Genomic DNA, 112,793 nt, shown 5'->3' with positions numbered 1-112,793 from the left:
CTCCTAGCGGTGGAATGAAAAGGTGATGTTGTAGTCGCGAGCGATCTGACGAATCCGCTTGGGATGCAGGCGCAGATCATGGGCCGCCATCTGCGGAGTCCATCCGCGCGCGGCCATCGCCTCGATTCGTGCGGCCAGCGGTGGCAACAGCCGGGTAGGCGTCGGCTCGTCTTCGAAAGAGTCGAAAGGCATGGTCTCTGGCTGGGGTGCTTCCTCCAGTTCGATGGGCTCGGCCGGCGATACCTCCACGATCTGAGCGACTGGCATCGACGGCACCTGGTCCATGCCCAGGGCTTGCTGTGCCAGGCGCGCCTCGACACGCAGAAGCGTGGTGCTGATCAGTTGAGCGGCGCGTGAGTGCATATCAGTGTCCCTCCACGGTGATCCGCCAACGGCTGTCGCGGCTGCCTTCGCGCACGTTGTCGATGCACTCGACGCGCACGGCGGCGTCCGGGTACAGCTTCTGAGCCAGGCGGCGGGCGCACTGCTCGCGGTTCCAGGTGCAACTGGCCGACTTCCCTTTGCTGGTGGCGGTGTAGCCATCGCCACTCCGGCGCATGTTGAAGTCGGTGAACAGCGCGCCAGTGGTGCCTGGCTTCGTGTTAGTAGTCATCACTTGGCCTCCCGTAGGTCGCGGACGGCTTCCAGGACCGTTACCACCGGGTCCAGGTACTCGCCAGTGATGGCGACCACCACCAGCTCGTTGCCGTTATCTAGCGTCAGGTGCATGACGTCGAAGCAGTCGGCATCGAGCTGCTCGGCCTCGTCGATCATCTGGCGGACGCTCTTGTCCAGGTTCATGTCATCGAGCAGCGGAACGCGCCCCATGTCACACCCCCAGCGCCCGCACACCGGGCGCATCTTGAGTGGAAAGGTGGCGGATGTAGCTGGCGATGGCGCCGAGATTGGCGCGAGGCTCAGCCTCCTGGCGGATGCCCGGAACGCGCCAGGCGAGCCCGGCGACGGGATCGGCGGTGAGGTCGATCACCCGGCGCAGTTCAGCAGGATCCCCTTCGGCGATGGCGAAGTAGCCATCACCAGGGTGCTGGTCGTGCAGCTCGATCAGGCCGTCCAGGCGGCATGCAGCGAAGGTCTTGGTCATGATCAGTTGCCCTCCAGGAGGAAGGTCTGATGCGGGAGCTGGGCCGGAGACTTCCGCCGAGGGCGCTGAGTGACTGGCTCCGCCGCAGCTTTAGGCATGACCAGCTGCCCAGGGCGTACCACCGTCAGCTCGGCGCGAGGCGATTCCCCAACGATGTACTTGAAGTCGCCATCGGAGTAGTCCTGTTGCACCTTGGCCGCCCGGCTCATGATGTCGATGACCTTGAGCGCATCCCCTTGGGGCAGCAGGTAGCACTCATAATTCACGGTGACTACGCAAAGCTGTTGCTTGCTGTTGCGTGCGGCCATCTCACACCCCCGCCATGTCGAGGCTGATTTGTTCGTACTGGTCGCTGTCGCCGACACGCTCATAAAGGCGGATGTAGGACTTGGAGCCGACCGCCTGGCAGGCTTCGCCAATGGCCTTCATAGCGCGTTGCCAGCGCTCATCCGGGATGTCCAGGCGGCGCAGCGCCAGGACGCGGGCAGTGCGGATTTCGCCGTTGGTGTCGGTGCGGAAGGCATTGCTGACCAGCGTCACCACTTCGGGGCGCGCGCCCTGGGTCCAGTCGCGCAGGCACTCGTCAATCAGCACGCGGGCCGCTTCGATGCGCTCGTCGAACTGGATGGTTTCCTGGATGGCCTTTTTGATCATGTAGCGGCCGTCAAAGCTCAACAGCGACACGTTGCCCTTTTTGCCGCCACGCTTGACGCCGTACTGCTCGACGGACAGGTCGACAAAGGCTTCGATGTCGCCGAAGGCGGAAGCCTTGAAGCGGGACAGCTCTTCCTGGACGGCCTTGGCCTTGCCCACCAGTTCCATCACCAACTGGTCGCGGGCGAGGTCAACGGGCTTGATCAGGACTTCCGCCACCAGACGCTTCTGGGCGTCCATGCGATAGCCTTCGGGGATGGTTACTTGGTTCATGTGTTGGCTCCTGGATCAGAAGAAAGTCAGGTCAGCGCGAGCGCTGGGGCTTTTGGGGCTGCTGTAGTCGAGGTAGCTGATGGGCTCGGACCAGGTCACCTCCACGCCCTGGAACCGCGCGACATAGCGGGTACTGCCGGCCGTGGCATGGCGCTGGTAGCCGACCAGGAGGTGCAGCGACTCCAGGCGGCGGCCGTCTTCGGGACTGAGCGTCAGCCGGTTGTTGCTCGGGTCGATGCGGTGCAGGCGGATGCCCATGCGCTGCAGGGTCCGCGTGGCGTCGTTGAAGGTGTGCAGGCTCACGGCCAGCTCAGGCGTCAAGAACTTCAAGCGCGATTCGGTTTTCATGGCCTTGTTCCTCGCGGTTCACGGTGGCGGTGTGGGGGTTGCGCGGGCAGGCGCGGCACGCCTTCCAGCAGCGCATGGCGACAGGGTTGTTCAGCGGCGCGGGCCGCTGCAGGTATTCACTGCACTGGGTAGAGGTCACCAGCTCGCCCTGGGCCGGGCACTCGATGCGGCTGAGCGCTTCCAGGACACGGCGCTCGACGCGGATGGTCGAGGGCGACGGGTAGCGGTTCGCCAGGATGGTGCTGACGGTGGAACGGCTCATGCCGATGGCCTGACCGGCCTTGGTCTGGCTGCTGCGCGCGACTTCCGCCGCCAGCAGCTGAACGAATACGGGCGGGTGCTCGCCCCAGGCGGACAGGTCGATCTGATTCATCCGCGCACCTCCCCGGTGGTGGCCAGGAGGGCCTGGATGGCATTGATGGCCACCGCCTTGTCGGCATCAGACGCAGGCATGGCGCGCATCGCCGCTTCCATGTTGCGCAGCTCATCGGCGGAGCTGGCACCCACCATTGCGGACAGCGCTGCGCGCAGCGTGGCCATCTGGCTGGCAAGGGTATTGCGCTCCGACTCCAGGCGCTCGACCTCGATGCGCGCCCAGGTCAGTTCCTGGCATTCCGGCTGCGCCGTAGCCTCGCCCGACACCCACACCACCTTGTCCAGGTTCGGGTCGTACACCTGGCGATTCTCGGACCGCTGCACCATTGGCGGACGCGGCCCGGTATAGCGCTTGGGCGTGAGGATGTAGTGGCGCCCGTCACGCTCCAGGTATCCGGCGCTCTTGAGGTCGCGGAAGTAGCGTTCGACGCTAGACGGCAGCACTTTGGCGCCGGTGGCGGCGACCTGGGCGGCGATCTGCTCGGACGTGGCGCGACCGAGGATCCGCAAGGTTCGCCACATGGCCTCGGCAACGTAGCCCTTGCGGGTCGGGTTGCCCTTGGCGTCCAGGTTCGGGGCCTCGACACCATTGTCACGGGCCAGGCGATACACCACCTCTTCATTTCTGGCGAAAGCGCGCACAGGCTCGATGTGGCCAGCCTTGCGCAGACCGGCCAGGTAGGTGACGACAGCGCCGTCGTCCTGGCCCGACTTTCGGGCGATCTGGTACGCGGTGAACTCGGCGCGGTGGGCGCGGATGGCCTCCCACATGTGCTGGCGAGGGAGCTTGCCGCCGATCATGGACAGGTGAGCCTGGCGTTGGCGCTTCATTTCGAAGTCCTCGGGCTCGGCGCCACACCGGTATACAGCTCCAGGCCCAGGCGCTTGAAGTCGGCCTGATCCAGTTTGACCATACCGTGAACGGCGGCAGACTCTGCGAGCATTTCCAGGTTGACGGAGACACGGCGCACCGAGCCTAGGGATTTGGTCACCAGATGCGACAGCAGGTCGTCGGCGATCTGGACGCCTGGGCTGTAGACCGGCGCGAGGTTGCGGGCGTCGTCCAGGGTCACCGGCTGGGCAGGAATCCAGCTCAGCACGCGGCCGTGGAAGCGCTCGAACTTCTTCAGCTTGGTCGGCAACATTTCCTCGCCGATCAGCATGATCGCGGCCTGGCTGGACTCGTACAGGTCGCGGACCAGCTCGACGCAACCCGAAGCCACCAGGTGGTCCATCTCGTCGATGATCAGCGGGCGGCCGCTGCCAGCCAGTTCTTCGGCGATCTGGTCGGCCATTTCCGGGATGGTGCCGCTCGGCTTGATACCCATTTCCCCCAGGATGGCCTTGAGGGTGTGCTTGCGGGTCCAGAGGCTTTTGGCCTGCACGTAGTAGGCGCGACGGCGGTTCGCTACCCAGGCGGCGGAAACGCTCTTGCCGAAGCCGCTGGGGCCGTAGAAGCACACCAGGCCCGGCAGGGTTGCGGTGCGCGACAGGGCCTTCTCCAGGGCGATGTCACAGAGCGCGATGTTGGCGATATCGGCCATGCCGGTGGAGGTGGGAATGTTCTGCTGGATGGTCATGAATACAGCTCCTTTCATGCTTGCCGCTGTTGGGCAGCGAACTCTTTCGATTTGGGGTAAACCTCGAACCACTGGGCGGCTTCCGGCTCGATGGGCTGGCCGGAGCGTTGGCGTTCAGCCAGTTCGCACCATTGGCGGTAACGCTGGGCGGGTACTGTCGGCAGGGTGAAGACCTGGGCGGACGCTGCCGGGGCTGCGGTGGCGACGGTGACTGGCTCGTCGATCCGCTCCGCCTGTACTTCGAATGTCGCGGCGGACCGCGAACGGAGTTGCTCGGGGGTGATGGTTCCGAGGCCGGGAATGGTCAGCGGGGCGTCCATTTCCAGGGCGTAACCGCCTTGACGCTCGGCGCGGATCTCGTCCAGGTGCGCAATGGCGCGTTTCTCGCGGGCATCGGCCCGCTTCTCGCGGGCGCGCTCGATGTAGGACGCCGGCATGTAGTCGCGGCTGTTGCCACCCAGCTCGGCGGTGCAGAGGAAACGGCCTTCACCGTCGTACACCCACACCTTGCTGGCGTCGTGGATGTCGTAGGCGACCGCCAGCTGCTCGCCGTGGAACTCTTCCAGCTCGCGGGCGAAGTAGCGGTTGCCGATGAACTCCAGTTCGCAGCGGCGGACGGTGCGCAGCACCTGGGGCCGGAACAGCGGGCGGGCTTCGTCGTCGGTAACGCGCATCGGGCTGAAACCCTCCGCTTCGTGCAGCGCCCAGGCTTCGTTCGGGGTCATGTGACGGCGGCGACCGGTGTTCGGGTCGGTGATGCGCGGCAGGCTGCTGTGCGGGCGGTCGTTGTACTCGGCAATCTGCTGTTCGCAGAACGCGACAAAAGATTCCCAAGACATCAGCGGCATGGTGCCGCCCTTGGCGATGGCCCGGCGCGTCAGCTTGAAGGTGGCCAGCTTGGCCTGGCGGTCCATGTCGGCGCCGATGTAGCCGGGCAGTTCCTTGGCGGCCCGAATCCACAGGCTCTGGTGGACGCGCTCAATCACGCCCCGCGCCTGGCTGTTGTAGGGCAGGCTGTTCTTCATATCGATGCCCAGGCGGCCCATAAGGCCGACCGCCTCGTCGCGCATCATGTGGTTGACGTAGCCCGAGCCGTTGTCCACGTAGAAGATGGCCGGGACGCCGCCCTTGATGCAGGCGTCACGTAGGGCATCGACCACCACCAGGGCCGACTCGGCCAGGCCGGTGGACCAGCCCGGAATTCGACGGGTACGGATGTCGATGATGGTGGTGATTTCCGGCCGGAAGGGCCGGCCGTGCATCGGGTGCTGGACCTCGGCGTCGAACGTGTGGCCGTCGCAGGAATAGACGTCGGTCGGCAGCAGCTTGGTGAAGTCGCGGCGAATGAACGGGCGCAGCGCCTTGATTTCATGCTCACCCATGCGCCCGACCTCGCGGCTGACGTTGCCCACCTTGCGCAGGAACGCATAGACCTGGTCCAGGCTGGGCATTTGCCCCTGCCAGTGCTTCTCCAGTAGTGCATGGGCAGCGCGGGCGCTGCGCTTCTCCGGCCCTTGGTAGATCGTCATGAAGGCAGGCGCCCAGTCGGGAACGCTCATGTCCGGGCGGCGGACCTTCGGCACCAGGGCGCCACGCTCGGCCTGATCCAGGAAGCGCTCCAGGCTGCGCACGCTCGGCAGGCCATCCGCGCTCGGGCGGCCGCGAGGATCGCGGGCCATCTTGAGCATGGCGAGCAGCTGCGGCTCGACCTGGCCGAGGCGCGCCATGTCCAGCATCAGGGTGATGGAGCGCTTCCGGCTGTAGCCGGTGCGGGCCATCATCAGGTCTAGGGCGTGCAGCACCCCCTGGCGGGCATCGGCGACCAGTTGCTGGCGGTTGGTTTCGACCAGGGCCAGCTGCGTCTCCTGGCGGACCGCCTTGGTGGCCACCTCGCCCAGGGCGGCGTTCAGCAGTGCGGCGCGGGTTTCCTTCGGCAGGGCCGAAACGTGGTACTCATATCCACCACCGCGCCCGGAGTGCTTCTGCTTCTTCCAGCCTTCCCTTTCTGCCAGCTTTCGGATACCTCGATCAGTAGTCGGCAGCCCTGGAAGCCCGGCCAGCTTTGTAGGCATGAACCACTCACTCATGGTCGCCTCCAGTAGTCTCATGGCGGGCGATCAGGGCGTTACCGAGGGCGAGCGCAGCAGTTTCCAGCCATTCGGCTGCAATCTGTCTGCTGCCGTTGAAGACTGAAGCGAGGTCGCCATCGACCGAGTTGAAGAACTCGGTGGCATGGCGGAGATCGTCGAGAAGCGGGCGATGTATAGCGTCAAGCTGTGCTTGCCCGAGCGCAATGGATTCAATACTGTCAGCCGTTTTGGAGGGCGCAGGCATGATCAGCGAAGAAGAGTTTCGCGAATTGCAGGAAGAACTGGACGATCTGACAGAGGCGTTCGGCCGGCTTGAGGAAATGAACGAGGCATTATCTGAAGTGGTGTTCGCACTGCTGCAATCCACATCGATCAGGCCGAGACTTTTTTCCCGACTCATTGATCACACCCTCGACAAATGGCTGATTCTTCGTCGTGACTTGGGTTCCCCCTCCGCAAAGCTCTTGCAGCGCGTGCGAGACGACGTTCTCTCCAAACCGCCTGAGGGGACGCTGGATTTTCCTTCAGCCAGGCCGCGACCTCTGCTGCGAGCGGTTCCCGCACCACGTCGGAAAGATTCGGCTCACGGGCCGGACGGTTCTGGAGAAGACGTTCAGCGTGAGCCTCGGCCTGGCGATACTCCTCAGCCTGCGCCAGGGCCAACTCCTCACGAACCCAGCGACGAACAACGTCCCGAATTGGACGAGTAATAAGCTTGATCATCAGACGCCTCCCATAAGTCGCTTGAGTTCACGTGCCTGCCGGCTCGCTTCCTCGCGGGTCCGCTCAAGGCGACCCAGTTCGGCGAGCAGTGCATCGCGGCCGTAAGCCACGCGGCCGCCACGCACATCGACCAGCCAGTTGGTCAGCAGATGGCTCGCGCAGACGTCCTCCAGGAGGGCGGCTCGGTAGAAAGGCAAGTTGTGATCAGCTCGGGCGGGACTCGACCAGGCGTCGAGCATGTTCTTGCTCACGTCATCGCCGGACAGGCGCGACATGCGGGCGGCGACCTCGTAACGGTCAAGGTCGCAAGCCTTCAGAATTTCGCTGACCAGTTCGCTGACCTGGGCGGCGTAGTTGCACTCACCAGGTATAGCGCGGGCCGGCTGCGGAACATCGAAGATGTCCAGCGTTCGATCGTCTTTGCGGCGGGCCATGTTCAAGCCCTCGCTTCGTCTTTACGCTGCGCTATAGGAGCGTATCTGGTATTTTTTGCATAACTTTCATAAGCCAGCAGCGTCTCTGAGCGATTCGGACGCTGCCGCTTCGGGTTGTCCTCGTCAATCCAGCGTTCGGGCCAGAGCTTCACAGGGCTCAGGTCCAGCGCGGCGGCGAGTGCACGCTCTACGCGGGGATAGGGAATCTCTTTCGCGACGCGAACTGCCCTGGAGCTAACACCCAGTTGGCGGGCTATTGCCGCGGTGGAAGAACCACGGATGCGCAGCTGGTACTTGATCCACTCCCAGCGCATCACCGGGTCTTTCGGGATGGTGGCTATGTTCATCTCAATCATTCCATCTTGGCGGGTGGAAGGCTGTTATCTAACTGCCTGTTGGGGATAAACATAACACATCTGATTGGCTGATCAAGACGGAACAGTAAAGTTCCGCCTTTTGATTTACATATCAATCAAGTGGAATCGGCTTTTTTATCGTGAAATCAGACACTTACGGAAAGGCGGAACAAGATCAATCAGATAAGTCAGCTGTTCCGACTTTCACGCAGGAGGTCGGAACGCGCATCGCGGAGGTGGCTAGGCTGCTTGGTAGCCGGCGAGCATTGGCGAAGCAGGTCGGCATCCACGAGACCCAGCTTTACAGATATATCAAGGGGATCAACGCCGCCGCTCCTGAACTCCTTTCGGCCATAGCCAAGGCTGGTCGTGTGAGTCTGGATTGGCTTATCAATGGGGAAGAGGTGGTTGCTACGCCTGTCGAAGGCGCGAAGAGCGTTGAGGGCGAGTATGTATACATACCCCTCTATGACGGCCAGGTGAGCGCAGGGCATGGTTCCTGGACCGACGGCGCCACCGTGCTTGTGAATCTGGCATTCACCCGGTACAGCCTGCGAAAAAAGGGCTTGGACCCCTCCAGTATCTCAGCGATCCGCATTGGCGGTGACTCTATGGAGCCTCTGCTGTGCGATGGCGATACAGTGCTTGTGGATCACACCAAGTCAACGGTCCAAGACGCGGCAGTCTACGTCGTTCGCCTGGATGACCATCTCTATGCAAAGCGCCTGCAAAGGCGCTTTGATGGGTCGGTGTCGATCATCAGTGAAAACAAGGCCTATACCGAAATGATCGTCCCAAAGGCAAAGCTGTCGGACCTGGAGATCATCGGAAGGGTTGTATGGGCTAGTCGCTGGATGGTTTAGCGCTCATTCTGTGCCAATTAACGATCAATATTTTGCAGTCCTTGCTCAATCCTGATCGATTTTTTCCAAACTGTCCCACAGCGCCTGTCCGGCTGGAGCCCTAGTGCTATAGGGGCTCTGGCCTATCCCTCCCTCTTTTGGCATGTGTCAAAACAGTCACCTCCCCACAGCTCAGGGTCGATTCATTCGCCACTGAGCCGCAGGAAGATTGCCCCGCCGACACCACCACCTTGCCTTGTCTACTGGCTGGTGAACCTACCTACGCAATGCAGTTCGCCACTGCGGGCAAGTCGCGCAGTTATAACCCGCTGGATGGCACCAAGCCTGCTGCCAATACGGGTATCCGCTGGTATTCGAAAGTAGCTCCGGATGGTGGAAACGAAGCCGCTTCGGTCAATGCCGAGTACGGCTCCGCAACAGGGTTTGCGGGTGGCAATTCGAATGCGACGGCGGCGACGGTTTTCTATTACGAGGTCAATAGTCAGGGTAAGTCCGTCAGCTTGTCTGATGCGGTTTACCTGCGTTCGACCATCGCAAAAATTTCTGAAAGATAAGGGCGGTCGTGAAGATGAAAAAGTTACGCGCGGCTCTTGCTGTAGTTACTTTATCTGCTCAATGGGGAGTAGGTATGGCTGATAATATTTCGCAGTCTCCGTTAGTGCTCTCGGAGAGTGTTCAGTCAAATATTATTTTGACGCTGGATGATTCGGGGAGTATGCAGTCTGGATATGCTCCTGATACAATTTCTGGTTCGTATTTGACTAGAAGGATGAGGTCATCGACATATAACCCTATTTATTATGACCCCAAGGTTACATATAAGGTTCCGGTCAATGTTGGTTTGGATGGAAATATATCCCCGAACCCTTATGTTACAAGCATAAGCCATGCGCCTAGTAATGGATTCCATACAGCGGTTGATGATAGTGTGGATCTGACAAGTAACTATCGATATACCCGGGAATATGACATTACCAAAACTTCGGGGTGGGCTACTCTTTCGAGTAATCCAGTGAGTGACTTTGGTAGTTTTCAGTGGTCAGTGAATGTTTCGGGGCTTCCGGTAGGAACAACATCTGGAGTTTTAATTGGCGGTAATAATAGTACCCAGGGTAGTTATGCTTATAAAATAAAAAGAACTGGTAATTCGACATGTACTGTCGATATTGCTACATGGAATACTTCGGCTGTATCTTCTTGCACGCTGGCGAATGGGCAGACATATAGTTTGAAGCTGACGTCAACGCCGAGTCGGATTGGGGTCGGAGTTCCTGCCTATTATTATGTCTATGATGAAAGCCTGTTGGGATGCTCTTTGTCTGCAAATAAGGTAAATGATGATGTCTGCTACAGGTTGGTCTTTGTTAGCAGTACGTCAGGGGTTGTTCGAGATGATGACCCTGCATCAGGGAAGGATGAGCGACAAAATTTTGCAGTCTGGTATTCGTTTTATAGAACTCGCTCTCTAACAGCTATTAGTGGTGCTAATCTGGCTTTTAGTGGTCTGCCGGAAACGGTTAGGGTTGCATGGCAGTCTCTTAATGTGTGCCAAGGTATAGGATATGATGATAATGATTGTAAGAATAATTACATAAGACGGTTTTCAGGGCGGCATCGTGGTAATTTTTTTAATTGGCTAACTAATCTTTTCTTTTATGGTACTACGCCATTGCCTGCAGCCATGATGCAGGCGGGGGAGTATCTGAAGGGAAGCGATCCCTGGGCATATGATCCAAACCCCATGAACGCCGCAGGGGTCACCAGAGCAACCATTCAGAATCCGGTTTATTCATGCCGACCCAGCTACCATATTCTGATGACTGATGGCATTTGGAACGATCTTCCTCTTAATGTGCCCAACCTTGGCGATCACTCTGCATTAGCATTGCCGGATGGCGTTCAATACAACCATAAGAGCCCATTCTATGATGCAACGATCAAGACTCTCGCCGATCTGGCGTTCTACTATTGGGCTACCGATGCCAGGCCTACGCTCGAAAATAATGTAAAACCAATAATAGTTGCCCCCAATAGCAACCAGGCAACCCAGTATTGGGATCCGCGAAATGATCCTGCTACTTGGCAGCATATGGTGACATTTACCATTGGTCTTGGCCTGAGCACATCTCTGAGCAGGGCGAACATACCTTGGGCAGGTGATACCTATGCCGGGCCTGGATATGCCGGCCTGGCCAATGGAACCTTGAATTGGCCTCCTGCCTCTGCTGGTAGCAACGATAACGTCTACGATCTCTGGCACGCGGCGATCAACTCCCGCGGCCAGTTCTTCAGCGCGGATAGCCCGGACGCGATCGTCAATGCGTTCTCCAGGATCATCAACCTGATCGGTGACAGAACAAGCACATCTTCCAGGCCGGCGGTGAAGTCTGCGGTCGGTAATGTGGAGGCCTATCGAGCGCAGTTCAGCAGCGATGACTGGAGCGGTGACCTCATACGCACCGATGACAGTGGCGGAACCACCTGGAGTGCCAAGACGCGTCTGGCTGCGCTGCCATTTGCGAACAGAAAGATAAAGATATACAGCGCAACGGACTCCACCCATCTGCAGAGCTTCAACTGGGACAACCTGAGCGATGCGCAGAAGGCACTGTTCAATCGCAACCCGGACAGCAATAGCAGTGCAGACAGCAACGGTAACTATCGTGTCGACTTCATAAGGGGCGACCGCTCCAGGGAGGGCACGGCCGTTGGCTCCTTGCGCAAGCGCGGCTCGGTACTGGGCGATATCGTCAACTCATCGCCGCTGCTGGTTGGCCCGCCTGCCTACTGGGCCTCGTTCGCCAACTCCATCGAGGGGGACGATTCGGACTACGCCGCGTTCAAGTCTGCGCACGCCGGGCGCAGCAGCATGGTCTACGTGGGGGCGAACGACGGCATGTTGCACGCCTTCGATGCGGAGAGCGGAGACGAGAAGTTCGCCTTCATTCCCAGCGCCGTCATCGAGAATCTGTATCTGCTCACCGGGCAAAGCTATACCGGGAGCGCCCACCGTTATTACGTCGACGGCTCGCCGGTCAGCGCCGATGTGTATTTTGGCGGCGCGTGGCATACGGTCCTGATCGGAACCCTGGGCGGGGGCGGGAAGTCGATCTTTGCCCTGGATATCACCGACCCCAACAACATCAAGCTCCTCTGGGAGAAGAGCTACAGCGTCGGGGACGCAAACCTTTCGGCACTGGGGTACACCTTCCCCAAACCCTATATCGCCCGGCTCTACTCCGGCCAGTGGGCTGTCATCACCGGTAATGGCTACTCCGGCACCAATAGCGGCCAGGCCGCGCTGATGGTTCTGGATGTACAGACTGGCGATGTTCTGAAGAAGCTGGTCGCGCAGGGAGATGCGTCGCGGGCGAACGGTCTTTCGAGCGTGGTGGTATCGGACTACAACAGCGACGGTGTTGCCGAGTACGCCTATGCGGGCGATCTCCAGGGCAACCTGTGGCGCTTCGATCTGCTCCCCGGCAGCGTTCACAGCAGCACCGCGAGTGACCCCTTCAAGCGCGGTGCCGGTGGCATCGCGGACAGTGCGTCGTACCTCAACGACTTCACCGTCGCCTATGGCGGGCACCCGCTCTATACGGCCAAGGACCGCCGTGCCGGCGCAGCCTCCACCGCGCAACCGATAACGGCACCGCCATCGTTGGTGCGCCACCCGACCGGCTTGGGCTACCTGGTGATTTTCGGAACCGGAAAGTACTACGAGACCGGGGACTCTCAGGCCGACACCACCAGGGCCATGAGCCTGTATGGCATCTGGGACCGGCAAACCAAGGGCCAGTCGACCACCGCACACAGCCCGGCACTGAGCCGCAGCGACCTGGTGTTGCAGGAGTTCAGCACGCCGGACAGCAATCCATTCACCTCCATTTCGGCGATACGCACGCTGTCGCGCAATGCCGTGTCCTGGTATCGGGACAATGCCACCGCTACTGAAGACAGCGATGTGAATGCCTGGGGCTGGGTGCTGGACCTTGCGGTCAATGACAGTTACAGCGGCGAGATGATGGTGCAGCCGCTGATACCCCGCGGCTCTACGCTGCTGGTCGATTCGATGATTCCCAGCGATGACCCGTGCTCGGGTGGCTCCACCAACTGGCTGCTGGGCATCGACCCGTACACCGGCGGGGCGACCACCTACAACGTCTTCGACCTCAACCGCAACGGCATCATCGACAGTTCCGACTCCGCTAACGGTTCGGTCGTTGCCGGCTTCATCGCGGGTACCGGCACCTCCGGCGGCAGCAATACCGCCGGTGGAGAGATGCGCTCAGGGGACATCAACTCGAAATCCGATCGGATGCACTACAGCTCCGGCCCGGACTTCACTGGCCGCCAGTCCTGGCGTGTGATTCCGGAGGTGGAGTGATGGACGGCTCATCACGGGGCTTCACGCTGATCGAGATGATGGTGGTGGTGGCGATCATTGGGATTCTCGCCGCCATCGCCTACCCCAGCTACACACGGTACGTCCTGCGCTCGAACCGGACCGAAGGGCAGGCGCTGCTCTCGGATGCCGCCGCGCGGGAGGAACGCTACTTCGCCCAGAACAACAGCTACATCACCGCAAGCGGCGATGTCGCCAAACTGGGGTTGGCAGGGAACATGTCGCGGACTGGCAAGTACTCACTCGCCATCGCAGCGGGGGCTGCGGCGGATGGCGGGTACAAGCTGACGGTAGCGCCGCAGGGGGCGCAGGCCCAGGACACGGATTGCGGCAGCCTGACCCTGACGGCCACTGGCGAGAGGGGCGCCGGGGGGGATGTGGATGACTGCTGGAAATAGCGGGGACGGCCGGTAGCCGTATAACTGCCCGCCAAACGTCATCGAAAGCCGCCTCCTCGACAGGAGGCGGCTTTTTGCATTGCTGCCGTCGCTACTACGTCGGGGTTCTATCCACCCACTTCGGTGCCGCCAGCGGCTTCCAGCCTGCCAATGCGTCGATCAGCTCTGCCGGGGTGGCGGCGCGCTGGAGCATTTCACGGTGCTGCGAACGAACGAAGCGCTCCTGCACGAGGTGGTCGAGGAAGGTCAGCAGCGGGTCGAAGAAGCCGTTCACTTCCAGCAGCCCCAGGGGCTTGCCGTGGTAGCCAAGCTGGCCCCAGGTCCAGACCTCGAACAGTTCCTCCAGCGTACCCAGGCCGCCGGGCAGGGCGATGAAGGCATCGCTCAGTTCGGCCATGCGCGCCTTGCGTGCGTGCATGCCATCCACCACTTCGAGGCGTGTCAGGCCCTTGTGGCCGATTTCCGCCTCTTTCAGGCTCTGCGGGATAATGCCGATGACTTCTCCGCCCGCCGCCAGCGCAGCGTCGGCCACCATGCCCATCAGACCGACCGCACCGCCCCCGTAGACCAGGCGGATACCACGTTCGGCCAGATGGCGGCCAAGGGCTTCGGCGGTTTCCTGGTAGATCGGTGAGGCGCCGGGGCTGGCGCCGCAGAATACGCAGATGGAACGCAAGGACATGGAACACTCCCACTCTCGTCGAGGTCGTCAGGGTAGCGGCTGCGGCGGGAGTGACCAAGACTTGCGTAGCGATTTCAGTCGTGCTGGAACGCTCCGCCGGATGCGGCGAGGGCGTAGTCGGCGAGCAGACTTTGTAACAGGGAATATGGATTCAAGGCTCGGGCTCCGCTAGGGACGGGGTGTGGCGTCTATGCTAGTCGGGGTGCGCTGTTCTGCCTCGTTGATGAAATGGATCGGCTTGATAGACATTTCGAGGCTTGCGCCGTGGCCAACCGCCAGTGCGCCGTTGACCTGGATCAGGGGAACTCCACCGCCCATCGGGCAGTCTCCCCTTCAGGATTCACCGCCCAACCTGCCTAGGAGGCTTGTATGTTCCGTAAACTCGCTGCTGTATCCCTGCTTGGCCTGTTCAGTGCCCCGCTGCTGGCCGCCGAATGCTCCGTGGATATCCAGGGCAACGATCAGATGCAGTTCAGCACCAACGCGATCACCGTCGACAAGAGCTGCAAGACCTTCACCGTAAACCTGGCCCACCCGGGCAGCCTGCCGAAGAACGTAATGGGCCATAACTGGGTGCTGACCACCGCCGCCGACATGCAGGGCGTGGCCACCGACGGCATGTCCGCTGGCCTGGACAAGAACTACCTGAAGGACGGCGACACCCGTGTCATCGCCCACACCAAGGTTATCGGTGCCGGCGAGAAAGACTCCGTGACCTTCGACGTCTCCAAGCTCAAGGAAGGCGAGCAGTACATGTTCTTCTGCTCGTTCCCGGGCCACTCGGCCATGATGAAGGGCACCCTGACCCTGAAGTGATCGCGAGCAAATACTTGCGAAACGAAAAGCCCGACTTGAAGTCGGGCTTTTTATTTTCTGAAACAACGCTACGGTGTCCGTGGTTGAAAACGTAACGGGGGACTCATGTACCACGGTGAACGCTTCAATGCCTGGACGCACCTGTTCGGCGCTGTGCTGGCGCTGGTCGGGGGGATCTGGCTGCTGGTCGCCACCAGCCTGCTGGGGGAGCCGCTGCGCATCATCAGCGTGGCGGTCTACGGCACGACTCTGTTGCTGCTCTACAGCATTTCCACGCTTTACCACAGCGCGCGCGGGCGGGCGAAAGTCATCCTGCGCAAGCTCGACCATCTATCCATCTACCTGCTGATTGCGGGCAGCTACACACCGTTCTGCCTGGTGACGCTCAAGGGGCCGTGGGGCTGGACGTTGTTCGGCATCGTCTGGTCGATGGCGGTGATCGGCATGCTGCAGGAGATCAAGCCGCGCTCCGAGGCGCGGGTGCTGTCGATCATCATCTACGCGGTGATGGGCTGGATTGTGCTGATCGCCGTCGGCCCGCTGTACCGTGCGCTGGGCGGCGCCGGTTTCGCCTGGCTGGTGGGTGGCGGCGCGTTCTACACCATCGGCATCATCTTCTTCGCCTACGACAGCCGCTTCCGCCACTGGCATGGCATCTGGCATCTGTTCGTGATCGCCGGCAGCCTGCTGCACTTCATCGCCATCTGGCGCTACGTCATTCCGCAGCATTGAGCCGGGCGGCGCGGGCTTCTCCCGCGCCGCCAGGTGCTTACGGCGCGGTGGGCAGTGCGCGCTTGTGGCGGGTCTTCTCGAAGGTGCGGACGATGATGTCGAAGGCTTCCTGGCCCACATCCTGGCCGTGCAGGAAGGCGTCGATTTCCTTGTAGGTCACGCCGTGGGAATGCTCGTCCGGCTTGCCCGGCGCGAGGTCTTCGAGGTCGGCGGTCGGTACTTTTTCCACCAGATGCTCCGGTGCGCCGAGGGTGCGGGCAATGGTGCGCACCTGGTTCTTCACCAGGCCGGTGAGCGGGGCGAGGTCGCAGGCGCCGTCGCCGAACTTGGTGAAGAAGCCCATCACTGCTTCGGCGGCATGGTCGGTGCCTACCACCAGGCCCTGACGCGCGTTGGCGATGGTGTACTGGGCGACCATGCGGATGCGTGCCTTGGTGTTGCCCAGGGCGAAGTCGCGGGTCGCCGGCGCGAGACCCTCCAGCGCACGGGTTTCCGCCGCCAAGGCCTGTACCGAGGGGCCGATGTTCACGGTGTGGCGCTCGTCCGGCGCGATGGCATCCACCGAGTCCTGGGCATCCTGCTCGTCGCCCTGAACGTTGTACGGCAGGCGCACGGCGAGGAAGCGGTAGTCCTGGTTGCCGGTCTCGGCGCGCAGGGCTTCCACCGCGCGCTGGCAGAGCATGCCGGCGGTGAGCGAGTCGACACCTCCGCTGATGCCCAGCACCAGGGTCTTCATGCCCGCACCGGTCAGGCAGTTCTGGATGAAGCGGATACGCCGCTGGATCTCGGCCTGGACGTCTTCCGGGCCGTTGAACGGCGGCTGGACGTTCAATTCGGTCGCGATGGCTTGCTGGATGGCTTTCATGGAAATACCTCGATCCGGACGGTGACAGGTCATTGCCTGTCGGAATGCAGGAAAAATACCAGCGACTGCCGCGCTGGGTCGATGGTCAATTGTGCCGCTCAGGTGGCATCCAGGCTCGCCTCGATCCATTCGACGAAGGCGCGCACCTTGGGCACCGCCGCGGCGTGCTCGGAGTAGGCCAGGTAGTAGCCGCTGCGACTCGCCAGCCCGTGCTCCCAGGCGATCACCAGCTTGCCCTCGGCCAGTTCTTCCTCCACCAGAAAGCGCGGCAGCAACGCAACGCCGCAGCCGGCCTGTGCGGCGCGGATGCACATGTAGAAGGTGTCAAAACGCGGGCCGTGATAGCTGTGTTCGCTGCGCTTGCCCAGGCTCTGGAACCATTCGTGCCAGGCTTCGGGGCGTGTGGCGTTCTGCAGTAGGACCAGTTCGGCCAGTTGCGTCGGGTCATGCAGCGGTGTAGCCGGAAGAACCGCCGGCGAGCAGACCGGCACCATCTGCTCGCCGAACAGGTGCACGCACTCCGCGCCCGGCAGGGTTCCCGTGCCGAAGAAAAAAGCGATGTCGCAACGAGACTGCAGGAGGTCGCCTGGCTCCAACTCCTGGCGAAGGTCCAGGTGGATATTCGGGTGGCGGTGACGCCAGCCGTTCAGGCGCGGGATCAGCCAGCGCGCGCCGAAGGTCGGCGGCGTCGCCACGCGCAGCACTTCGGTCTCGCCGCCGTAGGAGAGCAGGTAGTGGGTGGACATTTCCACCTGGGTGAGGATCTTGCGTACTTCGGCCAGATACAGCTCGCCTGCCGGCGTCAGTTGCAGGCGCCGCCGCACGCGCCGGAACAGCAGGTGCTGGAGCATTTCTTCCAGTTGCGCCACCTGCTTGCTGACGGCGCTCTGGGTCAGGCTCAGCTCTTCGGAGGCGCGGGTGAAACTCAGGTGCCGCGCCACCGCTTCGAAGCATTGCAGGGCGGTCATGGACGGCAGGTGGCGTTTGCTCAGCATGGCGGGCAGTTCATGAATTTACGGAATGATGTGCATAGGAAACGTCGTTTGTTGTGGCTCGGCAAGCCGTTTATTACTGCTGGCATTCCAATGGGTTATCGCAATGAAACAGGAGTCCGCATGATTTCCGCACTGCTCGAATCCCTCGGCGTCGACGCCAGTCTGTATGCGAACGGCGATCACGTCATCCATACGCCCATCGACGGCAGCCGCCTGGGGGCGGTGCGCCTGGAAAGCGCCGCCGAGGTGGAGCAGAAGATCGGCCGCGCCGCCCATGCCTTCGACGCCTGGCGCAAGGTACCGGCGCCGCGCCGTGGCGAACTGGTGCGGCTGTTCGGCGAAGAGCTGCGCGCGAGCAAGGCGGCTCTGGGCGAACTGGTGTCCTGGGAGGCCGGCAAGATCACCCAGGAAGGCCAGGGCGAAGTGCAGGAAATGATCGACATCTGCGATTTCGCCGTCGGCCTGTCGCGCCAGCTCTACGGCCTGACCATCGCCTCCGAGCGCCCCGGCCACCATATGCGCGAGACCTGGCACCCGCTGGGTGTGGTCGGGGTGATCAGTGCCTTCAACTTCCCGGTTGCAGTGTGGTCGTGGAACACCGCGCTGGCGCTGGTGTGCGGTAACGCGGTGGTGTGGAAACCGTCGGAGAAGACCCCGCTCACCGCGCTGGCCTGCCAGGCGTTGTTCGAGCGCGCGTTGAAGAAGTTCGGCGATGCGCCGGAGTACCTGAGCCAGGTGGTGATCGGAGATCGCGTCGCTGGCGAAGCGCTGGTGGACGACGTGCGCGTCGCCCTGGTCAGCGCCACCGGCAGCACCCGCATGGGTCGCGAAGTCGGCCCCCGCGTTGCGGCGCGTTTTGCCCGCAGCATTCTCGAACTGGGCGGCAACAACGCGATGATCCTGGCGCCCAGCGCCGACCTGGACATGGCCGTGCGCGCCGTGCTGTTCAGCGCCGTCGGCACCGCCGGCCAGCGCTGCACCACGCTGCGCCGGCTGATCGCCCATGAGTCGGTGAAGGACGAATTCGTCAGCCGCCTGAAGACCGCCTATTCCAAGGTGCGCATCGGACATCCGCTGGAAGGCAACCTGGTCGGCCCGCTGATCGACGAGCGCAGCTTCCTGGCCATGCAGGGCGCGCTGGAGCAGGCGCGTGGCGAAGGCGGCGTGGTGTTCGGCGGCGAGCGGCAACTGGCCGAGCGCTATCCGAATGCCTACTACGTGTCGCCCGCCATCGTGGAGATGCCGGAGCAGAGCGCCGTGGTGTGCAGCGAGACGTTCGCGCCGATCCTCTACGTGATCCCCTACCAGCGCTTCGATGACGCGGTGGCGTTGAACAACGCAGTTCCCCAGGGGCTCTCGTCGTGCATCTTCACCACCGACCTGCGCGAGGCGGAAGCCTTCATCTCGGCGGTTGGCAGCGACTGCGGCATCGCCAACGTCAACATCGGCCCGAGTGGCGCGGAAATTGGCGGTGCCTTCGGCGGTGAAAAGGAAACCGGCGGCGGTCGCGAATCTGGCTCCGACGCCTGGAAGGGCTATATGCGCCGGCAGACCAACACCGTGAACTACTCACGGGAACTGCCGCTGGCCCAGGGCATAGTCTTCGACTGATGCCGCAAGCGCCGGCTCCTCGAGAGGGCCGGCGCCGCAACACGCTTCGCCTGCCATTCACAAGATTCACCGATAAGGATCGCTGGATGTCGCTTCGCCAAGAGTGCCTGTGGGAACGCCTGACCCCCGAACGCCCGGAAGCTCCGGCGCTGCGAGGGGAACGCAAGGTTGACGTGTGTGTCATCGGCGCCGGTATTACCGGCCTGTCTGCCGCGCTGCACCTGCTGGAAAAGGACCGGACGGTCTGTGTCCTGGAAGCGCATGCCACCGGTCACGGCGGCTCCGGGCGCAATGTCGGCCTGGTCAACGCCGGCTTGTGGATTCCGCCGGACGAGATCGAGGCGGGTCTGGGCGCCGAGGTGGGCGAGCGGGTCAACCGCATGCTCGGCAATGCGCCGTCGCTGGTGTTCTCACTGATCGACCGCTACGCCATCGATTGCCAGGCGCGCCGCGAAGGCACCTTGCATATGGCTCACAATGCCCGTGGCCTGGCCGACCTGCGCAGCCGCTGCGAGCAATGGGGGCGCCGAGGCGCGCCGGTGGAATTGCTGACCGGCGCGGCCTGCGAACAGGCTTGTGGAACCGACAAGATTGCTGGCGCGCTGCTCGACCGCCGTGCCGGCACGCTCAATCCGATGGCCTATGTCAGCGGTCTGGCCCGCTCGGTGGTCGGGCTTGGTGGCGAGCTGTACCACCACTCCCCGGTGGTCGGCCTGGTGCGCGTGGGCAATGCCTGGAACGTGATCACCGAAGGCGGCGTCGTGGTCGCCGAGCAAGTGGTGATCGCCTCCAGTGCATACACCGAGGGCGAGTGGACCGAACTGCGCCGCACCTTCTTCCCCGGTTACTACTACCAGGTCGCCTCGCGTCCGCTGGAGGGCGCCGAAGCTGCGCGCATCCTGCCCGGCGGCCAGGGCTCCTGGGACACCCGGCAGGTGCTCAGCAGCATCCGCCGCGATGCCGACGGGCGCCTGCTGCTCGGCAGCCTCGGCAAGGGCACGGGCAAGCCGGCATGGTTCCTCAAGAGCTGGGCGGACCGGATCCAGCAGCACTACTTCCCGAAGCTGGGCAAGGTGGATTGGGAATTCACCTGGACCGGCTGCATCGACTTCACGCCCGACCACCTCATGCGCTTGTTCGAGCCCGCGCCGGGGCTGGTCGCCATGAGCGGTTACAACGGCCGCGGCGTCACCACCGGTACGGTGGTCGGCAAAGCCTTCGCCGACTTCCTGCTGGGCGGCGACGTCAGCGTCCTTCCGATGCCGTTGCGGCCGATGGAAGAGGTCTCGGCGGCCGGTTTGCGCAGTTGTCTGTATGAGGCCGGATTTTCCCTCTATCACGCGGGGCAGTGCCTGCGGGTCGTGATCTGAAGTCGGCGATTCGCTGGCGGGAACCTCCCGCCACGTCTCCCCCAACGCCCGCTGCACTTTGGTCTAGCCTCTTATGGTGCGTTACCCCGATGGGTCTGCACCGCGGATGTGCACTTCGGTGACAGCGAAGGTTACGGATGGGGTTGCGCCTGTGTTGGCTGGAGCTGTCGGCCCACGGGATGGATGGTTGCACCCTTGGTAAGGTCGGGTTGCACCTGTTTTGCCCGGCGGGTTGCACGTGTCTGGCGCTGATGTCTGCCAGCTCCGGCTGGTTTTGCGGTAGGACTTGGTTAATAACAAAAACGAATGGCACGCGGCTTGCTGTCGATAAATCGCTGAATCGCTAAAACGAGAAATCGCCAACACGTACGCCATTACAAAAACCCTCAGGAGCAAAACTCCATGTCGCAGAAGATTTTCAGAAAAGGCTTTCTGGCCCTGGCGGTAACCACCGCGCTGGGCATGTCTTCCCTTGTTGAGGCAGATGTCGTTATCGGGGTCGCAGGACCGCATACCGGGGCCAACGCCTCGTTCGGCGAGCAGTACTGGCGCGGGGCATCCCAGGCTGCCGAGGACATCAACGCCGCCGGCGGTATCAATGGCGAGAAGATCAAGCTGGTGAAGGCGGACGACGCCTGCGAACCCAAGCAGGCCGTCGCGGTGGCCAACCGCCTGGTCGACCAGGACAAGGCCGTGGGCGTGGTCGGCCACTTCTGCTCTTCCTCCACCATCCCCGCATCCGAGGTGTACGACGAGGCTGGCATCATCGCCATCACCCCCGGCTCGACCAACCCGCAAGTGACCGAGCGCGGTCTTTCCGGCATGTTCCGCATGTGCGGTCGCGACGACCAGCAGGGCGTGGTGGCTGGCGACTACATTGTCGACGTGCTGAAGGCCAAGAAAGTCGCCGTCATCCATGACAAGGACACCTACGGCCAGGGTCTGGCCGATGCAACCAGGGCGCAGTTGAACAAGCGCGGCGTGAAGGAGGTGCTGTACGAGGGCCTGACCCGCGGCGAGAAGGACTTCAACGCCCTGGTCACCAAGATCCGCGCCTCGGGCGCCGAGGTCGTCTACTTCGGCGGCCTGCATCCGGAGGCCGGTCCGCTGGTCCGGCAGATGCGCGAGCAGGGCCTGACCGCCACCTTCATGTCCGACGACGGCATCGTCACCGACGAGCTGGTCACCACCGCCGGCGGCCCGCAGTACGTCAAGGGAGTGCTGATGACCTTCGGCGCCGACCCGCGCCTGATCCCGGACGGCAAGGCCGTGGTGGAGAAATTCCGCGCCGGCGGCTTCGAGCCCGAAGGCTACACCCTGTACGCCTACGCCTCGGTGCAGGCCCTGGCGGCGGCCTTCAACGGCGCCGGCAAGACCGACCCGGCGAAAGCCTCCGAGTGGCTGAAGTCGCACCCGGTCCAGACCGTCATGGGCAAGAAGGAGTGGGACAAGAAGGGCGACCTGAAAGTCTCCGACTACGTGGTCTACGAGTGGGACGACAAGGGCAAGTACCACCAGCTCGACGCGTTCAAGAAGTAGCCGCCTGTTGGCGATCTGCAGCGCGGCGGCAGCACTGCGCTGGAAGTGGTTTCGAGGGGCTCGTTTAGCGTTTGTAAACTCCGCCTTCTCACCCGCTTCCGCCTTGTGCCGCTCCAGCCAGCAAGATCGTAGACAGGCGCGAGTCACGCCTGACCTGCCGGCGCCGCTACCCGCGGCGCCGGCTTTCCCGCAGGTCGACGGAACGCGCGTAGCTGGTCACGAGCCGGTGGGTGCGCGAGCCGTCAGCCTTTCCTGCCCTGCTTGCGCGAGTACTCAATCGTGGATGGTATCTTCCTTCAGCAAATGATCAACGGGCTGACCCTGGGGTCGGTCTACGGTCTGATCGCCATCGGCTATACGATGGTTTACGGCATCATCGGCATGATCAACTTCGCCCACGGCGAGGTGTACATGATCTCCGCCTACCTCTCCGCCGTGGCCCTGGCCCTGCTGGCCTTCTTCGGCCTGCAGTCGTTCCCGCTGCTGATCCTCGGCACCCTGGTCTTCACCATCTTCGTCACCGGCGTGTACGGCTGGGTGATCGAACGCATCGCCTACAAACCGCTGCGCAACTCCACGCGGCTGGCGCCGCTGATCTCTGCCATCGGCATGTCGCTGATCCTGCAGAACTACGTGCAACTGGCCCAGGGCCCGCGCCAGCAAGGCGTGCCGACCCTGCTCGACGGTGCCTTCAAGTTCCATATCGGCGAAGGCTTCGTGCAGCTCACCTACACCAAGGTGTTCATCCTCATCGCCGCCTTCGTCGGCATGGCGGTGCTGACCTATGTGATCCAGTACACCAAGCTCGGGCGCATGTGCCGCGCGACCCAGCAGGATCGCAAGATGGCGTCGATCCTGGGCATCAACACCGACCGGGTGATCTCCTACGTGTTCGTCATCGGCGCCGCGATGGCTGCGCTGGCCGGCGTGCTGATCACCATGAACTACGGCACCTTCGACTTCTATGCCGGCTTCATCATCGGCATCAAGGCGTTCACCGCCGCAGTGCTCGGCGGTATCGGCTCGCTGCCCGGAGCGATGCTCGGCGGGCTGATCCTCGGGGTGGCCGAGGCGCAGTTCTCCGGCATGGTGAATACCGACTTCAAGGACGTATTCGCCTTCTCGCTGCTGGTGGCCATCCTGATCTTCCGACCACAAGGGCTCCTGGGGCGTCCCCAGGTATCGAAGGTGTGAGCATGATGTCCGCGACCCAGACCTCCGCCGCGGCGAAGACCGCGCGCATCGATATCAAGAAGAGCCTGGTCGACACCGTGCTCGCCGGCCTGATCGCCCTGGTGGTGTTCGGGCCCATCGTCGGCGTGGTGCTCGATGGCTACAGCTTCAACCTGCAACCTGTGCGTCTGGCCTGGATGGTCGGCGCAGTGATGCTCGGCCGCCTGCTGCTCAGCCTGTTCCTGCAGACCCCGGCCGGCGCGCGCATCATGGACCGCTTCGAAAGCTCGGACTCGGGCATCACGGTGCTGCCGCCGGGCTACAAGACGCGCCTGCGCTGGATCATTCCGCTGGTGATCGTCGCCGCGGTGATCTTCCCGTTCTTCGCCAGCAAGTACCTGCTCACCGTGATCATCCTCGGCCTGATCTACGTGCTGCTGGGGCTGGGCCTGAACATCGTGGTCGGTCTCGCCGGCCTGCTGGACCTCGGCTACGTGGCCTTCTACGCCATCGGCGCCTACGGCCTCGCGCTGGGCTACCAGTACCTCGGCCTGGGCTTCTGGACGGTTCTGCCGCTGGCCGCCATCACTGCCGCGCTGGCTGGTGCGCTTCTGGGGTTCCCGGTACTGCGCATGCACGGCGATTACCTGGCCATCGTGACGCTCGGTTTCGGCGAGATCATTCGGCTGATCCTCAACAACTGGTTGTCCTTCACTGGCGGCCCCAACGGTATGCCCGTGCCCTCGCCGACATTCTTCGGCCTGGAATTCGGTCGCCGGGCGAAGGAGGGAGGCACACCGATCCATGAGTTCCTCGGCGTGGACTACAACCAGAACTTCAAATTCCTGTTCATTTACGTGGTGCTGTTCGTGGTGGTGATGCTGGTGCTGTACATCAAGCACCGGCTGACTCGCATGCCCGTGGGGCGCGCCTGGGAAGCGCTGCGCGAGGACGAGATCGCCTGCCGCGCAATGGGCCTGAACCACGTACTGGTGAAGCTCTCCGCGTTCATGCTCGGCGCCTCCACCGCGGGGCTGGCCGGGGTGTTCTTCGCCAGCTACCAGGGCTTCGTCAACCCGTCGTCGTTCACCTTCTTCGAGTCGGCCCTGATTCTCGCCATCGTCGTGCTCGGCGGCATGGGCTCGACGGTCGGCGTGGTGATCGCCGCCTTCGTTCTCACCGTGGCGCCGGAGCTGCTGCGCAGCTTCGCCGACTACCGTGTGTTGCTGTTCGGCATCCTCATGGTGCTGATGATGATCTGGCGACCGCGCGGGCTGATCCGCATCAGCCGCTCGGGCTTCGCCGTACGCAAGGGGGTGGCGCCATGAGCGAGCGGACTTCCGACAAGATCCTCAGCGTCGAGCACCTGATGATGCACTTCGGCGGCATCAAGGCGCTCAACGACGTCAACCTCGATGTGGAGCGCGGCTCCATCACCGCACTGATCGGCCCCAACGGCGCCGGCAAGACCACGGTGTTCAACTGCCTGACCGGTTTCTACAAGGCCACCGGCGGCAACATCCTGCTCAACACCCAGGGGGCGTGCACCGACGTCATCAAGGTCCTCGGCCAGCCGTTCCAGGCCGCAGACTTCGTCAGCCCGGCGCAGTTCGGCAATCGTCTCTACTACAAGATGTTCGGCGGTACTCACCTGGTGAACCGCGCGGGCCTGGCGCGCACCTTCCAGAACATCCGGCTGTTCCGCGAGATGTCGGTGGTGGAGAACCTGCTGGTGGCCCAGCACATGTTCGTCAACCGCAATCTCCTCGCCGGTATCCTCAATACCCCCGGTTACCGCCGCGCGGAAAGCGAAGCGCTGGACCACGCCTTCTACTGGCTGGAGGTGGTGGACCTGGTGGACTGCGCCAACCGCCTGGCCGGCGAGATGTCCTACGGCCAGCAGCGCCGCCTGGAAATCGCCCGTGCCATGTGCACCCGACCGGAGATCATCTGCCTGGACGAGCCCGCCGCCGGCCTCAACCCGGCCGAGACCCAGGCGCTGTCGCGGATCATCCGCTTCCTGCGCGATCACCACGGCATCACCGTGCTGCTGATCGAGCACGACATGGGCATGGTGATGAACATCTCCGACCACATCATCGTGCTCGACCACGGCGACGTGATCGCCAGGGGTGGCCCGGCGGATATCCGCAACAACGAGAAAGTGATCGCCGCCTATCTCGGCGCAGACGAAGAGGAGCTGGCATGACGGCGCCGATGTTGGAATTCCGTGATGTGGATGTGTTCTACGGGCCGATCCAGGCACTGAAGAAAGTCTCTCTGACCGTCAACGAAGGGGAAACCGTGGCGCTGATTGGCGCCAACGGCGCGGGTAAGTCCACCCTGCTGATGTCGATTTTCGGCCAGCCGCGCGCGGCCTCGGGCGCGATCCTTTTCAAGGGGCAGGACATTCGGCAAAAGTCCGCGCACTACGTGGCCTCCAACGGCATCGCGCAGTCGCCGGAAGGGCGCCGGGTATTCCCCGACATGACCGTGGAAGAGAACCTGCTGATGGGCACCATCCCCGTCGGCATGGAGCACGCCCAGGAAGACATGCAGCTCATGTTCGAACTCTTCCCGCGCCTCAAGGAGCGGCGCAACCAGCGCGCCATGACCATGTCCGGCGGTGAGCAGCAGATGCTCGCCATCGCCCGTGCGCTGATGAGCCGGCCCAAGTTGCTGCTGCTCGACGAACCCTCGCTGGGCCTCGCGCCCATCGTGGTCAAGCAGATATTCCAGACCTTGCGCGAATTGGCCAGGAGCGGGATGACACTGTTCCTCGTGGAGCAGAACGCCAACCACGCGCTCAAGCTCTCCGACCGCGGCTACGTGATGGTCAACGGCGAGATCCGCCTGAGTGGTAGCGGCGCGGAGCTGCTGGGCAACCAGGAGGTGCGCAACGCCTATCTCGGCGGGCACTGACGCCATCCTCGTTCGCAGGGGCGGGCTTGGTCCGCGATGGTCCCGCGCTGTGGATCATCGCGGGTGGAACCTGCTCCTGCGGATCACCCACCGCATTCCCGACGAGGGGCTTTCATGCACGACCTCCGCTTCCTCACCAATGCCGATGTTGCCGAGCGCCTGGCCTATCCCCAGTTGATCGAGGCCCTGCGCGCAGGTCTCGCCCACCCCTGCGAGGCGCCGGTGCGCGGCTGCCATGCGCTGCCGGAAAACGCCTCGCTGCTGACCATGCCGGTCTGGCGGCCGGGGCAGGACATTGGCGTCAAGCTGGTCACCGTATTTCCCGGCAACGGTGCGCGAGACCTGCCGGCGGTGGCCGCGCTGTTCTGCCTGTTCGACGGCACGCATGGCCGCCCGCTGGCCATGCTCGAAGCGTCGGAGCTTACCGCCCGGCGCACCGCCTGCACTTCCGCGTTGGCGGCCGACTACCTCGCTCGCCGAGATGCGCGCCGGTTGCTGATCGTCGGCAGCGGTACGCTGGCGCCGCACATGGTGCGCGCGCACTGCTCGGTGCGCGAGTACGAGGACATTGCCCTCTGGGGACGCAACCCGCAAAAGGTCGGCGCGCTGGTCGAACGTCTCCAGGCGGAGGGTTATCCGGTACACGCCTGTGCCGACCTGCCTGGCAGCGTCGCGGCCGCCGATACCATCAGTTGCGTGACCACCTCCCGCGAGCCCATCGTGCTAGGCCGGTGGCTGCGTTCGGGATGCCACCTCGACCTGGTTGGCGCCTTCCTGCCGAGCATGCGCGAGACCGACAACGAAGCCGTGCGCCGTGCCCGCATCGTGGTCGATACCCGAGAGGGTGCCCTGGAGGAGGCCGGCGACCTGCTCATCCCCATGCGCGAGGGCGTGATCGACGAAAGCGCCATCCACAGCCAGATCTCCGACCTGCTGCAAGGTCGTGGCGCGCGCACGGACGACTCCGAGATCACCCTGTTCAAATCCGTGGGTTATGCACTGGAAGATCTCATCGCGGCACGCTTGCTGGTGCAGTGAGGTTGTCCAGAAAAACTGTGGGCCGGCTTGTGGATAACATGCGGACGGATCGCTGCGTCCCGCGCGCGCAGCCGTCTCTGCAGGCGCGGCGATTCTTTGTGCAGTGGCGCTGAAAGCCTGTATGGATGCACAGATGCGGCGTTGCCGAAAAGTTCCGCTGCGCTGCGTTTTTTCCACGCCAACTGTTGGAAGACTTGTGGATAACCTTGGGAAGAACTCTTCCGGCGCAGAGCCTGTGCGGCCTCCGGCGTGGCGTTCGAAAAACGTCCAGTGCAATTGTGCCCTTGCGTTTGCCCACAGAATCCGTGGAGCAGGCTGTGGACAAGGTGGGTGCAAGTCTCGGCGAACGCTCTGCCATGCGGCTTTGCGTGAGCTGTGCGGGTTTTATCCAGCTCCGCTGTAGCGCAACGAGGTGCCGGCAGGCTGTTATCCTGCCAGGACCGACAAAAACGCGCCCGCCACGAATCGCCGGCATCGACCGACGGCAGCGGCGCCCACCAAGAGGACCACGCGATGACTTCCACCCTGTTCATTACCGGCGCCACCTCCGGCTTCGGCGAAGCCTGCGCGCGGCGTTTCGCCCGGGACGGCTGGTCGCTGGTGATCACTGGCCGTCGTGAAGAGCGCCTGAACGCACTGGCCCGCGAGCTCTCGGCGCAGACCGACGTGCTGCCTTTGGTACTGGACGTGCGTGACCGTGCGGCGATGACCGCGGCGGTGGATAGCCTGCCGGAGAGGTTCGCCAGGCTGCGCGGCCTGATCAACAACGCCGGCCTGGCCTTGGGCACTGACCCTGCGCAGGAGTGCGAGCTGGATGACTGGGACACGATGGTCGACACCAACATCAAGGGCCTGATGTACACCACCCGCCTGCTGTTGCCTCGCCTGATCGCCTACGGGCCGGGCGCAAGCATCCTCAACGTCGGCTCGGTCGCCGGCCGCTGGCCCTATCCGGGCGGCCATGTGTATGGCGCGACCAAGGCGTTCGTCGAGCAGTTCTCGCTGAACCTGCGCTGCGACCTGCAGGGTACCGGCGTGCGGGTGAGCAACCTGGAGCCGGGCATGTGCGAGAGCGAGTTCTCCCTGGTGCGCTTCGGCGGTGATCAGGCGAAGTACGACAAGACTTACGCCGGTGCGGAGCCCATCCAGTCGGTGGACATCGCCGAGACCATCCACTGGATCATGAACCAGCCGCCACACATCAATATCAATACCCTGGAACTCATGCCGGTGAGTCAGGCGTGGGCCGGCTTCGCGGTACATCGCAAGGGCTGACTCGCGGCCCGCGCGCAGGGCGGAAAACCGTTCCCGGTTTTCCGCCTGAACGTCCCTGTGCGCGTTATCATGCGTCGCCTCCTCCCGCCACAAGAGCCTTCCGATGAGCAAACCGGGCCAACGCGTGCTGGCTGAACTGCGCAAGATGATCGCCTCCGGCGAACTGGCCGCCGGCGAACGAATCGTCGAGATTCCTACCGCCGAACGCCTGCAGGTCTCGCGCATGCCGGTACGCATGGCATTGCGCACGCTGGAGCAGGAAGGCTTGCTGATCAAGGCCGGCAGCCGTGGCTACACGGTGCGCGAAGTCACCGAACAGGACATCTCCGGCGCGGTGGAAGTGCGTGGCGTGCTGGAAGGACTGGCCGCCCGCCAGGCCGCCGAGCGGGGCCTTTCAGAGGAAACACGGGCGCTGTTGCAGACCTGCCTGGACGAAGGTGATCGCATCTTCGACAAGGGCCATGTGCTGCCCGAGGACCTGGAGGCGTACCACAGCCTCAACATGCGCTTTCACCAGGCGATCATCGAAGCCAGCGGCAATCGCGCCATCGCCGAGGCACTGGCGCGCAACGACCACCTGCCATTCGCCTCAGTCAGCTCTCTGGCGGTGGACCGCGACAATCTCAAGCGCGAGTACCAGCGCTTCAACTTCGCCCACCAGCAGCACCACGCCGCCTACGATGCCCTGATCAATGGCCAGGGTGCGCGGGCGGAGGCGATCATGCGCGAACACGCCAACGCCACCCTGCGCTATGCCGAATACTTCAATCCTCGGCGCGAGGGCGTGGCGGTGCTGAAGAAGCCCACGGCGACGGAAGGCGGGCGGCCGTAGCAACTGCCATCCCGGCGGCGTCTGCACCCGAGGGGGCGATCGTCCCGGCATATTCGCGGGACGGAGGCACGATAGCCATCAACGCGGCCAGGCCACGCTCGGCTCTGCCTGCGGCTACTTTCCATTCCGGCAGGCGATGCCTTCGTAACCGCGCGCGGGGCGAATAGCCGCCCGCGGTAGTGCGCCGCTGGCACCTACAGATCGAGTACCAGGCGCGGGCTGCGCGAGCGCGAGCAGCAGGGCGTGAACTGGTCGTTGGCGGCCTGTTCGTCTTCGGTCAGGTACTGGTCCCGGTGCTCCGGCACGCCGTCCAGCACGCGAGTCAGGCAGGTGCCGCAGATGCCCTGCTCGCAGGCCACCTGCACCTCCACGCCAACGCCGCGCAGCGCGTCCACCACGCTCTGCCCATCCTCCACGCGCACCACCTGGCCGCTGCTCGCCAACTGCACCTCGAAGGCTTCGCCGGCGACATCCGGCTCGGCGCCGAAATGCTCGTGGTGCAGGCGCGATTCATCCCAGCCCAGGGCGCGGGCGCTGTCCAGCACGTGCGCCATGAAACCGGCCGGGCCGCAGGTGTAGAGCTGCGCATCGGCAGCCTGGGCCGCCAGCAGCGCCGCCATGTCCAGGCGTCGCGCCGGGTCGCCGTCATCGAAATGACAATGCACGCGGGTGGCGAACTTGCACTGCGCCAGGTGCTCGACGAACGCAGCCTGAGCAGCCGAGCGGGCGCAATAGTGCAGTTCGAATTCGGCGCCCTGGCTGGCCAGGTGTTCGGCCATGCTCAACAGCGGTGTGATGCCAATGCCGCCGGCCAGCAGCAGGCGCCGGCCGGTGCCCTCGGCGAGAGGGAAGAGGTTGCGCGGCGGGCCGATGCGCAGCGCCTGGCCGGCGGCCAGCTCGTGCACCGCGAGCGAGCCGCCGCGTGAGTCGGCGCAGCGCAGCACGGCGATGCGGTAGCGGTGGGTTTCGTCCGGCGCGTTGAACAGCGAGTACTGGCGCACCAGCCCGTTGGGCAGGTGCAGGTCGATGTGCGAACCGGCGCTGAAGGCGGGCAGGGGGCCGGCGTCGGCGCGGGCCAGTTCGAGGCTGAGGATGTCCGGGGTTTCCCGCGTGAGGCGGGTGATGACGACGTCTAGCACGGCGGTGTTCTCGCGGCTGGCCGGCCTCGCGGGCCGGCGCTGGAAGAGGGAGTCAGGCGCTGGCGATGAGCGCGTCGGCTGACTGTTGCTCGGCTTCGCAGAGGCGTTCGAGGATGCGCCGCGACTGCACGCCGCCGGCATCGATGTTCAGCTTCAGCAGTTGCCGCTGCGGGTGCAGCAGCAGGTTCTGCTGCTGCCGTTCGAGCATCTCCAGGTCTTCGCCGAAAATCTTTCCCTGCCCCTCGCGAATGGTCGCGGTGAGTGCCGCGTCCTGCGGTTGGAAGTTGCGCGCCATGCCCCAGAAGTACCAGATCGAGGTCTCGGTCTCCGGAGTGATGAAGTCGACCACGATGCTCGATGCCTTGTGCTGCGCCGGCGCGTGGTAGCCGCCGTGACCGGCGTGGGCCACGCCCACTTCGATCAGCACGTGGCTGGGTGGGGTGAAGCGGCAGATCTGCCAGCGGTCCACCGGCACGTCGTCGGCCAGGCCGTTGCCGCGCAGGGCCATGCGCCAGAACGGTGGGGCCATGACGTTCTCCATGTGCCGCTCGGTGATCACCTCGTCGCCTTCCACGCGGGTCTTGGGCGCCGCCTCGTCGATCTCCTTCTGGCCGATGCTGCTGGCGTGCACGTAGGTCTCGTGAGTGAGGTCCATGAGGTTGTCGATCATCAGCCGATAGTCGCACTGGATGTGGTACAGGCCGCCGCCGTAGGCCCAGTCCGGGTTGTCAGCCCATTCCAGATGGTGGATCAGCGCCGGGTCGGCCTCGGCGGCGTTGCCCGGCCAGACCCAGATGAAGCCGTAGCGTTCTTCCACGGCGAACTTGCGGATCGCCGGGAAGCCACGCACACGCTGGCCAGGCATGGATTCCGTGTGCCCCGAGCAGCCCATCGCCAGGCCGTGGTAGCCGCAGATCAGCTTGCCGTCCTCGACGAAGCCCAGCGACAGCGGTGCACCACGGTGCGGGCAGAAGTCTTCCAGCGCCGCCACGCGGCCCTCGGCGCCACGGTAGAAGACCATCTTCTCGCCGCACACCTGCCGCCCCAGGGGTTTTTCGGCGATCTCGTCGGGCGTGCAGGCAACGTACCAGGCGTTCTTCGGAAACATGGGGCGATCCTCATCTTTTGGTTTTTATTGGATCCAATGGTTTGCTTTGAGGCAAACACCTGTCAACCCGAAGAGGGGCGGGTGCTCGAAAAATAATCAGTTCGATGATCGCACGAATTCACCGGAAAGCCTGTAAGTGCCGGCGTAGAAGGGGCGCGGCTCGTGCGTTGCCTGGGGCAGGGCTGGAGCAGCAAGGCCTTATGCGTAACTTGGGATCCAATCGGGCTTGTTTTCGGGATCCACTGCTGCCAGGGTGTGCGCCATCAAGCCTCCACAACAAGAAAAAGAGGAATCTGCCATGCCGGGCCTGCCTTGCCTGCGTTGTGTCTTCCACCGTATCTCCCTCGCGGAGGTACGCCCATGAATCGCGATCTGCGCGGCGCCCTGGAGCAAGGGGCGATGAACCGCTTCCAGTGGACTGCCATCGGCATCTGCATCGTGCTCAACATGATCGATGGCTTCGACGTGCTGGTGATGGCCTTCACCGCCGCATCGGTCTCCGCCGAATGGGGGCTTAACGGCGCCCAGGTCGGCCTGTTGCTCAGCGCCGGGCTGTTCGGCATGGCGGCCGGATCGCTGTTCATCGCCCCGCGCGCCGACCAGTTCGGCCGTCGTCCGCTGATCCTCTTCTGCCTGCTGCTGTGCGGTGTCGGCATGCTGCTCTCGGCCCTGAGCCAGACGCCGATGCAGCTCGCGATACTGCGTGGCCTCACCGGCCTGGGCATCGGCGGCATTCTCGCCAGCAGCAACGTGATCTCCGCCGAGTACGCCAACAAGCGCTGGCGGCCCCTTGCAGTGAGCCTGCAATCCACCGGCTACGCCCTGGGCGCTACCTTTGGCGGGTTGCTGGCGGTGTGGTTGATCGGCCATTGGGGCTGGCGTTCGGTGTTCCTCGCCGGCGGCCTGATTTCCCTGGCGGCTATCCCGCTGGTGCTGGCGGGCTTGCCCGAATCCCTCGACTTCCTGCTGGCGCGCCGTCCGGCCAATGCCCTGGCGCGGGTCAACGCACTGGCCGGGCGACTGGGCCTGGCGAGCCTGGACTCGCTGCCCGAAGCCCGTGCCCGCGAGCAGGGCGGGGTGGCGATGCTGCAATTGCTGGCGCCCGAGCTGCGCCGTCCGACCCTGCTGATCTGGCTGCTGTTCTTCCTCGCCATGTTCGGCTTCTACTTCATCATGAGCTGGACGCCGAAGCTGCTGGTGGCCGCCGGCCTGACCGCGCAGCAAGGCATCACTGGCGGCGTGCTGCTGAGCATCGGCGGGATATTCGGCGCGGCGCTGGTTGGTGCGCTGTCGGCTCGGCTGCCGCTGGCGCGGGTACTGCAGGGCTTCATGCTGGTCACCGCCGCGCTGCTGGTGCTGTTCCTCGCTTCGGCCACTTCGCTGGCGGCTGCGCTTGGCCTGGGGCTGCTCATCGGTCTGTTCGCCAATGGCTGCATCGCCGGGCTCTACGCGCTGTCGCCGCTGGTCTACCCGGCCGGCGTGCGGGCCACCGGCGTGGGCTGGGCGATCGGTGTCGGTCGCCTGGGCGCGATTCTCTCGCCGACCGTCGCCGGGCTGCTGCTCGACGAGGGCTGGCAGCCGCTGCACCTGTACGGGCTGTTCGCCGTGGTCTTCGTGCTGGCCGCCGGGGTGCTGCTGGGGCTGCGCCCCGTGGCCCGATCCGCCGAGCCGCTGGCGGCACACTGAGGGTGCGTCAATGCTGACCGTCGATGATCGCCTCGGCGATGGTGTTGCGGAACCAGTCCAGCGCCGCCGAGTGCTCGCTGCTGGCGCGCCAGTGCAGGGATACTTCGAACGGCGGTACTGCGAAGGGCAGTTCGAGCATCTTCAGCCCGCCTTCTGTGACGAACATGCGGGCGATCTGCGCCGGCAGGATGGTCAGCAGGTCTGTGCCGGGAATGATTTTCGGCAATACCGAGAAGTGCGGAACGCGCAGGGCGATGCGGCGCTCCAGCTTCATCGCCTGGAGCACGTCCTCGGCGATCCCGTGGCCGGAGGTGCGGGTCACCACCACGTGGCGTTCGCCAAGATAGCTGGCGAGGTCCAGGCGGTCTGCGATACGCGGGTGGTCGGCGCTCAGCAGGCAGACGTAGCGTTCCTCGATCAGCACCTGGCTACGGCTGCCGGCCACCGCCTGGCGGCAGATGGCAGTGTCGACCTTGCCGCTGGCCAGCCAGTCCCCGACCTGGTCCACCTGCAGCGCCAGCACTTCCACCTCGGCCAACGGCGCCTCGCGGTTCAGCCGCGCCAGGATCAGCGGCAGGAAGCCCAGCTCGCCAAGATCGGAGAGGGCGATGCGGAAGCGCCTTTCGGTGGTTGCCGGGTCGAACTGGCGGGTGCTCTGCACGGCGCCCTCGATGCGCGTCAGTGCCTCGCGCAGGGTGCCGTACAACTGCTCGGCGACGAAGGTTGGCTGGATGCCGTCGCGGCTGCGGCTGAACAGCGGGTCGTCGAACAGTTCGCGCAAGCGGGCCAGGGCGTAGCTCACCGAGGGCTGGGTGACGAACAGGCGTTCGGCGGCGACGGTCACGCTGCCGGCCTCGTAGAGGGTGACGAAGGTGCGGATCAGGTTGAGGTCGGTCTGGGCCATGATATCCACATAGATGGTTTTTATTTTAGATAGAAAGACTATCGATTTGATCGATTATCAGGCCGCTGCGAGAGTAGCGCAAACCCTAAGAACGAGCCTGAAGGGCCAGTATGAAAACCGTCCATAACGCCTCCTACGACATTCTTCGCCGCCACGGCCTGACCACGATCTTCGGCAACCCCGGCTCCAACGAGCTGCCGTTCCTCAAGGATTTTCCCGAGGATTTCCGTTACATCCTCGGCCTGCACGAGGGCGCGGTGGTCGGCATGGCCGATGGCTTCGCCCTGGCCAGCGGCAAGCCCGCCTTCGTCAACCTGCACGCCGCGGCCGGCACCGGCAACGGTATGGGCGCGCTGACCAACGCCTGGTACAGCCATAGCCCGCTGGTGATCAGCGCCGGCCAACAGGTGCGCTCGATGATCGGCGTCGAGGCCATGCTGGCCAACGTCGATGCGGCGCAACTGCCCAAGCCGCTGGTGAAGTGGAGCGCCGAGCCGGCCTGTGCCCAGGACGTGCCGCGCGCGCTGAGCCAGGCGATCCACATGGCCAGCCTGGCGCCCAAGGCCCCGGTGTATCTGTCGATTCCCTATGACGATTGGGCACAACCGGCGCCGGTCGGTGTCGAGCATCTGGCCGCGCGCAGCGTTGTCAGCGCCGGGTTGCCCTCGGCGGCGCAGTTGAGCGAGCTGGCCGAGCGTCTGTCGCGGGCGAGCAATCCGGTGCTGGTGCTTGGCCCGGATGTCGATGGCGCCAATGCCAACGAGCTGGCCGTGCAACTGGCGGAGAAGCTGCGGATGCCGGCCTGGGTCGCGCCGTCGGCCTCGCGCTGCCCGTTCCCGACGCGCCACCGCTGCTTCCGTGGCGTGTTGCCGGCGGCGATCTCCGGCATCTCCAGGCTGCTCGACGGGCACGACCTGATTCTGGTGGTGGGCGCCCCGGTGTTCCGCTATCACCAGTTCGCTCCGGGCGACTACCTGCCCGCTGGCGCCGCGCTGGTGCACCTGACCTGCGATCCGGGCGAGGCCGCGCGCGCGCCGATGGGCGATGCGCTGGTCGGTGACATCCATCTCACCCTCGAAGCCCTGCTGGAGTCGGTGCGTACCAGCCAGCGCCCGCTGCCCGAAGCGCTGCCGCGCCCGGCGCCACGTGCCGCCGAGGAGGGCCCGCTGCACCCGGAAACGGTGTTCGATGTGATCGACGAGCTGGCGCCGGAGGATGCCATTTTCGTCAAGGAATCCACTTCCACGGTCAGCGCCTTCTGGCAGCGCGTGGAGATGCGCCAGCCGGGCAGCTACTTCTTCCCGGCGGCCGGCGGCCTGGGATTCGGCCTGCCGGCGGCGGTCGGCGTGCAACTGGCGCAGCCGCAGCGGCGGGTCATCGGGATTATCGGCGATGGCTCGGCGAACTACGGCATCACCGCCCTCTGGACCGCCGCGCAATACCGCGTGCCGGCGGTGTTCATCATCCTCAAGAACGGCACCTACGGCGCGCTGCGCTGGTTCGCCGGGGTGCTCGATGTCCCCGACGCTCCGGGCCTGGATGTGCCGGGCCTGGATTTCTGCCAGATCGGCCGTGGCTACGGCGTGCGCTCGGTGCAGGCTGCCGACGCCGCGACCCTGCGCGAGGAACTGGCCCGTGCCCTGGCCGGCGACGAGCCGGTGCTGATCGAGGTTCCCACCCTGACCATCGAACCCTGAGGCGTGCGCGCCCTGCCTGGGGCGCTTTTCATGACCGACAAAAATAACAAGAGGTGGCTATGCACAAGACGACAGTTGCGGCGGTGATCGACTCCGCCCAATTCAACCGCACCCACTGGCTGATCCTCGCCTGGGGTTGCTTCATCATGCTGTTCGACGGCTACGACATGGTGGTGTACGGCTCGGTGGTGCCGCGGCTGATGCACGAATGGCAACTCAGCCCGGTAGAGGCCGGCACGCTGGGCAGTTGCGCGCTGTTCGGCATGCTCTTCGGCGGGACGCTGCTGGCGCCGCTGGCCGACCGTTTCGGCCGGCGCCGCCTGGTGATCCTCATGACCCTGCTGGCGAGCCTCGCCGCGTTCCTCACCGGCCATGCGCGCACGCCGGTGGAACTGGGCGCCTGCCGTTTCGTCACCGGCCTGGCGCTGGGCGCACTGGTGCCCAGCGCGGTGAACCTGATCAGCGAGTTCGCCCCGGCCGGGCGTCGCGCCACGCTGATCACGGTGATGTCCAGCTTCTACTCGGTGGGTGCGGTGCTGTCGGCGCTGGTCGGTATCGCGTTGATCCCGCAGTGGGGCTGGCAGTCAGTGTTCTATGTGGCGGTGCTGCCGGTGCTGGCCGTGCCGCTGATGCTGCGCTATCTGCCGGAGTCGGCGGCCTTCCTCGAACTGAAGGGACGTCGCGCTGAGCTCGATGTGCTGTTGGCGAAGGTCGACCCGGCCTACCGTCCCGGCACCGAGCTGGTGCTCGCAAGCCCGGATGCCGACGCTGAAAAGGCGCGCCTGCCGCAACTGTTCGGCTCCGGCCAGGCGCTGGGCACCTTGCTGCTGTGGGTGGGCTTCGCCATGTGCATGCTGATGAGCTACGGCCTCAACACCTGGCTGCCGAAGCTGATGGCCAACGGCGGCTATCCGCTTACGTCCAGCCTGGTGTTCCTGGTCACCCTGAACGTTGGCGCGACAATTGGCGCGCTGTTCGGTGGCTGGCTCGCCGACCGCCTGGGCACCCAGCGCACGCTGGTGCTGTTCTTCGCACTGGCAGCGGCTTCGCTGGCGGCCCTGGGCATCAACCCTGGCCCGTGGCTGCTCAACACGCTGCTGGTGATCGCCGGCGCCACCACCATCGGCACCCTGGCGGTGATCCACGCCTACGCCGCGCAGTTCTACCCGACCCACGTGCGCTCCACCGGTGTCGGCTGGGCCGCCGGTATCGGTCGGCTTGGCGCCATCGCCGGTCCCATGCTCGGCGGCAGCCTGCTCGCCCTGGAGCTGCCGTTCCAGGAGAACTTCCTCGCCTTCGCACTGCCCGGCGTGTTGGGTGCGCTGGCCATCGGTTTCATCCGCGTGCGACCGCGCGAGTCCGCCGGCGTCTTCGTCGCCCGCGAAAAATCCGTTTGAAAGGAGAACGTCCATGACCGCTTCGACCTACACCGATTTCCACCTGCAACCCCTGGCCGGCGAATGGCGTACCGGCAGCACCGGCAAATCGCTGCGCGACTGCAACCCGTATGACGGCAGCCTGCTGGTGGAGATTCCCCAGGCCAGCCGCGACGATCTCGACGCTGCCTATCGCAAGGCCGCCGAGGTGCAGCCGGCCTGGGCCGCACTGCCGCCGGCGGAACGCTCCGCGCTGCTGCACCGCGTGGTGGCGGTGTTCGACAAGCGCCGCGAGGAGATCATCGACTGGATCATCCGCGAGTCCGGCAGCACCCGCCTGAAGGCCACGCTGGAGTGGGGCGCGGCGCGCGCCATCACGCTGGAGGCGGCGTCGTTCCCCAGTCGTGTGCATGGGCGCATCGTCGACTCCAACATCCCCGGCAAGGAAAGCCGCGTGTACCGCAGCGCCATCGGGGTGGTGGGTGTCATCAGCCCGTGGAACTTCCCTCTGCACCTGACTCAGCGCTCGCTGGCTCCGGCTCTGGCGCTGGGCAACGCGGTGGTGGTCAAGCCGGCCAGCGACACGCCGGTGTGCGGCGGCCTGCTGCTGGCGCGGCTGTTCGAGGAAGCCGGGCTGCCGGCCGGCGTACTCAGCGTGGTGGTTGGCGCGGGCAGCGAGATCGGCGATGCGTTCGTCGAGCATCCGGTGCCGGGGCTGGTGACCTTCACCGGGTCGACGCCAGTGGGGCGCAACATCGGGCGCATCGCCAGCGGCGGCGCGCACCTCAAGCATGTGGCGCTGGAGCTGGGGGGCAACAGTCCGTTCGTGGTGCTGGACGACGCCGACCTCGAACAGGCGGTGAGCGCGGCGGTGTTCGGCAAGTTCCTGCACCAGGGACAGATCTGCATGGCGATCAACCGCATCATCGTCGCCGACTCGCTGTACGACGCCTTCGCCGAGCGCTTCGTCGAGCGGGTGAAGCAGGTGAAGGTCGGTGACCCGCAACTGGCGGAGACGGCGGTTGGCCCGATCATCAATGCGCGCCAGCTCGAAGGCTTGCTGGAGAAGGTGGCCCTGGCGCGCCGCGAAGGCGCCAGGCCGCTGTACGAAGGTGGTGTGCAGGGCCAGTTGCTGGCGCCGCACGTATATGGCGAGGTCGGTCCGGACATGGAGATCGCCCGTGACGAAATCTTCGGCCCGCTGATCGGCCTGCTGCGCGCCCGCGACGAGGAGCATGCGCTGGAGCTGGCCAATGCCAGCGAGTATGGCCTGGCCAGCGCCGTGTTCACCCGTGACCTCGACCGTGGCGTGCGCTTTGCCCGCCGCATCCACGCGGGCATGACCCACGTGAACGACATCCCGGTCAACGACGAGGCCAACGCGCCATTCGGTGGCGAGAAGAACTCCGGTCTTGGCCGCTTCAACGGCGACTGGGCGATCGACGAGTTCACCCGCGACCACTGGGTGAGCGTGCAGCGGGAGGCGCGTCACTACCCGTTCTGAATGCCTGACCGGTAACACCGCAAATCCAGCCCAGGGCGTGTCCATGCGGACGCGCTCCGGGTCGCTGCACCCCTGAAAAAACGGAGAACAATAACAATGATCAGCCGTCATACCCGCGTATTGCCGTCCCTTGCCTGCGCGACCCTGCCGCTCCTGGCCTGCACCTGCGCCCAGGCCGCCGAGGAGGGTGGCTTCTTCGAGGACTCGCGCACCGACCTGGTGCTGCGCAACTACGCCTTCAACCGCGATTTCCGCGACCACAGCGCCGGCAAGAGCCTGGTCAACGAGTGGGCGCAAGGCTTCATTCTCAAATTCACGTCCGGCTATACCCGTGGCCCGCTGGGCTTCGGTGTCGATGCCCTGGGCCTGTACGGCGTGAAGCTGAACAGCAGCCGTGACCAGAGCGGTTCCGAACTGCTGCCGGTCCACGACGACGGCAAGGCCGCCGACGAATATGGCCGCGTGGCGGTGGCGGCGAAGCTGCGGCTGTCGGCCAGCGAGCTGAAGGTCGGCGAGATGCTCCCGGATATCCCGGTGTTGCGTTATGACGATGGCCGCCTGCTGCCGCAGACCTTCCGCGGCGCCGCGCTGGTGTCGCGCGAGTGGGAGGGCGTGAGTCTGTACGGCGGGCGTTACGACCAGGTCAGCCTGCGCAACTCGGCGGACCTGCAGGATTTGTCGTCCTGGTCGGCGCCGACGGCGAAGTCCGATGCCTTCAACTATGCCGGCGCGGAGTACCGCTTCAACGACCAACGCACCCTGGTCGGCGCCTGGTATGCGCAACTGGAGGACATCTACACCCAGCGCTACTTCAACCTGCTGCACAAGCAGCCGGTTGGCGACTGGGTGCTGGGCGCCAACCTCGGCCTGTTCTTCGACCGCGACGATGGCCGTGCCCTGGCCGGCGAGATCGACAGCCACACCGCCTATGCGCTGCTCTCGGCCAATCGCGGCGGCCACACGGTTTACCTCGGCCTGCAGAAGGTCGGCGGCACCGGCATGTGGCAGTCGGTCTACGGCAGCAGTGGACGGACGATGGGCAACGATATGTTCAACGGCAACTTCACCAACGAGGACGAACGCTCGTGGCAGGCGCGCTACGACTACGACTTCGCCGCCGTGGGCGTGCCGGGCCTGGTGAGCATGGTGCGCTACGGCAAGGGCGATAACGCCACGACCAGGGCTGGCAGCGGCGGCAAGGAATGGGAGCGCGACGTAGAGCTGGGCTACACGGTGCAGAGCGGGGTGCTGAAGAAGCTCAACGTGAGGGTCAACCACGCCAGCAACCGTCGCAGTTTCAACAGCGATTTCGATCAGACCCGGCTGATCTTCAATTACCCGATCTCGCTCTGATGGCGCAGGCTGGCGAGCGGTGCGTCTCGCCAGCCTGGTGATGGCGGCTCAGCCCGCCAGCAGCCACGCGCCGGCGCCCGCCGACGCCAACCCGGCGCAGCGTACCAGGGGCGCCGCGGCCTGCGGCAGCAGGCGCACGATGCCGTAGCCCGCCGCATGCAGCGCGGCGGTGGCGGCGACGAATCCCGCTGCATACAGCCACGGGCTGCTCAGCTCCGGCAGTTCCAGCCCATGCGCCACGCCGTGGGCGAGGGCGAATGCGGCGGTGGCGAGCATCGCCAGCGCCAGCGGCGGACGCACCGCCAGCGCCACGCACAGGCCCAGCGCCAGGACGGAGGCGGCGATGCCGGTTTCCATGAACGGCATCTCCAGCCCTTCGAAGCCCAGCAGTCCGCCGATCAGCATGGTGAGAACGAAGGTGCAGGGCAGCGCCAGCCGTGCCGCGCCCTGTTGCTGCGCGGCCCAGAGACCGACGGCGAACATTGCCAGCAGGTGGTCGAGGCCGGTGACGGGGTGGGCGAGGCCGGCGATCAGGCCGTGGTCGCCGTGCCCGGGGTGGGCGAAGGCGATTGCCGGGGTGAGCGACAGTGCGAGGGCGTAGAGGCTTTTGCGCAGGGACATGGGAACTCCTGGGTCGATTGTCCGTGGCCCGCGGGTGCGGGCGATGCGTGCGTTTCAGGCTGCCGTCAACAGGCCCTGGCGCTCGATGAAGGCGATGATCTGGTCGAGGCCCTGGCCGGTCTTCTGGTTGCTGAACACGAACGGCTTGTCACCACGCATGCGCGTGGCGTCCTGGTCCATCACTTCCAGCGAGGCACCCACCAGCGGCGCGAGGTCGATTTTGTTGATCACCAGCAGGTCGGACTTGCAGATGCCCGGCCCACCCTTGCGCGGGATCTTGTCGCCGGCGGAAACGTCGATCACGTAGAGCGTCAGGTCCGATAGTTCGGGGCTGAAGGTGGCCGACAGATTGTCGCCGCCGGACTCCACCAGGATCAGGTCGAGACCGGGAAAGCGGCGGTTGAGCTGGTCCACGGCTTCGAGGTTGATCGAGGCGTCCTCGCGGATCGCGGTATGCGGGCAGCCGCCGGTTTCCACGCCGATGATCCGCTCCGGCTCCAGGGCTTCGTTGCGCACCAGGAACTGCGCGTCCTCCTGGGTGTAGATGTCGTTGGTGACCACGGCGATGTTGTAGCGCTGGCGCAGGGCGCGGCACAGCGCCAGGGTCAGGGCTGTCTTGCCGGAGCCGACCGGGCCGCCGATGCCGACGCGCAGGGGTTGAGAGTTCATGAGGCAGTTCTCCTAGGAACGGAACAGACGGCTGTATTGGGTTTCGTGGTTCATGCTGGCGAGCGCCAGGCCGAATGGCGCACCGCCGGGCGTGTCGTTGGTGAGGGCTGCGCGGCAGGCGCGGTCGAGATCGGGGAGCAGGCGCGAGGTGAGTTTCTGCGCCGCCAGTTGGCCGAGCGGCAGGGTCTTCATCAGCACTGCCAACTGGTTTTCCAGCCAGCTCCACAGCCAGGCGCCCAGTGCCTGCTCGGGGGAAAGCCCCCAGGCGCGGGCGGCCAGTGCCCAGGCGGCGGCGAAGGACGGCTCGGCCTGCTCGGCGAGCCAGTGCTGGGCGGCACCGTCCAACTCCGGCAGAGCTTCCAGCAATTGCCCGAGGGAGAAGCCCATCTGCCGGTTTTCCAGGCCCAGCTCACGGGTCTCGCGGCTGGCTCGGTGGCGCTCGGCGGCGTCCGCCAGGGCGCTCCAGTCACCGGCCTGGGCGGCGCGCAACAGTTCAGCCAGCAGCGGCCCTTCGAAGCGCGCGAGGTTCAGTTGCAGTTGGTCGGCGAGCCAGGCATGTGCGCTCTCGGCGTCCGTCACCTGGCCCTGGTCGATGGCGCTCTCCAGGCCCTGGGAATAGCTGTAGCCACCAATCGGCAACTGCGGACTGGCCAGACGCAGCAGCGCCCAGACGCTCACCGACGCACTCCGAACTGGTGCAGCTTCGGCGCGTAGTTGAACTCTTCCTCACCGTGGTGCGAATGGTGATGCCCGCCGCCGTAGGCGCCGTGTTCCGGCTGGAAGGGCGCCTCGACGGCCTCCACCGTGGCGCCGAGCTGGTCGAGCATGGCCTTGAGCACGTAGTCGTCGAGCAGGCGCAGCCAGCCGTCGCCGACCTGCAGGGCGACATGCCGGTTGCCCAGGTGGTAGGCCGCGCGATTCAGCTCGCGGGCGTTGGCGCAGGTGACGTGCAGCAGGCGCTCCGCCGCCGCCGCGACGCGCACCACGCGGCCGTCGTTGGCCAGCAGGAAATCACCATCGGCCAGCGGTGGCTGCCCGCGTTCCAGGAACAGGCCGACGTCTTCCCCCTCCGTGCTGAAGCAGCGCAGGCGACTCTTGCTGCGCGCCTCGTAGTTCAGGCGCAGTTCGACGTTCCAGTGCGCGCGGGGTTCGATTCGTTGGTGGATGACCAGCATGGCGGCGTCCGGCAGTAGCGATGGCCGAGCTACAGCAAGGGCCTTGCCAGCGTGGGTTGGTGCCAGCGCTGGCGCGGTCTGGAGAGATTGTCCGAACGATCAGGAATGATGTGGGCGCGCAACGATGGTGCGCACGAAAACGGTGCGCACCAATGCGGGGCGCGGCGTGCAGCTCTGGATGACGCGGCGCGCCGCGATACCCGGCAATGGTGTGCGGCGAGGGAGCGTCGAGCGTGTTTGCGGGGGCTGCGACTTCAGGGCCGCGAGCCGATGCCTGTCCAGTGCTTGGCGCCGATCATGATGAAGCGCAGTTGCTGGGTGACCTTGGCTTCGGGCGTCAGGTGCGCCGGCAGTGATTCGGCGGGCGGGTCGATCAGTTCGGGGAGAGTGGCGAATACCGTCTTCACCACCAGGTCGGCGATCACGTCGAGGTCCTGGGGTTGCAGGTGCGGCAGCTTGTTCAGCAACGCGAGGTCGGCGGCGAGGTCGTCGGTGATGCGCTGGCGCAGCTCGCCGACGGCCTGGCGGATCGGCAGCGAGCCGCCGTACTGCTCGCGGGCGAGGAACAGGAACTGGGTGCGATTGGCGGTTACCGCATCGAGGAAGATGCGCACCGAAGCTTCGATCACCCCGCCCAGCTCGAATTCATTGCGGCGCACCGCGCGCAGGGTCTGGCGAAAAGTCTCGTCGACATCGGCGACCAGGGCCAGGCCCAGTTGGTCCATGTCGGCGAAATGCCGGTAGAACCCGGCGGGCACGATGCCGGCTGTCTTCGCCACTTCCCGCAGGCTCAGGCTGCCGAAGCCACGGCCACTGTCCATCAGGCTGCGCGCCGCATCCATCAGGGCCTGGCGGGTCTGTTGTTTCTGTTCGGCGCGGGGAGTGGACATACGGCTATCCATGACGAAGGCGCAGGCACTCTAGCAAATGCCGGTCGGTGGGGGGGAAGTTCCGACTCATTCAGTGAACGAGTGTTGACTGAAAAGGTCTGGGCGTGAGATTTTAGTGAACATCTGTTTACTGTTCGGTTCCGCTCATGCCGCTTCTTCCGTTTTCCGCCTTGCGCCTGTTTAGCCCGCTGCTGGCGCCCGTGCGTGCCCTGGTGCGTGGCGACTGGCTGCGCGAGGCGGACGCCGATGCCGTGCTAGGCACGCTGCACCGTGGATGGGCGCTCAATCGCGTGTTCGCCCGTGTCGAGGCTCGCGACTGGGTCGCCGACGATATGCTCGAACTGCGCCTGCTACCCAACGCCAACTGGCGCGGTGCGCGGGCTGGGCAACACGTGCAGCTCTACATCGAGCGCGACGGTGTGCGCTGCAGCCGCAGCTACAGTCTGACGCGCATCGCCGCCGACGGTTGTCTGGAGTTTGCGGTGAAGCTGCAGCCGGGTGGCCGGGTTTCGCCGTATCTGCTGCACCGGCTGTGCGTGGGCGATCTGCTCGAACTGGGCGTCGTGGATGGCGATCTGCATTGGCCGGGGGATGAGCGCGGTGTGCTCCTGCTGGCTGCCGGCAGCGGCCTGACGCCTTTGCTCGGCCTTTTGCGTGATGCGCTGGCACGCGGCTACGGCGCTCCGGTTACGCTGCTGCACTATGTGCGCGAGCGTGGCCAGCGGGCTTTCGTCGAGGCGCTGGAGGCGCTCGCCCGGCAGTATCCGAATCTGCAATTGCGTTGGGCGATCAGCGGCGAGGCGCCAGCCGAGGGCGAGCTGCGCGGGCGCTTCCGCGGCGAGCATGTACAAGGCTTCGCGGGCCGCCATGTGCTGGCCTGCGGGCCCGGCGGTTTCGTGGAGAGCGTTCGTGGCGTGCTTGGCGAATCCAGCCCGAGCCTGCAGGTCGAGAGCTTCAGTCCGCCCGCCTGGAACGACGGCGAGCCCGCTCAGGCGGTGAGCCTGCGCTTTTCCCGAGCGGCGCTGGAAACCACCGGCGATAGCCGTCGCAGCCTGCTGGAGCAGGCCGAGGCCGCGGGCCTGCGACCTGCCCACGGCTGTCGCCAGGGTGTCTGCGCCAGTTGTACCTGCACCCTGATCAGCGGATGCGTGCGCGACCTGCGCAGCGGCGAGCTGTTCAGCGAACCCGGCCAACCGATCCGCCTTTGCGTCAGCGCTCCCCAGAGCGACCTGGCCATTGATCTCTGAAGGTTTCTCATGCGCGACGACCGCGAACTCAATTCCGCCGAACTGGCGGCCTTCGGTGCCGAACTGGATGCTTTGCGCCAGCGGACCCTGCACGATATGGGCGACGCCGATGCCCGCTATATCCGCCGCATTCGCACGGCGGTGCGCTTCTGTTGCTGGAGTGGCCGTGCGCCGCCGATATCAGCCTGGGTAATCCCGACTGGGCCGCCGGCAAGACGCGCTCGCCGCTCTCCGGCAAGAATCAGTTCGCCAGCCTTGAGAAAGTCGAGTTCCGCCTGGCGCCGCTGCCCTTGTTATGGCGGACGGTGAGCATTCCGCAGATCATCCTGACTCGCCCGAGCGCCAATCTGCTGCGCCTGGCCGATGGCCGCGCGACCTGGAGTTTCGGCCTGCCGAAGAATGAGGACCAGGCCGATGTGCAACCGTCGGCATGGACGCTGGATATCGGTGAGATCGGCTTCGACAAAGGCAGTGTGTGGTTTGACGACCAGCGCCTGAAGACCCGTCTGGAGCTGCAGGTGGACCCGCTGGGCAAGCCGGTACCCTTCGGCCAGTTGGCCGGCAAGGCGCTGGCTGGCGCACAGACGGCCGATACCCAGGACTACGTGTTCGGCTGGAAGCTCAAGGGCGAGTTCAAGGGCCTGCCGCTCAATGGCTCCGGCAAGGTTGGCGGCATGCTGGCATTGCAGGATGCCGCCAAGCCGTTTCCGATACAGGCGGATGTTTCCGCCGGCAGCACGCGCGCCAGCGTGGTCGGCACTCTGGTCGACCCGTTGAACCTCGGCTCGCTGGACCTGCGCCTGAAGCTGGCTGGCAGCAGCATGGCCAATCTGTTCCCGCTCACCGGCGTGACCCTGCCGGATACCCCCGCCTACGAGACCGATGGGCGCCTGAAGGCCGAACTGCACGACCCGGCGGGGGCGCAGTTCCACTATGAAAATTTCAACGGCAAGGTCGGCGAAAGCGACCTCCACGGCGACCTGCTGTTCGTCAATCGGCAGCCTCGGCCAAAACTGTCCGGCAAGCTGCGTTCGGACCAGTTGCGCATGGCCGATCTCGGCCCGCTGATCGGTGCCGACTCGAACAAGGACAAGCAGGCGCGCGGCCAGACCGCCCGCCAGCCGGCGGACAAGGTACTGCCGGTGGAGGAGTTTCGCACCGAGCGCTGGCGTGCGATGGATGCCGATGTGGAGTTCACCGGCAAGCGCATCGTACACAGCGACAAGCTGCCGATAAGCGACCTCTATACGCACCTGGTGCTCAACGACGGAATGCTTACCCTGGAACCGCTGCGTTTCGGCGTCGCCGGGGGCGCGCTGGATTCCCACATCCGCCTGGATGGCGGCAAGACGCCGATGCAGAGCCGCATCGACCTGACAGCGCGCCGCTTCAAGCTCAAGCAACTGTTCCCCAGCTTCGCGCCGATGCAAACCAGCCTGGGCGAGCTCAATGGCGACGCGGCGCTCAGCGGCACCGGCAACTCGGTGGCAAGCATCCTCGGCAGCGCCAATGGCCAGCTAAAACTGCTGATCAATGACGGGCGGATCAGCAAGGGACTGATGGAGATCGCCGGTCTGAACGTCGGCAACTATGTGGTTGCCAAGTTGTTCGGCGACGACGACGTGCAGATCAACTGCGCCGCGGCCGATGTCGGCATTGCCAAGGGGCTGGCGCAGCCGCGGGTGTTCGTCTTCGATACCGAGAATGCCATCATCAATGTGCAGGGCACTGCCAACTTCGCCACAGAGAAGCTGGACCTGGACGTGATTCCCGAGAGCAAGGGTATGCGCATCTTCTCGCTGCGTTCGCCGCTCTACGTCGAGGGCACGTTCAAGAATCCCCGCGCCGGCGTACATGCGGCACCGCTGGCGCTGCGTGGTGCGGGTATGGTGGCGCTGGGTGTGGCGGTGGCGCCGGCTGCCGCGCTGCTGGCGCTGGTTGCGCCCAGCCAGCAGGATGACAACCAGTGCGGCCCGCTGTTGCAGCAAATGAGGCAGCCGGCGAAAGTGCCGATGCCCGCCGGGCGTCAGTAGATCGGGACGTAGAGGTCGACTTCCGAGTCCGGGCGCTCTGGGCCGAGGAAACGTTCGGTGTAGTGCTCGAGGTCGATGCCCTTGCGTGGCGAGAGCCCTGCGCGGGCGAGGAGGTTGTAGTAGATCTCCTGGAAGCTGTCGGCGATGGTGGTCACCGGACCGACGTGGGTGAAGACCGCGTATTTCTGCGCCGGCACCTCGAACTTCAGCATGCCGTCGGGCACCACGGCATCGTCCGTCACCGGCAGGGCGGCGATGTAGTGGAACTCGCCGCCGGGCAACTGGGTGCATACGCCATAGGCGGTCCTGTCTGCGGGATTGGCGCTGATCTCATGCTCGCGCGGCAGGAAGCGCTGCCAGAGCTGGCCGATGCTGTCGTCGGGTGCGCTGCCCCGATAGTCCATGCCCACCACGCTGAAGGCGGGCAACTCGATGATCCTGTGTTTCATGGTGTGCGGCTCCGTGCTGACAGATCGCATGATAGACCGTGGCGCATCCGCCGGAATATTCCGCGCATGGCCGATCCACCCTGTGTAGACCTTCGGGCAGGGAGATCGTGTTGCCTCGTCGGAGACAAGAGCCTGTATGACCCGGCCGAAAGCGCAAGGGCATAGGTGGGGCGCAAGGACGAACCAGTCGAAGCGCTGCGCTGAACCGGGTGGCCCTCGCCCCGTCGGGAGAGGGCCGTCGGCTCAGGGCTGGTAGTCGCGCTCGTGGCGATCCAGTTCGGAACAGGTCATGAAGCCGGAACCGTCGACCTGGCCGCTACCATCGAAGCTGACGTAGAACGGCTGCTGCTGGCCATCCTTGCTGAGGATGTAGCTGTTGCAACTGCCGGGCTTCATCAGGCGCTTCTGTGTGGATGACGGCGAGCCACCGATGCGCAATACCTGCTCCTTCGTCATGCCTTTCTCGACATTGCGAACCAGCGGTTCGTCGCGGAAGGTGATGTAGTTGACCGGGTTCTGCACCTTGGTGGAGGCACAGCCCGCCAGCGTGGCCAGCACCAGCAGCGTCAGCAGTGATCGTTTGTCCATGATGATCTCCTTGGATTGGCAACGGCTTGCACAACTTGGAGCCAGGTGGACGGCAGCGCGTTCAAGAAATCTGCGCGGGCCGCTTACTGTGTGTCTTTCAGGGCCTGGTCCAGGCGCTGCTGGTTCTGTACGTTGGCCTGGTCGATCTGCTGCTTGAGCTGTTGCATCTGCTGCTGTGCCTGTTCTGCCTGTTTGGCCTGCAGACTGGCGGTGGCGGCGGTCTCGCCCAGGCCGCAGGCGGTGAGCAGGGAGGTCAGGGTGATGAGCGCGGGCAGGCGGGACATGGTGGTTTCCGGCGTGAAGAGATGATTCTCAACGCTAGCGCATGGCGAGGCGGCCGTCAGTGAGGTCGGCCGCAGCTCGCGCAGGAGCGATCAACCGTAGCGCTTCTTCGCCTCGATGGCCAGGCCGCTGCCGATGCCGCCGAAGCGGTCGCCGTCGACATGGCGGGCGTTGGGCAGCATCGCCGCAACGCTCTGGCGCAGTGCGGGCACGCCGCTCGATCCGCCGGTGAAGAACACCGTGTCGACCCGCGCCGGGTCCACGTCGGCGGAGTTGAGCAGTTCGCCGATGCTGCCGCGCACGCGCTCCAGCAGCGGGGCTATGGCGCCTTCGAACAGCTCGCGGCTCAGCTCGGCGACCAGGCCGGCTTCGATGCGCGCAAGGTCGATGTCGCGGCGCTGGCTGTCGGAAAGCTCGATCTTGCTGGCTTCCACCTGCATCGCCAACCAGTGCCCGGCGCGCTGTTCGATCAGCTTGAACAGGCGATCGATGCCGGTGGCGTCGACGATGTCGTAGCGCATGTTCTGCAATGCCAGTTGCGACTTCTGCGCGTACACCGCGTTGATGGTGTGCCAGGTGGCGAGGTTGAGGTGGTAGCTGGTGGGCATGAAGGCATCGCTCTTCATCCGGCTGCCATAGCCGAACAGCGGCATCACGCCCTGGATGCTGAGCTGCTTGTCGAAGTCGGTACCGCCGATGTGCACGCCACCGGTGGCGAGGATGTCGTCCTGGCGTTCGGCGACTTCGCGGCGCTCCGGCGACAGGCGTACCAGCGAGAAGTCCGAGGTGCCGCCGCCGATGTCGACGATCAGCACCAGTTCCTCGAGCTCGACGCCACGCTCGTAGTCGAACGCCGCGGCCAGTGGCTCGTACTGGAAGGATACGTCCTTGAAGCCGAGCTTGCGGGCTACCGCGACCAGGGTGTCCTGGGCCTCCTGATCGGCCTTGGGATCATCGTCGACGAAGAACACCGGACGGCCCAGCACCACGGCGTCGAACTCGCGCCCGGCGGTGTATTCGGCGCGCTTCTTCAGTTCGCCGATGAACAGGCCGAGCAGGTCCTTGAACGGCATCGCACTGCCCAGCACGGTAGTTTCGCTCTTGAGCAGCGAGGAACCCAGCAGGCTTTTCAGCGAGCGCATCAGGCGGCCCTCGTAGCCTTCCAGGTATTCGTGCAGGGCCAGGCGGCCATACACCGGGCGGCGCTCCTCGACATTGAAGAAGATCACCGAAGGCAGGGTGATCTTGTCGTCTTCCAGAACGATCAGCGGTTCGCTGTCCGGCCGCCACCAGCCGACGGTGGAGTTGGAGGTGCCGAAGTCGATGCCCAGGGCCTGGGCCGCAGAGGTCTGGAACATGGTGTGCGATGTCCGGAGAAAAAACGGCCGCGCAGTTTACGCGAGCGCGCGTGGAAAGCCAGGGTATCTGTCGGGAAGCGGTGGTGGCAAAGAGGACTTGGGGAGTAGCTTGTAGTTTTGCTACATTGTCTTCCTGTAGTTTTCCTACAAGAGTTTTTGCCCACTGATTTCGTTCTCCCACCCCGTACAAGCAGTTGGATTCCCACCATGCACAGAGCCTCCTTCCACGAATTGCGCAAGGATTTCCGCGCCCTTCTGACGTCTTCCTCCTGCTACCACACCGCTTCGGTGTTCGATCCGATGTCGGCGCGCATCGCCGCGGATCTGGGTTTCGAGGTTGGAATCCTGGGCGGTTCTGTAGCTTCACTACAAGTTTTGGCCGCCCCTGATTTCGCCCTGATCACGTTGAGCGAGTTCGTCGAACAGGCCTCCCGCATCGGCCGTGTCGCCCGCCTGCCGGTGATCGCCGACGCCGATCACGGCTACGGCAACGCGCTGAACACCATGCGCACGGTGGTGGAACTCGAACGTGCCGGCGTGGCTGCGCTGACCATCGAGGATACGCTGCTGCCCGCGCAGTTCGGCCGCAAGTCGACGGACCTGATAACGGTGGAAGAGGGTGTCGGCAAGATTCGCGCGGCCATCGAGGCGCGTGTCGACGAGGAAATGGCGATCATCGCCCGTACCAACGCCGAAGTGCTGGAAGTGGATGATGTGATCCGCCGTACCCTGGCCTACCAGGCCGCTGGCGCCGACGGCATCTGCATGGTCGGCATCCGCGACTTCGACCACCTGGAGCAGATCGCCCGTCACCTGAGCGTGCCGCTGATGCTGGTGTCCTACGGCAACCCGCAACTGCGTGACGACCATCGCCTGGCGCGCCTGGGCGTGCGCATCGTGGTGGATGGCCACGCCGCGTACTTCGCGGCGATCAAGGCAACCTACGACTGCCTGCGCGAACAACGCGGCGTCGATGCCTCAGACCTGACCGCGTCGGAGTTGGCGAAGAAGTACACCCTGCCCGAGGAGTATCAGATCTGGGCGCGGGAATACATGGAAGTCAAAGAGTAGTGTCGCTGCCGGGCATCAGCCCTGGGGCAGGTGCTCCAGCAGGTATTCGATCTGCGCGTTGAAGGGATAGAGCAGGGTGGCCCCATCCGGGCGCTCTGACTTGCGCAGGTACGACCAGCGCGACAGCAACGTATCGCGAGACTCTCCGGCGGGCAGGGCGGTGTACCGCTTCTCCACGTTCGCCTGCAACTGCGCGATGCGCTCGACATCTTCCGCGTAGCCACCACCCCGCAGCTTGTTGTTGGCCTGCCGTGCTTCCAGCAGTGCCAGTGCGCGCAGATCGTCGGCGAGGCTCGGAGCCACTGGTGCGCCTTCGTCGGCAACGATGAATTTGTCGAACAGGCCCGCCACCTCGGCGGTTTGCGCCACCGCGGTCTTCAGGTCCACGCCGTGCTGCGAGTAGGCGGCACGCACTTGCTCCAGCGCTTGCTGATAGAGATGCCACATGTCTTTCAGGACTGTGGAGTTCTTCTGCGCATCCAGGTTCTTTTCGAATGCCGCGCCCAGCTTGTCCAGGCGTTGCAGGAAGCGTTCGTCGCCGGTTGCGCTGTAGAGCAGCAGGTAGCGTTCGATGTCCTGTAGCTGGGGGTTGGCGGTTTCGGCGTTGACGACGGTCGGCAGCAGGCTGGAGGCCAGGAGACCGGCGAAAATCAAAGAGGCGAAGCGCATGGAGTTTTCCTGGGCAAGAAGTTTCCCCGCCATTCTCGATGTTGATCGTCGATATTGAAGTCAGACGATTCGGAATTTATGCGCACCCTTTGCGGTGATCGGCTCGTACGTCGTCAGACCGTGCTTGCATTCGGGGCCCGTGTCCTCCATATCTTCCAGGGAGTCACAAGCATTCGGCAGGAGGTCGTCATGGCCAGCGGTTGGGCGAACGACGGAGCGGTTCAGGAACAGATCGACAGCACCGTCGAGGATGCCATCGCGCGGGCGCGCAGCCAGTTGCCCAAGGGTGAGAGCCTGGCCCGCTGCGAAGAGTGCGATGCGCCGATTCCCGAGGCGCGGCGCAAGGCCATTCCCGGCGTGCGCCTGTGCGTGAACTGCCAGGCCGAGCATGACAAGGAGCAGGCAGCCTATGCCGGCTACAACCGCCGGGGCAGCAAGGACAGCCAGTTGCGCTGAGCAATGCTGGCGACACGCATCAGTACGGCGCCTTCCGGCGCCGTTTCCGTTTCCCGCCATCAGGCCTGCTTCGGGCTCTCTCCGTAAGCGTTGGCGCCGCTCTCGCTATCCAAGCATAACAGATAAAGCAGGTAGAAATTTGCCAGCGGCACAAGCGCGATCAGGAAGAACCAGCCGCTCTTGCCGATATCGTGCAGGCGGCGAACTCCCACTCCCAGGCTCGGCATGAGGACGGCCAGCGTGTAGATGTAGACGACGGGAATCAGCTTCGGGGCGATCGCGCCGAGCATCATGATAATCGCCAGGCTGATCAACGCGTTGACCAGGGTGTACATCCAGTACTCCTTGCGGCGCGCCCGGCCGTTGAAGTCGAAATAGTGCTGTTTCAAGCACTTCAAATACCATTCCATGAATTGAAACCTGTATTGGGTTGCGGGCCGCGCCCCGCAATCGAGAGTCGAGGAATTCGCTCGGTAAGCGACGGAATTCGCGGTGGTTCCGGCGCTGCGCAATGTAGCGAGGGGGGCTCAATCTGGATGTAGGAATGGTGCTGGTTGGGGGGCGGAATCGGCTGGCATTCGCGGGCGGTTGTCGGATTATGGAGAAGTATTCGAAGTAAGCCAGGGCGGGTGCCTGTCAGATACAAAAAGCCGCCGCGATCAATTCGCGGCGGCTTCGTCATTGCGGTGTCAGAAGTTGACTTTCAGACCCAGCGTAACCGCCTGGTCGCGGTAGCCGTTGTCGCCGTACTGTTTGCCGACTTCACCCCAGACGTTGACCCGGCTGTTCACCTTGCTGGTGGCGCCGAGCTTCACTTCGAAGATGTCGCTGGCTCCGTCCATCTCGAACCTGGTGCTGCCCATCTTCGCGCCGAAGTCCTTGGAGTTGTGGATCCAGTTGGTTTCCACGTAAGGCTCCACGCCATAGGTGTTGGCGAAGCCGCCGGCTTCATTGCTGCGCACCGCGGCGCGGGCGCCCAGGCGGGTCATGATGTTGCCGTCGCCCTTGCCGGTGACCCTGGTGCCGTTGGTTTCGCGATGGCTGTCGGCCTTCACGCCCATGTACACCACCTGCGCCTGCGGCTGCACGTAGTAGCTGGCGCTCTGGGTCTTCGCCACTTCGAAGGTCTTGCCGGCTTCGACCGAGGCGGTGATGCCCTTGAGGTCGTAGCTTTCCTTGGCCAACTGGTCGCCTTTCACGTCGGCGTCGAAGTCGTTGTAGAGAACCCAACTGTCGACGTACGCGCCGTTCTCGTCATCCTTGTTCTCGTACCAGGTGCCGTAGACGCCCAGGCTGTAGCCGTCGATCTCGCCGCGGGAGCGGTAGCCGGTGATGCGCGACTTGGTGGTGGAGTTGCCGTTGGCATAGCCGGCCATCACGCCGAACACCCAGTCCCCGTTGTCGGTTTCCTTGCGGTAGAGGTCGCTGCCCAATTGCACGACGTAGCGGTTGGACTCGGTCTTCAGTTGCCCGGTGCTGTCTTCCCAGCGGGTGGAACCGTCGACGTTGCGCATCCACAGCATGGAGGTGACTTCCTTGCCGGTGTCCGGGTCCATGTAGGTCAGGTTGCCGGTGCGGTCATGCAGGCGGTGCAGGAACATGGTGTTGGCTGCCGCCATGTTGGCGGTGTAGCTGCCACCCTCGGGCTGGCGCACACGGTCGCGGTCGCTCGGCTTCGGCGGTACCGGAACCGGATCTGTCGGGCCCGGATCGATCGGATCGGGATCCTCTGGATTCGGGCCGGGCGGGTCGACGGGGTCCGGGTCAGGATCGGTCGGCTTGTAGGAGGTAAGGTACCAGTCGCTGTCCGCGCCGTTGGAGCCGACGAAGCTGCCGCCGCGACGCAGTACGTATTCGTAGCCACCTTCGGTCACCCGGTCGGACTTGAACGTGCCCGCCGAGGTGCCGCCGACGGTGATCATCTGGATGCCTTCCAGGGTCTCTTCGCCCGGCCCGGTGGTGTTGTTCACGGTGACGCGGGTTTCGCCCGAGGTGCTGCCGGCGATTTCCAGTCGGTCGGTTTCGGAGTCGTCGTAGCCCAGGTAGGTGTTCATCACCAGATGGCCGCCGCCGGTGAAATCGCCGTCCACCTTCAGGGTCTTGTAGGTGTAGGTGCCGTGTTCGTCGTGGCGGTCGTAGATCAGTTGCGCGCTGTCGGTGAGGTTCAGGTTGGTCAGGTTTGAGTTGCCGGTCATGAGCCACTGGCTGCTCGCGCCATCCATCGCCAGGTTGATTACGCCGTCGGTGGCGGTGCTGGTCGTGCCGTTGAGGTAAGAACCGGCGGCCATCTTGAGGTCGATGACGCCGGACTTGTCAGCGTACAGGGACATGCCCTTGCGATTCTGAAGGTCCGTGTTCGCACTGCTGTCCAGGTGATACACGGAGGCAGTGTCGGACATGATGAAGGAGTCGTCCCCGGACGCGTAGAGCGCGCGGTTGCCATCGGTCACGGTGACGCTGGTGTCGCCCAGCAGGTGCACCTGGCCGCCACGGTCGCCGTTCTTGTCCGCGGCGGTCTGGGCATAGATGCCGTAGGCGTTGGCCTGCTCGGTTGTGATGCTGGTGTCGCCAAGACGGATCACGCCGCCACGGTTCGCATAGACCGCATGCGCGGCGCTGCCCTTGGAGATGATGGTACTGCCATCACCGAGGATCACTTCGGCGTTGCCCCAGTAAGTGCTGGAGCTCAGCGAACGGTTCCCGGCATAGACCGCGTAGCCCGTGCCATCCAGCGCGTTGCTGCCATAGCCGTTGGTGGTGATCTGTGCGCCCTTGCCCAGTTCGATGATGTTCGTGCCGCCGTTCTTGGAGGTATTGGCGCGCACGCCCATGCCGGAACCTTCGGCGATGATGATCGCGCCATCGCCGACCCGCACTTCCGAGTTCTGCGCGTTCTCGGTCACGTTGATGCCGTCGGCGGAGCTGCCCTTGGTGAGGATGTACAGCTTCTCGATGGTGATCTTGCTGGCGCCGTTATTGGCCTGGATGGCGTCCGACTTGCCGGACGCGGTGGTGATCGACACGTCCTTGAGGGTGTACTTCGAGCTGTTGCCGTAGATGCCGAAGCCGGTCGGCGTGAACGATTGGTCCTCGCCGGTGGTGTCGATGACGATTTTATCGAATGCCGATGGATCGCTGGGGGCCCAGTAGAGACTGGTCGAGCAGTTGAGTGTCGTGCCGTTGACCGAGCAACTGCCCATCGCCGCCGCGCCGCCCGAATGGGCGAGCATACTGGCGGCCAAGGCGATATGGGCGGCCAACAGAGTTTTCTTGAAGCGCATTGCAACCTCCTTGCCTCCGCCGCTGCAAAGCGATGCGGGGCGGTGTTCCCAGCGCCTGGAGCCGTTCTTGGCTGATGATCGGAAGAGCTGGCTTCCGAGTCGGTTCCCGCTTGCGCTGGGTGATGGCGCCTGATGGATCAGGCTGTGGGATGGCGCGGCTGAGAGCGTCCGAGCCGCGCCCGATCCGCTGCTGCGAGGGGCGTGCTGGATCAGTGGGATCATTGTTCAGCTGCGGTTCAGCTAGCCGAATAAGACGTGTCTTAATCGAACGAATTCGAGACTTGGAACGAGGGAAAAGATGATTTAAGTCAATGAGATATCTGGGCCGGGCATTGCGCGCCGGCCCAGTTGCGGGCTCAGAAGAGGAAGTAGCGCTGCGCCATTGGCAGTACTTCCGCCGGTTCGCACCACAGCAGTTGGCCGTCGGCACGGACCTGGTAGTTCTGCGGATCCACTTCGATGTGCGGCAGGTAGGCGTTGTGGATCAGATCGGTCTTGCGCAGGTCGCGGCAGCCTCTCACCACGCCGATGGCCTTGCGCAGGCCAAGCCCCTGGGGCACGCCGAGGTCGAATGCGGCCTGGCTTATGAAGGTCAGGCTGGTGGCGTGGCGGCTGCCCGCGTAGCTCGCGAACATTGGCCGGTAGTGCACCGGCTGCGGCGTCGGGATCGAGGCGTTGGCATCGCCCATCAGGCTCGCGGCGATGGCTCCGCCCTTGAGGATCAGGCTCGGCTTCACGCCGAAGAAGGCGGGGCGCCAGAGCACCAGGTCGGCCAGCTTGCCGACTTCTATGGAGCCGACTTCATGGGCCACGCCGTGGGTGATCGCCGGGTTGATGGTGTACTTGGCGATGTACCGCCTGGCGCGGAAATTGTCGTTGCGCGCACCGTCGCCGTCGAGCGCGCCGCGTTGCCTTTTCATCTTGTCGGCGGTTTGCCAGGTGCGTGTGATCACCTCGCCGACACGTCCCATCGCCTGACTGTCGGAACTGATCATGCTGAAGGCGCCGAGGTCGTGGAGGATGTCCTCGGCGGCGATGGTCTCGCGGCGGATGCGCGACTCGGCGAAGGCCACGTCCTCGGCGATACTTGGGTCCAGGTGGTGGCAGACCATCAGCATGTCCAGGTGTTCGTCGATGGTATTGCGGGTGAACGGCCGGGTCGGGTTGGTCGAGCTGGGCAGCACGTTGGCGAAGCCGCAGGCGCGGATGATGTCCGGCGCGTGGCCGCCGCCAGCACCTTCGGTGTGGTAGGTGTGGATGGTGCGGCCCTTGAAGGCGGCCAGGGTGGTTTCGACGAAGCCGGACTCATTGAGGGTGTCGGTGTGGATCGCCACTTGCACGTCGAGGCGGTCGGCCACGGACAGGCAGTTGTCGATGGCCGCCGGAGTGGTGCCCCAATCCTCGTGCAGCTTCAGACCGATGGCGCCGGCGCGCACCTGTTCTTCCAGCGGCAGCGGCAGGCTGGCGTTGCCCTTGCCGGTGAAGCCGATGTTCATCGGGAAGGCATCGGCGGCCTGGAGCATGCGCGCCATGTGCCACGGGCCGGAGGTACAGGTGGTGGCGTTGGTGCCGGTGGCCGGCCCCGTACCGCCGCCGATCATGGTGGTCACGCCGCTCATCAGCGCTTCTTCGATCTGCTGCGGGCAGATGAAGTGGATGTGCGTATCGATGCCGCCGGCGGTGAGGATCATGCCTTCACCGGCGATCACCTCGGTGCTGGCGCCCAGGGCGATGGTCACGCCGGGCTGTATGTCCGGATTGCCGGCCTTGCCGATGGCGGCAATGCGGCCGTTCTTCAGGCCGACGTCGGCCTTCACGATGCCCCAGTGGTCGAGGATCAGCGCGTTGGTGATCACCGTGTCGACGACTTCGGCGGCGCACAACTGGCCCTGGCCCATGCCGTCGCGGATGACCTTGCCGCCGCCGAACTTCACTTCCTCGCCATAGACGGTGAAGTCCTGTTCCACCTCTATCCACAGGCCGGTATCGGCCAGGCGCACGCGGTCGCCAACGGTGGGGCCGAACATGTCGGCGTAGGCTTGTCTGCTGATCTTCATCCAGCTCTCCTTGGCTGTTTTTCTGCGGGCGCTCAGAGGCTGCCCATCACCCGTCCGGCGAATCCGAATACCCGCCGCTCACCAGCCAGCTCCACCAGTTCCACCTCGCGGCTCTGCCCCGGCTCGAAGCGCACCGCGGTACCTGCCGGGATGTTCAGGCGCATGCCGCGCGCGGCGTCGCGGTCGAAGCGCAGCGCGTCGTTGGTCTCGAAGAAGTGGTAGTGCGAGCCGACCTGGATCGGCCGGTCGCCGCTGTTGGCCACCGTCAGGGTGAGCGTGCGGCGGTTGGCGTTGAGCTCGATCTTGCCAGGCTGGATGTCGTATTCGCCGGGGATCATGGGGCGCTCCTGTGGTCGAGGATCAACTGCATGAAAGTCAGGTCCAGCCAGCGGCCGAACTTCTGCCCGACCTGTGGCATTTGCCCGGTGGTGATGAAGCCCAGGCGTTCGTGCAGGCGGATAGACGCCGCGTTGCCGCTCTCGATGGCGGCCACCATCACGTGCAGGCCCTGAGTCCGGGCACGCTCGATCAGGGCCTGCATCAGCAGCGGGCCAAGGCCCTTGCCGCGCTGGTCGGCGCGCACATAGACGGAGTGCTCGACCGTCCCGCGAAAGCCGTCGAAGGCGCGCCACGGGCCGTAGCTCGAATAGCCGACCACTTCGCCTGCATCTTCGGCCACCAGTACCGGAAAGCCCTGCTGCGCGCGCAGTTCGAGCCAGGCGCGGCGGTTCTCCAGGTCGATGGCGGTGTCGTTCCAGATGGCGGTGGTGTTGAGCACAGCGTCGTTGTAGATATCGCGCAGGCTGCCGAGGTCGGCTTGGCTGGCGTCGCGGATGTGCATGTCTGTTCCTCTGTGTCGGAAGTCGCCCAGGGCCCCTGGCGAGCATAGTGCGCGCGCGGGGTGCCGGGCATGCGATCAGGCGATGGGCTGGTGCACGGTGACCAGCTTGGTTCCATCGGGGAAGGTTGCTTCCACCTGGATCTCCGGGATCATCTCCGGCACGCCTTCCATCACCTGTTCGCGGCGCAGCAGCGTGGTGCCGTAGTGCATCAGTTCGGCGACCGTCTGGCCGTCGCGCGCACCTTCGAGCAGGGCGGCGGAAATCAGCGCCACGGCTTCCGGGTAATTCAGTTGCAGGCCACGGGCGAGGCGGCGCTCGGCGACCAGGCCGGCGGTGAAGATCAGCATCTTGTCCTTCTCGCGAGGGGTCAGGTCCATTTCAGTTGGCCTCCATTTCAGGTGCTCCAGATTCGGGGAGGAACGGCCTCGCGGCCGAGCAGCGCGGGCCGCAGCCGGCGCCAGAGTTCGACGAGCCAGGCGCGGGCATCCAGTGCCTCGTCGGCGAGGCAGCGGGCGACCACCAGGCCGGGCAGTTGGGTGAGATTGCCGCGTCCGCGGCATGACAATGCGCGGCATTCTTCCAGTAACGCGGCGTCGATCTGTCCGCTGGCGATGAGCGTAGCCATCACCGGATGGCCGGCGAGGCCGATGGGCGAGTCGAGCAGGCCGTCGCCACCGATCACTCGCTGACGCTCGTGCCACAAGCGGCGGCCGTCGAGGCGGATGTCCAGGGCGGCGGCGAAATGGCCATCGTCGAAGCGCTCGGCGCTGGCCGGGCGGCCGAGGGCGACGATGTCCCAGTAGAACAGCCGGGCATCTTCCGCGAGGTCGATGCGTGTGCTCAGTTCTGCCTGGGCGCCGGAGAACACAATGGTTTCCTGGGGCAGCCATTCCAGCGTGGCGCCGGGTGCAACGGTGATCGACAAGTCCTGCCGTGCCGCGCTCGCCGCGCAATACCATTTCGCCGCGCCGGGGCTGGTGAGCTGTGCCCAACTGTCGGTATCGGCGTGTATGCGCAGTTGCAGCGTATCTCCTCCGGCGATGCCGCCGGGCGGGTGTACCACGATGTGCTGGCAGACTTCCGGGCCTTCCGCATACAGGTGCTTCTGTACCCGCAGCGGGCCGAGGTGGCGCCGCGTAATCGGCCGCGTGCTCTGGCCGGCGCGGGCATAGGCCAGTTCCAGCTCGGCGTGCCAGGCGGGGTGGAAGAGAGGAGCCAGTGCGTTCATGGACGGTGTCGAGGCAAAGGATGCACACGACAGAGCAATAGCCGTGCCGGCTGCGCCAGGATAGTGCGCGGCCTGCCTGCCAGGTTCTGCCGGCAAGGCGCGGGGAGGCTTCGAGGCGAAGGGGCGATTGTCCGATCGGTCAGCTATGGGCGCGGTTGCGGTGCGTCGGCTGTGCGAATGCACTAAAGATGTGCGCTGGATGCGCAGGATTCGAGGTCAGCCGCAGGATGGGCGGCGCATGGGCCCGATACCTGATCGCTCATCCTGCCGTTCGTTGCTCCTGCGGGAGCAGAATCTCAGCCCAGTTGCTTGCGCATGTACACCCGGCGGAAGCCGTTCTCCTGGCGTCGCGCGTACTCGCGGTAGCCGATCCTTGCGTACAGCTCGATGTTTTCGATCATCCGCTCGTTGGTGTAGAGGTACAGCGACTGGTAACCCTGGCGGCTGGCTTCCTCTTCGGCGCGTACCAGCAGCAGGCGACCGATGCCCTGGCCCGCACACTCAGGCAGCACGGCGATGTTGTCGAGCAGGAAGCCTTCATCGGTCTGGCGGGTGACCAGCAGACCCACGGGTTGCCCGCCCAGCTCGGCGATCAGCACCTGGTTGGTGGCGATCACTGTGTGGTAGTCCTCCAGCATCGGGCCGGGCTTGCGACCGATCAGCGGAATCCATTGGGCATAGGCCGCTGCCACGCAGACGGCGGCGAAGCCTGCATCAGCATCGACGGCCTGGCGCAGGGTGATGGACATGATGAGCTCCAGCGCAGATGACGAATCTCGCAGCTTGCCATCGACCACCCGCTGCCGCCAGTGACAGGCTGTCTCGGGGCGCCGCGCCGGGCGTTCAGATCGCCACCAGGCCGCGCACGCCCTCGGCCTCCATGTTCGCGCCGCGTCCTTGCTGGACGATTTCGCCACGGGACATGACCAGGTACTGGTCGGCCAGTTCTGCGGCGAAGTCGTAGAACTGCTCCACCAGCAGGATCGCCATGTCGCCGCGCTGGGCGAGCTTTTTGATGACCGCGCCGATCTCCTTGATCACCGATGGCTGGATGCCCTCGGTCGGCTCGTCGAGGATCAGCAGGCGCGGCCGGCTGGCCAGGGCGCGGCCAATGGCCAGTTGTTGCTGCTGGCCGCCGGAAAGGTCACCGCCACGCCGCTGTTTCATCTCGCGCAGTACCGGAAACAGCTCATAGATGTGTTCCGGCACTGCCTTGGCTTCGCCAGCGCTGAAGCGCGAAAGCCCCATCAGCAGGTTTTCCTCCACTGTCAGGCGCGCAAAGATCTCCCGCCCCTGGGGCACGTAGGCGATGCCGGCATGCACGCGCTGGTGCGGCTTGAAGCTGGTAATCGGCTTGCCCTCCCAGCTCACCTTGCCCTCCCTGGCTGGCACCAGGCCCATCAGGCAGCGCAGCAGGGTGGTCTTGCCCACGCCGTTGCGCCCGAGCAGGCAGGTGACTTCGCCGATCTTCGCGTCGAACGACAGACCACGGAGGATGTGGCTGCCGCCGTAGTATTGGTGCAGTTTGTCGACTTGCAGCATGGGCGTTTCCCTTGTGGAGATCCTTGATAGGCCGTGTACGGCTGCCGTGCAGCCAGAGCTGTTGGGTATCGCTTCGCTCCACGCCAACCTACGCCGTGCCTCCCGGCGAAATGCGTTCGCGCAGCGATACCCATTCGGCCGATTCAGAACTAGCGGCCGAGATAGACTTCTATGACCTGCTCGTTCGCCTGCACGTCCTCCAGCGAACCTTCCGCCAGCACATGCCCCTGGTGCAGCACACTGACGTGGTCGGCGATGCTGCCGACGAAGCCCATGTCGTGCTCCACCACCATCAGCGAATGCGTGCCGGCCAGAGACTTGAACAGCTCGGCGGTGAACTCGGTCTCGGCATCGGTCATCCCCGCCACCGGCTCGTCGAGCAGCAGCAGCCGCGGCTCCTGCACCAGCAGCATGCCGATTTCCAGGAATTGCTTCTGGCCGTGGGAGAGCAACCCGGCGGGGCGGTTGCGTGACTCGCGCAGGCGGATGGTGGTGAGTACTTCCTCGATGCGATCCTTCTGTTCGCCGGAGAGTTTTGCCCTGAGGCTGGCCCACACCGATTTGTCGGTTTTCTGCGCCAGCTCCAGGTTCTCGAATACCGAGAGCGCTTCGAACACCGTGGGTTTCTGGAACTTGCGGCCAATGCCGGCCTGGGCGATTTCCACCTCGCTCATGCGAGTGAGGTCGAGGGTTTCGCCGAAATACGCCTTGCCGCTGTCGGGGCGGGTCTTGCCGGTGATCACGTCCATCAGCGTGGTCTTGCCTGCGCCGTTGGGGCCGATGATGCAGCGCAGTTCACCGACGCCGATGTACAGCGTCAGGTCGCGCAGGGCGCGGAAGCCGTCGAAGCTGACGTTGATGTCTTCCAGGGTGAGGATGGTGCCGTGGCGCACGTCCAGCATGCCGCTGGCGCTCGAACCGATGCCAATGGCATCGCGGCTGGCGCCGGGATCGCGGTTGGGGTCGTAGGCCGGTTCCAGCATCAGGTGGGGGACCGCTCTCATTGCTCTTTCTCCCGCTTGACCAAGCCCAGGATGCCGCGTGGCAGATACAGGGTGACGACGATGAACAGCGCGCCGAGGAAGAACAGCCAGTACTCGGGGAAGGCCACGGTGAACCAACTCTTCGCGCCATTCACCACGCCGGCACCGAGCAACGGGCCGATCAGCGTGCCGCGTCCGCCGAGGGCGACCCATACGGCCGCCTCGATGGAGTTGGTCGGCGACATTTCACTGGGGTTGATGATGCCCACCAACGGCACGAACAGCGCGCCGGCCAGACCGCAGATCACCGCCGAGAGCGTCCATACGAACAGCTTGTAGCCGCGCGGGTCGTAGCCGCAGAACATCAGGCGGTTCTCCGCGTCGCGCAGGGCGGTGAGTACCCGGCCGAACTTGCTGCGCGCGATGGCGAAACCGACGGCCAGGCTCGCCACCAGCAGCACCACGATGGCGATGAACAGCGCCGCGCGGGTACCCGGAGCGGTGATGGAAAAGCCGAGAATGCTGCGGAAGTTGGTGAAGCCGTTGTTGCCGCCGAAGCCGGTCTCGTTGCGGAAGAACAGCAGCATGCCGGCGAAGGTCAGTGCCTGGGTCATGATCGAGAAGTACACACCCTTGATCCGCGAGCGGAAGGCGAAGAAGCCGAATACCAGCGCCAGCAGCCCCGGTGCGAGCACCACCAGGCACAGCGCCCAGAGGAAGTGCTGGGTGCCGGCCCAGTACCAGGGCAGCTCGGTCCAGGAGAGGAATGTCATGAATGCCGGCAGGCCCTCGCCGGCTGCTTCGCGCATCAGGTACATGCCCATCGCATAGCCGCCCAGGGCGAAGAACAGTCCGTGGCCGAGGGACAGCAGCCCGGCGTAGCCCCAGACCAGGTCCAGGGCGAGGGCGACAATGGCGTAGCAGAGGATCTTGCCGGTGAGCGTCAGGCCGTAGGCGGACAGGTGCAGCGCGTTGCTATCCGGCAGCAGGTGCAGTAGCGGCAGGATCAGCAGCGCGATGAGCGCGGCGCCGACGATACCAGCGGTGAGTTTCGGGCCGGCTTTCTGCGCGGCCGTCACGGTGAGTGGCTGGTTCAATCGATGACCCTCCCTTTCAGAGCGAAGAGCCCCTGCGGACGTTTCTGGATGAACAGGATGATCAGCGCGAGGATCAGGATCTTGCCCAGTACCGCGCCGATCTGCGGTTCGAGGATCTTGTTCGCCACGCCCAGGCCGAAGGCGGCGAATACGCTGCCGGCAAGCTGGCCGACCCCGCCGAGCACCACCACCAGGAAGGAGTCGATGATGTAGCTCTGGCCCAGGTCAGGCCCGACGTTGCCGACCTGCGACAGCGCCACTCCGCCCAGGCCGGCGATGCCCGAGCCGAGGCCGAAGGCGAGCATGTCCACGCGGCCGGTGGGCACGCCGCAGCAGGCGGCCATGTTGCGGTTCTGGGTGACGGCGCGGACGTTCAGGCCCAGCCGCGTGCGGTTGAGCAGCAGCCAGGTGAGGGCCAGCACGAACAGCGCGAAACCGATGATGACGATGCGGTTCCACGGCAGTACGAGGTTGGGCAGCACCTGGATGCCGCCGGACAGCCAGGCCGGGTTGGCGACCTCGACGTTCTGCGCGCCGAACAGCACGCGCACCAGTTGGATCAGCACCAGGCTGATGCCCCAGGTGGCGAGCAGGGTTTCCAGGGGGCGGCCATAGAGGTGGCGGATCACCGTGCGCTCCAGCGCCATGCCGATGCAAGCGGTGACCAGGAAGGCTACCGGCAGCGCCAGCAGCGGATACAGCTCCAGCACGTCGGGAGCAAGGCGCTGGCAGAGCAACTGCACGACGTAGGTGGAATAGGCGCCGATCATCAGCATTTCGCCGTGGGCCATGTTGATCACCCCTAGCAGGCCATAGGTGATCGCCAGGCCGAGAGCCGCCAGCAGCAGAATCGAGCCCAGCGACAGGCCGCTGAAGGCTTGGCCGAACAGGTCGCCCATCAGCAGCCGGCGCTTCACCTGGCCGAGGCTGGTGGCTGCGGCGGTACGCACGGCAGCGTCTGCCTCCACCGCTGGGTCGAGCAGGTTTTCCAGGCGCGTGCGTGCCTGTGGGTCGCCCGATTCGCCCAGCAGGCGCACGGCGGACAGACGTAGCGCAGGGTCGGGGTCAGCCAGTTGCAGGTTGGCCAGGGCGAGTTGCAGGGCGGCTATCACGTCGCCGTCGGTTTCTTCGTTGAGTCGGTATTCGAGCAATGTGCGCTGCGCCGGGCGGGCACTCTTCTGCAATTGACGCGCGGCGTCGAGGCGAGTCCGGGCGCTCTCGGCAACCAGTTGGTGGCTGGCCAGGGCGGTATTGAGCAGGCCGCGCAGGCGATTGTTCAGGCGCAGCTTGTCAGGCTCGCCAACGGGCGCGGCGCTGCCTTCGGCGGAGTGGTATTGCTGGTCGTCACCGAGGAGGAACGCGTGGTTCTGGGTATCCACGGCGAGGCGACCGGACTGGATTGCGTCGAGCAGCGGCAGGCGCTCGGCGTCGGGTACGGCGGCCCATTGTTCGAGCAGCTTCGCACGCTCGTCATTGTCGGCGCTGGCGAAGTCCTGCGCGGGGCCGGCGAAAGCCAGTTGTGGCAGCAGCGTGGCCAGCAGAAGCGCGCAGAGGCGCAGGCGATGGAGCAAGGCAGTGGGCATTGGCAGTTCCCGGTACGCTGGAGACTCGGACCTACCCTCCGCCCGAAGGAAGAGGGTGGGTTGGGGCGCGGGTGCTACGAGAGCACTGGATCAGTTGCTGCGCACCGCGTAATCCGGCTTCTTGTCGTTGCCCGGAATGAACGGGCTCCAGGGCTGGGCGCGGATCGGTTCCGGGGTTTTCCAGACCACGTTGAACTGACCGTTATCTTCGATCTCGCCGATCATCACTGGCTTGTGCAGGTGGTGATTGGTCTTGTCCATCGTCAGGGTGAAGCCCGACGGTGCCTTGAAGGTCTGTCCGCCCATCGCTTCCCGGACCTTGTCGACATCGGTGGTGCCGGCCTTCTGTACGGCCTGCGCCCACATGTGGATGCCGACGTAGGTGGCTTCCATCGGGTCGTTGGTCACGGCGGTGCTGTAGTTCGGCAGGTTCTTGGCTTTGGCGTATGCCTTCCAGTCGGCGACGAACTTGCTGTTCTCCGGGTTCTTCACCGACTCGAAGTAGTTCCACGCGGCGAGGTTGCCCACCAGCGGCTTGGTGTCGATGCCGCGCAGTTCTTCTTCGCCCACCGAGAAGGCCACCACCGGCACCTCGGTGGCTTCCAGCCCCTGGTTGGCCAGCTCCTTGTAGAACGGCACGTTGGAGTCGCCGTTGACGGTGGAGATCACCGCGGTCTTGCCGCCAGCGGAGAACTTCTTGATGTCGGCGACGATGGTTTGATAGTCGCTGTGGCCGAACGGTGTGTAGACCTCCTGGATGTCCTTGTCGTCCACGCCCTTGCTGTGCAGGAAGGCGCGCAGGATCTTGTTGGTGGTGCGCGGGTAGACGTAGTCGGTGCCCAGCAGGAAGAAGCGCTTGGCGCCGCCGCCGTCCTCGCTCATCAGGTATTCCACCGCCGGAATGGCCTGCTGGTTTGGGGCTGCGCCGGTGTAGAAGACGTTCGGCGACATTTCCTCGCCCTCGTACTGCACCGGGTAGAACAGCAGGCCATTGAGCTCCTCGAACACTGGCAGCACGGACTTGCGCGAAACGCTGGTCCAGCAGCCGAACACCACTGCGACCTTGTCCTGGGTCAGGAGCTGGCGTGCCTTCTCGGCGAACAACGGCCAGTTGGATGCGGGGTCGACTACGACCGCTTCGAGCTTCTTGCCGTTCACTCCGCCCTTGGCGTTGATTTCGTCGATGGTCATCAGCGCCATGTCCTTGAGCGACGTCTCGGAGATCGCCATGGTGCCTGACAGCGAATGCAGGATGCCGACCTTGATGGTCTCGGCGGCCTGGGAGCTGAACGGGAACAGACCGGTGAGCAGCAGGGCGCTCATGGCCAGCGTACTTTTCAACAGCGGACGGCGTTTCATCGCGGCAGCCTCCTTGGCTATCCAGGGGAGGGGAGCTGCCGGTGACGGCAGCTTCCCCGCAAAGGGGTGACCCGGTGCGGGTCGAAGCTGCCATCGCAGCATCCGTGCCAAACAGGCAAAAGCCTTGGCGCAGATGGGCTGGGCGCGATTTTCTGCCGTAATGGCGAGGTTTTTCAGTGCGCAGCTTTGGTGCGCCGGACGCGCTTTGGCGTCCGACGCTCCCAAATGGGGCGCGTCAGGTGGCGGGAATGAAGTAGCCGCGCACGCCGGTCATGATGATCTGTGCGGCGAGGGCGCAGACGAACAGGCCCATCAACCGGCTGACGATCTGCAGGCCCTGGTCGCCGAGGATCTTCTCGATCCTGTCGGAGAGATAGAGCGTGATGCCCAGGGTAAGACAGGCGAGGAAGATCGCTGCCAGTGCGAGCAGCTTGTGTTCCCAGTCCTGGTTGACGCCCATCACCAGCAGCGCACCGATAGTGCCGGGACCGACGGTGATGGGGATGGTGAGCGGGACGATGGTGACGTCCTGCTGCACGTTGTCCGCCTGCACCGCGGAGCGCCCCTGGGCCATGCCGAGGGCGGAGATGAACAGCACCGAGCCCGCGCCGATACGGAAGGCGTCGGCGGTGATGCCGAACAGGGTGAAGATGTAGCGTCCGAACAGGTACAGCAGCACGCTGGCGATCAGCGCCGCCAGGGCCACGCGCCAGGCCATGTGCTTGCGGTCGCGCGGGCCGAAGCCGCGGCTCAGGCTGATGAAGCAGGAGAGCACGAAGAAGGGGCTGTAGAGCACCAGCATCTTCAGGTACACGCTGAACATCACTTGCATGGGGGCGACTCGTCCGGGTTGAGAATGCCTGCGCACCGTTGCGCGGGTTGCCAAAGCATAGCGGCTGGGGCCGCGGGCGGCATTGCTGCGGGGCAAAAGCCAGAGGGCGTTCGTGTCAGTGCGCGGTATCGGAGTCGATGGGAGTGTTCCCGGAATATCGGACCAGGGCCGGATGCTCAGGCGCTTCGAACTTGAAGGTGACAGTGCCTTCAAGGAACTCGTCCGGGCAGTCCGTCACCTTGGAGACGCAGTACCGCAGATTGTATTTACGGAGGGGTTCCTGGATGTATGGAGGAATTTGCTCCGAACAGTCGCTGCTGATGAGGAGCCTAACGTTGTATTGCGCCTGGAGCAGTTGGGTCCGCCAGTAGCTGCTCTGGCTGATCTCGATCATAACGTCGTCGATGTGCTCGGCATGCTTGTCTGCGTTCACGGCAAGGGTACGGCTCTGTCGCTTCATCAATGATCAGGAAGGCAGCGCGTCGCTCTGCTGGCGCAGGCGGCGATCCCGCTCGCCGACCCAGTAGCTCACCAGTTCGCGCAGTTGCGACAGTTCCACCGGCTTGGCCATGTGGCCGTCCATGCCGACCAGGCGCGCGCGTTCCTTGTGCTCGCTGAGGATGTGCGCGGTGAGCGCAACCACCGGCGTGTGCGGGCGCTGCTCGTTGGCTTCCCAGGCGCGCAGGCGCTCGGTGGCGGAGAAGCCGTCGAGCACCGGCATCTCGCAGTCCATCAGCACCAGGTCGTACTGGGTGGACTTCATCGCGGCCAAGGCTTCCTCGCCGTTGCTGGCGGTGTCGGGCTGCAGGTTGAGCTTGCTCAGCATGCCGCGGATGACCTTGGTTGAGATGCTGTTGTCCTCGGCCACGAGGATGCGGAAGTCGCTCGGCGGCACCACGGCGGGCACGGGCTCGCTGCTGGCATGCAGGTAGTTCGTCACGCCGCTGGGGCCGCGTTGCGCCAGTTCTTCGGCGAGGGTCGCCTTGAGCGTGTAGCCGGCCACCGGCTTGGCCAGGATGCGCTTGATCCCGGCGTTGCGGGCGATGATCTTGCTCGGGGCGTTGCTGATGCCGGTGAGCATGATCAGCAGGATGTCGTGGTTGAGGTTGGGGTCTTCCTTGATCTTGGTCGCCAGTTGCATGCCGGTCATGCCGGGCATGTCCTGGTCGAGCAGCACCACGTCGAAGTACTCGCGCAGGTGAGCCTTGGTGCGCAGTTGGGCCAGCGCTTCCTTGCCGGAGGATACCGCGCTGACGTTCATGCCCCAGGCACTGCACTGCTGTACCACGACCTTGCGGCAGGTCTGGTTGTCGTCCACGACCAGAATGCGCGCGCCCTGCAGCGGGCTGTCGAGGTCGGCTGCAGGTTGTTCCAGTTGCTGCGGATCGAGCGGCAGGCTGAGCCAGAGCAGATTGCCCGTGCCGTCGGGGCCTTCTCCGGTTTCGATGCCGAAGTCACCGGACATCAGGCGGATCAGTTGGCGGGCGATGATCAGGCCCAGGCGGCTGCTCAGGCGAGTGGCGGAGAGGAAGTCGCGGCTGTGCAGCTCTGCGGTGAGCAGGGCCTGGCGGTCCTCGTTGGCCAGCGGCCGGCCGCTGTCCTGCACGGCGATGCGCAGGCGCGGGCCTTCGGGCTGCTCGTCGAGCGCGACCACCAGCAGGATCTCGCCTTCGTCGGTCTGCTTGAAGGCGTTGTCCAGCAGGCTCAACACGGCCTGACGCAGGCGTGTCGGGTCGCCGCTGACGATGCGCGGGACCTGGGGCTGGGTGAAGCTGATCAGTTCGACCTTCTGTTGCTCGGCCTTGGCGCGGAAGATCGCCAGGCAGTCTTCTATCAGCGCACCAAGGTCGAATTGCACCTCGTCCAGCTCGATCTGCCCGGATTCCAGCTTTGAAATGTCGAGAATCTCGTTGATCAGGGAAAGCAGTTCGTTGCCGGCGCTGTGGATGGTCTGCACGTAGTCGCGTTGCTTGGCCGACAGCGGCGTGCCGAGGAGCAGTTCGGTCATGCCCAGTACGCCATTCATGGGCGTGCGGATCTCGTGGCTGATCTTGGCCAGGAAATCGCCCTTGGCCTTGATCTCGGCGACAGTGGCCGCGCGCTGGCGGCTGGCGGCGAACTGGTCGTTCTGGATCTTCCGCTGGCGCTCGGCGAGTGCAAGGCTGAGGAGGAAACCGACCATCGCGCTGAGCCCGAGAAGCCCGCTGCCCAGCCATTCGGCACGGGTCGGCAGGTAGCCCAGCAGCGACGGCAGGCTCAGGCACCAGATCAGCACGAAGATCCCCATGCCCACTGCAAACAGGCGTGCCGGCTGGTAGGCGTGCGTCCAGTAGTAGATCGCTACGCAAAGCATGCCCAGGCTTACCAGCGTGATGAGGCCGTAGACCAGGTCGCTGACGGGGAACGCGAGCAGGATGTTGAGCAGAACGCCCAGCACCAGCAGGCCGGCGGTGCCGCCCAGCAGCAGACGCTTGAGCGGCAGGCGCGGGGAGATGTCGCGGAAGAAGCTGGCGGTGTAGCCCAGCGAGCAGAACAGCGTCAGCACCAGGCTGAGCTGGGCGGTGCGTGGCTGCCAGACCTGGTGCGCGCCGAACCACGGACTCAGCAGGCCGAACAGGGTGAGGCAGGCCAGCAGCAGGCTGGCGTGCACGCCTGCGAGCCACAGGCCGGTGGCTACACGGGTGTAGACGAAACGCACGAGGTTGTAGGCCAGCAGCATGGCGAGGCAGCCGATCAGCACGCCGAAGTGCAGCGGTCGCTGGTCGGCGCTGGGCTGGCCGACCTCCTCGATACTGATGTTCGGGCGCAATGGCTGGCTGGAGGCCAGGCGCAGGTAGAGATCGAGCGGTTCGGCGCTGATGCGCAGCGGCAGGACGATATCGCTGCTCAGCAGCGGTCGCTGCATCGGTGAGAGGTTGCCGGCGCTCTTCTGCTCCAGGACCTTCTGGCCCTGGACGATGAAGAGCTCGAAGTTGTCCAGGCTCGGGGCGAAGAGGCGCAACTGCTGCGGGGTGTCGCTGGCAGGCAGGCTGCGATGCAACCAGGTCGCGCCGAGACCAGCGGGCGCATGCAGGTCGTTTATGTCGACTGAGCTGAAGAGGGTGCGGTAGCGCGGGGAGATGATGTCCTGCAGTTGCAGGCGCGCTTCGCTGTCGTGGAGCTGCGACCAGCCGGAAGCCTGGCTTGCCGCGAAGGCCGGAACACAGACCAGAGCGGCCAGCAGCAAGCTGACGAGAAGTCCTGTGGCATTCCAGAGCCGGCGCACGGCGAAGTCCCTTCGGTAGTGAGTGGGCGGATTATAGCCAAGTGCGCAAGAGGCCGTAATCCATACGGGCACGCGGGGACTCCCGGCCGGAGACGTTCCGATGGAACGCCTCCGGCGACGGCGCATCAGTCCTCGCCGCGCTCGCGGGCAATGGCGCGGTAGCCGATGTCCTTGCGGTAGAAGCAACCGTTCCAGCGGATCTTCTCCGCCAGGCGGTAGGCCTGCTGCTGGGCCGAGGATACGCTCGGGCCGATGGCTGTGGCGCACAGCACGCGGCCGCCGCTGGTGACGACCTGGCCGTCTTTCATCGCGGTGCCGGCGTGGAAGACCTTGCCGTCGAGCCTGGCGGCCTCATTCAGGCCCTCGATGACGTCACCCTTGGCGTAGTCGCCCGGGTAGCCGCCAGCGGCGAGCACCACGCCTACGGTCGGGCGCGGGTCCCAGGTCGCTTCGACCTTGTCCAGGGCCTTGGCCAGGGCGGCCTCGACCAGCAGGACCAGGGAGCTTTCCAGGCGGACCATGATCGGCTGGGTTTCCGGGTCGCCGAAGCGGCAGTTGAACTCGATGACCTTCGGCGCGCCGCTCTTGTCGATCATCAGGCCGGCGTAGAGGAAGCCGGTGTAGACGTTGCCTTCCTCGGCCATGCCGCGCACGGTCGGGTAGATCACCTCGTCCATCACGCGCTTGTGCACGTCCGGAGTCACCACCGGAGCTGGCGAGTAGGCGCCCATGCCGCCGGTATTCGGGCCGGTATCGCCGTCGCCGACGCGCTTGTGGTCCTGGCTGGTGGCCATCGGCAGCACGTTCTGGCCGTCGACCATGACGATGAAGCTGGCTTCCTCGCCGTCGAGGAACTCTTCGATCACGACGCGCGAACCGGCGTCACCGAAGGCGTTGCCGGCGAGCATGTCGCGCACGGCGTCTTCGGCTTCGGCCAGGGTCATGGCGACGATCACCCCCTTGCCCGCGGCCAGGCCGTCGGCCTTGATCACGATGGGGGCGCCTTTCTCTTTCAGGTAGGCCAGCGCCGGCTCGACTTCGGTGAAGTTCCGGTAGTCGGCGGTGGGGATCTTGTGGCGCGCCAGGAAATCCTTGGTGAAGGCCTTGGAACCTTCAAGCTGGGCGGCACCGGCGGTGGGGCCGAAGATATCCAGGCCGCGCGAGCGGAACAGGTCGACCACGCCTTTCACCAGCGGGGCCTCGGGGCCGACGATGGTCAGTTGCACGTTCTTGGCGGCGAAGTCGGCCAGTTGCTCCAGAGCCAGCACGTCGATGTCGACGTTCTCGCACTTGGCTTCGGTGGCGGTGCCGGCGTTGCCCGGAGCGACGAAGACCTTCTGCACGCGCGAATCCTGCGCGACCTTCCAGGCCAGCGCGTGCTCGCGACCGCCGCTACCGATGATGAGTACGTTCATTGGAGTTCTCCTGAACAGTTCCGGCTTGGCCGGATTGTTGGGTATCGCTTCGCTCCACCCAACCTACGAATTCTCACGACCAGTCCGCTCTTCACGACCGATCTCAAGGGGCGCGATGAAGCGGGTAGATGCAAGGCGCCCGAGCGTTCACCAAGCGGAGTTGCCTACTGGCAATGAGCATTGGGGAACGTTCGGGCAACGCAGCAGATGCCTGCTTCAGTGCGTCCGATCCACCTTAATGGCGGAAGTGGCGCATGCCGGTGAACACCATGGCAATACCGGCCTCGTCGGCAGCGGCGATCACTTCGTTGTCGCGCATCGAACCGCCCGGCTGGATCACAGCGGTGATACCGGCCTTGGCGGCGTTGTCGATGCCGTCGCGGAACGGGAAGAACGCGTCGGAAGCCATGACCGCGCCTTTCACTTCCAGGCCGGCGTGCTCGGCCTTGATGGCGGCGATACGGGCGGAGTTCACACGGCTCATCTGGCCGGCACCGACACCGACGGTCTGGCGGTTCCTGGCGTAGACGATGGCGTTGGACTTGACGAACTTGGCCACTTTCCAGGCGAAGATCAGGTCGTGGATTTCCTGCTCGCTCGGGGCGCGCTGGGTAACGATCTTCAGGTCATCGGCGGTGATCATGCCGATATCGCGGCTCTGTACCAGCAGGCCGCCGTTGACGCGCTTGAAGTCCCAGCCCGGTTGACGCTCGGCCGGCCATTCGCCGCATTCCAGCAGGCGCACGTTGGCCTTGGCGGCGACGACGGCGCGGGCGGCTTCGGAGACTTTCGGGGCGATGATCACTTCGACGAACTGGCGCTCGACGATGGCTTGCGCGGTATCGCCATCCAGCTCGCGGTTGAAGGCGATGATGCCGCCGAAGGCCGATTCGGTATCGGTGGCATAGGCCAGGTCATAGGCCTTGCGGATGCCGTCTTCGCTCACGGCCACGCCACACGGGTTGGCGTGCTTGACGATGACGCAGGCCGGCTTGACGAAGCTTTTCACGCATTCCAGCGCGGCGTCGGTGTCGGCCACGTTATTGAACGACAGTTCCTTGCCTTGCAGCTGCACGGCGGTGGATACGCTGGCCTCGCCACCTTCGACATAGAACGCCGCGCTCTGGTGCGGGTTCTCGCCGTAGCGCATGTCCTGGGCCTTGATGAACTGGCTGTTGAAAGTGCGCGGGAACTGCAGGCGGTTGTCGGTGGACAGGGTTTCGGCGTTCTGGTCGATGGTGCCCAGGTAGTTGGCGATCATGCCGTCGTAGGCGGAGGTGTGCTCGAACGCCTTGAGGGCCAGGTTGAAGCGCTGGGCATAGGTCAGGCCGCCTGCCTTCAGGGCCTCGACGACGCTGCTGTAGTCGCTGGCGTTGACCACGATGGCGACGTCCTTGTGGTTCTTCGCAGCGCTGCGAACCATGGTCGGCCCGCCGATATCGATGTTCTCGATGGCCTCAGGCAAGGTGCAGCCCGGCTTGGCGACGGTGGCGGCGAAGGGGTAGAGGTTGACCGCGACCAGGTCGATCGGCTTGATGCCGTGCTCTTCCATGACTGCGCCATCGATGTCGCGACGGCCGAGGATGCCGCCGTGGACTTTCGGGTGCAGTGTCTTCACCCGGCCATCCATCATTTCCGGGAAGCCGGTGTAATCGGCCACTTCCACGGCGGCGATGTCGTTGTCCTTGAGCAGCTTGTAGGTGCCGCCGGTGGAGAGGATCTCCACGCCAAGGGCAGCCAGCTCACGGGCGAAATCGACAACGCCGGTCTTGTCGGAAACGCTGATCAGCGCACGGCGGATGGGCAGGCGGGTGGTTTGGTCGGTCATAACGGATTCCACAAAGGCTACGGGCTTCGGCGTGCCAGGCGGCGCCTGTGCGACCGAACGGTCGCGGCCCGCCGCCTGTCGCCGTGGTCAGAGAAGGTCGTACTGCTTGAGTTTCTTGCGCAGGGTTCCGCGATTGAGCCCCAGCAGTTCGGAGGCTTTGGTCTGGTTACCCTTCACATGATTCATGACGGTTTCCAGCAGCGGCGCTTCGACTTCGCAAAGCACCATGTTGTACACGTCCGTGACCGGCTGCCCTTCGAGATGGGCGAAATAGTTGTGCAGGGCCTTTTCCACGCTGTCGCGGAGGGTCTGGCCCTCCTGCGTCGGAGTGGTCAGGTGCTGCTTCAGGTTGGTGTTGTCGCTCACGGGTGTCATTCCACTCACTAATGTCTCGGTCATCGTTGTCATGCGGCCACCCCTTCTCCGTTATTGTGGCGCTCGGCGAAGAACTGCCTGACGCTGGCGCTCTGTGCATCCGTGTCCTGCAAACGATTGAACTGGGCGCGGAACTCCGCCGCGCCCGGCAGGGTTGCGAGGTACCAGCCCACATGCTTGCGGGCAATTCGCACACCCAGCTCTTCCCCATAAAACGCATGCAATGCAGCGAGGTGTTCGAGCAGGATGCTCTCCACCTCCTGCAGGGACGGCGCCGGCAATATCTCGCCGGTGCTCAGGTAATGATCGATTTCGCGGAAGATCCAGGGCCTGCCCTGGGCGGCGCGACCGATCAGCAGGGCATCCACCCCTGTCTGCTCGAACACCTGCCGCGCCTTCTGTGGCGAATCGATATCACCGTTGGCGAAGACCGGAATGGAAACCGCCTGCTTGATCGTAGCGATGGTTTCGTACTCCGCTTCACCGGTGTAGAGGTCGGCACGGGTCCTGCCGTGTACCGCCAGCGCCTGGATGCCCGACTGCTCGGCGATCCGCGCCACCATCACGCCATTCCTGTTCGACCGGTCCCAACCGGTACGAATCTTCAGGGTGACTGGAACCTCTACTGCCGCGACTACCGCTTCGAGGATGTCGGCTACCAGCCTTTCATCCTTCAACAGCGCGGAACCCGCGGCCTTGTTGCAAACCTTCTTTGCCGGGCAGCCCATGTTGATGTCGATGATCTGCGCACCGAGCTCCACATTGCGCTGGGCAGCCTCCGCAAGCATCTGCGGGTCCCCTCCGGCGATCTGCACCGAACGTGGCTGATCCTCGCCGTCGTGCACCATGCGCAGGCGCGACTTGCGGCTGTTCCACAGGCGGACATCGCTGGTGACCATCTCCGAAACCACCATGCCAGCGCCGAGGCGGCGGCAAAGCTGGCGGAACGGGCGATCGGTGACACCGGCCATAGGCGCCAGGATCAATCGGTTGGGCAGTGTGTAAGAGCCGATGCGTACCACCGACTTGGGCTTCCCTGTTCGTGGGGCGGGGACACCGAGGCGCTGCGCGCTGAACGACTCGCGGGAGCGTTTCGGGCCTGCCACCGGTGCTAGCAAAAAAGGGAGGGCATGATACCCGCTCTCGATGACCGGATAAAGGCGATTTTGGATAAATTCTGAGCAGCTAAAGGCTTATCGCTCAGAGTAGAAAGACGAGTGGAACTGGCGCCTGGCTGTGTTCTGGACTACTCATCGGATCATTCCGGAGAGTGGAAGCTCAGGCTGTAGTTCACGGCTTTCGGGCCTGGGTCGAGGATGTCCAGGGAGATATGGATCGGCGTCTGCGGCGGCATTTCGCTCTGCCCGGCCAGTTCTCCCGAAAGGTATTCGCTGGGCTTGAAGCGGCGGCTGGCGATCAGTTGGCCATTCAGGTCGGCGAAGCGCATTTCCAGCAGCGGGAAGGGCTGGGAGAAGTTCGCGCGGTTGTAGATGATGGCGTCGACGACCAGTGCGCCGCTGAACTCCGGGTGGCTGCGCACCACCAGGTTGCTGCTGCGGATCTGCTCCACATCGACCTTGGATGGCAGGGTGCAGCCCAGTTCCGGGCACAATTGGGCGAACCATGGGCGGTACTGGTCCTGGCGGGCCAGTTCCTCGAAGTGATAGGCGATGTATTGCGCGGCCAGTCCGGCAAGGCCTAGCACTACCAGCAGCAGCCAGAACAGGCGGCGGCCCCAGCGGCTCTTGGGCTTCTGCCAGTCCAGTTGCAGCGGTTCGTCGCTGAGGTCATGCAGCCCATCGTCGCGCAGCGCCGGTTCGGCGCGGCGGTCGGTGGTCTGGTCGACGCTGTCGTCGTGCTCGTCGTCGGCGCCTTCGATCTCTTCGTCGCGGCGTGCGCTGAAGGTCGGCAGGCGTTCGTCGTCTTCATCGGTGGCGCTGGCAGCGATGGTTGGCGGCTTGCTTTCCGGTTCGGCTGTGACGGCCTGTACGACGGCTGGCGCTTCTTCGGTGGGCAGTTGGCCGAGACTGGGCTCCTGGCGGGTGGTGCGGGTGTCCTTGTTCTGTTCTTCCTGCAGCAAGGCTTCGGCCCAGCGCTCGTCATGCGGATCGCGCTTGTCGTCCTGGCGGACGAGCAGCGCTTCGCTAGGCGCGGGGGCGCGGTCGATGCTGAGGAATTCCTGGGACAGCTCGAACTCGTCCAGCTTGGCCAGTTCTTCATCCAGGTTGAGGCTGTCCAGATCCAGGTCGTCATGGATCCACAGCGTCTCGTCCTTAGTCCTGGCCGCGGCAGGTTCGGCCCTGGCGGGTTCGCCCGGAGCTTTGGCGGGCTCGGGCGCGGCGGTGTCGCTGGAGGGACGCGCCGCGTGGGGCGCAAGGGGCCAGCCAAGTGTCGCCGTGCCGGGGGCGGTCGGCGCACCCGGTTCGGGCGATAGAGCGGCAAAGGCGGGAGCTGGCTTCGACGCGCCCGGCTCCACGGCCGGTGCCGGCGCGCTGGGCGTTACCGGCGGGGCCGCTGGCTTGATCACTTCCGTGGCGGCAGCCTGTAGCGGAGCTGCCGGAGCTGCCGGAGCTGCCGGAGCTGCCGGAGCTGCCGGAGCTGCCGGAGCTGCCGGAGCTGCCGGAGCTGCCGGAGCTGCCGGAGCTGCGGTGGGGCGCTCGCCGTAGATGTTCTGCGGCGCGTTGAACACCTTCAGGCAGGTTCCGCAACGCACAGCACCGTTGGCCGCACCCAATTGCGCCTGGCTGACGCGGAATCGGGTCTGGCAATGGGGGCACTGTGTGATGAAGCTCTCGCTCATGCGGCGGTCCGGCGAAAAATCAGGCGGTTAGTCTAACTCAAGCCCTGAACGGCGGGCAGTCAGCGGCGGCGGCCGCTGATGCGGATCCAGCCGTCGCGCTCGGCGGTCGGGTCGAGATCGAAGGCATCGGCATAGGCAGCGCGGACTTCCTCGGCCTGTTCGGCGAGGATGCCCGACAGGGCCAGCAGGCCGCCCGGCTTGACCAGGGTGGTGAGTTGTTCTGCCAGTGAGACCAGCGGACCGGCCAGAATGTTCGCCACCAACACGTCCGCCGGCTCTTTCGGCAGATCGGCGGGCAGGTAGACCGGGAAGCTTGCCGGGTCGATGCCGTTGCGCGAGGCGTTGTCGCGGGAGGCCTCCAGCGCCTGCGGATCGATGTCGGTGCCGACGGCTCGCCCGGCACCCAACAGCAGCGAGGCGATGGCCAGGATGCCCGAGCCGCAGCCGAAGTCGAGGACATACTGGCCGTCCAGAGCTTGTCCGTCGAGCCATTCCAGGCACAGTGCGGTGGTCGGGTGGGTGCCGGTGCCAAAGGCCAGGCCCGGATCGAGCAGCAGGTTCACCGCATCAGGCTCGGGGGCGTCGTGCCAACTGGGGACGATCCACAGGCGGCGGCCGAAGCGCATGGGCTGGAAATTGTCCATCCAACTGCGCTCCCAGTCCTGGTCTTCGATGCGCTCGATCTGGTGCTGCGGCAGGTCGCCGCCGGTCAGCAGGGTCAGGTGGGCGACCAGCGCGGTCTCGTCGGTATCGGCTTCGAACAGGGCGAGCAGGTGGGTATGGCTCCACAGCGGGGTGGTGCCGAGGTCGGGTTCGAAGATCGGCTGGTCTTCGGCGTCCATGAAAGTCACCGAAACGGCGCCGACCTCCAGCAGAGCATCTTCGTAGGTTTCCGCCTGTTCCGGGGTGATGGCGAGTCGAACTTGGAGCCAGGGCATGGGGCGGTACCTCGATGGTGCTGGAAAAGACAACGGGCCGCCTGGGCAGCCCGCAGATAAAGGCGGCAAGCTTACTGCACGGCACTGTGCCGCACCAGCGTGCCACAACGCACAAGGGCCGCCCGGAGGCGGCCCTTGTGGTGGAGCGACCCGGCCTCGGACAGGCTCAGTGCTTGTCCATGCCCAGCTTCTTCTCCAGGTAGTGGATGTTCACGCCACCCTTGCAGAACTCCTTGTCCCGGACCAGATCCTTGTGCAGCTCGGTATTGGTCTTGATGCCATCGACGATCAGCTCGTCCAGGGCATTGCGCATGCGCGCCAGGGCTTCGTCGCGGTCCTTGCCGTAGGTGATGATCTTGCCTACCAGCGAGTCGTAGTTAGGCGGAACCGCGTAACCGCTGTACAGGTGAGAATCGACGCGAACGCCGTTGCCGCCCGGAGCGTGGAAGTGCTTCACCTTGCCCGGGCTGGGCATGAAGGTCTTCGGGTCTTCGGCGTTGATCCGGCATTCCAGCGCATGGCCACGGATGACCACGTCTTCCTGCTTGATCGACAGCTTGTTGCCCGAGGCGATGCTGAGCATCTCCTTGACGATATCCACGCCGGTAACCATCTCCGACACCGGATGCTCAACCTGTACGCGGGTGTTCATCTCGATGAAGTAGAAGCGGCCGTTTTCATAGAGGAACTCGAAAGTACCAGCGCCACGGTAGCCGATTTCAACGCAGGCCTGGACACAGCGGGCCAGCACTTCTGCGCGGGCCTTCTCGTCGATGCCCGGAGCTGGCGCTTCTTCCAGTACCTTCTGATGGCGGCGCTGCAGGGAGCAGTCGCGGTCACCCAGGTGGATGGCGTTGCCCTGGCCGTCGGAGAGGACCTGTACTTCCACGTGACGCGGGTTGGTCAGGAATTTCTCCAGGTAGACCATCGAGTTGCCGAAAGCGGCGCCTGCTTCGGTGCGGGTCAGCTTGGCGGACTTGATCAGGTCTTCCTCGTGGTGAACCACGCGCATGCCGCGACCACCGCCGCCGCCGGCGGCCTTGATGATCACCGGGTAACCCACTTCGCGAGCGATCGCCAGCGCGGTTTCCTCGTCTTCCGGCAGCGGGCCGTCGGAGCCCGGCACGGTCGGAACGCCGGCTTTCTTCATGGCGTCCTTGGCGGACACCTTGTCACCCATCAGGCGTATGACGTCGGCGCTCGGGCCGATGAAGGTGAAGCCCGAGCGCTCGACCTGTTCGGCGAAGTCGGCGTTTTCGGCGAGGAAGCCGTAGCCGGGGTGGATACCCACGGCGCCGGTTACCTCGGCCGCGGCGATGATCGCCGGGATGTGCAGGTAGGACTGCGCGGCAGGTGCCGGACCGATGCAGACCGCTTCGTCGGCCAGCGACAGGTGCATCAGTTCACGGTCGGCGGTCGAGTGCACGGCCACCGTCTTGATGCCCAGCTCCTTGCACGCGCGCAGGATGCGCAGTGCGATTTCGCCGCGGTTGGCGATCAGTACTTTTTCCAACATCGCAGGCTCCCCGCGGATTAAACGATGGTGAACAGGGGCTGGTCGAACTCGACCGGCTGGCCGTTCTCCACCAGGATCTGCTCGATCACGCCGCTGGTTTCCGCTTCGATGTGGTTCATCATCTTCATGGCTTCGACGATGCACAGGATGTCGCCTTTCTTCACGCTCTGGCCGACTTCGACGAAATTGGCAGAGGTTGGCGAAGCGGCGCGATAGAAGGTGCCGACCATCGGCGAGCTGACGACCTTGCCGTTGAGCTTCGGTGCAGCGGGGGCGGCTTCGGCGGCCGGAGCGGCGGCAGCGGCGACCGGAGCCGGGGCGGCAGCCGGGGCAGCGTAGGCAGGGGCGGCATAAACCGGCGCAGCGGCGGTCTTGCTGTGACGGCTGATACGTACGGACTCTTCGCCCTCTTTGATTTCCAGCTCGTCGATGCCGGATTCTTCGAGCAGTTCGATCAGTTTCTTGACTTTACGGATGTCCATCAGTGTTCGCACTCCCAGGTGAGGTCACGGGCGTTCAAGTTGTTCAAGGGCGGATTCCAGGGCCAGGCGGTAGCCTGTGGCTCCCAGACCGCAGATCACCCCTACCGCTACGTCGGAGAAGTAGGAGTGATGCCGGAAAGGTTCACGTTTGTGCACGTTGGAAAGGTGCACTTCGATGAATGGGATGCTCACTGCGAGCAATGCGTCACGTAGGGCGACACTTGTATGCGTGAACGCGGCCGGATTGATGAGGATGAAGTCCACACCCTCGCTGCGCGCGGCGTGAATCCGGTCGATCAGTTCGTATTCGGCATTGCTTTGCAGGTGCATCAGGTGGTGGCCGGCCTCGCGGGCGCGGCGCTCCAGATCCTGGTTGATCTGCTCGAGGGTGACGGAGCCGTACTTGTCGGGCTCGCGAGTGCCCAGCAGGTTGAGGTTGGGCCCGTGCAGTACCAGTAAGGTCGCCATCTGGAAGCTGTTGTCCTTTTTCTTGGCGGGAAAAGATAGGGCGGGACTATGCCGGAAAGCCGGCGTGACTGTCCAGTCATGCTGGTTTTGCGGTAGATGTCTGCATGTTGCCGACCGATTACGGCAAAAGCGTTGCAGTCAAACTGTGATCCATGCCCGATTGCAGGCATTCGAGAGCGGCGGGGAGGGCAGGACTTGCCCGCAGTGCTCAAGGGAGGGATGCCCGATCTGCCTGTGGCAAACGGGCATCCGCGCCGCTTTCATCGTGCTCGGGCCGACGAACAGCGCATCGTCAGGAGCGCGAACCGGCCTGTTTCAGGCGTTCGGCCAGGGTGGCGGAGTCTGTTTCGCCGATGATGCGCAGGTCGCTCCATTCGTCGCCTTTTGGCGAGAAGAACAGCAGCGCGGGTGGGCCGAACAGGTTGTAGCGGTCGAGCAGTGCGCGCTGTTCCTCGGTGCTGGCGGTCATGTCGAAACGCAGCAGGACGAAGCCGGGCAATTGCGCCTGGACTTCCGGCGTTGGCAGCACCTGGCGTTCGATGATCTTGCAACTGATGCACCAGTCGGCATACCAGTCCAGCAGCACCGGCCGCCCGGCGGCCTGGGCGCTGGCCAGGGCGGCATTGAGCTGCGCAGGCGTGGTGATGTTCTGCCAGTCGCCGGGGGTCGTGGTCGGCGGGCCGGCATGCAGGCCCGGGCTGCTGCGGCCCAGTGGGTGCATCGGGTCGGATTCGCCGCGCAGCGCGCCGGTCCAGGCAGCCACCGCGTAGACCAGGAACATCAGGCCGATCAACTGGCCGGCGCGTTGCAGCGTCCTCTTCGGCCCCAGTTCGAGCGTGCCCAGCGCGAGGGCGACGCCACCGGCCAGGGTACCCCAGAGGGTCAGCGCCACCGGGCCTGCGACCAGGCGCTCGAGCATCCAGATCGCCACCGCTAGCAGCATCACGCCGAAGACGTTGCGCACGCCATTCATCCATGCGCCGCTCTTGGGCAGCAGCGCCCCGCCGCCGACGGCGAAGATCACCAGCGGCGTACCCATGCCCAGACCCAGGGAGAACAGCAGCATGCCGCCGCCGGCCGCATCGCCGGTGCTGCTGATATAGAGCAGCAGTCCGGCCAGCGGGGCGGTGACACAGGGCGATACCAGCAGGCTGGACAGCACGCCGAGTGTGGCCGCGCCGGCGATGGAACCACCGCGGGTATTGTTGGCCATGTTGTCCAGGCGCTCGCGGATGAAGGCCGGCAGGCGCATTTCGAACATGCCGAACATGGCGATGGCGAAGACCACGAAGAACGTGGCGAAGGGGATCAGTACCCAGGGCGATTGCAGCATTGCCTGCAGGTTCAGCTTGGCGCCGAACAATCCCATCAGCGTGCCGAGCACTGCGTAGCACAGCGCCATCGGCAGCACGTAGGCCAGCGACAGGGTCAGGCCGCGCAGCCCGCCCGGACGCCCGCGCAGCACGACGCCGGAAAGGATCGGCAGCATCGGCAGTACGCAGGGCGTAAAGGTCAGCGCGAGGCCGAGCAGGAAGAAGATCACCAGGGCGCGGCCGAGCTTCTTGATTTTGCCTGGCTCGTGGTCGCCGAGCAGACTGGCCAGGGGGTTGCCGGCGCTTGCGGCTGGCTTGGCGGCTGCGGAGGCTGCCGCCGCGCTGACGACGCTGGCCTCCTGGCCGTCCGCGATCTGCAGGCGGATGGTTTCCGGCGCGTAGCACAGGCCCTGGTCGGCGCAGCCCTGGTAATTCACCACCAGAGTGAAGGGCTTGTGCTGCGGGTTGTTCAGCGGCACGTCGATATCGGTGATGGCGTAGTACACCACCGTATCGCCGAAGTATTCGTCGTGGTGCTGCTTGCCCGGCGGCAGCTTCACCTCGCCGACGCTCACGCCGCTGTCGGCGGGTTCGACCTTGAAGCTGAATCGATGCTGGTAGAGGTAGTAGCCGTCGGCATTGATGAAGCGCAGCTTCACCTGCTGGCTGTCGCTGTCCTCGACACTCAGGCGGAACGCCTCGGCCACCGGCAGGAAGTCGCCCTTGCTGGGCTGTACGACGGCGAAGCCCTTGTCGGCGGGTTTGTCGAACAGGCCGGCGCTGGCGGGCAGGGCGACGAGGAGCAGGAGCAGAATGAGCAGGCGGCGCATGGACATCTCGCGGACTACAAGGTGGCGGGCATGATAACGGAAAGCATCCGGTGCGGCCCGTGGTGCGCCCGGCTGAGCTGTGACAAGACATGAGAGGTCGCTTCGGACCTCGCGGCAGACGCCGGGTTCCCGTTCGTCGGGTGCGTCAATCAGACGCGTCTGAAGCGAAGGCCGCCAGCAGGTCGGCGGCAAAGGCTTCCTCCGCCTCGCCGGGGCGTCGGCCGCGGTGGCGGGTGAGGCTGAAGGCTACGTCGAACCCCAGCTCCTCGGGCAGCAGCTCGCGCAGTCGGCCCCGCTCCAGCCACGGCGCGGCGATGTGCCTGGGCAGGTAGCCGATGTGCTGGCCGGAGAGTATGAACGCCAGGCTGCCGTCCATCTGTTCGCTGCGTGCGCTGCTGCGGCTCGCCTGCAAGGGTTCGTCGTCGGCGATGAAGCGATAGGGGTGATGCACCTGGTCGGCGTCGGCGAGGGACTCGCGGCTGGCCGATGGATCGTCGAAGACCGGGTGCCCGACGCCGCAGTATAGCCCCTGCGGCTCGCTGAACAGCGGCACGTGCTCCAGCGCCGCCTGGGTGCCGGCAAAGTAGCCGATGGCGAGGTGCAGGCGGTCCTGCAGCAACTGGCGCTCCAGCTCGGCGGGCGTCGTGGTCACCAGCTCCAGCGTCACCGCCTCGTTGCGCTGGCGGAATCGCCGGATGGCATCGGAGAGCTGTGCCAGCACCCGTTCGTCGAGCGCTTCCGACAGCCCGAGACGTACTTCCCCCAGCAGCTTGTCGGCGACGCCGCGGGCCTCGTTTCGAAAACTCTCGATGGCGACCAGCAGCCGCCGGGTCGATTGCAGCAGGTGCTCGCCCTTGGGCGTCAGCCGGAAACCACCCTTGCCGCGCTCGCACAGGCGATACCCCAGACGGGTTTCCAGCTTCGCCATCTGGATGCTGATGCTCGGCTGGCTGAGCCCCAGTTCACCCTGCGCGGCGCTGAAGCCGCCGCATTCGACCACCGTGACGAACAGGCGCAGCAGTTGCAGGTCGAGATCGCGCAATTGGCTGAGCATCGTCGTCTCCAAACATTGGCTCGATGAAATGCCAAAGTTATTAACTTTGTATTTTTGCAAAGTAAAGCGCCCTGCATGCTCGCTTCATCACCACAACGACCCGAGGCGATGATCATGCGTGCGTTCCATTGGGCGGCCTTGCTGGCCCTGGCGTTGCCCCTGCAGGCGCAGGAGCGGGTGCTCAACCTGTACAGTTGGGCGGATTACGTCGGTACCCAGGCGCTCGCGCGCTTCCAGAGTGAAACCGGTATCCGGGTGAAGTACGACACCTTCGACAGTGCCGAGGTGCTCGACAGCAAGCTGATGACCGGTGGCAGCGGCTACGACATCGTGTTCCCCGCCAGCAGCGGGCTGGCCCGGGCGATCCAGGCCAGGGCGGTGCAGCCGGTCGATGCGCAGCGCCTGGGCAACTTCGCCAATCTCGACCCGGAGTTGCTGGCCAAGCTCGCCACCATCGACCCCGGCAACCGCTTCGGCGTGCCCTACACCTGGGGTACCGTCGGCCTCGCCATCAACAGAGAGGCCGTACAGAAACGCATTCCCGATGCGCCGCTGGACAGCCTCGACCTGCTGTTCAGGCCCGAGTACGCCAGCCGCCTGGCCGATTGTGGAATCTCGCTGGTCGATTCGCCGCAGGAAATCATCAGTGTCGCGCTGAACTACCTCGGAAAGCCGCCCTACAGCACCGCCGCCGCCGACCTCGCGGAGGTCCGCGAGCTGCTGCGCAAGCTGCAACCCAACGTGCGCTACATCGCCAGCGGCAACCACATCAACGATCTCGCCAACGGCACCCTCTGCCTCGCCTTGACCTACTCCGGCGACGCGCTGATGGGCGCCAGCCAGGCGAAGCAGGCGCACAAGCCGTTCGAGGTGCTCTACCGGATCCCGAAGGAAGGCACGCTGATTTGGTTCGACATGATGGCGATTCCGGTGGATGCCCCGCACCCCCAGGAGGCCCGTGCGTTCATCGACTTCATGCTGCGCCCGGAGTCCATCGCGGAGCTGACCAACACCCTGTTCTTCGCCAACGCCAACCAGAAGGCCAAGCCGTTGCTATCTGCCGAAGTATCCGGCGATCCGGACATCTATCCGCCGGCAGCGGTGCGCCAGAAGTTGTTCGGCGAACAGTTGCTGACTCTGAAACAGCAGCGCGAGCGCACCCGGCTCTGGTCGGCATTCCGCACGCACAGCGGCTGACCGGTCGTGCTTCGCAAGGGCGCGGAGCCCCGAACACCGCGACCCAACCAGAAAAACGATGAGGACGACATGGACCACGCCTACACCAACGACCAGGCCATCACCCGCGACAGCCTCTACGGCACCGCGGCCGAATCCACCTACGCCGGCGTCACCAGCTTCATGCGCCGCCGCTACAGCCGCGACCTGCGCGGCGTCGATCTGGCCGTAAGCGGAGTTCCCTTCGACACCGCCACCACCAACCGCCCCGGCAGCCGCTTCGGGCCGCGAGCGATCCGCGCCGCGTCGGTGCAGATGGCCTGGGCCCGGCATTTTCCCTGGGAATTCGACCCGTTCGACCACCTGGCGGTGATCGACTACGGCGACTGCGACTTCGACCACGGCCAGCCGCAGCAGACGCCGGCGACCATCGAGGAGCACGCTGCGCACATCCTCGCCGCCGGCTGCGCGTTGCTGACGCTGGGTGGCGACCACTTCATCAGCTACCCGCTGCTCAAGGCCCACGCGAAGAAGCATGGCCCACTGTCGCTGATCCACTTCGACGCTCACAGTGACACCTGGCCCGATGAAGACTGCCAGCGCATCGACCACGGCACCATGTTCTACCACGCGGCCCGCGAAGGGCTGGTGGACCCGGCGCGGTCGGTGCAGGTCGGCCTGCGCACCACCAACGACGATGTGATGGGCTTCCAGGTACTGGATGCCCGCGAAGTGCACCGGCATGCGCCCGAAGCCATCGCCGAGCGCATTCGCGCGCGGGTTGGCGACAACCCGGTGTACCTCACCTTCGATATCGACTGCCTTGATCCAGCCTTCGCGCCGGGAACCGGAACACCGGTGTGCGGCGGGCTGAGTTCGCACCAGGCGCTGGAAATCCTGCGCGGGCTGCGTGGCATCAACCTGGTGGGGATGGATGTGGTGGAAGTCGCGCCGCCCTACGACAACGCCGAGGTCACCGCACTGGCGGGAGCGACCCTGGCGATGGAAATGGTTTGCCTGTATGCGGCGCGGCACAAGCTTGGCGAGCGGTGAGCTCACGCCGAACTACAGGGCACGATCATAGGAGCGGACTTGACTCAGCGACCGCTCCGGATTGCCTGATGGCGCCAGGCTGACCCATCGCGGACGGAGTCCGCTCCAGCCATCCTGCAAATGCCCGATCTCAGGTCTGGGGCGCGCTATGTCGATACTGTCGAGCTCAGACCCGGAAAGCCCGCACGGCGGTGTGCAACGCACCGCCCAGTTCCTGTAGCTGCTCACCCTGGCTGCGGCCCTGGCCGATCAGGCGCAGGTTCTCGCTGCCTAGTTCGTGGATGCGCTCGCTGTGCGAGCGGATTTCGCTGACCGCGCCGCTCTGCTGCGCCGAACCCTCGGCGATCCGCTCGGCCATGCTGGCGATGGTACGGATCGCTTCCACCACCTCGTCCAGCGCGCCTTCCGCCGCGCTGGCCTGGTTGGCGGTAATTTCTGCGTGCTCCACCTGGCTGCGCATGGCTTCCACGGATTGCCGCGCCGCCTGTTGCAGGCGCGCGGTGAGTTGCTGGATTTCCTCTGTGGCACCGGCGGTGCGCAGAGCCAGCGAGCGAACCTCCTCGGCGACCACCGCGAAACCACGGCCCTGTTCGCCGGCTCGGGCGGCCTCGATGGCGGCGTTGAGGGCGAGCAGGTTGGTCTGCTCGGCGATCGAGCGGATCACCCCCAGTACGTTGCCGATGGTGGCCGACTCTTCCGCCAGGTTTTCGATGGCTTGGGCATTGCTCTGCACTTCGTCCACCAGCGCGCGCATGCCGTTCAGGCTGTTGCCGATGACGCGCTGGCCCTGTTCCACGGCAAGGCCCGCGGCATGGCTGGCGGTGGCTGCCTGGCTGGCGTCGCCGGCGACCTGCTGGATCGCCGCCTCCATATTGCCCAGGGCGTCGCGGATTTCGCCGGTGTCGCTGGCCTGGCGCTCGGCGCCGGCATGCAGGCCGCCGGACAGTTCGGCCAGCGCACGGCTGCTGCCGGCGACTTCCTCGGCGCGCAGGTGGATGGTGCCGACCAGCGTGCCGAGGAAGTCGCGCAGGCGGTTCAATGATTCCTGCAGCTCCAGCAGATCACGGGTGCGGGTGGCGAGGGCGATCGGCTGGCTGAAGTCGCCACGGGCCCAGGTTGAAAGCGCCGGCACCAGTTGCCCGAGCACGCGGGCCAGGCGGCGTTGCAGGGTGTCGATGGTCAGTGCGGTGAGCAGGATCAGGGCGATCAGCGCGCCCTGGATCAGACGCACCTGGCCCTGGATGCGCGTGCGTTCGGCGCGCACCAGCGGCTCCAGGGTCGCCAGCGATTCCTGCACGGCGCCCAGGCGTTGGCTGGTGGCGGCCGCCAGTTGCTGGCGCTGGGCGATCAACTGGCGGGTACGTGCCAGCTCATCGGGATAGCGACGCAGGACACCGGTAAGATCGCGCTTGAGGATGACGCCGCGATCCTCGCTCTGCTGCTGTTCGGTGGGCTGGGTGTCCAACCCCATCATGGCGGCGAAGTCGTCGGAGGCGGAGGCTTGCTGTTCGAGAACGCCGAGCAGCGGCAGCGCGTCGATGCGTTCGGCAAGCTGGCGCAGGCTGTCGAGCTCGCGCTGGGTATCGTCGGCCAGAGCCGGATTGCCGCTTTCCACCAGCTTGGCTCGGGCATGGGCGAGCCGGGTGAGGTGCAGGCCGGCTTGCAGCAGCGGCGTGCGGTATTCCGCGGCGGCGGGGTTCTGGCTGGCATCGGCGTAGCTGCCGAGCTGGTCGAGGGCGGCGAGCAGGTCCCGCTCGGCCTGCAACAACAGCCCCTGGGGATCGCCGGCCAGCTTCCCGGCGGCCAGGAGCTGGTTGGCGCTGAACTGACTCAGCTCATCGAGGCTGCCGCCCAATTGCTGGCGAAGGCTTTCGGGCAACTGCGGCAGCTCTTCGGCCAATCGCTCCAGCGCCTGTTGCGCGGTCTTCTGCTTGAGCGCGTCGCCGCTGGCGAGGTACGCCTGTATGTTCTGCGCCACGTCGCGCTCGAAGTCCTGGGAAAGTTCCAGATAGCGGTCCATCAGGGTGAACGGTCGCTCCAGTGCGCGCTGCGACCACCACAGGGTGGCACCCAGCGCGAGGCACACGAGCAGGAGCAGGAAGGTATTGAGGTTGGTCAGCAGCTTGAGGCGCATGGCAGGTCTCGACCGACAGCGGAAACGGCGAGCCATGACCCTATTGCAGTTTGATTACTGGCTGATGACAGAGTGCCAGTAGTTTCTCGGTAAACGGCGCGGCAGAGCCAGCGCCGCCGTATCAGCCATAGACTTCCACACGGTTGCGGCCGCCGTGCTTGGCGCGGTACAGCGCCTCGTCGGCCTGCTTGGCGAGGGTCTTGATGTCCATGTCGTCGGTCAGTTCGGCGATGCCGCAACTGAAGGTGCAGGTCAGGTCGCCGGGCTGCGCCGGGTAGTGGATCTCGGCGAAGCGCTGGCGAATCTCCTCCAGCACTTTGCGCGCCGAGGTTGCGTCGGTGTCGGGCAGGACCACGGCGAACTCCTCGCCGCCGTATCTGCCGATGTGGTCGGTCTTGCGCAGGCGCTGCTTGAGGAACAGAGCCAGGCTCTTGATCACCCGGTCGCCCATCGGGTGGCCGTAGGTGTCGTTGACTCGCTTGAAGTGGTCGATATCGAGCATCGCGAAAGTCAGCGGCCGTTCCTCGCGGCGGGCGCGGAAGCGTGCGTCGTCGAGTAGCTGCAGGGTGTGGGTGTGGTTGTACAGGCCTGTCAGGCTGTCACGCACCATGCGTGCCTTCAGGCTGCGCGCGCGGGCGGCGCGGTTGCGCACGGTGGCGATCAGGTGGCGCGGTTTGATCGGCTTGGTGAGGAAGTCGTCGCCGCCTTCGCTCATGGCGTCGAGCTGCTTGTTCAGGTCGTCTTCGGCCGACAAGTAGATGATCGGCACGCTGACATAACGCTCGTGCTGGCGAATCACCTTGGCCAGCTCAGTGCCCAGGCATTCGGGCATATACATGTCGAGGATGATCAGGTCGGGCTGGAATTCTGCCAGTTCGGCCATCACCGACAGCGGCGCGGTGAGCGCGCGGGTAACGATGCCGGCGCTGTTGAGGACCATCTCGGTATGTGCCGCCTGTGCTCGCGAGTCGTCGACGATCAGCACACGGAACGGCTCGTAGTGCGCCACTCGGGTCAGGGTCTCGATCTTCTCCAGCAGGCTGGAGGCATCGAGCGCGCCGGTGAAGAAGTCCTGGCCGCCCGCGCGCGCCGCAGCCAGCCGGGTGGGCGTGTCGGTTTCCTCGTGGCTGAAGAACAGCACGGGCAGCTTCTGCTTGAGCCCGGCCTGCGCCTCGTTGGCCAGTTCCAGGCCCTGGGCGGCACCGGCAAAGTCGATTTCCATGACGATGGCGGCTGGGTGGCGCTCGGCCATCGCCGCGCGGAAGGCATTGGCACTCTCGCAGGGCTGCGCAGCCATGCCGAAGAACTCCAGTTGCTGAGCGAGGCGCTCGGCGCGCTCCATGTCCTGAAGAGCCAGGTATACGGGTTTGCGCAGGGGCGGCAGGCTGGTCTGCTCGAACTGGTCGCCGTGGCGCAGGCCGGTGCGCGAAAGGCGCTGCATCAGGCGATTGAGTTCGGTGATCAGCTCGCTGGAGAGCCGTCCTCGATTTTCCTGTACCGCGCGCAGGCAGTTGTCGATGGCCTTGGCCAGGTCGGCGTGCTCGGCCTGTTCGAAGCGCTCCGCATAGCGCAGCAGGCGCAGGCAGGCTTCGCTCAGCTCATCCATGCCGCTGCTGTTCCATTCCGACCGCGACAGGCGCTGCCAGACTTCCAGCAAGTGGCGGGCCTGGTGGATCACTCGCTGAGCGAAGTGATGCTTGAGGCGGTCGAGGGGGGGATCGTCGAGCTCGTTCATCGCGCGCTTCTTTATTAGATCCGTACGCGGTGCGTGCGGGGCGGCATGTTTCCGCCGTGATACACAGTGCTGGCCCTATGCTACCAGTAGTTGGTGGCAATAACAGTGCCTTCGATCAAACGATGTGCGCTTTGTAATTCGCTACGTTACCGCGCACCATGCGCAGGGTAGGCTGCGTTGAGCTGCCCGGGTACGGCATGCTTGTGCGGCGGGCCCGTTTCGCCACGGCACCACCGGGGCGCAACGGTGTCCAACCCAACTTCGTTTTCGTGATGCTAAGGACTTTGCCATGTGGAACTGGAAGAAACGCGGCTCCGTGCGCGATCGCGTCGATGACTCGGTGGACGACGTGCGTGCCTATTTCGGCGGGCCGTGGCTGAGCCGTGTGCTCGGCGGCCTGCTGGGCCTCTACCTGGTGGTCGCCGGCGTGATCGGCTGGTACTGGAGCCAGGAGCCTGACCTTTTCCCCGTGCAGCAGAACGCCCAGGCTGCGGCTGAACGCTCCGGCCGCCAGATGGTGGTCGGCTACACCACGGTGGAAACCCTCAAGGAAGTGGTGGCCACGCTGCTGAACAAGCCGGGCGGCTACCTCTCCAACGACATCTTCCCGCCGGGTGTCTGGCTGGACAACATGCCCAGTTGGGAATATGGCGCCCTGGTTCAGGTGCGCGACCTGTCCCGCGCGCTGCGCAAGGACTTCGCCCGTTCCCAGTCGCAGTCCACCGAGGATGCCGACCTGGCCCGCGCCGAGCCGCGCTTCAACTTCGACAACAAGAGCTGGGCGCTGCCCTCGTCGGAGTCCGAGTACGGCGAAGGCATCAAGTCTCTCGACCGCTACCTGGCGCGTCTCTCCGCCGAGCCGGCCGGTGCGCAGTTCTACCCGCGTGCCGACAGCCTGAACAACTGGCTGGGCGACGTTTCCACTCGCCTGGGCTCGTTGTCCCAGCGCCTGTCCGCCAGCGTTGGCCGGGTGAAGCTGAACACCAACATCAAGCCGACCGTGCCGAGCGCGCCTGGCGAGGCTCCGCAGGTCGAGGAAGAGCTGCAGGAAACCCCGTGGCTGCAGATCGACAATGTGTTCTATGAAGCACGTGGCCAGGCCTGGGCGCTATCGCACATCCTGCGCGCCATCGAGGTGGACTTCGCCGACGTGCTGGCGAAGAAGAACGCCACCGTCAGCGTGCGCCAGATCATCCGCGAACTGGAGGCCGCCCAGGCGCCGCTGTGGAGCCCGATGGTCCTCAACGGTAGCGGGTTCGGCGTACTGGCCAACCACTCGCTGGTGATGGCCAACTACATCTCCCGCGCCAACGCCGCGATCATCGATCTGCGCCAACTGCTGGCCCAGGGCTGACGATGGACGGGATCAGCGACAAGGAGGCCGCCCACCGGGCGGCTTCCGACGCCGAACTGGTGGCCTGGGTCAACCGGGATGACCAGCTCAAGGGCAGCCTGCCGCGCGCGGAGTTGCGCGAGCGCGGGCTGATCGGGCGCGGCACGTTCATCCTGCTGTTCAACGGTGCCGGTGAGCTGTGCGTGCATCGACGCACGCTGAGCAAGGCGATCTACCCCGGCTACTGGGATCCCGCCGCCGGCGGCATGGTGCTGGCCGACGAGACCTATGCCGAATCCGCTGCCCGCGAGCTGGAGGAGGAGCTGGGGATTTCCGGCGTCGAGTTGCGCGAGCATGGCTCGTTCTTCTTCGATCAGCCGGACAACCGCCTCTGGTGTGCAGTGTTCTCCGCCGTTTCCGATGCGCCGTTGCGGTTGCAACCGGAAGAGGTGCTGGAGGCGCGCTTCATCGACCCGCACCAGGTGCTGGCCGAGGCTAGGGCGGGCACACCGTATTGCCCTGATTCACTGGCGGCGTTGCGCAAGTACCTCGTGAGCTTCTGACGAGCGTAGGGCGAATAACGCCTCAGGCATTATCCGCCGATTTCGGGAGCGGTGTTCTGCGCCGCCTCGGCATGCTTGGTTGTTTTTTGTTTCGCCCCCTCGGGCGAGTCCCTTTTGGCAAACGTCGGATAGCCGCCCTCCCAAAAGGAACCAAAAGGTCTTGCCCCGACATACGGCCCGGCTTCGCCGGGCCTCCTGCAAGGGGCGATTGCGCGCCGGAAGCCCCAGTTCACAGTGGATGAACCAGTGTTGTGGCGATATGAAGCAAAGGCAGGAGCGGAGAGGTGTGGCATCGATGTCGCCAAAGCGCCGATCAATGACGCATTTTGGCTCTTAGCATTTGCCTTCAATGCTGCTAAATTGCGCGACCTTTCCGGCAGGGTCCTCTGCCGGGAATGCGCAGCCCCTGCCTGAGTGGGGCGTCGCGGTCGGCAGCAGCCGGCCATTCGTTGACCTGGCCCGGCAAGACCGGTTCAGGGGCGGCGAGCTAGAGCGGAACAAGGCGGAAATCGCCGAGGAAGCGGAGTTTACGGCAGTAAATGAGCATCCAGAGACGATTTCCAACGCCGGTCCGCCGACGCACAGCCGACCATGAGCAGTGTCTTAGAGGCCAATCCTGGGGATAAGCCCGGTGGTCAAGAAAGCTTCCTCCCTGTCCGCCCTTGGCGGGCTCGTCTATTCCACTGATGCTGGCCGGCACTGCCCGGACTGCAATCAGCCCGTTGCCGCATGTACCTGCAAGCAGGCCGGGATTCCGGCCGGCGATGGTATCGCTCGCGTGCGTCGTGAAACCAAGGGGCGCGGCGGCAAGACCGTGACCACGGTGAGCGGCGTGCCGCTCGCCGCCGACGCGCTCAAGGACCTGGCCACCGCGCTGAAGAAGCGTTGCGGCACTGGCGGCGCGTTGAAGGACGGCATCATCGAGATCCAGGGCGACCATGTCGACCTGCTCCTCGAAGAGCTGGCCAAGCGCGGCCTCAAGGCGAAGAAATCCGGCGGCTGAGCCGTCTCTCCCAAGAGATTCTCCTCTGTAGAGAAGGGGTTCCAGGCGATGCGCTGCGCGTGCATGGCCGGCAAGCCCTTTCCCTAGATGGGAGATTTTCCGGTGCGCCCTGGCGCGTCGTCGGATTTTCCTAAACTTACCGCCAACGCTGGCGGTCAACACGGCAACGTCATACCGGCCTACTAGGCTTTGACGACTCACCCGCTCGCCGGGCGGGGCGCCTGCATTCATTCGAGATACTTGAGGAGACCACCACGCATGGCCGCTAGACGGACCCGCAAAGACGACGGCAGCAACTGGACCGTGGCAGACAGCCGCAGCATCTACGGCATTCGCCATTGGGGCGCCGGCTATTTCGCCATCAATGACGCCGGCAACGTCGAAGTGCGCCCGCAGGGCGCCGATGCTCAGCCGATCGATCTGCACGCTCTGGTCGGCCAGTTGCGCGAGGCCGGTCTGTCGCTGCCGCTGCTGGTGCGTTTCCCGGACATCCTGCAGGACCGTGTGCGCAAACTCACCGGCGCATTCGACGCCAACATCGCGCGCCTGGAATACGGCAGCCGCTACACCGCGCTGTATCCGATCAAGGTGAACCAGCAGGAAGCGGTGGTGGAAAGCATCATCGCAACGCAGAACGTTTCCATCGGTCTGGAAGCCGGCTCCAAGCCCGAGCTGATGGCCGTGCTGGCGCTGGCGCCCAAGGGCGGCACCATCGTCTGCAACGGATACAAGGACCGCGAGTTCATCAAGCTGGCGCTGATGGGGCAGAAGCTCGGCCACAACGTGTTCATCGTGATCGAGAAAGAGTCCGAGGTTCAGCTGGTGATCGAGGAAGCCGCCAATGTCGGCGTGCTGCCGCAGGTTGGCCTGCGCGTGCGCCTGTCGTCGCTGGCGTCCTCGAAGTGGGCCGATACCGGTGGTGAGAAAGCCAAGTTCGGCCTGTCCGCCGCGCAACTGCTGTCGGTGGTCGAGCGCTTCCGCGCGGCCGGCCTCGACCAGGGTGTGCGCCTGCTGCACTTCCACATGGGTTCGCAGATCGCGAATCTCGCCGACTATCAGCACGGCTTCAAGGAAGCCATCCGTTACTACGGTGAACTGCGCGCCCTCGGCCTGCCGGTGGACCACGTGGACGTCGGCGGAGGGCTGGGCGTGGATTACGACGGCACCCACTCGCGCAACGCCAGCTCCATCAACTACGACATCGACGACTACGCCGGTGTGGTGGTGGGCATGCTCAAGGAGTTCTGCGACCTGCAGGGCCTGCCGCATCCGCACATCTTCTCCGAGAGCGGCCGCGCGCTGACCGCGCACCACGCGGTGCTGATCACCCAGGTCACCGATGTCGAGCGTCACAACGACCAGGTGCCGAAGATCGCCGACCTCGCCGAACAGCCGGAGATCGTCCAGTGGCTGGCCGATCTGCTCGGCCCGACCGACGCGGAGATGGTCACCGAGACCTACTGGCGCGCCACCCACTACATGAGCGATGCCGCCGCGCAGTACGCCGAGGGCAAGATCAACCTGGCGCAGAAGGCCCTGGCCGAGCAGTGCTATTTCGCCATCTGCCGTCGCCTGCACAACCAGCTCAAGGCGCACCAGCGTTCGCATCGCCAGGTGCTCGACGAGCTCAACGACAAGCTGGCCGACAAGTACATCTGCAACTTCTCGGTGTTCCAGAGCCTGCCCGACACCTGGGCCATTGGCCAGGTGCTGCCGATCCTGCCGATCCATCGCCTGGAGGAGGAGCCGAACCGTCGCGCTGTGCTGCAGGACCTGACCTGTGACTCCGACGGCAAGATCACCCAGTACGTCGATGAGCAGAGCATCGAGACCAGCATGCCGGTGCACGACGTGAAGGAGGGCGAGGACTACCTGATCGGCACCTTCCTGGTCGGCGCCTACCAGGAAATCCTCGGCGACATGCACAACCTGTTCGGTGACACCGACTCGGTGAACGTGTACCAGAATGCCGACGGCAGCTTCTACCACGCCGGCATAGAGACCCACGACACTATCGAGGACATGCTGCGCTATGTGCACCTGTCGCCCGAGGAGCTGATGACCCACTACCGCGACAAGGTAGCCGGGGCAAAGCTCACCGCGCGTGAGCGCACGCAGTTCCTCGACTCGTTGCGCCTGGGGCTGACCCGTTCGGCGTATCTGTCCTGACACGCCGCTGAGCCGCCTGCAAGGCCCCGCCTCGGCGGGGCTTTTGCTCTGGCTTTCGCGGGAGCTGCCATCCCAATACGCCGCGCCCCATTCCAGACCGTATCCCGCGAGGTGGCAGCCGCGGGCAATCGGCGGGCAGCGTTGTCATCCGCTGTGCGCCATCACCTCCATTACCCGCTGCGCCAAGACTCCCGCCATCGATTCATCCACCACGTTGGTGAAGCTCATCACCAGCGCGGGCTCTCGCCGCACTTCCGTGCACCAGGCATTGAGCGCCTGCAAGCCGAGCCCATCGGCCTGGGCTCGCCTGGCGATGGCCAGGTCGTCGCCGTCCACGGCACCGATCAGGTGCAGCCCGCCGGGAGTTTCGGCGAAGCGCAGGCGCTCGCCCAGTCTCGATTCGAGCGCCTCGCGCAGCCACTGGCGGCGCTGGGCGTAGAGTGTTCGGGTGCGCTTGAGGTGGCGGGCGAAATGGCCTTCCTGCATGAAGTCGCAGAGCGTCGCCTGCAACAGTTCGGCGCAGCCGGAAGGAAAGACCTGCTGCGTGCGCACGAAGTCTTCCACCAGCGCCGGCGGCACCACCAGGTAGCCCAGGCGCAGTGCGGGGAACAGCACCTTGCTGAAGGTACCGGTGTAGAGTACCCGGCCGTCGCGGTCCAGGCTCTTGAGCGCCGGCAGGGGGAAGCCGGCGTAGCGGTACTCGCTGTCGTAGTCGTCCTCGACGATCCAGGCTTCGCGGCTGGCCGCCCACTCCAGCAGCGCCAGGCGCCGGGCCAGGCTGAGCGCGACGCCGGTGGGGCTCTGCTGCGACGGCGTGACCAGCGCGAAACGCGCGTCCGCCGCGCGCTCTATCGCCAGTTCCACATTCAGGCCGTCGACGTCCACCGGGACTGCTACCGGCCTGCCGCCGGCGCGGCGCAGCAGTTCCCGGCCACGCGGGTAGCCGGGGTCTTCGTGCCAGAAGCGCATGCCCGGCTCCAGCAGCGTGCGGCTGATCAGGTCCAGCGCACCCTGGTAGCCGGCGCAGATGAATACCTGCGCCGGGTCGCAGACAATCCCTCGGGAAACCCCCAGATAGCCGGCCACTGCCTCGCGCAGCGGGCCGTAGCCGCTGGGCTCCGGATAGGCCAGCGCGCAGGCGCCCTGCTGGCGCAGACGGCGTGCGCACAGACGCGACCAAAGGGCGCGGGGGAAGGCGTCCAGCGCCGGCAGGCCGAGCTGGAGCGGCCGAACCGCCGGGCCGTGGGCGATCACGCCGGGCACGTGGCGTTCCACGCTGCTCGCCGGCACGGCTGGCGCCTTCACGGTGGCGCGTCCGGCCAACTGTGGCGAGACCACGGTACCGGCCTGTGCGCGCGTCTGCAGGTAACCCTCGCTGACCAGCAACTGATAGGCCAGCTCCACCGTGCCACGGGCCACCCCCAGCTCGCCGGCGAGCCCGCGTACGGGCGGCACACGCTCGCCTGGGCGCAATGCGCCGCGAGCGATGGCGTCCTTGATGCGCTCATAGAGCTGACGATAGATCGGCAGGTCCGGGCCGTGGTCCAGCGGCAGGCGGAGCGAGTCGATGAGTGTGGTCATGACCTGTTCGGTACCCCGGCTTTTCGAATGATCGACTATGCCATGACCGGTATCAAATCGTCCTCGCCGTCTGAGCGCAGGATCAGCGACTAGGCTTTCGGGCAGTGTTGAAAAGTGGCTGCGGCGACTCCATCTGTCCTGCAGACCCCATTTTCTCCACCTGTTCGCCTCGCAGTGCGCGCAGCGGTTTCGGCTGCCTGCGTGATCCCCGGAAATCCAGGCGCCTACAGGTTCAAGCTACGTGAGGAGCGATCGATCACGATGGAATTCAAGGATTACTACGCGGCCCTGGGTGTCGAACCCGATGCCGACGAAAAGGCGATCAAGACCGCCTACCGCAAGCTGGCGCGCAAGTATCACCCGGACGTCAGCAAGGAGCCGGACGCCGAGGCGCATTTCAAGGAAGTCTCCGAGGCCTACGAGGTGCTCAGGAGCCCGGAGAAGCGCGCCGAGTACGATGAACTGCGCAAGTACGGCCAGCAGGGTGCGCACTTCGAGGCGCCGCCGGGCTGGCAGCCGCGCGGCGGTTTCGATGGGCCGCCGCCGGGGCATGAACAGGATTTCTCCGACTTCTTCGAGCAGATATTCGGAGCCCGCGCCGCAGCCGGTGGGCAACGCCAACCGCGGGCGCACCGCGGCCAGGACGTAGAAATGGAAGTACCGCTGTTCCTCGAGGAAACTCTCTCCGGGGACAGCCGGCCGATCAGCTTCGCCCTGCCCAGCTTCGACGAGTACGGACGTCGCCTGCCGCCGCAGAACAGGACGCTGAACGTGAAGATTCCCATCGGCACCGCCGATGGCGAGCGAATCCGCCTGAAGGGGCAGGGCGCGCCGGGGATCAATGGCGGGCCGCCGGGCGACCTGTACCTGGCCATCCGCCTGGTACCGCATCCGCTGTTCGATGTCGATGGCCGCGACCTGGTCGTCACCGTGCCGGTGGCGCCCTGGGAAGCCGCGCTCGGTGCCAGGGTGGAAGTGCCGACACTCGGTGGGCGCATCAGCCTGGGCATCCCGGCCAACAGCCAGGCTGGCCAGCGCCTGCGCATCAAGGGCAAGGGCCTGCCGAACAAGGGCGATGCCGCGCCCGGCGATCTTTACGCCGTGCTCAAGGTGGTGATGCCCAAGGCTGCCGACGAGGCGACACGCAAACTCTGGGAAGAACTCGCCGCCAAGGCGGCTTTCGACCCCCGTGCAGAATGGGGTAAACGCGCATGACGACGACAGTGATGGTGGTGGACCTCGAGGAGCTCTGCCAATCGGTGAACCTGCCCCGCGAGGTGCTGGTGGAGATAGTCGAGGTGGGTATCGTCGAGCCCCGCGAGCGGCGTGCCGGACACTGGGTGTTCGATTGCACGGCGGTCAGCGTGGTGCGTCGAGCCGTACGTCTGCGCCGCGAGTTCGAACTGGACTGGCCGGGCATCGCGCTGGCACTGCGGCTGCTGGATGAGGTGGACGAGTTGCGCGCGGAGAACCGCTACCTGCGGCAGCGGCTGGCGCGTTTGCTGGAGGAATGACAGGCAGGCGCCGGCCAGCGCGGGCCGGCGCCAGGGCGTATCAGCGCGGCTGGTTCTGGGCGATCCAGGCGGCGAAGGCGTCGATGATGCTCTGCAGGAACGGGCGGGTCTTCTCCGAGAGCTGCCCCGCGTCATCGAAGAAGCTGCCGGCACCGCCCAGGTAGGCTTCGGGCTGCTGCAGCACCGGCATGTTGAGGAACACCAGCGACTGGCGCAGGTGATGGTTGGCGCCAAAGCCGCCGATGGCGCCCGGCGAGGCGCTGACCACGGCGCAGGGTTTGCCGTTCCAGGCGCTCTTGCCATAGGGGCGCGAGCCAACATCGATCGCGTTCTTCATGGCGCCGGGCACCGAGCGGTTGTACTCCGGGGTGACGAACAGCACCGCATCGGCGCGGCGGATGCGCTCGCGGAAGGCGCCGTAGGCGGCGGGCGGCGAGTCGTGGTCGATATCCTCGCTGTACAGCGGCAGGTCGCCGATCTCGACGATCTCCAGCTTCAGGTTGGCTGGCGCCAGTTGGGCGAAGGCCTTGGCGATCTTGCGATTGAGGGAGTCCTTGCGCAGGCTGCCGACCACGACGGCGACATCGAAGACTTTACTCATGGCGATTCCTTGAAGACAAAGGTTGGAGCCGTTTGTTATAGCCGATGGCGGCGGGTTCGTTCGGGACCGGGATCAATGGCGGGCAACTATGTCCCAGTCACTTTGCGCATTCTTGGCACTGTGGGCTGGTGCATGGCGGCGCTAGAGTGCATCCATCGTCCGTCACCGCCAGAGCCGAGGCAGGCCATGTGCATGAAAGTTTTCTTCGCCGGTGCCACAGGCGCCATCGGCCAGCGGCTGTTGCCGCAATTGCTCGAACGCGGCTACCGGGTGCTGGCCGTGAGCCGCTCGGCGGAGCGGGCCGCCGCCCTGGAAGCACAGGGCGCCCAGGCGCAAGTGCTGGATGTATTCGACGCCCAGGCCGTGCATGCGGCGATGCAGTCCTTCCGCCCGCGCTGGGTCATTCACCAGCTCACCGACCTGCCCGCCGGCCTCGATCCGGCGCTCATGCCGGCGGCGCAGCCGCGCAATGCCCGTCTTCGCCGCGAAGGTACCGCCAATCTGGTTGCTGCCGCCCGTGCTGCGGGTGTCGAGCGGTTGGTGGCGCAGAGCATCGCCTGGGCCTATGCACCGGGTGAGTATCCGCTGCGTGAGGAGCAGCCGCTGGACCTGGACGCCGAAGGCACCAGGGCCGTTAGCGTCGGCGGTATCGTGGCGCTGGAAGAGACGGTGCTTGGCGCCGCGCCGGTGGAGGGCATCGTGCTGCGCTATGGCCGTCTGTACGGCCCCGGCACCGGTAGCGAGGAAGCTGACCCACGCCTGGGCCTGCACGTGGACGACGCTGCACGTGCCGCCTTGCTGGCATTGGAATGGGGAACGGCGGGCTGCTACAACATCGTCGAGCGAGACATCGAGGTGAGCGCCGCCAAGGCTCGCCATCGGCTGGGCTGGCAGCCCGGCTTCCGCCTGCCCGGTGCGAGCGTATGAGCGCGCTGCCACTGCGCGAGCGGCACGTCGGACTGGTACTCGCCGTCGGCGTAGCCGCGCTGCTGACCTGGGGGCTTGCCACGCGGCCAGGCATACATCTGGCCAGCAGCCATTCCACTGCCACCGCAAGGCCGGCCACGCAGATCACCCCCCTATCCTGCGAGCCCTTGGCCGATGTGCCCGGCAAGGTGATCAACACCTTGCTGGTGGACTTCCCTCCGCACGGTTTCACTCCGGCCCACCGTCATCCCGGTGCGGTCACCGCCTTCGTCGTGCGCGGCGCGGTACGCTCGCAGATGCAGGGCCTGCCGGCGCATACCTACAGCGTCGGGCAGACGTGGTTCGAGCCTACCGGCGAACTGCACCTGTTCGCCGAGAACCCCAGTGCCACGGAGCCGGCGCAATTGCTTGCCGTCATCGTCAGCGACGAAGGCTGCGGTCCGCTGGTGATCCCCGAACCCCACCACTGAATCAGGAGATCCGCATGACCCCGCTCACTCCCTTCGACGCGGCTCAGCTCGATGCCACCCTGGCCCGCCTGGGTTTGCCGGCGCGGCCTCCCGAGCCGACGCTGGAGAACCTCGACCACCTGATCGATGCCGCGCTGCACCACCTGCCGTTCGAGAACCTCGACGTGCTGCTGGACAAGCCCGTCGACATCGACCCGCAGGCAGTTTTCGCCAAGGTGGTGGAGGGTGGTCGCGGCGGTTACTGCTTCGAACTCAACAGCCTCTTCGCGCGCTTGCTGACCAGCCTGGGCTACCGGGTGACGCTGCTGGTGGCGCGGGTGCGCTGGGGCGTGGCGGACAACGTTGAGCTGACTCCGCAGACACACTTGTTGCTGCGTGTAGACCTGGCGTGCGGGGTCTATCTGGTGGACATCGGCTTTGGCGGTCCGGCCTCGCCCCGGGCGTTGCCGCTGGCGCTGGACCAGGAGCTTCCCGGCGGCTGGCGCCTGCTGTCCGCCGCCCGGGTAGGCGAGCTGGCGTTGAGCGTGGGGCGCCAGACGCTTTATCACTTCACCCTGGAGCCGCAGCACTGGCTCGATTACCTGCCGCGCAACTGGTATACCTCGACCTTTCCGCAAAGCGTGTTCCGGCGCTTCCTCAAGGTAGCGCTGAGCGAGAATGGCGTGCGCCTGACGCTGAACGACGGACAGTTCAGCATGCGATACGCCGATGGCCAGGTCGAGCAGCGGCAGATCGCAGAGGTGGATGAATTGCTGGCGGTGCTGCGCGAGCGCTTCGGCCTGGCGCTTCATGGCGACGAGGCGACGGCCCTGCGCCGTCGCCTGCAAGGTTTGCTCGGCGCCTAGCCGATCATGCCGAAGCCGCGCGCCATCAGAGCGGCCAGCAGCGGCAGGATGAGCAGGATGAGCAGTTCCAGGCGGATGGTCATGATCACCAGCCGGCCCTGGCGCTCGCTCACCTGCGGAACGCGGCCTGCCTTGAGCTCGTTGCGCCAGTTGAGGAAGGTCATGGTCGGCAGGATCGACAGCAGGGCGACCAGCACGAACAAACCCACCTTGGCGTGGAACAGGCTGTTGTGCAGGTAGTACTCGGTGCCCTTGGCGAACCACACCACGCGTGCCGCGCCGGTCAACAGCACCACGCCGGCGCAGGCGCCATAGGCGATGTCGACGATGATCAGGCTGCGTGCCCGTGACAGGTCCAGCGGTAGCTGGAACAACCGGTGTTCCAGCACCAGCAGGGCAAAGAGGATGAAGATCGACAGATAGTGCAGGTAGGCGGCGATGGCTTGGGCCATGAGCTGGGTCCTTCTGATGCGGCCTCTGGAATGCGGATGTCAGGCTGTGTCGGGCGGCGTGCCGTAGACCACCCGGTCGCGCCCGCTGTGCTTGGCACTGTAAAGGGCGGCATCGGCGCGCTCCAGTGCCTTGTCGACCTTCTCGCCATCGGCACGCAGCGTGCAGCCGATGCTCAGGCTGACATTCAGCGGACCTTCGGCCAGGCGGATCGGCTGGCTGCCGATCAGCCGGCGTATGCGTTCGGCGATGCTGCGCAGTTCGTCGCCGTCCTTCACCCGCAGCAGGGCGACGAACTCTTCGCCGCCCTGGCGCACCAGCACGTCGTCAGGCCGCAGGGCGGCGCGCAGGCGGCGGGCGCATTCGCAGAGCACGTGGTCGCCAGCGGTGTGGCCCAGGTTGTCGTTGATCGCCTTGAAGCGGTCGAGGTCGGCGTAGATCACGCCCAGGTGCTGCTGGTGCTCGCGGGCCAGCCGGCATTCGCGGTCCTGGAACAGCTCCAGCGCGGCACGGTTCCACAACTGCGTCAGCGGGTCGAGCAGCGCCTTGCGCTGTTCACGATCCACTTCCAGGCGCAGGTCCTTGCTGCACTGGATCAGGCTGCGCAGTTGCAGGTATCCCTCGGCCAGGGTAGCGAGGTCGCGGAAGTTGGCCTGCTGGGCCTCGTTCAACTGGCGCGGGCGCGGGTCGAGCATGCACAGTGTGCCGATGGCCTGGCCATTGCCGGCCCGCAGCGGGTGACCGGCGTAGAAACGCACGTATGGCGGGCCGAGAACCAGCGGGTTGTCGGCGAAGCGCGGGTCCTGCGTGGCATCGGGCACCAGCAGCGTGCCCTCGCCGAGGATGGCGTGGCCGCAGAACGACACGTCGCGCTGCGTCTCGCTGACGTCCAGGCCGACGCGTGCCTTGAACCACTGGCGGTCCTGGTCGAGCAGGCTGATCAGCACGGTATCCACCTGTGCCAGGTCCTGGGTCAGTTGGACCAGGGTGTCCAGGTAGTGCTCGGCCGGAGTGTCGAGCAGGTCCATCTCATCCAGGGTTCGCTGGCGCAGCGATTCGTTGGCGGGAAGGGGGCAGGCCGGCATGCGATCTCCTCGTCGTGTAAGACGGCGTTTCAGGTGCTCGCGGGCACCTGCCAGGCATCCAGACGGGTCAGTCTCAGGGCGTAGGCACCGAGTATCAGCCCACGCAGCAACATGAAGCATAGGAAGGTTAGCCACAATCCGTGGTTGCCCAGTGGCTGCAGTAACAGGCCCAGCGGCAGGCTGGCGGCGCAGGCTAGGAGCATCGCGTTGCGCATCTCGCGGGCCCGGGTGGCGCCGATGAACAGGCCGTCCAGCAAATAGCTCCACATGCCGATCAGGGGCAGGCAGGCGAGATAGGGCAGGTACTGGTCGGCGGTGGCGCGCACTTCCGGGATATCGCTCTGCAGGGCGATGAACAGGTGCCCGGCGAAACCGAAGAAGGCCACGAACAGCAGGCTGGCGATCAGCGACCAGCCGCAGGCGACCACCAGCGAACGGCGCAGCGCGGTGCGGTCGCGGCCGCCGATGGCATGGCCGCATAGCGCTTCCACCGCGTGCGCGAGGCCATCCAGCGCGTAGGAGGTGACCATCAGGCCGTTGAGCAGCAGGGCGTTCGCCGCCACCGTGGCGTCGCCCAGTCGGGTGCCCTGCACCGTGAGCAGGAAGAACACGCCCTGCAGCGCCAGGCTGCGGATGAAGATGTCGCGGTTGACCATCAGCAGCGGCCGCCAACTGGCCCAAAGGCGCAGGCGCGACCAGTCCGGCAGGCCGGGGTAGCGGCGCAGCGCGCCACGGGTGAGGGCCAGGCCGAGCAGGGCGCCGCTCCACTCGGCGATCACCGAGGCCCGCGCGGCGCCGGCCACCCCCCAGTCCAGGCCGAGTACGAACCACAGGTCGAGGGCAATGTTGATCAGGTTGGTGGTCAGCAGGATCGCCAGCGGCGCACGGGCGTTCTGCGTGCCGAGGAACCAGCCGACCAGCGCGTAGGTGGCCAGTGCGGCGGGCAGGCCGAACAGGCGGGTGTGGAAGAATTCGCGGGCCAGGCTGTCCAGTTCGGTGGACGGCTGCATCAGCGCCAGCACCGGATCGGTCAGCGGTATCGCCAGCGCCGCCAGCAGCAGCGCCAGACCCAGCGCCAGCAGCAGGCCCTGGCCGAGGATGCGGCGCAGCGCGCCGCCGTCGCCGCGCCCGGAGGCCTGGGCGGCGAAGCCGGTGGTGCCCATGCGCAGGAAGCCGAGCACACCCACCAGCAAGGTGTACAGCCCGCCGCCGACGGCCACCGCGCCCAGTTGGTGAGCGTGCGGCAGATGGCCGATCACCGCGCTGTCCACCAGAGTGACCAGCGGCACGGAGACATTGGAGAGAATCATCGGCGCGGCAAGCGCCCAGACGCGGCGGTGGGTTGGCTGATGCCGCCAGGCTTCGAGCAGGGGATTCATGTGGGGCTCCTGAACAGGCCCGCAGTATAGCGAGCCGGGAGCGGCGGGAATTTCAGCCTGCGGCGGTCAGGCGGTTTTCTTGCGGTACGCGCAGTAGCCGGGGCGCGGGCCGACCTGCGGGTGGTTGCGGCAGGTATCCGGGCGCTTGGCGTAGATGGTGCACAGGCGCGTCTTGCGGTCCAGGAAGTAGCAGTCGCCGTTGCTGGTGCGGGTCAGGGTGAAGATGCCGCTCTTCTGGTTGAAGCGCTCGACGATGCCTTCCTTCAGCAGACGCTTGGCGATGTTCTTCGCCGGTTCGTCGCGCTCGAACTCATCGACGACGCCGATACGGATCAGATCGTTGACGTTGACCTCCGCCGGCATGGTGCAGCAGGTGGCATTGCAATCCTTGCACAGGCCCGACGTGTACCTGGCCCAGGTTTCCAGGCGGTCGAGTTCGGCGTTGGCGATCAGCGGTGGTTTTCTCATGGCGGCATTCGGCAGGGTGGAGCGAGGCGCGCATCATAGTGGCGCCAGCGCGGAATTGCGCGGGCTTTCGACGAACTGAAGGGCTTAAGCCTCCAGAGCCGCCAGCTCGCCGTGATCGCGCAGGTGCTGCCTGAGCGCCGGGTAGCAGAGACGGAACCAGGGCGTGAAGCGTTCCGGTTGCGCGGCCAGCTCGGCCTCCAGATCGGCCAGGGCGATGTAGCGGAAATCGTCGGCCTCTTCGGGATCCGGGTGAGGCGGCTGGTCGTCGACGGCGCCGAAAATGTGTCCGTACTCGTTCTCGGTCATGCCGCCGGGCAGCTCCAGGCAGTAGCTGAATTCGAACAGCTTGCGCAGCGTGGCGCGTACGCCCATTTCCTCGAACAGCCGGCGCTGGGCCGCGGCCTGCGCGGATTCATCCGGGTAGGGGTGGCCGCAGCAACTGTTGCTCCACAGACCGCCGCAGTGGTACTTGCCCTGGGCGCGACGTTGCAGCAGCAACTCACCGGCGCGGTTGAACAGGTAGACGGAGATCGCCCGGTGGCGTTGGCCCAGGTGATGGGCCTGGAGCTTTTCCATCGTGCCGGTCGGGTTGTCGTGCTCGTCGACCAGGATCACCTGGATGTCGGTCATGGCGTTCTCCTGCGGGCGGGCCGTGTGCTCAGCTTATCAGCCCTTGCGGATCATCCAGATGCCGACGGCGATGGCCGCCAGACCGCCGAGCTTCAGGGCGCTGACCGGCGCTTCCTTGAAGCCGGCCCAGCCGAAATGGTCGAGGGTCATGGCCATGCCGAGCTGGCCGGCGAGCACCAGCACCATGAACATCAGCGCGCCCACGCGCGGCGCGGCGAAGGCGGCGATGAAGATGAAGAACATGCCGAGGAAGCCGCCGCACCACTGCCACCATTGCAGGCCGCGCAGGGCGGAGAAGGCGGGGATTTCGCGGTTGGCGAGGGTCAGTGCCAGCAGGCCCATCGTGCCGACGAAGAATGAAATCAGCGCGGCGGCCAGCACGCTGGATACCTGCTTGGCCAACTGGCCGTTGATGCCGGCCTGCAACGGCAGACAGGCGCCGGCGATCAGCGGCAATACGAACAACCACCAGGGCGGCGTGGGCATGGGGAGGACTCCTGGGCAATCGATGCGGAAACGGCAGCCGGCTAGTATGCACCAGAGCGGAGCATCTCTCCTCCCGCAAGCCAGGATTCGCCATGACCACCATGCCATCCCGTACGTTGAGCGTGCGCATCGAACGACGCTGGAGCGAGGCCTACGAGTTTCTCGCCGCGCCAGAGAACTTCCCGCGCTGGGCATCGGGCCTGTGCAGCGCGATCGAGCCGCTGCAAGACGACCTGTGGCTGGCGCGGACGCCTCAGGGCGCGTTACGCGTGCGTTTCTCGCCGCGCAATCCGTTCGGCGTGCTGGATCACGACGTGCTGCCGGACGACGCCCCAGCGATCCACATTCCGCTGCGCCTGATCGTCAACCGGGATGGCTGCGAATTGCAGCTCACGCTGCTGCGCCAGCCGGAGATGGACGACGCCACCTTCGAGCGCGATGCCCAGTGGGTGATGAAGGACCTGCAGGCGATCAAGACGCTGCTTGAGGCGTAAGCGCCGCTACAGGCGCGCCGCCAGCTCGGCGCCCTCGCGGATTGCCCGCTTGGCGTCCAGTTCGCGGGCCATGCGTGCGCCACCGATCACGTGGTGGCGCAGGTTTTCCGCCGGTTGTGTCGGCTGCAACTCCAGCAGTGGCTCCTGGCCGGCGCAGATCACCACGTTGTCCACCGCCAGGCACTGCTGCTGGCCGTCGATGCGCAGGTGCAGGCCCTGGTCGTCGATGCACAGGTACTCCACGCCGCCGAGCAGGCGCACGCCGTGGTGCTTGAGATGGGCGCGGTGCACCCAGCCGCTGGTCCTGCCCAGCCCGGCGCCGGGCTGGCCTGCCTTGCGTTGCAACAGCCAGAGCTGCCGGCGCGGCTGCGCTTCGGTGGGCGGAATGAGCCCGCCCGGCGTGGAGTTATCCAGGTCGATGCCCCATTGGCCAAGCCACTCGCCCAGCGGCTGCGGGCCGTCGCGCTCGGCGAGCAGGTAGCTGGCAACGTCGAAGCCGATACCGCCGGCTCCGATCAGCGCCACCTTTTCGCCCACCGGCGCACCGCGCAGCACGTCGAGGTAGCCGAGCACCTTGGCGTGCCCGATGCCCGGCAATTGCAGCGTGCGCGGACGAATGCCGGTGGCGACTATCACCTCGTCGTACTGCCCCTGCAACTCGCCGCGCTCGATGCGGCGGTTGAGCCGCAGGTCCACGCCCAGCTCGTCCAGGCGCACGGCGAAGTAGCGCAGCGTCTCGTGGAATTCTTCCTTGCCCGGTACGCGCTTGGCGAGGTTGAACTGGCCGCCGATCTCGCTCGCCGCTTCGAACAGCGTCACCCGATGGCCGCGCTCCGCAGCCACGCAGGCGGCGGACAATCCCGCGGGACCAGCGCCGATCACCGCGATGCGCTTGGGAATCCTGGCCTTGCGATAGCGCAGCTCGGTCTCGAATGCCGCGCGGGGGTTTACCAGGCAACTGGCGCGGCGATTGGCGAAGGCATGGTCGAGACACGCCTGGTTGCAGGCGATGCAGGTGTTGATCGATTCGGCGCGTCCGGCGGCGGCCTTCTGCACGAACTGTGGGTCGGCCAGCAGCGGGCGCGCCATCGACACCATGTCGGCGTGGCCTTGCGCGAGCAGTTGCTCGGCCACCTCCGGGGTATTGATGCGGTTGCTGGCGATTACCGGTACCCGCAGTTCGCGGCGCAGGCGCGCGCTGACTTCGGCGAAGGCTGCGCGCGGCACCGAGGTGACGATGGTGGGCACCCGCGACTCGTGCCAGCCGATTCCGCTGTTGAGCAGGTCGATGCCGGCGGTTTCCAGGGCGCGAGCCACCACGCGCACGTCTTCCCAGGTGTTGCCGCCCTCCACCAGGTCGAGCAGCGACAGCCGGTAGCTGATGATGAAACGCTCGCCCACCGCGCGGCGGATGCGCCGCACGATCTCCAGCGGCAGGCGCATGCGGTTACCCAGGTCGCCACCCCAGCGGTCCTCGCGCTGGTTGGTGCGCGGGCAGAGGAACTGGTTCAGCAGGTAACCCTCGCTACCCATGATTTCCACGCCGTCGTAGCCGGCGGCCTGTGCCAGCTTCGCGCAGCGTACGAAGGCGGCGATGGTGCGCAGGATGCCGCGCTCGGACAGCTCGCGCGGGCTGAACCAACTGATCGGCGACTTGATCGACGAGGCTGACACCACCAGGGGGTGATAACCGTAGCGCCCGGCGTGCAGGATCTGCAGCAGGATTCTGCCGCCCTCGCGTTGCACCGCCTGGGTCAGGCGCCGATGTGCGGGCACTTGCAGGCTGCTGGTGAGGCTGCTGCCCATCGGCAGCAGCCAGCCTTCGCGGTTGGGTGCGAAGCCGCCGGTGATGATCAGCCCGACGCCGCCGCGCGCTCGCTCGCGATAGTAGGCCGCCAGCTTGCCGAAGTCCCACAGGCGATCTTCCAGGCCAGTGTGCATCGAGCCCATTACCACGCGGTTGCGTAGCCGGACGAAGCCCAGGTCGAGCGGGGCGAGCAGGTGAGGGTAGGGCGTGGCAGCGGACATGGACGAACCATCGGCAAGGAGATGGACACACCCTAGTAATTTGCCGAGCCCCGGTGAACGGCCCGGATGCCGCGCCGTGCGGGCATTTCGGTCAAGCCGCTGGTTGACAGCGCGCAGATCGGTTCCAGACTTCCTTTCATGGCAGGGCCGTTTGCCCCGAACGCAGGCTGAAGTGACCCATCCTCAGGAGGCAGTCATGAAAGCGATAAGAAAAAGACATGCGCGCCATTATCTGCTCGCCGCTCTCGTCGGCCTCGCGCTGTTGGTATTGCACGAAAGTCTCCAGCCGGATCGACAGCGATCTTCCTGTCGTCCGGACGGCGACAGTATCTCCTGCGCCTACCCTCCGACTGCTCATTTAGGCGTATTGACCAGCCCGTTCTGAGCTTCGTACTGATGCTCGTCAATGCGTCATAAGGCCCCTGCGTGCAAGGTCTGCCCCGCTCAAAGCTGGCGCATCGCCCCGGCTTGGCTATCTTTTAAGCAGCAAGAGCCCGGCAATGTACCGGACGTAAGCTGCCTGATCAGGAGACGCACGATGGATATGAACCGTCGGCAATTCTTCAAGGTTTGCGCTGTAGGCCTTGGAGGATCGAGCCTGGCGGCACTCGGGGTTGCGCCCCCGGATGCCTTCGCCGACCAGATTCGACATTTCAAGCTCGCGCGCACCGTCGAGACCCGCAATACCTGCCCGTACTGTTCGGTTGGCTGCGGCATCCTCATGTACAGCCAGGGGGATGCGGCGAAGAACGTGGCGCAGAACATCATCCACATCGAGGGCGATTCCGATCACCCGGTCAACCGCGGCACCCTCTGCCCGAAAGGCGCGGGCTTGCTGGACTTCGTCCACAGCCCCAATCGCCTGAAGTACCCGGAGGTTCGCGAAGCCGGCACCAGCGAGTGGAAGCGCATCGGCTGGGACGAAGCGCTCGATCGCATCGCCAAGCTGGTGAAGGAAGACCGCGACGCCAACTTCATCGAGAAGAACGAACAGGGCCAGACGGTTAACCGCTGGCTGACCACCGGCTTCCTGGCCGCGTCGGCGTCTTCCAACGAAGCTGGCTACATCACCCAGAAGGTGGTGCGTTCCCTGGGCGTACTGGCGTTCGACAACCAAGCGCGTGTCTGACACGGCCCGACGGTGGCAAGTCTTGCCCCGACGTTTGGCCGTGGAGCCATGACCAACCATTGGACCGACATCAAGAATGCCGATCTGATACTCATCATGGGCGGTAACGCCGCTGAAGCGCACCCGTGCGGCTTCAAGTGGGTGACCGAGGCCAAGGCGCACAACAAGGCGCGCCTGCTGGTGGTCGACCCGCGTTTCACCCGTTCCGCGTCGGTGGCCGATTACTACGCGCCGATCCGCACCGGGACCGACATCGCCTTCCTCGGTGGGCTGATCAATTACCTGCTGGAAAACGACCGTTACCAGAAGGAGTACGTGCACAACTACACCGACGTTTCCTTCATCGTGAAGGAAGGCTTCGGTTTCGACGATGGCCTGTTCAATGGCTACGACGCCGAGAAGCGCACCTACCCGGACAAGTCGTCCTGGCAGTACGAACTGGGCGAGGATGGTTACGCCAAGGTCGACCCGACCCTTGCACACCCGCGCTGCGTGTTCAACCTGATGAAGCAGCACTACAGCCGCTACACGCCGGACGTAGTGAGCAACATCTGTGGCACGCCCAAGGACATGATGCTCAAGGTGTGGGACGAGATTTCCACCACCGCGGCACCCGGCAAGGTCATGACCATCATGTATGCCCTGGGCTGGACTCAGCACTCGGTTGGCGCACAGATGATCCGCACCGGCGCGATGGTCCAGTTGCTGCTGGGCAACATCGGCATGCCTGGCGGCGGCATGAACGCCCTGCGCGGCCACTCGAACATCCAGGGGCTGACCGACCTGGGGCTGCTGTCCAACTCGCTGCCCGGCTATCTCACCCTCGGGATGGATGCCGAGCAGGACTACAACGCCTACATCGCCAAGCGCACCACCAAGCCGCTGCGTCCGGGGCAGTTGTCCTACTGGCAGAACTATCCGAAGTTCCACGTCAGCCTGATGAAGTCCTGGTTCGGCAAGGCTGCCACCAGGGACAACAACTGGTGCTACGACTGGCTGCCCAAGCTCGACATGCCCGGCGCCGGCTACGACGTGCTGCGCTACTTCGACATGATGTACCAAGGCAAGGTCAACGGTTACTTCTGCCAGGGCTTCAACCCCATTGCCTCGTTCCCCAACAAGGCCAAGGTCAGCGCTGCGCTGGCCAAGCTGAAGTGGATGGTGGTGATGGACCCGCTGGCCACCGAGACCTCGGAGTTCTGGCGTAATGCCGGCGAGTTCAACGAAGTCGACAGCAAGGCCATCCAGACCACCGTGTTCCGCCTGCCCACCAGTTGCTTCGCCGAGGAGGACGGCTCCATCGTCAACTCCGGCCGCTGGCTGCAGTGGCACTGGAAGGGCGCCGAGCCGCCGGGTGAGGCGCGTACCGACATTGCTATCATGAGCGGCCTGCTGCACCGCCTGCGCGCGGCCTACAGCAAGGACGGCGGCAAGTTCCCCGACCCGATCCTGGGGCTCGACTGGCCGTATCTGACGCCCGACGAGCCGACTCCGGAAGAGATCGCCAGGGAATACAACGGCAAGGCACTCGTCGATCTCGTCGATCCCGCCAACGGCATGGTGCTGGCGAAAGCCGGCGAGCAGCTTCCCGGCTTCGCGCTGCTGCGCGATGACGGCAGCACCGCCAGCGGCTGCTGGATCTTCGCCGGCTCGTGGACGCAACTGGGCAACCAGATGGCCCGCCGTGACAACAGCGACCCCTACGCGATGGGCCAGACCCTTGGCTGGGCCTGGGCCTGGCCGGCCAACCGGCGCATTCTCTACAACCGCGCCTCGGCGGATGTCAGCGGCAAGCCGTGGGACCCGGTGAAGAAGCGCCTGGTGTGGTGGAACGGCAAGGCCTGGGGCGGCACCGACGTGCCCGACTACAAGGCCGACGTGGCGCCGGAAGCGGGGATGAACCCGTTCATCATGAACCCCGAGGGTGTGGCGCGCTTCTTTGCCGTCGACAAGATGGCCGAGGGGCCGTTCCCGGAGCACTACGAGCCGTTCGAGACGCCCATCGGCGTCAACCCGCTGCACAAGAATCCGCTGGCCGTCAGCAGTCCGGCGGCCCGGGTGTTCAAGAACGACATGGAACTGTTCGGCAAGGCCGACGAGTTCCCCTATGCCGCGACCACTTACCGGCTTACCGAACACTTCCACTTCTGGACCAAGCATTGCCGTCTGAATGCCATTGTCCAGCCGGAACAGTTCGTCGAGATCGGCGAGGCGCTGGCCAAGGAACTCGGTATCAAGGCCGGCGACCGCGTCAAGGTCTCGTCCAACCGTGGCTTCATCAAGGCCGTGGCGGTGGTGACCAAGCGCATTCGTCCGCTGCAGGTCAACGGCAAGACCGTGCACCACGTGGGCATCCCGTTGCACTGGGGGTTCTCCGGGGTTGCGCGCAACGGCTACCTGACCAACACCCTGACCCCCTTCGTGGGCGACGGGAACACGCAGACGCCGGAGTTCAAGTCCTTCCTCGTCAACGTGGAAAAGGCGTGAGGTGAAGCATGAGTAGTCAAGACATCTACGCCCGCTCCGCCACGACCACGCCGTCGCCCTCGGTGCGGCACGAGGAGGAAGTGGCCAAGCTGATCGATGTGTCCAAGTGCATCGGCTGCAAGGCCTGCCAGGTTGCCTGCTCGGAATGGAACGAGTTGCGCGACGAGGTAGGCCACAACCACGGCACCTACGACAACCCGATCGACCTCACCGACCAGTCCTGGACGGTCATGCGCTTCACCGAGTACGAAGCGCCGGCCGGAAACCTGGAGTGGCTGATCCGCAAGGACGGTTGCATGCACTGCGCCGAACCGGGCTGCCTGAAGGCATGCCCGAGCCCCGGCGCGATCGTGAAGTACGCCAACGGCATCGTCGACTTCAACCAGGACCACTGCATCGGCTGCGGCTACTGCATCACAGGCTGCCCGTTCAACATCCCGCGCATCTCGCAGAAGGACCACAAGGCGTACAAGTGCACCCTGTGTTCCGACCGCGTGGCGGTGGGCATGGAGCCGGCCTGTGTGAAGACCTGCCCGACCGGCGCCATCGTCTTCGGTACCAAGGAAGACATGAAGGAGCACGCCGCCGAGCGCATCGTCGACCTCAAGTCCCGTGGCTTCGAGCATGCCGGCCTGTACGACCCGCAAGGCGTCGGCGGCACCCACGTGATGTACGTGCTGCACCATGCCGACCAGCCGTCGCTGTACGCCGGCCTGCCGGACAAACCGGCGATCAGCCCCCTGGTCAGCCTGTGGAAGGGCATCACCAAGCCGCTCGGCCTGCTGGCGATGGGCGCGGTGGTGCTGGCCGGGTTCTTCCACTACACCCGCACAGGTCCCAACCGGGTGGAAGAGGATGAGCCGGGCGGCGCCGATCCCGAGGTGCCGGTACACAAGGTCGACCCGTCGGTGCACAGCTATGACCCGCGTGAGCGTCCGTGACATCCCAGGCAGTCGCTTTTGCCCCCTCTCCCTGCGGGAGAGGGTTGGGGTGAGGGCTACGAGGATCGAGACATGAAGAAAGATATCCAGCGCTATACCGCCAACGAACGCAGTAACCACTGGGTCGTGGCGATCCTGTTCTTCCTGGCCGGCCTGTCGGGCCTGGCGCTGTTTCACCCGGCCATGTTCTGGCTGACCAACCTGTTCGGCGGCGGCCCCTGGACACGCATCCTGCATCCCTTCCTCGGGGTGGCGATGTTCCTGTTCTTCCTCGGGCTGGTGTTGCGTTTCGCCCATCACAACCTGATGGAAAAACGCGACATGCAGTGGCTTCGGCAGTGGCGCGACGTAGTCGCCAACCGGGAAGAGAACCTCCCGGAAGTCGGCCGTTACAACGCCGGGCAGAAGATGCTGTTCTGGACGCTGCTGCTGTGCATGCTGGTGCTGCTGGTGACCGGGTTCGTGATGTGGCGGCAATACTTCAGCCACCTCTTCGGCATCGAGCTCATCCGCATCGCATCACTGCTGCATGCCTTCGCCGCCTTCGTGCTCATCTGCAGCATCCTGGTGCACATCTACGCCGGCCTCTGGGTCAAGGGCTCGATGGGCGCCATGCTCTATGGCCGGGTCAGCCGCGCCTGGGCGCGCAAGCATCACCACGGCTGGCTCAAGGACGTGGAGAAGGGCAAGGGCCACTGACGCTTGGGTAGACGTCGGCGGGCGCCATGCCGTCCGCCGGCACGAACGCGCCCCTCTCCTCGGGGAGGGGCAGGACGCGGGGCACCTCGGCCTCGCGACGCATTCAACAAGGAGTCCTGCGTGTCAGGCCGAATTCTCGAACCCGGGCAGATCGAAGCTGCCGCCAACATCCCGCCATTGTTCAACCTGCCGTCCCCCGAACTGTTCGCCCTGCGCGCCGCGCGCCTGCGCCAGTTGGCGCCGGGCAATCCGCTGCGGGAGTATCTCGAACTGATCGCCGGCCTCTGCGATGCCCAGCAGTCGCTGCTCATCCGCCGGATATCCCTGCCCTCGCCGGATGCCGACGCGCTGGCCCGCAGCCGCGAACACCGCATGCCGCCACTGGCCTACGAAACCCTGGTACGCGAGGGTGCCTGGCTGCCGCTGCTGGACGCCTTGCTCGATCTCTACCAGGCCCAGGCCAACCCCGCCGTGGTGCAGGCGCTGGAGGCTCTGCGCAACGCTGACCGGGGGCAGCGCATATCCTGGGCATTGGGGCTGCTCAACGGTCAGTTCGACCTGCTTCCCGCCGCGCTGGTGCCGTTCCTCGGTGCTGTACT

108 protein-coding genes and 3 pseudogenes (1 of these 111 running past the window's edge) are annotated in these 112,793 nt (G+C 65.1%); 42 read left to right on the top strand and 69 right to left on the bottom strand.

Translation table 11 applies throughout. The features are described 5' to 3' along the window. Positions 1–3: 3 nt before the first annotated feature. The 14 genes from OU419_RS25300 to OU419_RS25235 all read right to left on the bottom strand — a co-directional run bounded on the left by OU419_RS25300 (position 4) and on the right by OU419_RS25235 (position 7,926). Positions 4–363 (bottom strand): hypothetical protein, encoded by a 360-nt coding sequence (locus OU419_RS25300; protein ID WP_254472349.1) that lies wholly within the window; start codon positions 361–363, stop codon positions 4–6. Between the two features lies 1 nt (position 364). Further along, a complete protein-coding gene (locus OU419_RS25295; RefSeq protein WP_254472350.1) occupies positions 365–613 on the bottom strand; it encodes a hypothetical protein in 249 nt (82 codons plus the stop codon). Then, positions 613–828 (bottom strand): hypothetical protein, encoded by a 216-nt coding sequence (locus tag OU419_RS25290; protein WP_254472351.1) that lies wholly within the window; start codon positions 826–828, stop codon positions 613–615. The genes OU419_RS25295 and OU419_RS25290 overlap by 1 nt, the downstream gene beginning before the upstream one ends. 1 nt (position 829) lies before the next feature. Beyond that, positions 830–1,102, bottom strand: coding sequence for a hypothetical protein (locus OU419_RS25285; RefSeq protein WP_254472352.1), 273 nt, complete (start codon positions 1,100–1,102; stop codon positions 830–832). Positions 1,103–1,104: 2 nt separating this feature from the next. Continuing rightward, positions 1,105–1,410 carry a hypothetical protein gene (locus OU419_RS25280; protein WP_254472353.1) on the bottom strand — a complete coding sequence of 102 codons (306 nt, stop codon included), beginning with the start codon at positions 1,408–1,410 and terminating at the stop codon, positions 1,105–1,107. Position 1,411: 1 nt separating this feature from the next. Next, positions 1,412–2,029: a DUF3164 family protein gene (locus tag OU419_RS25275; protein ID WP_254472354.1), complete on the bottom strand. Its 618-nt coding sequence runs from the start codon at positions 2,027–2,029 to the stop codon at positions 1,412–1,414. A 15-nt stretch (positions 2,030–2,044) separates the two neighbouring features. Beyond that, positions 2,045–2,377, bottom strand: coding sequence for a hypothetical protein (locus tag OU419_RS25270; RefSeq protein ID WP_254472356.1), 333 nt, complete (start codon positions 2,375–2,377; stop codon positions 2,045–2,047). Beyond that, positions 2,340–2,750, bottom strand: coding sequence for a hypothetical protein (locus tag OU419_RS25265; protein ID WP_254472357.1), 411 nt, complete (start codon positions 2,748–2,750; stop codon positions 2,340–2,342). Before OU419_RS25265 ends, OU419_RS25270 begins: the two co-directional genes overlap by 38 nt. After that, positions 2,747–3,583, bottom strand: a complete 837-nt coding sequence (locus OU419_RS25260; RefSeq protein WP_254472358.1) for an OTU domain-containing protein — start codon at positions 3,581–3,583, stop codon at positions 2,747–2,749. Before OU419_RS25260 ends, OU419_RS25265 begins: the two co-directional genes overlap by 4 nt. Further along, the gene (locus OU419_RS25255; protein ID WP_408004911.1) at positions 3,580–4,350 is read right to left on the bottom strand and encodes an AAA family ATPase; all 771 of its coding nucleotides are present in this window, start codon (positions 4,348–4,350) and stop codon (positions 3,580–3,582) included. Before OU419_RS25255 ends, OU419_RS25260 begins: the two co-directional genes overlap by 4 nt. Beyond that, positions 4,347–6,419: a DNA-binding protein gene (locus tag OU419_RS25250; RefSeq protein ID WP_254472361.1), complete on the bottom strand. Its 2,073-nt coding sequence runs from the start codon at positions 6,417–6,419 to the stop codon at positions 4,347–4,349. The genes OU419_RS25255 and OU419_RS25250 overlap by 4 nt, the downstream gene beginning before the upstream one ends. Next, the gene (locus OU419_RS25245; protein ID WP_031655001.1) at positions 6,412–6,822 is read right to left on the bottom strand and encodes a hypothetical protein; all 411 of its coding nucleotides are present in this window, start codon (positions 6,820–6,822) and stop codon (positions 6,412–6,414) included. The genes OU419_RS25250 and OU419_RS25245 overlap by 8 nt, the downstream gene beginning before the upstream one ends. A 322-nt stretch (positions 6,823–7,144) precedes the next feature. Further along, the gene (locus OU419_RS25240; protein WP_023123547.1) at positions 7,145–7,579 is read right to left on the bottom strand and encodes a hypothetical protein; all 435 of its coding nucleotides are present in this window, start codon (positions 7,577–7,579) and stop codon (positions 7,145–7,147) included. A 2-nt stretch (positions 7,580–7,581) separates the two neighbouring features. Then, positions 7,582–7,926 (bottom strand): helix-turn-helix domain-containing protein, encoded by a 345-nt coding sequence (locus OU419_RS25235; RefSeq protein WP_010791925.1) that lies wholly within the window; start codon positions 7,924–7,926, stop codon positions 7,582–7,584. Between the two features lie 149 nt (positions 7,927–8,075). Here OU419_RS25235 and OU419_RS25230 point away from each other — a divergent pair, with 149 nt between their 5' ends. The 4 genes from OU419_RS25230 (at position 8,076) to OU419_RS25215 (ending at position 13,601) form a co-directional block, all read left to right on the top strand. After that, positions 8,076–8,798, top strand: coding sequence for an XRE family transcriptional regulator (locus tag OU419_RS25230; protein WP_031654998.1), 723 nt, complete (start codon positions 8,076–8,078; stop codon positions 8,796–8,798). Between the two features lie 266 nt (positions 8,799–9,064). Then, positions 9,065–9,352 carry a hypothetical protein gene (locus tag OU419_RS25225; protein WP_254472363.1) on the top strand — a complete coding sequence of 96 codons (288 nt, stop codon included), beginning with the start codon at positions 9,065–9,067 and terminating at the stop codon, positions 9,350–9,352. 1,187 nt (positions 9,353–10,539) lie between these two features. After that, the gene (locus tag OU419_RS25220) at positions 10,540–13,185 is read left to right on the top strand and encodes a pilus assembly protein (RefSeq protein WP_254472365.1); all 2,646 of its coding nucleotides are present in this window, start codon (positions 10,540–10,542) and stop codon (positions 13,183–13,185) included. Beyond that, positions 13,185–13,601 (top strand): type IV pilin protein, encoded by a 417-nt coding sequence (locus OU419_RS25215; protein ID WP_254472370.1) that lies wholly within the window; start codon positions 13,185–13,187, stop codon positions 13,599–13,601. Before OU419_RS25220 ends, OU419_RS25215 begins: the two co-directional genes overlap by 1 nt. Before the next feature lie 94 nt (positions 13,602–13,695). On the opposite strand, the gene OU419_RS25210 is transcribed toward OU419_RS25215, so the two are convergent. Next, positions 13,696–14,283 (bottom strand): LOG family protein, encoded by a 588-nt coding sequence (locus OU419_RS25210; protein ID WP_254472371.1) that lies wholly within the window; start codon positions 14,281–14,283, stop codon positions 13,696–13,698. Between the two features lie 369 nt (positions 14,284–14,652). Here OU419_RS25210 and azu point away from each other — a divergent pair, with 369 nt between their 5' ends. Further along, complete coding sequence (gene azu, locus OU419_RS25205; RefSeq protein ID WP_254472372.1) at positions 14,653–15,099, top strand: azurin; 447 nt, start codon at positions 14,653–14,655, stop codon at positions 15,097–15,099. A 105-nt stretch (positions 15,100–15,204) separates the two neighbouring features. Then, a complete protein-coding gene (gene trhA / locus OU419_RS25200) occupies positions 15,205–15,831 on the top strand; it encodes a PAQR family membrane homeostasis protein TrhA (protein WP_254472373.1) in 627 nt (208 codons plus the stop codon). A gap of 37 nt (positions 15,832–15,868) precedes the next feature. On the opposite strand, the gene nadE is transcribed toward trhA, so the two are convergent. Continuing rightward, positions 15,869–16,696: an ammonia-dependent NAD(+) synthetase gene (gene nadE, locus OU419_RS25195; protein ID WP_254472374.1), complete on the bottom strand. Its 828-nt coding sequence runs from the start codon at positions 16,694–16,696 to the stop codon at positions 15,869–15,871. Between the two features lie 98 nt (positions 16,697–16,794). Next, a complete protein-coding gene (locus OU419_RS25190; RefSeq protein WP_254472375.1) occupies positions 16,795–17,691 on the bottom strand; it encodes a LysR family transcriptional regulator in 897 nt (298 codons plus the stop codon). Positions 17,692–17,811: 120 nt separating this feature from the next. Between OU419_RS25190 and amaB the strand changes: the two genes are divergently transcribed. From amaB to OU419_RS25140, 10 genes are all read left to right on the top strand, one after another. Further along, the gene (gene amaB / locus OU419_RS25185; RefSeq protein ID WP_302328976.1) at positions 17,812–19,302 is read left to right on the top strand and encodes an L-piperidine-6-carboxylate dehydrogenase; all 1,491 of its coding nucleotides are present in this window, start codon (positions 17,812–17,814) and stop codon (positions 19,300–19,302) included. Between the two features lie 86 nt (positions 19,303–19,388). Continuing rightward, positions 19,389–20,672, top strand: coding sequence for an L-pipecolate oxidase (amaA, locus tag OU419_RS25180; protein ID WP_254472377.1), 1,284 nt, complete (start codon positions 19,389–19,391; stop codon positions 20,670–20,672). A 402-nt stretch (positions 20,673–21,074) separates the two neighbouring features. Then, positions 21,075–22,211, top strand: coding sequence for a branched-chain amino acid ABC transporter substrate-binding protein (locus OU419_RS25175; protein WP_254472378.1), 1,137 nt, complete (start codon positions 21,075–21,077; stop codon positions 22,209–22,211). A gap of 279 nt (positions 22,212–22,490) precedes the next feature. Then, on the top strand, positions 22,491–23,405 hold the full coding sequence (locus OU419_RS25170; RefSeq protein WP_254472379.1) for an ABC transporter permease subunit: 915 nt from the start codon (positions 22,491–22,493) through the stop codon (positions 23,403–23,405). 2 nt (positions 23,406–23,407) lie between these two features. Continuing rightward, positions 23,408–24,712, top strand: a complete 1,305-nt coding sequence (livM, locus tag OU419_RS25165; RefSeq protein ID WP_408004910.1) for a high-affinity branched-chain amino acid ABC transporter permease LivM — start codon at positions 23,408–23,410, stop codon at positions 24,710–24,712. Continuing rightward, positions 24,709–25,593 (top strand): ATP-binding cassette domain-containing protein, encoded by an 885-nt coding sequence (locus OU419_RS25160; protein WP_254472380.1) that lies wholly within the window; start codon positions 24,709–24,711, stop codon positions 25,591–25,593. The genes livM and OU419_RS25160 overlap by 4 nt, the downstream gene beginning before the upstream one ends. Next, positions 25,590–26,306 (top strand): ABC transporter ATP-binding protein, encoded by a 717-nt coding sequence (locus tag OU419_RS25155; RefSeq protein WP_254472381.1) that lies wholly within the window; start codon positions 25,590–25,592, stop codon positions 26,304–26,306. The genes OU419_RS25160 and OU419_RS25155 overlap by 4 nt, the downstream gene beginning before the upstream one ends. A 114-nt stretch (positions 26,307–26,420) precedes the next feature. After that, complete coding sequence (gene lhpI, locus OU419_RS25150) at positions 26,421–27,344, top strand: bifunctional Delta(1)-pyrroline-2-carboxylate/Delta(1)-piperideine-2-carboxylate reductase (protein ID WP_254472382.1); 924 nt, start codon at positions 26,421–26,423, stop codon at positions 27,342–27,344. A 513-nt stretch (positions 27,345–27,857) separates the two neighbouring features. Beyond that, positions 27,858–28,619, top strand: a complete 762-nt coding sequence (locus tag OU419_RS25145; protein WP_254472383.1) for an SDR family oxidoreductase — start codon at positions 27,858–27,860, stop codon at positions 28,617–28,619. Between the two features lie 103 nt (positions 28,620–28,722). After that, entirely contained in the window at positions 28,723–29,451 is a 729-nt protein-coding gene (locus OU419_RS25140; protein WP_254472384.1) for a GntR family transcriptional regulator, read from the top strand. A gap of 194 nt (positions 29,452–29,645) precedes the next feature. On the opposite strand, the gene OU419_RS25135 is transcribed toward OU419_RS25140, so the two are convergent. After that, positions 29,646–30,590: a PDR/VanB family oxidoreductase gene (locus OU419_RS25135; protein ID WP_254472385.1), complete on the bottom strand. Its 945-nt coding sequence runs from the start codon at positions 30,588–30,590 to the stop codon at positions 29,646–29,648. A 52-nt stretch (positions 30,591–30,642) separates the two neighbouring features. Next, positions 30,643–31,698, bottom strand: a complete 1,056-nt coding sequence (locus tag OU419_RS25130; RefSeq protein ID WP_254472386.1) for an aromatic ring-hydroxylating oxygenase subunit alpha — start codon at positions 31,696–31,698, stop codon at positions 30,643–30,645. 360 nt (positions 31,699–32,058) lie between these two features. On the opposite strand from OU419_RS25130, the gene OU419_RS25125 reads away from it, so the two are divergent. After that, on the top strand, positions 32,059–33,384 hold the full coding sequence (locus OU419_RS25125; RefSeq protein WP_254472387.1) for an MFS transporter: 1,326 nt from the start codon (positions 32,059–32,061) through the stop codon (positions 33,382–33,384). A 7-nt stretch (positions 33,385–33,391) separates the two neighbouring features. Here the strand turns inward: OU419_RS25125 and OU419_RS25120 are convergent, their stop codons facing one another. Beyond that, complete coding sequence (locus tag OU419_RS25120; protein WP_254472388.1) at positions 33,392–34,288, bottom strand: LysR family transcriptional regulator; 897 nt, start codon at positions 34,286–34,288, stop codon at positions 33,392–33,394. Between the two features lie 110 nt (positions 34,289–34,398). On the opposite strand from OU419_RS25120, the gene mdlC reads away from it, so the two are divergent. The 4 genes from mdlC to OU419_RS25100 all read left to right on the top strand — a co-directional run bounded on the left by mdlC (position 34,399) and on the right by OU419_RS25100 (position 40,218). Then, entirely contained in the window at positions 34,399–35,985 is a 1,587-nt protein-coding gene (mdlC, locus tag OU419_RS25115; protein ID WP_254472389.1) for a benzoylformate decarboxylase, read from the top strand. A gap of 59 nt (positions 35,986–36,044) precedes the next feature. Next, positions 36,045–37,382, top strand: a complete 1,338-nt coding sequence (locus OU419_RS25110) for an MFS transporter (RefSeq protein ID WP_254472390.1) — start codon at positions 36,045–36,047, stop codon at positions 37,380–37,382. Positions 37,383–37,395: 13 nt separating this feature from the next. Beyond that, entirely contained in the window at positions 37,396–38,865 is a 1,470-nt protein-coding gene (locus tag OU419_RS25105; RefSeq protein ID WP_254472391.1) for an aldehyde dehydrogenase family protein, read from the top strand. Between the two features lie 96 nt (positions 38,866–38,961). Then, positions 38,962–40,218: an OprD family porin gene (locus tag OU419_RS25100; RefSeq protein ID WP_254472392.1), complete on the top strand. Its 1,257-nt coding sequence runs from the start codon at positions 38,962–38,964 to the stop codon at positions 40,216–40,218. Positions 40,219–40,266: 48 nt separating this feature from the next. Here the strand turns inward: OU419_RS25100 and OU419_RS25095 are convergent, their stop codons facing one another. The 5 genes from OU419_RS25095 to OU419_RS25075 all read right to left on the bottom strand — a co-directional run bounded on the left by OU419_RS25095 (position 40,267) and on the right by OU419_RS25075 (position 43,573). Then, the gene (locus OU419_RS25095; RefSeq protein WP_254472393.1) at positions 40,267–40,839 is read right to left on the bottom strand and encodes a HupE/UreJ family protein; all 573 of its coding nucleotides are present in this window, start codon (positions 40,837–40,839) and stop codon (positions 40,267–40,269) included. 54 nt (positions 40,840–40,893) lie between these two features. Beyond that, positions 40,894–41,508, bottom strand: a complete 615-nt coding sequence (ureG, locus tag OU419_RS25090; RefSeq protein WP_254472394.1) for an urease accessory protein UreG — start codon at positions 41,506–41,508, stop codon at positions 40,894–40,896. A 12-nt stretch (positions 41,509–41,520) separates the two neighbouring features. Then, positions 41,521–42,186, bottom strand: coding sequence for an urease accessory protein UreF (locus tag OU419_RS25085; protein ID WP_254472395.1), 666 nt, complete (start codon positions 42,184–42,186; stop codon positions 41,521–41,523). Then, the gene (ureE, locus tag OU419_RS25080) at positions 42,183–42,683 is read right to left on the bottom strand and encodes an urease accessory protein UreE (RefSeq protein ID WP_254472396.1); all 501 of its coding nucleotides are present in this window, start codon (positions 42,681–42,683) and stop codon (positions 42,183–42,185) included. Before ureE ends, OU419_RS25085 begins: the two co-directional genes overlap by 4 nt. 254 nt (positions 42,684–42,937) lie before the next feature. Then, positions 42,938–43,573: a TetR family transcriptional regulator gene (locus OU419_RS25075; protein WP_254472397.1), complete on the bottom strand. Its 636-nt coding sequence runs from the start codon at positions 43,571–43,573 to the stop codon at positions 42,938–42,940. A 146-nt stretch (positions 43,574–43,719) separates the two neighbouring features. On the opposite strand from OU419_RS25075, the gene OU419_RS25070 reads away from it, so the two are divergent. The 3 genes and pseudogenes from OU419_RS25070 to OU419_RS25060 all read left to right on the top strand — a co-directional run. After that, positions 43,720–44,820 (top strand): flavin reductase family protein, encoded by a 1,101-nt coding sequence (locus OU419_RS25070; protein WP_254472398.1) that lies wholly within the window; start codon positions 43,720–43,722, stop codon positions 44,818–44,820. Between the two features lie 9 nt (positions 44,821–44,829). Then, positions 44,830–45,021: pseudogene (locus OU419_RS25065) on the top strand (acyl-CoA desaturase); the annotation flags it as partial. Then, positions 44,982–46,853 (top strand): annotated as a pseudogene (locus tag OU419_RS25060) (AsmA family protein); the annotation flags it as partial. The pseudogenes OU419_RS25065 and OU419_RS25060, both read left to right, overlap by 40 nt. Here OU419_RS25060 and OU419_RS25055 read toward each other — a convergent pair. From OU419_RS25055 to OU419_RS25040, 4 genes are all read right to left on the bottom strand, one after another. Continuing rightward, positions 46,847–47,302 (bottom strand): GyrI-like domain-containing protein, encoded by a 456-nt coding sequence (locus OU419_RS25055; protein ID WP_254472399.1) that lies wholly within the window; start codon positions 47,300–47,302, stop codon positions 46,847–46,849. The pseudogene OU419_RS25060 and the gene OU419_RS25055 overlap by 7 nt on opposite strands. A 243-nt stretch (positions 47,303–47,545) precedes the next feature. After that, positions 47,546–47,890 (bottom strand): osmotically-inducible lipoprotein OsmE, encoded by a 345-nt coding sequence (osmE, locus tag OU419_RS25050; RefSeq protein ID WP_254472400.1) that lies wholly within the window; start codon positions 47,888–47,890, stop codon positions 47,546–47,548. Positions 47,891–47,973: 83 nt separating this feature from the next. Further along, positions 47,974–48,174 (bottom strand): hypothetical protein, encoded by a 201-nt coding sequence (locus OU419_RS25045; RefSeq protein WP_254472401.1) that lies wholly within the window; start codon positions 48,172–48,174, stop codon positions 47,974–47,976. Positions 48,175–48,264: 90 nt separating this feature from the next. Further along, complete coding sequence (locus OU419_RS25040) at positions 48,265–49,530, bottom strand: Hsp70 family protein (RefSeq protein ID WP_254472402.1); 1,266 nt, start codon at positions 49,528–49,530, stop codon at positions 48,265–48,267. 207 nt (positions 49,531–49,737) lie between these two features. Between OU419_RS25040 and OU419_RS25035 the strand changes: the two genes are divergently transcribed. Continuing rightward, positions 49,738–50,601, top strand: coding sequence for an isocitrate lyase/PEP mutase family protein (locus OU419_RS25035; RefSeq protein ID WP_254472403.1), 864 nt, complete (start codon positions 49,738–49,740; stop codon positions 50,599–50,601). A gap of 15 nt (positions 50,602–50,616) precedes the next feature. Here the strand turns inward: OU419_RS25035 and OU419_RS25030 are convergent, their stop codons facing one another. After that, positions 50,617–51,270, bottom strand: coding sequence for a hypothetical protein (locus tag OU419_RS25030; RefSeq protein ID WP_254472404.1), 654 nt, complete (start codon positions 51,268–51,270; stop codon positions 50,617–50,619). 189 nt (positions 51,271–51,459) lie between these two features. Here OU419_RS25030 and OU419_RS25025 point away from each other — a divergent pair, with 189 nt between their 5' ends. Then, positions 51,460–51,726 (top strand): DksA/TraR family C4-type zinc finger protein, encoded by a 267-nt coding sequence (locus OU419_RS25025; RefSeq protein WP_254472405.1) that lies wholly within the window; start codon positions 51,460–51,462, stop codon positions 51,724–51,726. Between the two features lie 59 nt (positions 51,727–51,785). Here OU419_RS25025 and OU419_RS25020 read toward each other — a convergent pair whose 3' ends face one another. From OU419_RS25020 to OU419_RS24890, 27 genes are all read right to left on the bottom strand, one after another. Next, positions 51,786–52,136, bottom strand: a complete 351-nt coding sequence (locus tag OU419_RS25020) for a DUF805 domain-containing protein (RefSeq protein ID WP_254472406.1) — start codon at positions 52,134–52,136, stop codon at positions 51,786–51,788. A 279-nt stretch (positions 52,137–52,415) separates the two neighbouring features. After that, on the bottom strand, positions 52,416–55,007 hold the full coding sequence (locus tag OU419_RS25015; protein ID WP_254472407.1) for an autotransporter outer membrane beta-barrel domain-containing protein: 2,592 nt from the start codon (positions 55,005–55,007) through the stop codon (positions 52,416–52,418). 356 nt (positions 55,008–55,363) lie between these two features. After that, the gene (ureC, locus tag OU419_RS25010; protein ID WP_254472408.1) at positions 55,364–57,064 is read right to left on the bottom strand and encodes an urease subunit alpha; all 1,701 of its coding nucleotides are present in this window, start codon (positions 57,062–57,064) and stop codon (positions 55,364–55,366) included. A 32-nt stretch (positions 57,065–57,096) separates the two neighbouring features. Beyond that, on the bottom strand, positions 57,097–57,402 hold the full coding sequence (locus tag OU419_RS25005) for an urease subunit beta (protein ID WP_254472409.1): 306 nt from the start codon (positions 57,400–57,402) through the stop codon (positions 57,097–57,099). Continuing rightward, positions 57,399–57,905, bottom strand: a complete 507-nt coding sequence (locus tag OU419_RS25000) for a GNAT family N-acetyltransferase (RefSeq protein ID WP_254472410.1) — start codon at positions 57,903–57,905, stop codon at positions 57,399–57,401. The genes OU419_RS25005 and OU419_RS25000 overlap by 4 nt, the downstream gene beginning before the upstream one ends. A gap of 75 nt (positions 57,906–57,980) precedes the next feature. Then, entirely contained in the window at positions 57,981–58,283 is a 303-nt protein-coding gene (locus OU419_RS24995; protein ID WP_254472411.1) for an urease subunit gamma, read from the bottom strand. Between the two features lie 17 nt (positions 58,284–58,300). Beyond that, positions 58,301–59,134: an urease accessory protein UreD gene (locus tag OU419_RS24990; protein ID WP_254472412.1), complete on the bottom strand. Its 834-nt coding sequence runs from the start codon at positions 59,132–59,134 to the stop codon at positions 58,301–58,303. 296 nt (positions 59,135–59,430) lie between these two features. Next, positions 59,431–59,883, bottom strand: coding sequence for a GNAT family N-acetyltransferase (locus tag OU419_RS24985; RefSeq protein WP_254472413.1), 453 nt, complete (start codon positions 59,881–59,883; stop codon positions 59,431–59,433). A 94-nt stretch (positions 59,884–59,977) separates the two neighbouring features. Next, positions 59,978–60,676 (bottom strand): urea ABC transporter ATP-binding subunit UrtE, encoded by a 699-nt coding sequence (gene urtE / locus OU419_RS24980; protein ID WP_254472414.1) that lies wholly within the window; start codon positions 60,674–60,676, stop codon positions 59,978–59,980. Between the two features lie 149 nt (positions 60,677–60,825). After that, positions 60,826–61,680, bottom strand: a complete 855-nt coding sequence (gene urtD / locus OU419_RS24975) for an urea ABC transporter ATP-binding protein UrtD (protein ID WP_254472415.1) — start codon at positions 61,678–61,680, stop codon at positions 60,826–60,828. After that, the gene (gene urtC / locus OU419_RS24970; RefSeq protein ID WP_254472416.1) at positions 61,677–62,756 is read right to left on the bottom strand and encodes an urea ABC transporter permease subunit UrtC; all 1,080 of its coding nucleotides are present in this window, start codon (positions 62,754–62,756) and stop codon (positions 61,677–61,679) included. The genes urtD and urtC overlap by 4 nt, the downstream gene beginning before the upstream one ends. After that, a complete protein-coding gene (gene urtB / locus OU419_RS24965; protein ID WP_254472417.1) occupies positions 62,753–64,339 on the bottom strand; it encodes an urea ABC transporter permease subunit UrtB in 1,587 nt (528 codons plus the stop codon). The genes urtC and urtB overlap by 4 nt, the downstream gene beginning before the upstream one ends. Positions 64,340–64,429: 90 nt before the next feature. After that, a complete protein-coding gene (gene urtA, locus OU419_RS24960; RefSeq protein ID WP_254472418.1) occupies positions 64,430–65,698 on the bottom strand; it encodes an urea ABC transporter substrate-binding protein in 1,269 nt (422 codons plus the stop codon). A gap of 235 nt (positions 65,699–65,933) precedes the next feature. Continuing rightward, positions 65,934–66,530: a MarC family protein gene (locus OU419_RS24955; protein WP_254472419.1), complete on the bottom strand. Its 597-nt coding sequence runs from the start codon at positions 66,528–66,530 to the stop codon at positions 65,934–65,936. A 115-nt stretch (positions 66,531–66,645) separates the two neighbouring features. Beyond that, the gene (locus OU419_RS24950; RefSeq protein ID WP_254472420.1) at positions 66,646–66,990 is read right to left on the bottom strand and encodes a hypothetical protein; all 345 of its coding nucleotides are present in this window, start codon (positions 66,988–66,990) and stop codon (positions 66,646–66,648) included. A 6-nt stretch (positions 66,991–66,996) separates the two neighbouring features. Then, positions 66,997–69,756: a hybrid sensor histidine kinase/response regulator gene (locus OU419_RS24945; protein ID WP_302328995.1), complete on the bottom strand. Its 2,760-nt coding sequence runs from the start codon at positions 69,754–69,756 to the stop codon at positions 66,997–66,999. A gap of 164 nt (positions 69,757–69,920) precedes the next feature. Beyond that, entirely contained in the window at positions 69,921–71,210 is a 1,290-nt protein-coding gene (purD, locus tag OU419_RS24940; RefSeq protein ID WP_254472422.1) for a phosphoribosylamine--glycine ligase, read from the bottom strand. 235 nt (positions 71,211–71,445) lie between these two features. Beyond that, positions 71,446–73,038: a bifunctional phosphoribosylaminoimidazolecarboxamide formyltransferase/IMP cyclohydrolase gene (gene purH / locus OU419_RS24935; protein ID WP_254472423.1), complete on the bottom strand. Its 1,593-nt coding sequence runs from the start codon at positions 73,036–73,038 to the stop codon at positions 71,446–71,448. Positions 73,039–73,125: 87 nt separating this feature from the next. Further along, positions 73,126–73,446: a DNA-binding transcriptional regulator Fis gene (gene fis, locus OU419_RS24930; RefSeq protein ID WP_254472424.1), complete on the bottom strand. Its 321-nt coding sequence runs from the start codon at positions 73,444–73,446 to the stop codon at positions 73,126–73,128. Further along, complete coding sequence (gene dusB, locus OU419_RS24925) at positions 73,443–74,384, bottom strand: tRNA dihydrouridine synthase DusB (RefSeq protein WP_254472622.1); 942 nt, start codon at positions 74,382–74,384, stop codon at positions 73,443–73,445. Before dusB ends, fis begins: the two co-directional genes overlap by 4 nt. 287 nt (positions 74,385–74,671) lie before the next feature. After that, positions 74,672–76,213 carry a DUF3426 domain-containing protein gene (locus tag OU419_RS24920; protein ID WP_254472425.1) on the bottom strand — a complete coding sequence of 514 codons (1,542 nt, stop codon included), beginning with the start codon at positions 76,211–76,213 and terminating at the stop codon, positions 74,672–74,674. Between the two features lie 59 nt (positions 76,214–76,272). Further along, on the bottom strand, positions 76,273–77,151 hold the full coding sequence (gene prmA / locus OU419_RS24915; RefSeq protein WP_254472426.1) for a 50S ribosomal protein L11 methyltransferase: 879 nt from the start codon (positions 77,149–77,151) through the stop codon (positions 76,273–76,275). Positions 77,152–77,317: 166 nt separating this feature from the next. After that, positions 77,318–78,667 carry an acetyl-CoA carboxylase biotin carboxylase subunit gene (gene accC / locus OU419_RS24910; protein ID WP_254472427.1) on the bottom strand — a complete coding sequence of 450 codons (1,350 nt, stop codon included), beginning with the start codon at positions 78,665–78,667 and terminating at the stop codon, positions 77,318–77,320. Between the two features lie 17 nt (positions 78,668–78,684). Next, entirely contained in the window at positions 78,685–79,149 is a 465-nt protein-coding gene (gene accB / locus OU419_RS24905) for an acetyl-CoA carboxylase biotin carboxyl carrier protein (protein WP_254472428.1), read from the bottom strand. 24 nt (positions 79,150–79,173) lie between these two features. Next, positions 79,174–79,617, bottom strand: a complete 444-nt coding sequence (gene aroQ, locus OU419_RS24900; protein ID WP_207882439.1) for a type II 3-dehydroquinate dehydratase — start codon at positions 79,615–79,617, stop codon at positions 79,174–79,176. 292 nt (positions 79,618–79,909) lie between these two features. Further along, complete coding sequence (locus tag OU419_RS24895; RefSeq protein ID WP_254472429.1) at positions 79,910–81,760, bottom strand: protein-disulfide reductase DsbD; 1,851 nt, start codon at positions 81,758–81,760, stop codon at positions 79,910–79,912. Positions 81,761–81,905: 145 nt separating this feature from the next. Then, the gene (locus OU419_RS24890) at positions 81,906–82,814 is read right to left on the bottom strand and encodes a LysR family transcriptional regulator (protein WP_254472430.1); all 909 of its coding nucleotides are present in this window, start codon (positions 82,812–82,814) and stop codon (positions 81,906–81,908) included. Between the two features lie 108 nt (positions 82,815–82,922). Between OU419_RS24890 and OU419_RS24885 the strand changes: the two genes are divergently transcribed. Both OU419_RS24885 and speB read left to right on the top strand, forming a co-directional pair. Next, a complete protein-coding gene (locus tag OU419_RS24885; protein WP_254472431.1) occupies positions 82,923–84,011 on the top strand; it encodes a polyamine ABC transporter substrate-binding protein in 1,089 nt (362 codons plus the stop codon). Between the two features lie 69 nt (positions 84,012–84,080). Further along, positions 84,081–85,043 carry an agmatinase gene (speB, locus tag OU419_RS24880; RefSeq protein ID WP_254472432.1) on the top strand — a complete coding sequence of 321 codons (963 nt, stop codon included), beginning with the start codon at positions 84,081–84,083 and terminating at the stop codon, positions 85,041–85,043. 166 nt (positions 85,044–85,209) lie between these two features. Here the strand turns inward: speB and OU419_RS29085 are convergent. Further along, positions 85,210–85,725 (bottom strand): annotated as a pseudogene (locus OU419_RS29085) (methyl-accepting chemotaxis protein); the annotation flags it as partial. Between the two features lie 1,573 nt (positions 85,726–87,298). Next, the gene (locus OU419_RS24870) at positions 87,299–88,912 is read right to left on the bottom strand and encodes a response regulator (protein WP_254472434.1); all 1,614 of its coding nucleotides are present in this window, start codon (positions 88,910–88,912) and stop codon (positions 87,299–87,301) included. Positions 88,913–89,201: 289 nt separating this feature from the next. Between OU419_RS24870 and OU419_RS24865 the strand changes: the two genes are divergently transcribed. The 4 genes from OU419_RS24865 to speA all read left to right on the top strand — a co-directional run bounded on the left by OU419_RS24865 (position 89,202) and on the right by speA (position 93,980). Continuing rightward, a complete protein-coding gene (locus tag OU419_RS24865; protein WP_254472435.1) occupies positions 89,202–90,266 on the top strand; it encodes a DUF2333 family protein in 1,065 nt (354 codons plus the stop codon). Positions 90,267–90,268: 2 nt separating this feature from the next. Further along, positions 90,269–90,808, top strand: coding sequence for an NUDIX hydrolase (locus OU419_RS24860; RefSeq protein ID WP_254472436.1), 540 nt, complete (start codon positions 90,269–90,271; stop codon positions 90,806–90,808). Between the two features lie 631 nt (positions 90,809–91,439). Then, positions 91,440–91,811 carry a translation initiation factor Sui1 gene (locus OU419_RS24855; protein WP_254472437.1) on the top strand — a complete coding sequence of 124 codons (372 nt, stop codon included), beginning with the start codon at positions 91,440–91,442 and terminating at the stop codon, positions 91,809–91,811. A 258-nt stretch (positions 91,812–92,069) separates the two neighbouring features. Further along, the gene (gene speA / locus OU419_RS24850) at positions 92,070–93,980 is read left to right on the top strand and encodes an arginine decarboxylase (protein ID WP_254472438.1); all 1,911 of its coding nucleotides are present in this window, start codon (positions 92,070–92,072) and stop codon (positions 93,978–93,980) included. Between the two features lie 144 nt (positions 93,981–94,124). On the opposite strand, the gene pdxR is transcribed toward speA, so the two are convergent. Then, positions 94,125–95,561: a MocR-like pyridoxine biosynthesis transcription factor PdxR gene (gene pdxR / locus OU419_RS24845; protein WP_254472439.1), complete on the bottom strand. Its 1,437-nt coding sequence runs from the start codon at positions 95,559–95,561 to the stop codon at positions 94,125–94,127. A 261-nt stretch (positions 95,562–95,822) separates the two neighbouring features. Here pdxR and cbpA point away from each other — a divergent pair, with 261 nt between their 5' ends. Then, entirely contained in the window at positions 95,823–96,776 is a 954-nt protein-coding gene (cbpA, locus tag OU419_RS24840; protein ID WP_254472440.1) for a curved DNA-binding protein, read from the top strand. Beyond that, positions 96,773–97,075, top strand: a complete 303-nt coding sequence (locus OU419_RS24835; protein ID WP_408004909.1) for a chaperone modulator CbpM — start codon at positions 96,773–96,775, stop codon at positions 97,073–97,075. Before cbpA ends, OU419_RS24835 begins: the two co-directional genes overlap by 4 nt. Before the next feature lie 40 nt (positions 97,076–97,115). On the opposite strand, the gene OU419_RS24830 is transcribed toward OU419_RS24835, so the two are convergent. After that, complete coding sequence (locus tag OU419_RS24830) at positions 97,116–97,676, bottom strand: NADPH-dependent FMN reductase (protein ID WP_254472441.1); 561 nt, start codon at positions 97,674–97,676, stop codon at positions 97,116–97,118. Positions 97,677–97,862: 186 nt separating this feature from the next. Between OU419_RS24830 and OU419_RS24825 the strand changes: the two genes are divergently transcribed. The 3 genes from OU419_RS24825 to OU419_RS24815 are packed head-to-tail and all read left to right on the top strand — an operon-like array spanning position 97,863 to position 99,918. Then, positions 97,863–98,603 (top strand): NAD-dependent epimerase/dehydratase family protein, encoded by a 741-nt coding sequence (locus OU419_RS24825; RefSeq protein WP_254472442.1) that lies wholly within the window; start codon positions 97,863–97,865, stop codon positions 98,601–98,603. After that, the gene (locus OU419_RS24820; protein WP_254472443.1) at positions 98,600–99,073 is read left to right on the top strand and encodes a cupin domain-containing protein; all 474 of its coding nucleotides are present in this window, start codon (positions 98,600–98,602) and stop codon (positions 99,071–99,073) included. The genes OU419_RS24825 and OU419_RS24820 overlap by 4 nt, the downstream gene beginning before the upstream one ends. A 14-nt stretch (positions 99,074–99,087) precedes the next feature. Further along, a complete protein-coding gene (locus OU419_RS24815) occupies positions 99,088–99,918 on the top strand; it encodes an arylamine N-acetyltransferase family protein (RefSeq protein ID WP_254472444.1) in 831 nt (276 codons plus the stop codon). Here OU419_RS24815 and OU419_RS24810 read toward each other — a convergent pair. From OU419_RS24810 to OU419_RS24785, 6 genes are all read right to left on the bottom strand, one after another. Then, entirely contained in the window at positions 99,915–100,370 is a 456-nt protein-coding gene (locus tag OU419_RS24810) for a DUF2214 family protein (protein WP_254472445.1), read from the bottom strand. The two genes, OU419_RS24815 and OU419_RS24810, sit on opposite strands and share 4 nt — an antisense overlap. Before the next feature lie 39 nt (positions 100,371–100,409). Next, entirely contained in the window at positions 100,410–101,453 is a 1,044-nt protein-coding gene (locus OU419_RS24805) for a sensor domain-containing diguanylate cyclase (protein WP_254472446.1), read from the bottom strand. Between the two features lie 29 nt (positions 101,454–101,482). Continuing rightward, a complete protein-coding gene (locus OU419_RS24800; RefSeq protein ID WP_254472447.1) occupies positions 101,483–102,832 on the bottom strand; it encodes an MATE family efflux transporter in 1,350 nt (449 codons plus the stop codon). A gap of 66 nt (positions 102,833–102,898) precedes the next feature. Beyond that, complete coding sequence (locus tag OU419_RS24795; RefSeq protein WP_254472448.1) at positions 102,899–103,300, bottom strand: YkgJ family cysteine cluster protein; 402 nt, start codon at positions 103,298–103,300, stop codon at positions 102,899–102,901. 84 nt (positions 103,301–103,384) lie between these two features. Next, a complete protein-coding gene (gene idi / locus OU419_RS24790; RefSeq protein ID WP_254472449.1) occupies positions 103,385–103,930 on the bottom strand; it encodes an isopentenyl-diphosphate Delta-isomerase in 546 nt (181 codons plus the stop codon). A 36-nt stretch (positions 103,931–103,966) separates the two neighbouring features. After that, the gene (locus OU419_RS24785; protein WP_254472450.1) at positions 103,967–104,416 is read right to left on the bottom strand and encodes a DMT family transporter; all 450 of its coding nucleotides are present in this window, start codon (positions 104,414–104,416) and stop codon (positions 103,967–103,969) included. Positions 104,417–104,508: 92 nt separating this feature from the next. Here OU419_RS24785 and OU419_RS24780 point away from each other — a divergent pair, with 92 nt between their 5' ends. Further along, positions 104,509–104,910 (top strand): SRPBCC family protein, encoded by a 402-nt coding sequence (locus OU419_RS24780; RefSeq protein WP_254472451.1) that lies wholly within the window; start codon positions 104,509–104,511, stop codon positions 104,908–104,910. A 6-nt stretch (positions 104,911–104,916) separates the two neighbouring features. Here OU419_RS24780 and OU419_RS24775 read toward each other — a convergent pair whose 3' ends face one another. Together OU419_RS24775 and OU419_RS24770 are read right to left on the bottom strand one after the other, a co-directional pair. Next, a complete protein-coding gene (locus OU419_RS24775) occupies positions 104,917–106,938 on the bottom strand; it encodes an NADPH-dependent 2,4-dienoyl-CoA reductase (RefSeq protein WP_254472452.1) in 2,022 nt (673 codons plus the stop codon). A gap of 136 nt (positions 106,939–107,074) precedes the next feature. Further along, positions 107,075–107,212 carry a hypothetical protein gene (locus OU419_RS24770; RefSeq protein ID WP_254472453.1) on the bottom strand — a complete coding sequence of 46 codons (138 nt, stop codon included), beginning with the start codon at positions 107,210–107,212 and terminating at the stop codon, positions 107,075–107,077. Positions 107,213–107,476: 264 nt separating this feature from the next. Between OU419_RS24770 and fdnG the strand changes: the two genes are divergently transcribed. The 4 genes from fdnG to fdhE all read left to right on the top strand — a co-directional run. After that, the gene (fdnG, locus tag OU419_RS24765) at positions 107,477–110,554 is read left to right on the top strand and encodes a formate dehydrogenase-N subunit alpha (RefSeq protein ID WP_254472454.1); all 3,078 of its coding nucleotides are present in this window, start codon (positions 107,477–107,479) and stop codon (positions 110,552–110,554) included. An 8-nt stretch (positions 110,555–110,562) separates the two neighbouring features. Further along, entirely contained in the window at positions 110,563–111,495 is a 933-nt protein-coding gene (gene fdxH / locus OU419_RS24760; RefSeq protein ID WP_254472455.1) for a formate dehydrogenase subunit beta, read from the top strand. A gap of 72 nt (positions 111,496–111,567) precedes the next feature. Next, positions 111,568–112,194: a formate dehydrogenase subunit gamma gene (locus tag OU419_RS24755; protein ID WP_254472456.1), complete on the top strand. Its 627-nt coding sequence runs from the start codon at positions 111,568–111,570 to the stop codon at positions 112,192–112,194. 120 nt (positions 112,195–112,314) lie between these two features. Next, positions 112,315–112,793, top strand: the 5' portion of a protein-coding gene (gene fdhE / locus OU419_RS24750; RefSeq protein ID WP_254472457.1) for a formate dehydrogenase accessory protein FdhE. The gene runs 454 nt beyond the window's last position; 479 of the gene's 933 nt are visible here — the first part of the coding sequence; it begins with the start codon at positions 112,315–112,317; its stop codon lies beyond the right edge, outside the window.

Source organism: Pseudomonas triclosanedens, assembly GCF_026686735.1.
GTDB lineage: Bacteria > Pseudomonadota > Gammaproteobacteria > Pseudomonadales > Pseudomonadaceae > Pseudomonas > Pseudomonas triclosanedens.
Note: the sequence above shows the minus strand (reverse complement) of the source record. Positions and strands in the feature narration are given on the sequence as shown.

Coding starts and splice junctions, on each gene's coding strand:
- OU419_RS25225 (WP_254472363.1), top strand. CDS start 9,065: ATGCAGTTCGCCACTGCGGGCAAGTCGCGCAGTTATAACCCGCTGGAT.
- OU419_RS25075 (WP_254472397.1), bottom strand. CDS start 43,573: ATGTCCACTCCCCGCGCCGAACAGAAACAACAGACCCGCCAGGCCCTG.
- OU419_RS24820 (WP_254472443.1), top strand. CDS start 98,600: ATGAGCGCGCTGCCACTGCGCGAGCGGCACGTCGGACTGGTACTCGCC.
- trhA (WP_254472373.1), top strand. CDS start 15,205: ATGTACCACGGTGAACGCTTCAATGCCTGGACGCACCTGTTCGGCGCT.
- mdlC (WP_254472389.1), top strand. CDS start 34,399: ATGAAAACCGTCCATAACGCCTCCTACGACATTCTTCGCCGCCACGGC.
- OU419_RS25260 (WP_254472358.1), bottom strand. CDS start 3,583: ATGAAGCGCCAACGCCAGGCTCACCTGTCCATGATCGGCGGCAAGCTC.
- OU419_RS25235 (WP_010791925.1), bottom strand. CDS start 7,926: ATGAACATAGCCACCATCCCGAAAGACCCGGTGATGCGCTGGGAGTGG.
- urtB (WP_254472417.1), bottom strand. CDS start 64,339: ATGCCCACTGCCTTGCTCCATCGCCTGCGCCTCTGCGCGCTTCTGCTG.
- OU419_RS24795 (WP_254472448.1), bottom strand. CDS start 103,300: ATGAGAAAACCACCGCTGATCGCCAACGCCGAACTCGACCGCCTGGAA.
- urtD (WP_254472415.1), bottom strand. CDS start 61,680: ATGAGAGCGGTCCCCCACCTGATGCTGGAACCGGCCTACGACCCCAAC.
- urtA (WP_254472418.1), bottom strand. CDS start 65,698: ATGAAACGCCGTCCGCTGTTGAAAAGTACGCTGGCCATGAGCGCCCTG.
- OU419_RS25045 (WP_254472401.1), bottom strand. CDS start 48,174: ATGTCCCGCCTGCCCGCGCTCATCACCCTGACCTCCCTGCTCACCGCC.
- OU419_RS25120 (WP_254472388.1), bottom strand. CDS start 34,288: ATGGCCCAGACCGACCTCAACCTGATCCGCACCTTCGTCACCCTCTAC.
- OU419_RS25285 (WP_254472352.1), bottom strand. CDS start 1,102: ATGACCAAGACCTTCGCTGCATGCCGCCTGGACGGCCTGATCGAGCTG.
- lhpI (WP_254472382.1), top strand. CDS start 26,421: ATGCACGACCTCCGCTTCCTCACCAATGCCGATGTTGCCGAGCGCCTG.
- OU419_RS24950 (WP_254472420.1), bottom strand. CDS start 66,990: ATGAAGCGACAGAGCCGTACCCTTGCCGTGAACGCAGACAAGCATGCC.
- urtE (WP_254472414.1), bottom strand. CDS start 60,676: ATGCTGCAAGTCGACAAACTGCACCAATACTACGGCGGCAGCCACATC.
- amaB (WP_302328976.1), top strand. CDS start 17,812: ATGATTTCCGCACTGCTCGAATCCCTCGGCGTCGACGCCAGTCTGTAT.
- OU419_RS24920 (WP_254472425.1), bottom strand. CDS start 76,213: ATGAGCGAGAGCTTCATCACACAGTGCCCCCATTGCCAGACCCGATTC.
- OU419_RS25275 (WP_254472354.1), bottom strand. CDS start 2,029: ATGAACCAAGTAACCATCCCCGAAGGCTATCGCATGGACGCCCAGAAG.
- OU419_RS25160 (WP_254472380.1), top strand. CDS start 24,709: ATGAGCGAGCGGACTTCCGACAAGATCCTCAGCGTCGAGCACCTGATG.
- OU419_RS25105 (WP_254472391.1), top strand. CDS start 37,396: ATGACCGCTTCGACCTACACCGATTTCCACCTGCAACCCCTGGCCGGC.
- OU419_RS24985 (WP_254472413.1), bottom strand. CDS start 59,883: ATGTCCATCACCCTGCGCCAGGCCGTCGATGCTGATGCAGGCTTCGCC.
- OU419_RS24890 (WP_254472430.1), bottom strand. CDS start 82,814: ATGCTCAGCCAATTGCGCGATCTCGACCTGCAACTGCTGCGCCTGTTC.
- OU419_RS25255 (WP_408004911.1), bottom strand. CDS start 4,350: ATGAAAGGAGCTGTATTCATGACCATCCAGCAGAACATTCCCACCTCC.
- OU419_RS25155 (WP_254472381.1), top strand. CDS start 25,590: ATGACGGCGCCGATGTTGGAATTCCGTGATGTGGATGTGTTCTACGGG.
- OU419_RS24895 (WP_254472429.1), bottom strand. CDS start 81,760: ATGCGCCGCCTGCTCATTCTGCTCCTGCTCCTCGTCGCCCTGCCCGCC.
- OU419_RS25220 (WP_254472365.1), top strand. CDS start 10,540: ATGAACGCCGCAGGGGTCACCAGAGCAACCATTCAGAATCCGGTTTAT.
- OU419_RS24995 (WP_254472411.1), bottom strand. CDS start 58,283: ATGGACCTGACCCCTCGCGAGAAGGACAAGATGCTGATCTTCACCGCC.
- OU419_RS25100 (WP_254472392.1), top strand. CDS start 38,962: ATGATCAGCCGTCATACCCGCGTATTGCCGTCCCTTGCCTGCGCGACC.
- OU419_RS25145 (WP_254472383.1), top strand. CDS start 27,858: ATGACTTCCACCCTGTTCATTACCGGCGCCACCTCCGGCTTCGGCGAA.
- OU419_RS25300 (WP_254472349.1), bottom strand. CDS start 363: ATGCACTCACGCGCCGCTCAACTGATCAGCACCACGCTTCTGCGTGTC.
- OU419_RS25035 (WP_254472403.1), top strand. CDS start 49,738: ATGCACAGAGCCTCCTTCCACGAATTGCGCAAGGATTTCCGCGCCCTT.
- speB (WP_254472432.1), top strand. CDS start 84,081: ATGGACCACGCCTACACCAACGACCAGGCCATCACCCGCGACAGCCTC.
- OU419_RS25210 (WP_254472371.1), bottom strand. CDS start 14,283: ATGTCCTTGCGTTCCATCTGCGTATTCTGCGGCGCCAGCCCCGGCGCC.
- OU419_RS25110 (WP_254472390.1), top strand. CDS start 36,045: ATGCACAAGACGACAGTTGCGGCGGTGATCGACTCCGCCCAATTCAAC.
- dusB (WP_254472622.1), bottom strand. CDS start 74,384: ATGGCCGGTGTCACCGATCGCCCGTTCCGCCAGCTTTGCCGCCGCCTC.
- accC (WP_254472427.1), bottom strand. CDS start 78,667: ATGTTGGAAAAAGTACTGATCGCCAACCGCGGCGAAATCGCACTGCGC.
- purH (WP_254472423.1), bottom strand. CDS start 73,038: ATGACCGACCAAACCACCCGCCTGCCCATCCGCCGTGCGCTGATCAGC.
- OU419_RS24800 (WP_254472447.1), bottom strand. CDS start 102,832: ATGAATCCCCTGCTCGAAGCCTGGCGGCATCAGCCAACCCACCGCCGC.
- OU419_RS25175 (WP_254472378.1), top strand. CDS start 21,075: ATGTCGCAGAAGATTTTCAGAAAAGGCTTTCTGGCCCTGGCGGTAACC.
- OU419_RS24990 (WP_254472412.1), bottom strand. CDS start 59,134: ATGAACGCACTGGCTCCTCTCTTCCACCCCGCCTGGCACGCCGAGCTG.
- prmA (WP_254472426.1), bottom strand. CDS start 77,151: ATGCCCTGGCTCCAAGTTCGACTCGCCATCACCCCGGAACAGGCGGAA.
- OU419_RS25040 (WP_254472402.1), bottom strand. CDS start 49,530: ATGTTCCAGACCTCTGCGGCCCAGGCCCTGGGCATCGACTTCGGCACC.
- OU419_RS25140 (WP_254472384.1), top strand. CDS start 28,723: ATGAGCAAACCGGGCCAACGCGTGCTGGCTGAACTGCGCAAGATGATC.
- pdxR (WP_254472439.1), bottom strand. CDS start 95,561: ATGACCACACTCATCGACTCGCTCCGCCTGCCGCTGGACCACGGCCCG.
- OU419_RS25015 (WP_254472407.1), bottom strand. CDS start 55,007: ATGCGCTTCAAGAAAACTCTGTTGGCCGCCCATATCGCCTTGGCCGCC.
- OU419_RS24885 (WP_254472431.1), top strand. CDS start 82,923: ATGATCATGCGTGCGTTCCATTGGGCGGCCTTGCTGGCCCTGGCGTTG.
- ureC (WP_254472408.1), bottom strand. CDS start 57,064: ATGAAGATCAGCAGACAAGCCTACGCCGACATGTTCGGCCCCACCGTT.
- OU419_RS25290 (WP_254472351.1), bottom strand. CDS start 828: ATGGGGCGCGTTCCGCTGCTCGATGACATGAACCTGGACAAGAGCGTC.
- OU419_RS25215 (WP_254472370.1), top strand. CDS start 13,185: ATGGACGGCTCATCACGGGGCTTCACGCTGATCGAGATGATGGTGGTG.
- OU419_RS25025 (WP_254472405.1), top strand. CDS start 51,460: ATGGCCAGCGGTTGGGCGAACGACGGAGCGGTTCAGGAACAGATCGAC.
- fdxH (WP_254472455.1), top strand. CDS start 110,563: ATGAGTAGTCAAGACATCTACGCCCGCTCCGCCACGACCACGCCGTCG.
- OU419_RS25030 (WP_254472404.1), bottom strand. CDS start 51,270: ATGCGCTTCGCCTCTTTGATTTTCGCCGGTCTCCTGGCCTCCAGCCTG.
- fis (WP_254472424.1), bottom strand. CDS start 73,446: ATGACAACGATGACCGAGACATTAGTGAGTGGAATGACACCCGTGAGC.
- OU419_RS25190 (WP_254472375.1), bottom strand. CDS start 17,691: ATGCTGAGCAAACGCCACCTGCCGTCCATGACCGCCCTGCAATGCTTC.
- OU419_RS25270 (WP_254472356.1), bottom strand. CDS start 2,377: ATGAAAACCGAATCGCGCTTGAAGTTCTTGACGCCTGAGCTGGCCGTG.
- speA (WP_254472438.1), top strand. CDS start 92,070: ATGGCCGCTAGACGGACCCGCAAAGACGACGGCAGCAACTGGACCGTG.
- OU419_RS25095 (WP_254472393.1), bottom strand. CDS start 40,839: ATGTCCCTGCGCAAAAGCCTCTACGCCCTCGCACTGTCGCTCACCCCG.
- OU419_RS24870 (WP_254472434.1), bottom strand. CDS start 88,912: ATGAACGAGCTCGACGATCCCCCCCTCGACCGCCTCAAGCATCACTTC.
- nadE (WP_254472374.1), bottom strand. CDS start 16,696: ATGAAAGCCATCCAGCAAGCCATCGCGACCGAATTGAACGTCCAGCCG.
- OU419_RS25250 (WP_254472361.1), bottom strand. CDS start 6,419: ATGAGTGAGTGGTTCATGCCTACAAAGCTGGCCGGGCTTCCAGGGCTG.
- OU419_RS25130 (WP_254472386.1), bottom strand. CDS start 31,698: ATGTTTCCGAAGAACGCCTGGTACGTTGCCTGCACGCCCGACGAGATC.
- amaA (WP_254472377.1), top strand. CDS start 19,389: ATGTCGCTTCGCCAAGAGTGCCTGTGGGAACGCCTGACCCCCGAACGC.
- OU419_RS25055 (WP_254472399.1), bottom strand. CDS start 47,302: ATGAAACACAGGATCATCGAGTTGCCCGCCTTCAGCGTGGTGGGCATG.
- idi (WP_254472449.1), bottom strand. CDS start 103,930: ATGACCGACATCCAGGTGATCCTGGTCGACGAGCACGACAACCCGACC.
- OU419_RS24815 (WP_254472444.1), top strand. CDS start 99,088: ATGACCCCGCTCACTCCCTTCGACGCGGCTCAGCTCGATGCCACCCTG.
- ureE (WP_254472396.1), bottom strand. CDS start 42,683: ATGCTGGTCATCCACCAACGAATCGAACCCCGCGCGCACTGGAACGTC.
- OU419_RS25020 (WP_254472406.1), bottom strand. CDS start 52,136: ATGGAATGGTATTTGAAGTGCTTGAAACAGCACTATTTCGACTTCAAC.
- OU419_RS24835 (WP_408004909.1), top strand. CDS start 96,773: ATGACGACGACAGTGATGGTGGTGGACCTCGAGGAGCTCTGCCAATCG.
- OU419_RS24780 (WP_254472451.1), top strand. CDS start 104,509: ATGACCACCATGCCATCCCGTACGTTGAGCGTGCGCATCGAACGACGC.
- OU419_RS24805 (WP_254472446.1), bottom strand. CDS start 101,453: ATGCCGGCCTGCCCCCTTCCCGCCAACGAATCGCTGCGCCAGCGAACC.
- OU419_RS25265 (WP_254472357.1), bottom strand. CDS start 2,750: ATGAATCAGATCGACCTGTCCGCCTGGGGCGAGCACCCGCCCGTATTC.
- ureG (WP_254472394.1), bottom strand. CDS start 41,508: ATGAACTCTCAACCCCTGCGCGTCGGCATCGGCGGCCCGGTCGGCTCC.
- purD (WP_254472422.1), bottom strand. CDS start 71,210: ATGAACGTACTCATCATCGGTAGCGGCGGTCGCGAGCACGCGCTGGCC.
- azu (WP_254472372.1), top strand. CDS start 14,653: ATGTTCCGTAAACTCGCTGCTGTATCCCTGCTTGGCCTGTTCAGTGCC.
- OU419_RS25280 (WP_254472353.1), bottom strand. CDS start 1,410: ATGGCCGCACGCAACAGCAAGCAACAGCTTTGCGTAGTCACCGTGAAT.
- OU419_RS24825 (WP_254472442.1), top strand. CDS start 97,863: ATGTGCATGAAAGTTTTCTTCGCCGGTGCCACAGGCGCCATCGGCCAG.
- OU419_RS24755 (WP_254472456.1), top strand. CDS start 111,568: ATGAAGAAAGATATCCAGCGCTATACCGCCAACGAACGCAGTAACCAC.
- OU419_RS25000 (WP_254472410.1), bottom strand. CDS start 57,905: ATGCACATCCGCGACGCCAGCCAAGCCGACCTCGGCAGCCTGCGCGAT.
- OU419_RS25245 (WP_031655001.1), bottom strand. CDS start 6,822: ATGAGTCGGGAAAAAAGTCTCGGCCTGATCGATGTGGATTGCAGCAGT.
- OU419_RS25295 (WP_254472350.1), bottom strand. CDS start 613: ATGACTACTAACACGAAGCCAGGCACCACTGGCGCGCTGTTCACCGAC.
- accB (WP_254472428.1), bottom strand. CDS start 79,149: ATGGACATCCGTAAAGTCAAGAAACTGATCGAACTGCTCGAAGAATCC.
- cbpA (WP_254472440.1), top strand. CDS start 95,823: ATGGAATTCAAGGATTACTACGCGGCCCTGGGTGTCGAACCCGATGCC.
- OU419_RS25005 (WP_254472409.1), bottom strand. CDS start 57,402: ATGATCCCCGGCGAATACGACATCCAGCCTGGCAAGATCGAGCTCAAC.
- OU419_RS24775 (WP_254472452.1), bottom strand. CDS start 106,938: ATGTCCGCTGCCACGCCCTACCCTCACCTGCTCGCCCCGCTCGACCTG.
- OU419_RS24810 (WP_254472445.1), bottom strand. CDS start 100,370: ATGGCCCAAGCCATCGCCGCCTACCTGCACTATCTGTCGATCTTCATC.
- OU419_RS24865 (WP_254472435.1), top strand. CDS start 89,202: ATGTGGAACTGGAAGAAACGCGGCTCCGTGCGCGATCGCGTCGATGAC.
- OU419_RS25240 (WP_023123547.1), bottom strand. CDS start 7,579: ATGGCCCGCCGCAAAGACGATCGAACGCTGGACATCTTCGATGTTCCG.
- osmE (WP_254472400.1), bottom strand. CDS start 47,890: ATGGACAAACGATCACTGCTGACGCTGCTGGTGCTGGCCACGCTGGCG.
- OU419_RS24785 (WP_254472450.1), bottom strand. CDS start 104,416: ATGCCCACGCCGCCCTGGTGGTTGTTCGTATTGCCGCTGATCGCCGGC.
- OU419_RS24955 (WP_254472419.1), bottom strand. CDS start 66,530: ATGCAAGTGATGTTCAGCGTGTACCTGAAGATGCTGGTGCTCTACAGC.
- OU419_RS25070 (WP_254472398.1), top strand. CDS start 43,720: ATGCCGCTTCTTCCGTTTTCCGCCTTGCGCCTGTTTAGCCCGCTGCTG.
- OU419_RS24860 (WP_254472436.1), top strand. CDS start 90,269: ATGGACGGGATCAGCGACAAGGAGGCCGCCCACCGGGCGGCTTCCGAC.
- OU419_RS24830 (WP_254472441.1), bottom strand. CDS start 97,676: ATGAGTAAAGTCTTCGATGTCGCCGTCGTGGTCGGCAGCCTGCGCAAG.
- OU419_RS25125 (WP_254472387.1), top strand. CDS start 32,059: ATGAATCGCGATCTGCGCGGCGCCCTGGAGCAAGGGGCGATGAACCGC.
- aroQ (WP_207882439.1), bottom strand. CDS start 79,617: ATGGCGACCTTACTGGTACTGCACGGGCCCAACCTCAACCTGCTGGGC.
- livM (WP_408004910.1), top strand. CDS start 23,408: ATGATGTCCGCGACCCAGACCTCCGCCGCGGCGAAGACCGCGCGCATC.